This is a genomic window from Kocuria sp. LUK, from assembly GCF_021012935.1.
GTDB lineage: Bacteria > Actinomycetota > Actinomycetes > Actinomycetales > Micrococcaceae > Kocuria > Kocuria flava.
In genome coordinates this window covers 1-113,962 of the sequence record NZ_JAJMZI010000001.1, presented here as the reverse complement: position 1 = coordinate 113,962, position 113,962 = coordinate 1, and the positions used below count along the sequence as shown (strand labels likewise).

General features: G+C 75.0%; 100 protein-coding genes, 5 tRNA genes, 1 other RNA gene and 1 riboswitch (1 of these 107 cut by a window edge). Of the genes, 30 read left to right on the top strand and 76 right to left on the bottom strand.

All coding sequences use genetic code 11. The features are described 5' to 3' along the window. Positions 1–670, bottom strand: partial view of a histidine--tRNA ligase gene (gene hisS / locus LQU92_RS00530; protein ID WP_230659720.1) — the 5' end (the start) only. The gene continues 689 nt to the left of window position 1, outside the view; 670 of the gene's 1,359 nt are visible here — the first part of the coding sequence; the start codon lies at positions 668–670; the stop codon falls past the left edge of the window. Between the two features lie 257 nt (positions 671–927). Here hisS and LQU92_RS00525 point away from each other — a divergent pair, with 257 nt between their 5' ends. After that, positions 928–2,406: a DUF349 domain-containing protein gene (locus LQU92_RS00525; protein ID WP_230659717.1), complete on the top strand. Its 1,479-nt coding sequence runs from the start codon at positions 928–930 to the stop codon at positions 2,404–2,406. Between the two features lie 102 nt (positions 2,407–2,508). Then, complete coding sequence (locus tag LQU92_RS00520; RefSeq protein WP_230659714.1) at positions 2,509–3,246, top strand: hypothetical protein; 738 nt, start codon at positions 2,509–2,511, stop codon at positions 3,244–3,246. Positions 3,247–3,283: 37 nt separating this feature from the next. Here the strand turns inward: LQU92_RS00520 and LQU92_RS00515 are convergent, their stop codons facing one another. The 15 genes from LQU92_RS00515 to LQU92_RS00445 form a co-directional block, all read right to left on the bottom strand. Next, on the bottom strand, positions 3,284–5,680 hold the full coding sequence (locus tag LQU92_RS00515) for a bifunctional (p)ppGpp synthetase/guanosine-3',5'-bis(diphosphate) 3'-pyrophosphohydrolase (RefSeq protein WP_230659710.1): 2,397 nt from the start codon (positions 5,678–5,680) through the stop codon (positions 3,284–3,286). A 135-nt stretch (positions 5,681–5,815) separates the two neighbouring features. Then, the gene (gene secF / locus LQU92_RS00510; RefSeq protein ID WP_230659707.1) at positions 5,816–6,886 is read right to left on the bottom strand and encodes a protein translocase subunit SecF; all 1,071 of its coding nucleotides are present in this window, start codon (positions 6,884–6,886) and stop codon (positions 5,816–5,818) included. After that, positions 6,886–8,763, bottom strand: a complete 1,878-nt coding sequence (secD, locus tag LQU92_RS00505; RefSeq protein ID WP_101852219.1) for a protein translocase subunit SecD — start codon at positions 8,761–8,763, stop codon at positions 6,886–6,888. Before secD ends, secF begins: the two co-directional genes overlap by 1 nt. 86 nt (positions 8,764–8,849) lie before the next feature. Continuing rightward, positions 8,850–9,344, bottom strand: coding sequence for a preprotein translocase subunit YajC (gene yajC / locus LQU92_RS00500; protein WP_230659704.1), 495 nt, complete (start codon positions 9,342–9,344; stop codon positions 8,850–8,852). Positions 9,345–9,415: 71 nt separating this feature from the next. Continuing rightward, a complete protein-coding gene (gene ruvB, locus LQU92_RS00495; RefSeq protein WP_230659701.1) occupies positions 9,416–10,498 on the bottom strand; it encodes a Holliday junction branch migration DNA helicase RuvB in 1,083 nt (360 codons plus the stop codon). A 26-nt stretch (positions 10,499–10,524) separates the two neighbouring features. Then, complete coding sequence (gene ruvA, locus LQU92_RS00490; protein WP_101852216.1) at positions 10,525–11,163, bottom strand: Holliday junction branch migration protein RuvA; 639 nt, start codon at positions 11,161–11,163, stop codon at positions 10,525–10,527. A 179-nt stretch (positions 11,164–11,342) separates the two neighbouring features. Beyond that, complete coding sequence (gene ruvC / locus LQU92_RS00485; RefSeq protein ID WP_255666960.1) at positions 11,343–11,969, bottom strand: crossover junction endodeoxyribonuclease RuvC; 627 nt, start codon at positions 11,967–11,969, stop codon at positions 11,343–11,345. Then, entirely contained in the window at positions 11,966–12,727 is a 762-nt protein-coding gene (locus tag LQU92_RS00480) for a YebC/PmpR family DNA-binding transcriptional regulator (protein ID WP_058858947.1), read from the bottom strand. The genes ruvC and LQU92_RS00480 overlap by 4 nt, the downstream gene beginning before the upstream one ends. A gap of 129 nt (positions 12,728–12,856) precedes the next feature. Then, entirely contained in the window at positions 12,857–13,579 is a 723-nt protein-coding gene (locus LQU92_RS00475) for a type 1 glutamine amidotransferase (protein WP_101852215.1), read from the bottom strand. Between the two features lie 14 nt (positions 13,580–13,593). Next, positions 13,594–14,901 carry a Mur ligase family protein gene (locus LQU92_RS00470; protein WP_230659695.1) on the bottom strand — a complete coding sequence of 436 codons (1,308 nt, stop codon included), beginning with the start codon at positions 14,899–14,901 and terminating at the stop codon, positions 13,594–13,596. A gap of 179 nt (positions 14,902–15,080) precedes the next feature. Further along, entirely contained in the window at positions 15,081–15,665 is a 585-nt protein-coding gene (locus tag LQU92_RS00465; RefSeq protein WP_230659692.1) for an HIT domain-containing protein, read from the bottom strand. Continuing rightward, complete coding sequence (gene thrS / locus LQU92_RS00460; protein WP_230659689.1) at positions 15,662–17,776, bottom strand: threonine--tRNA ligase; 2,115 nt, start codon at positions 17,774–17,776, stop codon at positions 15,662–15,664. The genes LQU92_RS00465 and thrS overlap by 4 nt, the downstream gene beginning before the upstream one ends. Before the next feature lie 238 nt (positions 17,777–18,014). After that, positions 18,015–19,043 (bottom strand): DUF2382 domain-containing protein, encoded by a 1,029-nt coding sequence (locus LQU92_RS00455; RefSeq protein ID WP_230659687.1) that lies wholly within the window; start codon positions 19,041–19,043, stop codon positions 18,015–18,017. 343 nt (positions 19,044–19,386) lie between these two features. After that, entirely contained in the window at positions 19,387–22,815 is a 3,429-nt protein-coding gene (locus tag LQU92_RS00450; protein ID WP_230659685.1) for a DNA polymerase III subunit alpha, read from the bottom strand. 244 nt (positions 22,816–23,059) lie between these two features. Further along, positions 23,060–23,635, bottom strand: a complete 576-nt coding sequence (locus LQU92_RS00445; RefSeq protein ID WP_230659682.1) for an MOSC domain-containing protein — start codon at positions 23,633–23,635, stop codon at positions 23,060–23,062. A gap of 149 nt (positions 23,636–23,784) precedes the next feature. On the opposite strand from LQU92_RS00445, the gene LQU92_RS00440 reads away from it, so the two are divergent. Then, positions 23,785–24,618 carry a hypothetical protein gene (locus LQU92_RS00440; RefSeq protein WP_230659679.1) on the top strand — a complete coding sequence of 278 codons (834 nt, stop codon included), beginning with the start codon at positions 23,785–23,787 and terminating at the stop codon, positions 24,616–24,618. A 12-nt stretch (positions 24,619–24,630) separates the two neighbouring features. On the opposite strand, the gene LQU92_RS00435 is transcribed toward LQU92_RS00440, so the two are convergent. The 3 genes from LQU92_RS00435 to LQU92_RS00425 form a co-directional block, all read right to left on the bottom strand. Continuing rightward, complete coding sequence (locus LQU92_RS00435; RefSeq protein ID WP_230659676.1) at positions 24,631–25,596, bottom strand: TIGR03885 family FMN-dependent LLM class oxidoreductase; 966 nt, start codon at positions 25,594–25,596, stop codon at positions 24,631–24,633. Positions 25,597–25,621: 25 nt separating this feature from the next. Further along, complete coding sequence (locus tag LQU92_RS00430) at positions 25,622–26,455, bottom strand: fumarylacetoacetate hydrolase family protein (protein WP_101852207.1); 834 nt, start codon at positions 26,453–26,455, stop codon at positions 25,622–25,624. Between the two features lie 115 nt (positions 26,456–26,570). After that, positions 26,571–26,894: a DUF6504 family protein gene (locus tag LQU92_RS00425; protein ID WP_058858957.1), complete on the bottom strand. Its 324-nt coding sequence runs from the start codon at positions 26,892–26,894 to the stop codon at positions 26,571–26,573. A gap of 286 nt (positions 26,895–27,180) precedes the next feature. On the opposite strand from LQU92_RS00425, the gene LQU92_RS00420 reads away from it, so the two are divergent. From LQU92_RS00420 to LQU92_RS00410, 3 genes are all read left to right on the top strand, one after another. Continuing rightward, the gene (locus LQU92_RS00420) at positions 27,181–27,687 is read left to right on the top strand and encodes a GNAT family N-acetyltransferase (protein WP_101852206.1); all 507 of its coding nucleotides are present in this window, start codon (positions 27,181–27,183) and stop codon (positions 27,685–27,687) included. Positions 27,688–27,967: 280 nt separating this feature from the next. Beyond that, positions 27,968–29,047 (top strand): TerC family protein, encoded by a 1,080-nt coding sequence (locus LQU92_RS00415; protein WP_230659673.1) that lies wholly within the window; start codon positions 27,968–27,970, stop codon positions 29,045–29,047. A 257-nt stretch (positions 29,048–29,304) separates the two neighbouring features. Then, positions 29,305–29,670, top strand: a complete 366-nt coding sequence (locus tag LQU92_RS00410) for a winged helix-turn-helix domain-containing protein (RefSeq protein ID WP_143709938.1) — start codon at positions 29,305–29,307, stop codon at positions 29,668–29,670. Between the two features lie 247 nt (positions 29,671–29,917). Here the strand turns inward: LQU92_RS00410 and LQU92_RS00405 are convergent, their stop codons facing one another. The 10 genes from LQU92_RS00405 to LQU92_RS00360 form a co-directional block, all read right to left on the bottom strand. Then, entirely contained in the window at positions 29,918–30,349 is a 432-nt protein-coding gene (locus LQU92_RS00405; RefSeq protein WP_230659670.1) for a pyridoxamine 5'-phosphate oxidase family protein, read from the bottom strand. A 235-nt stretch (positions 30,350–30,584) separates the two neighbouring features. Next, positions 30,585–31,409, bottom strand: coding sequence for an SOS response-associated peptidase (locus tag LQU92_RS00400; RefSeq protein ID WP_230659667.1), 825 nt, complete (start codon positions 31,407–31,409; stop codon positions 30,585–30,587). A gap of 33 nt (positions 31,410–31,442) precedes the next feature. After that, the gene (locus LQU92_RS00395) at positions 31,443–32,165 is read right to left on the bottom strand and encodes a lipoate--protein ligase family protein (protein ID WP_230659664.1); all 723 of its coding nucleotides are present in this window, start codon (positions 32,163–32,165) and stop codon (positions 31,443–31,445) included. A gap of 13 nt (positions 32,166–32,178) precedes the next feature. Further along, a complete protein-coding gene (locus LQU92_RS00390) occupies positions 32,179–32,757 on the bottom strand; it encodes a nucleosidase (RefSeq protein ID WP_101852202.1) in 579 nt (192 codons plus the stop codon). A 51-nt stretch (positions 32,758–32,808) separates the two neighbouring features. After that, entirely contained in the window at positions 32,809–33,798 is a 990-nt protein-coding gene (locus LQU92_RS00385) for an MsnO8 family LLM class oxidoreductase (RefSeq protein ID WP_230659661.1), read from the bottom strand. A gap of 221 nt (positions 33,799–34,019) precedes the next feature. Continuing rightward, positions 34,020–34,874 carry a Rieske (2Fe-2S) protein gene (locus LQU92_RS00380; RefSeq protein WP_230659659.1) on the bottom strand — a complete coding sequence of 285 codons (855 nt, stop codon included), beginning with the start codon at positions 34,872–34,874 and terminating at the stop codon, positions 34,020–34,022. A gap of 404 nt (positions 34,875–35,278) precedes the next feature. Continuing rightward, positions 35,279–35,743, bottom strand: coding sequence for a Fe-S cluster assembly sulfur transfer protein SufU (sufU, locus tag LQU92_RS00375; RefSeq protein ID WP_230659657.1), 465 nt, complete (start codon positions 35,741–35,743; stop codon positions 35,279–35,281). Positions 35,744–35,797: 54 nt separating this feature from the next. Then, entirely contained in the window at positions 35,798–37,096 is a 1,299-nt protein-coding gene (locus LQU92_RS00370; RefSeq protein WP_230659654.1) for an aminotransferase class V-fold PLP-dependent enzyme, read from the bottom strand. Between the two features lie 179 nt (positions 37,097–37,275). After that, entirely contained in the window at positions 37,276–38,235 is a 960-nt protein-coding gene (locus LQU92_RS00365) for an NAD(P)/FAD-dependent oxidoreductase (protein WP_112255720.1), read from the bottom strand. 10 nt (positions 38,236–38,245) lie between these two features. Next, positions 38,246–38,449: a hypothetical protein gene (locus LQU92_RS00360; protein ID WP_058858967.1), complete on the bottom strand. Its 204-nt coding sequence runs from the start codon at positions 38,447–38,449 to the stop codon at positions 38,246–38,248. 344 nt (positions 38,450–38,793) lie between these two features. Between LQU92_RS00360 and LQU92_RS00355 the strand changes: the two genes are divergently transcribed. The 3 genes from LQU92_RS00355 to LQU92_RS00345 all read left to right on the top strand — a co-directional run bounded on the left by LQU92_RS00355 (position 38,794) and on the right by LQU92_RS00345 (position 41,365). After that, a complete protein-coding gene (locus LQU92_RS00355) occupies positions 38,794–39,792 on the top strand; it encodes an FAD:protein FMN transferase (protein WP_230659651.1) in 999 nt (332 codons plus the stop codon). A 598-nt stretch (positions 39,793–40,390) separates the two neighbouring features. Next, on the top strand, positions 40,391–41,029 hold the full coding sequence (locus LQU92_RS00350) for a malonic semialdehyde reductase (protein WP_058858969.1): 639 nt from the start codon (positions 40,391–40,393) through the stop codon (positions 41,027–41,029). Between the two features lie 117 nt (positions 41,030–41,146). Beyond that, positions 41,147–41,365, top strand: a complete 219-nt coding sequence (locus LQU92_RS00345) for a hypothetical protein (RefSeq protein ID WP_058858970.1) — start codon at positions 41,147–41,149, stop codon at positions 41,363–41,365. A gap of 358 nt (positions 41,366–41,723) precedes the next feature. On the opposite strand, the gene LQU92_RS00340 is transcribed toward LQU92_RS00345, so the two are convergent. Beyond that, complete coding sequence (locus tag LQU92_RS00340) at positions 41,724–43,187, bottom strand: YdiU family protein (protein WP_230659648.1); 1,464 nt, start codon at positions 43,185–43,187, stop codon at positions 41,724–41,726. 10 nt (positions 43,188–43,197) lie between these two features. Further along, entirely contained in the window at positions 43,198–43,806 is a 609-nt protein-coding gene (locus tag LQU92_RS00335; RefSeq protein WP_101852195.1) for a bifunctional 2-polyprenyl-6-hydroxyphenol methylase/3-demethylubiquinol 3-O-methyltransferase UbiG, read from the bottom strand. A gap of 189 nt (positions 43,807–43,995) precedes the next feature. Between LQU92_RS00335 and LQU92_RS00330 the strand changes: the two genes are divergently transcribed. From LQU92_RS00330 to LQU92_RS00305, 6 genes are all read left to right on the top strand, one after another. Further along, entirely contained in the window at positions 43,996–44,475 is a 480-nt protein-coding gene (locus tag LQU92_RS00330; protein WP_101852194.1) for a DUF2975 domain-containing protein, read from the top strand. Then, complete coding sequence (locus LQU92_RS00325; RefSeq protein ID WP_058858974.1) at positions 44,475–44,681, top strand: helix-turn-helix transcriptional regulator; 207 nt, start codon at positions 44,475–44,477, stop codon at positions 44,679–44,681. The genes LQU92_RS00330 and LQU92_RS00325 overlap by 1 nt, the downstream gene beginning before the upstream one ends. Positions 44,682–45,113: 432 nt before the next feature. Beyond that, a complete protein-coding gene (locus tag LQU92_RS00320) occupies positions 45,114–45,311 on the top strand; it encodes a hypothetical protein (RefSeq protein WP_101852193.1) in 198 nt (65 codons plus the stop codon). Positions 45,312–45,772: 461 nt separating this feature from the next. Further along, positions 45,773–47,593: an HNH endonuclease signature motif containing protein gene (locus tag LQU92_RS00315; protein WP_230659644.1), complete on the top strand. Its 1,821-nt coding sequence runs from the start codon at positions 45,773–45,775 to the stop codon at positions 47,591–47,593. 323 nt (positions 47,594–47,916) lie between these two features. Next, the gene (locus LQU92_RS00310) at positions 47,917–48,270 is read left to right on the top strand and encodes an MmcQ/YjbR family DNA-binding protein (protein WP_101852192.1); all 354 of its coding nucleotides are present in this window, start codon (positions 47,917–47,919) and stop codon (positions 48,268–48,270) included. A 124-nt stretch (positions 48,271–48,394) separates the two neighbouring features. Then, positions 48,395–49,015: a dihydrofolate reductase family protein gene (locus LQU92_RS00305; RefSeq protein ID WP_230659641.1), complete on the top strand. Its 621-nt coding sequence runs from the start codon at positions 48,395–48,397 to the stop codon at positions 49,013–49,015. A 222-nt stretch (positions 49,016–49,237) separates the two neighbouring features. Here the strand turns inward: LQU92_RS00305 and nrdF are convergent, their stop codons facing one another. The 21 genes from nrdF to LQU92_RS00200 all read right to left on the bottom strand — a co-directional run bounded on the left by nrdF (position 49,238) and on the right by LQU92_RS00200 (position 74,415). Continuing rightward, positions 49,238–50,236, bottom strand: coding sequence for a class 1b ribonucleoside-diphosphate reductase subunit beta (gene nrdF / locus LQU92_RS00300; protein ID WP_180814670.1), 999 nt, complete (start codon positions 50,234–50,236; stop codon positions 49,238–49,240). An 83-nt stretch (positions 50,237–50,319) separates the two neighbouring features. Next, on the bottom strand, positions 50,320–52,497 hold the full coding sequence (gene nrdE / locus LQU92_RS00295; RefSeq protein WP_230659638.1) for a class 1b ribonucleoside-diphosphate reductase subunit alpha: 2,178 nt from the start codon (positions 52,495–52,497) through the stop codon (positions 50,320–50,322). Continuing rightward, complete coding sequence (nrdI, locus tag LQU92_RS00290; protein ID WP_101852189.1) at positions 52,476–52,961, bottom strand: class Ib ribonucleoside-diphosphate reductase assembly flavoprotein NrdI; 486 nt, start codon at positions 52,959–52,961, stop codon at positions 52,476–52,478. The genes nrdE and nrdI overlap by 22 nt, the downstream gene beginning before the upstream one ends. Before the next feature lie 90 nt (positions 52,962–53,051). Next, on the bottom strand, positions 53,052–53,288 hold the full coding sequence (gene nrdH, locus LQU92_RS00285; protein ID WP_058858993.1) for a glutaredoxin-like protein NrdH: 237 nt from the start codon (positions 53,286–53,288) through the stop codon (positions 53,052–53,054). A 346-nt stretch (positions 53,289–53,634) separates the two neighbouring features. After that, the gene (locus LQU92_RS00280) at positions 53,635–55,155 is read right to left on the bottom strand and encodes an aldehyde dehydrogenase family protein (protein ID WP_230659635.1); all 1,521 of its coding nucleotides are present in this window, start codon (positions 55,153–55,155) and stop codon (positions 53,635–53,637) included. Between the two features lie 296 nt (positions 55,156–55,451). Next, entirely contained in the window at positions 55,452–56,522 is a 1,071-nt protein-coding gene (locus LQU92_RS00275; RefSeq protein WP_230659632.1) for an App1 family protein, read from the bottom strand. Between the two features lie 140 nt (positions 56,523–56,662). Next, positions 56,663–57,883, bottom strand: coding sequence for a formaldehyde dehydrogenase, glutathione-independent (gene fdhA / locus LQU92_RS00270; RefSeq protein ID WP_101852186.1), 1,221 nt, complete (start codon positions 57,881–57,883; stop codon positions 56,663–56,665). A 525-nt stretch (positions 57,884–58,408) separates the two neighbouring features. Further along, positions 58,409–58,484, bottom strand: a tRNA-Ala gene (locus tag LQU92_RS00265). A gap of 84 nt (positions 58,485–58,568) precedes the next feature. Next, positions 58,569–59,030, bottom strand: a complete 462-nt coding sequence (gene rsfS / locus LQU92_RS00260; protein WP_230659629.1) for a ribosome silencing factor — start codon at positions 59,028–59,030, stop codon at positions 58,569–58,571. Between the two features lie 95 nt (positions 59,031–59,125). Next, positions 59,126–60,157: a hypothetical protein gene (locus LQU92_RS00255; RefSeq protein ID WP_230660679.1), complete on the bottom strand. Its 1,032-nt coding sequence runs from the start codon at positions 60,155–60,157 to the stop codon at positions 59,126–59,128. A gap of 308 nt (positions 60,158–60,465) precedes the next feature. Beyond that, on the bottom strand, positions 60,466–61,107 hold the full coding sequence (gene nadD / locus LQU92_RS00250) for a nicotinate-nucleotide adenylyltransferase (RefSeq protein ID WP_230660631.1): 642 nt from the start codon (positions 61,105–61,107) through the stop codon (positions 60,466–60,468). Between the two features lie 118 nt (positions 61,108–61,225). After that, positions 61,226–61,477, bottom strand: coding sequence for a hypothetical protein (locus LQU92_RS00245; protein ID WP_230659626.1), 252 nt, complete (start codon positions 61,475–61,477; stop codon positions 61,226–61,228). 122 nt (positions 61,478–61,599) lie between these two features. Beyond that, positions 61,600–62,961 carry a glutamate-5-semialdehyde dehydrogenase gene (locus LQU92_RS00240; RefSeq protein ID WP_255666929.1) on the bottom strand — a complete coding sequence of 454 codons (1,362 nt, stop codon included), beginning with the start codon at positions 62,959–62,961 and terminating at the stop codon, positions 61,600–61,602. Next, positions 62,958–64,217 carry a glutamate 5-kinase gene (proB, locus tag LQU92_RS00235; RefSeq protein ID WP_083529428.1) on the bottom strand — a complete coding sequence of 420 codons (1,260 nt, stop codon included), beginning with the start codon at positions 64,215–64,217 and terminating at the stop codon, positions 62,958–62,960. The genes LQU92_RS00240 and proB overlap by 4 nt, the downstream gene beginning before the upstream one ends. Before the next feature lie 287 nt (positions 64,218–64,504). Next, positions 64,505–66,076: a GTPase ObgE gene (gene obgE / locus LQU92_RS00230; RefSeq protein WP_230659623.1), complete on the bottom strand. Its 1,572-nt coding sequence runs from the start codon at positions 66,074–66,076 to the stop codon at positions 64,505–64,507. Between the two features lie 144 nt (positions 66,077–66,220). Continuing rightward, entirely contained in the window at positions 66,221–66,478 is a 258-nt protein-coding gene (gene rpmA, locus LQU92_RS00225; protein ID WP_058859033.1) for a 50S ribosomal protein L27, read from the bottom strand. 61 nt (positions 66,479–66,539) lie between these two features. Beyond that, positions 66,540–66,851 (bottom strand): 50S ribosomal protein L21, encoded by a 312-nt coding sequence (gene rplU, locus LQU92_RS00220; protein ID WP_058859034.1) that lies wholly within the window; start codon positions 66,849–66,851, stop codon positions 66,540–66,542. Positions 66,852–67,075: 224 nt separating this feature from the next. Beyond that, positions 67,076–68,653: a bifunctional hydroxymethylpyrimidine kinase/phosphomethylpyrimidine kinase gene (locus LQU92_RS00215; RefSeq protein WP_230659620.1), complete on the bottom strand. Its 1,578-nt coding sequence runs from the start codon at positions 68,651–68,653 to the stop codon at positions 67,076–67,078. Then, on the bottom strand, positions 68,650–69,390 hold the full coding sequence (thiE, locus tag LQU92_RS00210) for a thiamine phosphate synthase (RefSeq protein WP_230659617.1): 741 nt from the start codon (positions 69,388–69,390) through the stop codon (positions 68,650–68,652). The genes LQU92_RS00215 and thiE overlap by 4 nt, the downstream gene beginning before the upstream one ends. Further along, complete coding sequence (thiM, locus tag LQU92_RS00205; protein ID WP_230659614.1) at positions 69,387–70,256, bottom strand: hydroxyethylthiazole kinase; 870 nt, start codon at positions 70,254–70,256, stop codon at positions 69,387–69,389. Before thiM ends, thiE begins: the two co-directional genes overlap by 4 nt. Continuing rightward, positions 70,247–70,341: riboswitch (TPP riboswitch) on the bottom strand. It overlaps the preceding gene by 10 nt. A 237-nt stretch (positions 70,342–70,578) precedes the next feature. Further along, a complete protein-coding gene (locus tag LQU92_RS00200; RefSeq protein WP_230659611.1) occupies positions 70,579–74,415 on the bottom strand; it encodes a ribonuclease E/G in 3,837 nt (1,278 codons plus the stop codon). 452 nt (positions 74,416–74,867) lie between these two features. Here LQU92_RS00200 and LQU92_RS00195 point away from each other — a divergent pair, with 452 nt between their 5' ends. Then, on the top strand, positions 74,868–75,500 hold the full coding sequence (locus LQU92_RS00195) for a vitamin K epoxide reductase family protein (RefSeq protein WP_101852175.1): 633 nt from the start codon (positions 74,868–74,870) through the stop codon (positions 75,498–75,500). 74 nt (positions 75,501–75,574) lie between these two features. On the opposite strand, the gene ndk is transcribed toward LQU92_RS00195, so the two are convergent. The 5 genes from ndk to LQU92_RS00170 all read right to left on the bottom strand — a co-directional run bounded on the left by ndk (position 75,575) and on the right by LQU92_RS00170 (position 82,326). Continuing rightward, positions 75,575–75,991 carry a nucleoside-diphosphate kinase gene (ndk, locus tag LQU92_RS00190; protein ID WP_230659608.1) on the bottom strand — a complete coding sequence of 139 codons (417 nt, stop codon included), beginning with the start codon at positions 75,989–75,991 and terminating at the stop codon, positions 75,575–75,577. A 41-nt stretch (positions 75,992–76,032) separates the two neighbouring features. Further along, the gene (locus LQU92_RS00185; RefSeq protein WP_058859039.1) at positions 76,033–76,476 is read right to left on the bottom strand and encodes a DUF4233 domain-containing protein; all 444 of its coding nucleotides are present in this window, start codon (positions 76,474–76,476) and stop codon (positions 76,033–76,035) included. Between the two features lie 52 nt (positions 76,477–76,528). Next, entirely contained in the window at positions 76,529–77,899 is a 1,371-nt protein-coding gene (locus tag LQU92_RS00180) for a folylpolyglutamate synthase/dihydrofolate synthase family protein (protein ID WP_230659605.1), read from the bottom strand. Continuing rightward, positions 77,896–81,246: an isoleucine--tRNA ligase gene (gene ileS / locus LQU92_RS00175; protein WP_374229595.1), complete on the bottom strand. Its 3,351-nt coding sequence runs from the start codon at positions 81,244–81,246 to the stop codon at positions 77,896–77,898. Before ileS ends, LQU92_RS00180 begins: the two co-directional genes overlap by 4 nt. A 306-nt stretch (positions 81,247–81,552) precedes the next feature. Further along, positions 81,553–82,326 (bottom strand): SDR family oxidoreductase, encoded by a 774-nt coding sequence (locus tag LQU92_RS00170; protein ID WP_101852173.1) that lies wholly within the window; start codon positions 82,324–82,326, stop codon positions 81,553–81,555. Between the two features lie 153 nt (positions 82,327–82,479). On the opposite strand from LQU92_RS00170, the gene valS reads away from it, so the two are divergent. Further along, positions 82,480–85,116, top strand: coding sequence for a valine--tRNA ligase (valS, locus tag LQU92_RS00165; RefSeq protein ID WP_230659599.1), 2,637 nt, complete (start codon positions 82,480–82,482; stop codon positions 85,114–85,116). A gap of 101 nt (positions 85,117–85,217) precedes the next feature. Here valS and LQU92_RS00160 read toward each other — a convergent pair whose 3' ends face one another. The 6 genes from LQU92_RS00160 to LQU92_RS00135 all read right to left on the bottom strand — a co-directional run bounded on the left by LQU92_RS00160 (position 85,218) and on the right by LQU92_RS00135 (position 90,554). Beyond that, positions 85,218–85,823: a DsbA family protein gene (locus LQU92_RS00160; protein WP_230659596.1), complete on the bottom strand. Its 606-nt coding sequence runs from the start codon at positions 85,821–85,823 to the stop codon at positions 85,218–85,220. Between the two features lie 65 nt (positions 85,824–85,888). Beyond that, positions 85,889–87,184 carry an ATP-dependent Clp protease ATP-binding subunit ClpX gene (gene clpX / locus LQU92_RS00155; RefSeq protein ID WP_101852170.1) on the bottom strand — a complete coding sequence of 432 codons (1,296 nt, stop codon included), beginning with the start codon at positions 87,182–87,184 and terminating at the stop codon, positions 85,889–85,891. Positions 87,185–87,319: 135 nt separating this feature from the next. After that, on the bottom strand, positions 87,320–87,997 hold the full coding sequence (locus LQU92_RS00150; RefSeq protein ID WP_058859046.1) for an ATP-dependent Clp protease proteolytic subunit: 678 nt from the start codon (positions 87,995–87,997) through the stop codon (positions 87,320–87,322). A gap of 55 nt (positions 87,998–88,052) precedes the next feature. Then, the gene (locus LQU92_RS00145) at positions 88,053–88,730 is read right to left on the bottom strand and encodes an ATP-dependent Clp protease proteolytic subunit (protein WP_083529431.1); all 678 of its coding nucleotides are present in this window, start codon (positions 88,728–88,730) and stop codon (positions 88,053–88,055) included. Between the two features lie 210 nt (positions 88,731–88,940). Beyond that, positions 88,941–90,377, bottom strand: coding sequence for a trigger factor (gene tig, locus LQU92_RS00140; RefSeq protein WP_230659593.1), 1,437 nt, complete (start codon positions 90,375–90,377; stop codon positions 88,941–88,943). 104 nt (positions 90,378–90,481) lie between these two features. After that, positions 90,482–90,554: transfer RNA gene (locus tag LQU92_RS00135), tRNA-Pro, on the bottom strand. Positions 90,555–90,760: 206 nt separating this feature from the next. On the opposite strand from LQU92_RS00135, the gene LQU92_RS00130 reads away from it, so the two are divergent. Continuing rightward, positions 90,761–90,831, top strand: a tRNA-Gly gene (locus LQU92_RS00130). A gap of 858 nt (positions 90,832–91,689) precedes the next feature. Then, positions 91,690–92,361 (top strand): SAM-dependent methyltransferase, encoded by a 672-nt coding sequence (locus tag LQU92_RS00125; protein WP_230659590.1) that lies wholly within the window; start codon positions 91,690–91,692, stop codon positions 92,359–92,361. 240 nt (positions 92,362–92,601) lie between these two features. On the opposite strand, the gene LQU92_RS00120 is transcribed toward LQU92_RS00125, so the two are convergent. Further along, complete coding sequence (locus LQU92_RS00120) at positions 92,602–93,492, bottom strand: Fpg/Nei family DNA glycosylase (RefSeq protein ID WP_230659587.1); 891 nt, start codon at positions 93,490–93,492, stop codon at positions 92,602–92,604. Then, positions 93,493–94,011: a ribose-5-phosphate isomerase gene (locus LQU92_RS00115; RefSeq protein ID WP_230659585.1), complete on the bottom strand. Its 519-nt coding sequence runs from the start codon at positions 94,009–94,011 to the stop codon at positions 93,493–93,495. Between the two features lie 195 nt (positions 94,012–94,206). Between LQU92_RS00115 and pepN the strand changes: the two genes are divergently transcribed. Further along, positions 94,207–96,777, top strand: coding sequence for an aminopeptidase N (gene pepN / locus LQU92_RS00110; RefSeq protein WP_230659582.1), 2,571 nt, complete (start codon positions 94,207–94,209; stop codon positions 96,775–96,777). A 128-nt stretch (positions 96,778–96,905) separates the two neighbouring features. Further along, entirely contained in the window at positions 96,906–97,325 is a 420-nt protein-coding gene (locus tag LQU92_RS00105) for a globin (protein WP_230660624.1), read from the top strand. Positions 97,326–97,364: 39 nt separating this feature from the next. On the opposite strand, the gene LQU92_RS00100 is transcribed toward LQU92_RS00105, so the two are convergent. Both LQU92_RS00100 and LQU92_RS00095 read right to left on the bottom strand, forming a co-directional pair. Continuing rightward, positions 97,365–98,033, bottom strand: a complete 669-nt coding sequence (locus LQU92_RS00100) for a hypothetical protein (RefSeq protein WP_230659580.1) — start codon at positions 98,031–98,033, stop codon at positions 97,365–97,367. A gap of 5 nt (positions 98,034–98,038) precedes the next feature. Further along, positions 98,039–98,584 carry a thioesterase family protein gene (locus tag LQU92_RS00095; RefSeq protein ID WP_230659577.1) on the bottom strand — a complete coding sequence of 182 codons (546 nt, stop codon included), beginning with the start codon at positions 98,582–98,584 and terminating at the stop codon, positions 98,039–98,041. 194 nt (positions 98,585–98,778) lie between these two features. On the opposite strand from LQU92_RS00095, the gene LQU92_RS00090 reads away from it, so the two are divergent. Then, positions 98,779–99,669 (top strand): acyl-CoA thioesterase II, encoded by an 891-nt coding sequence (locus LQU92_RS00090; RefSeq protein WP_230659574.1) that lies wholly within the window; start codon positions 98,779–98,781, stop codon positions 99,667–99,669. 268 nt (positions 99,670–99,937) lie between these two features. Here LQU92_RS00090 and ettA read toward each other — a convergent pair whose 3' ends face one another. The 5 genes from ettA to mptB all read right to left on the bottom strand — a co-directional run bounded on the left by ettA (position 99,938) and on the right by mptB (position 104,763). Next, positions 99,938–101,620, bottom strand: coding sequence for an energy-dependent translational throttle protein EttA (gene ettA / locus LQU92_RS00085; RefSeq protein ID WP_230659571.1), 1,683 nt, complete (start codon positions 101,618–101,620; stop codon positions 99,938–99,940). Between the two features lie 90 nt (positions 101,621–101,710). Then, entirely contained in the window at positions 101,711–102,223 is a 513-nt protein-coding gene (locus tag LQU92_RS00080; RefSeq protein ID WP_230659568.1) for a single-stranded DNA-binding protein, read from the bottom strand. 245 nt (positions 102,224–102,468) lie between these two features. Beyond that, positions 102,469–102,699, bottom strand: coding sequence for a hypothetical protein (locus LQU92_RS00075; RefSeq protein WP_230659565.1), 231 nt, complete (start codon positions 102,697–102,699; stop codon positions 102,469–102,471). 331 nt (positions 102,700–103,030) lie between these two features. Next, positions 103,031–103,106, bottom strand: a tRNA-Arg gene (locus LQU92_RS00070). Between the two features lie 91 nt (positions 103,107–103,197). Next, positions 103,198–104,763: a polyprenol phosphomannose-dependent alpha 1,6 mannosyltransferase MptB gene (gene mptB / locus LQU92_RS00065; RefSeq protein ID WP_058859058.1), complete on the bottom strand. Its 1,566-nt coding sequence runs from the start codon at positions 104,761–104,763 to the stop codon at positions 103,198–103,200. 323 nt (positions 104,764–105,086) lie between these two features. On the opposite strand from mptB, the gene orn reads away from it, so the two are divergent. From orn to def, 3 genes are all read left to right on the top strand, one after another. After that, positions 105,087–105,710 carry an oligoribonuclease gene (gene orn, locus LQU92_RS00060; protein ID WP_101852159.1) on the top strand — a complete coding sequence of 208 codons (624 nt, stop codon included), beginning with the start codon at positions 105,087–105,089 and terminating at the stop codon, positions 105,708–105,710. Positions 105,711–105,910: 200 nt separating this feature from the next. Next, a tRNA-His gene (locus LQU92_RS00055) sits at positions 105,911–105,983 on the top strand. A gap of 97 nt (positions 105,984–106,080) precedes the next feature. Beyond that, the gene (gene def, locus LQU92_RS00050; protein ID WP_101852158.1) at positions 106,081–106,653 is read left to right on the top strand and encodes a peptide deformylase; all 573 of its coding nucleotides are present in this window, start codon (positions 106,081–106,083) and stop codon (positions 106,651–106,653) included. An 83-nt stretch (positions 106,654–106,736) separates the two neighbouring features. Here the strand turns inward: def and LQU92_RS00045 are convergent, their stop codons facing one another. Together LQU92_RS00045 and LQU92_RS00040 are read right to left on the bottom strand one after the other, a co-directional pair. Beyond that, positions 106,737–107,510, bottom strand: coding sequence for a YaaA family protein (locus LQU92_RS00045; RefSeq protein ID WP_230659563.1), 774 nt, complete (start codon positions 107,508–107,510; stop codon positions 106,737–106,739). Positions 107,511–107,666: 156 nt separating this feature from the next. Next, positions 107,667–108,263: a LysE/ArgO family amino acid transporter gene (locus LQU92_RS00040; RefSeq protein WP_230659559.1), complete on the bottom strand. Its 597-nt coding sequence runs from the start codon at positions 108,261–108,263 to the stop codon at positions 107,667–107,669. Positions 108,264–108,334: 71 nt separating this feature from the next. On the opposite strand from LQU92_RS00040, the gene LQU92_RS00035 reads away from it, so the two are divergent. Continuing rightward, positions 108,335–109,252 carry a LysR family transcriptional regulator ArgP gene (locus tag LQU92_RS00035; protein ID WP_230659557.1) on the top strand — a complete coding sequence of 306 codons (918 nt, stop codon included), beginning with the start codon at positions 108,335–108,337 and terminating at the stop codon, positions 109,250–109,252. A gap of 13 nt (positions 109,253–109,265) precedes the next feature. Beyond that, positions 109,266–109,647: RNase P RNA component class A (gene rnpB / locus LQU92_RS00030), an RNA gene on the top strand. Between the two features lie 36 nt (positions 109,648–109,683). Here the strand turns inward: rnpB and LQU92_RS00025 are convergent. Both LQU92_RS00025 and LQU92_RS00020 read right to left on the bottom strand, forming a co-directional pair. Next, positions 109,684–110,418, bottom strand: a complete 735-nt coding sequence (locus LQU92_RS00025) for a zinc ribbon domain-containing protein (protein ID WP_230659554.1) — start codon at positions 110,416–110,418, stop codon at positions 109,684–109,686. Continuing rightward, entirely contained in the window at positions 110,415–111,308 is an 894-nt protein-coding gene (locus tag LQU92_RS00020; RefSeq protein ID WP_230659551.1) for a Nif3-like dinuclear metal center hexameric protein, read from the bottom strand. Before LQU92_RS00020 ends, LQU92_RS00025 begins: the two co-directional genes overlap by 4 nt. Positions 111,309–111,383: 75 nt before the next feature. On the opposite strand from LQU92_RS00020, the gene msrA reads away from it, so the two are divergent. The 3 genes from msrA to epsC all read left to right on the top strand — a co-directional run bounded on the left by msrA (position 111,384) and on the right by epsC (position 113,786). Beyond that, positions 111,384–111,974: a peptide-methionine (S)-S-oxide reductase MsrA gene (gene msrA, locus LQU92_RS00015; RefSeq protein ID WP_230659548.1), complete on the top strand. Its 591-nt coding sequence runs from the start codon at positions 111,384–111,386 to the stop codon at positions 111,972–111,974. A gap of 132 nt (positions 111,975–112,106) precedes the next feature. After that, positions 112,107–113,042, top strand: coding sequence for a cysteine synthase A (gene cysK, locus LQU92_RS00010; protein ID WP_101852150.1), 936 nt, complete (start codon positions 112,107–112,109; stop codon positions 113,040–113,042). Positions 113,043–113,201: 159 nt separating this feature from the next. Further along, complete coding sequence (gene epsC, locus LQU92_RS00005; RefSeq protein WP_058859066.1) at positions 113,202–113,786, top strand: serine O-acetyltransferase EpsC; 585 nt, start codon at positions 113,202–113,204, stop codon at positions 113,784–113,786. Positions 113,787–113,962 lie beyond the last annotated feature (176 nt).

Below are 113,962 nucleotides of genomic sequence, written 5' to 3'. Positions count from 1 at the left end.
GGGCGGCCCGCGCCTGCTCGGGGCTCGCGCCGAGCTCCTCCTGCAGCGCCGCCGCGACGCGCTCGGGCCCGATCTTCTCGAGCTTGTCGATGCTGCGCAGCACCCCGGCGGTGTCGTGCAGGCCGATGCCCTGGTAGAAGCCCTCGGCAAGCTTGCGGTTGTTGACCCGCAGCACGAACGGCGGGACGGGCAGGCGGGAGAGGGCGTCGATCATCACCAGCGCCAGCTCGACGTCGTAGCGGAACGGCAGCGTGCCGTCGCCGACGACGTCGACGTCGGCCTGGGTGAACTCCCGGGCCCGGCCCTCCTGCGGGCGCTCCCCGCGCCAGACCTTCTGAATCTGGTAGCGGCGGAAGGGGAAGGCCAGGTGCCCGCCGTTCTCCACCACGTAGCGGGCGAAGGGCACGGTCAGGTCGAAGTGCAGGGCCAGGCGGGCGTCGTCCTTCTCGGGGGCGCCCTCGTCCTCCTGGAGGCGGGAGACGACGTAGACCTCCTTGTCGATCTCCCCCTTGCGCAGCAGCTGGCCCACGGTCTCCACGGCGCGGGTCTCGATCGAGGAGAAGCCGTGCAGCTCGAAGGTCTCGCGCAGCACGTCGAGCACGTGCAGCTCGACCAGACGCTCCTCCGGAAGCCATTCGGGAAAGCCGGACAGGGAGGTCTTGCGGGCCATGGGCAGCTGCTCCTGGGGTGCGACGGGGTGCGGGGGCTGGGCGGACGGCGCGGCGGGCTGCGCCGGGGCGCGGGTCCGTGCTCATCCTAGAGAGGCCTGCCCGCCGCCCCCAAAGCAGGCCGGAGCGCCCCGGCGGCGGGGCGGGGGGCGCCGGGGCCTCGTCGGTACTATGGGCCACGACGACTGTCCGAAGCCGGGCGACGGTGCCGGACCCGCTCCGGGCCCCGCCGACCGGCGCGAGCGAAAGAGTTCCAGCGGTGACCGAACGTCTCGAGTCCGACGACCAGCCCACGCCCCGCCCCACCCCCGCCCCGGGACCGCGCCCCGCGCCCGGCCCCTCGGCGGTCCGGCCCGCGCCCGGCCCGAAGCCGGCCCCCGCGGCCCGTCCGGCGGCGGCAGGGCCCGCGGCGGCAGCGGGAGCGGCGCCCGGACCGGCCGCCGCTGCGTCGTCGGCCCCCGCCCCGGCGCTGGCCTCCCCCGGGACCCTGGAGCGGGCCCGCCCCTTCGGGCGGGTCACCGAGGACGGCCACGTGCACGTGCTCGTGGACGGCGAGGAGATCCTCTGCGGGCAGTACCCGGACGCGACCGAGGACGAGGCCCTGGGCTACTTCGCCCGCAAGTACGAGGACGTCGAGGCCCAGGTCGCGCTGCTCGAACAGCGCGTGGCCGCGAAGGCGCCCTCCGCGGACATGACGCGCACCGTCGACCACCTCGCCGAGCAGGTCGCCCAGCGGGCCATGGTCGGGGACCTGCGCGCGCTCGAGGCCCGGCTGGAGGCGCTGCGCCCGGCCATCCGCGAGCTGGAGGCCGCCGAGCGCGCCGCCCACGAGGCCGAGCGCGCCCAGAACGTCGCCGCGCGCGAGGCGATCGTGGCCGAGGCGGAGAGGATCGCCGCCCAGGACCCGCAGCGGATCCAGTGGAAGCAGGCCTCGGGCCGGATGGCGGAGCTGTTCGACCAGTGGAAGGCCCACCAGAAGTCGGGCGTGCGCCTGGGCAAGTCCGCCGAGGACGCCCTGTGGAAGCGGTTCCGCACCGCCCGCACGACCTTCGACAAGCACCGCCGGGCGTTCTTCTCGCAGCTGGACGCCGACAACGCCGAGGCGAAGAAGGCCAAGGAGGCCCTCATCGCCGAGGCCGAGGCGCTCTCGGGCTCCACCGACTGGGGTCCCACCGCCGCCGAGTACCGGCGGCTGATGGACCGGTGGAAGCAGGCGAAGCGGGCCTCCAAGAAGGACGACGACGCCCTGTGGGCGCGGTTCCGGGCCGCCCAGGACCGGTTCTTCGACGCGCGCAAGGCCGCCAACGCGCAGCTCGACGCGGAGTTCGAGGCCAACCTCGCGGTCAAGGAGCAGCTGCTCGCCGAGGCGAGGGCCCTCCTGCCCGTCACCGACCTCAAGGCCGCGAAGCGGACCCTCGGCGAGATCCTCGACCGGTGGGAGCAGGCGGGCAAGGTCCCCCGCGCCCACCTGCGCCGCGTCGAGGCCGAGCTGCGCGAGGTCGAGGACGCCGTGCGCCGGGTCGAGGACGAGAAGTGGCAGCGGACCAACCCGGAGACGAAGGCCCGCTCGAACTCGATGCTCAGCCAGCTCGAGGCCAAGATCGAGGACCAGGAGGCGTCCCTGGCCCGGGCGCGCGAGGCCGGGGACGCCCGGCGCGCCGCGAAGCTGGAGGATGAGCTGGCGACCAGCCGGCAGTGGCTCGAGACCCTGCGCCGCTCCGCCGCCGACCTGCGCTGAGCCCCGCCGGCAGGACCGGCCCCGAGGGCCCCGTCCCCGCGCTGTCCACAGCCCGGGGACGGGGCCTTCCCCGCGCCCGGGGCCCGGCGGCAGGCTGGGCGCATGTCCGCGCTCCCGCACCCGCCGCCCGGCCCGCACCGGGGCGTCCCGGACCGCCCCGCCCGTCCCCGTCCGGCCCTCCCGGGCGGGGACCGGTCCGGCCGGGACGCGCCCGGGCCGGACCCCACCGGCCGGGACGCGCCGGGGCCCGCACCGCTGCCCCGTCCCGGGGACCTGTTCCTGCCGGGCCGGCCCTTCGGCCGGGTCGAGCTGCGGGCGCTGGTGGCCGACGGCGTGCTCGTGCCCGTGGTGCTGGAGGCCCACGCACTGCGCGGGCGGCCGGTGACCCGGGCCGTGAAGCTCGCCGCCCTCGAGGCGCAGCTGCCCCCGCACCTGCTGCGCCGCGGGGTGCTCGGGCGTCTGTCGGCGGCCTGGTTCTACGACTGCGCCGCCCCGCCGGCCGTGCTGCCCGTGCTGCTGGACAAGCTGCGGCGGACCACGATGAGCCCCGTGCCCGAGGGCCTGGCCCTGCACCAGGTGACGCTCGGCGGCTACGACGTCCACACCGCGGGCCCGGTGCAGGTGACCACCCCGCTGCGCACCGCCGTGGACCTGGCCCTGCACGTGCCCGGGCCGGAGGGCACGGCGGCCCTGGAGCGGCTGCTGCAGGCCCCGCACCTGCACTGCCCGCCGGCGCTCGTGGCCACGGCGCTGCGCAGCTTCGGCCGGCTCCCGGGGCGGCGGGCGGCCCTGCTGCGGGTGCGCCGGGCGGCCCGGGCCGTCGGCCGCCCGCTCCCGTGAGCCGCAGCAGGGCCGCCGCACGCCGGGGAGCGGCCGGTCAGCGGCCCGCCGGCTCCGAGATCGGGCGGTGCCCCGAGGTGCGGTAGACGTCGTAGACCCCGTCGATGCGCCGCACCTGGTTGAGCACGTGGTCGAGGTAGCGGGGGTCGCCCATCTCGAAGGCGAACCGGGAGATCGCCAGCCGCGACTTCGAGGTGTGCACGGAGGCGGAGAGGATGTTGACGTGGTTCTCCGACAGCACCCGCGTGACGTCGGAGAGCAGGGACTTGCGGTCGAGGGCCTCGACCTGGATCTCGACGAGGAAGACGCTGGACTGGGTGGGGGCCCACTCGACGTCCACGACGCGCTCCCGGGAGGTCAGTGCGAGCATGTTGGCGCAGTCCCGCCGGTGCACCGAGATCCCGGCCCCGCGGGTGACGAAGCCCATGATCTCGTCGGGCGGGACGGGGGTGCAGCACCGGGCGAGCTTGACGTAGACGTCGGAGGCGCCCTTGACGACCACCCCGGAGTCCGACACGCGCGGGCGCACCGGGTGGGTGGCGACCGTGGTCTCGGCGAAGTCCTCCTCGGCGCCGTCGGCCCCGCCGAGGTTGCCCACGATCTTCTCCACGACGTCCTGGGCACTGACCTGGTCGGAGCCGATGGCCTCGTACAGGGCGCTGATGTCGGTGCGGTGGAAGTCCTGGGCGACCGCCAGCAGCGACTCGGAGGTCAGGGTCCGCTGCAGCGGCAGGTGGTGCTTGCGCAGGGCGCGGGTGAGCGCGTCCTTGCCCTTCTCGATCGCCTCCTCGCGCCGCTCCTTGGAGAACCACTGGCGGATCTTGTTGCGGGCCCGCGGGGAGCGGACGAACTTCAGCCAGTCCTGGGAGGGCCCGGCGTGCTCCGACTTGGAGGTCAGCACCTCGACCCAGTCCCCGTGCTGGAGCGCCGAGGACAGCGGCACGAGCTTGCCGTTGACGCGCGCGCCGATCGTCTTGTGCCCGACCTCGGTGTGCACGGCGTAGGCGAAGTCCACCGGGGTCGAGCCCGCGGGCAGGGCCATGACCTCGCCCTTGGGGGTGAAGACGTAGACCTCGGAGGTGTTGATCTGGTAGCGCAGGGAGTCGAGGAACTCGGAGGAGTCCTGGGTCTCCTCCTGCCACGAGACCAGGGAGCGCAGCCAGTCGAGGTCGCCCTCGCGGGCGCGGGGGGTCGCGGAGTTCGCCTGGTTGACCTGGTCCTTGTACTTCCAGTGGGCGGCCACGCCGTACTCGGCGCGCCGGTGCATCTCGTGGGTGCGGATCTGGATCTCCACGGGCCGCCCGTCGGGGCCGATCACCGTGGTGTGCAGGGACTGGTACATGTTGAACTTCGGCATGGCGATGTAGTCCTTGAACCGCCCCGGCAGGGGCCGCCACCGCGCGTGCAGGGCGCCCAGCGCCGCGTAGCACTCGCGCACCGTGTTCACCAGGACCCGCACGGCCTGCAGGTCGTGGATCTCGTCGAAGTCCTTCCCGCGCACGATCATCTTCTGGTAGATCGAGTAGTAGTGCTTGGGCCGGCCGGTGATGGTCGCCTCGATCCCGGCCTCGGAGAGGTCCTCGGCGATCCGCTCCCGGATCGCGGCCAGGGACCGCTCGCGCTGGGGCTGGCGCTCCCCCACCATGCGCACGATCTCCTCGTAGACCTTGGGGTAGAGCGCCGCGAAGGCGAGGTCCTCGAGCTCCCACTTGATGGTGTTCATGCCCAGCCGGTGGGCCAGGGGCGCGAAGATCTCCAGGGTCTCCCGCGCCTTCTTGGCCGAGGACGCCGGGGGCACGAAGCGCCAGGTGCGGGCGTTGTGCAGCCGGTCGGCCAGCTTGATCACGAGCACCCGGATGTCCTTGGCCATGGCCACGATCATCTTGCGCACGGTCTCGGCCTGGGCGGCGTCCCCGTACTTGACCTTGTCCAGCTTGGTCACGCCGTCGACGAGCGCGGCGACCTCCTCGCCGAACTCCGCCCGCAGCTGCTCGAGGGTGTAGTCGGTGTCCTCGACGGTGTCGTGCAGCAGCGCGGCCACGAGGGTCGCCCCGGTCATGCCCAGCTCGGCGAGGATCGTGGTGACCGCGACCGGGTGGGTGATGTAGGGGTCCCCGCTCTTGCGCTTCTGGCCCTCGTGGCACTTCTCGGCGACCTTGAAGGCACGCTCGAGGACCTCGAGGTCCTCCTCGGGGTGGGTCGCGCGCACGGTGTGCAGCAGCGGCTCGAGGATCGGCGAGTGGTCCATGGGCCGGCCCGCGAGGTAGGACAGGGAGGAGCGGGTGCGGTCGCTGCGGCCCGGGAACACGGAACGGCCCAGGAGGGGCCGGGAGGCGGGCAGCACGTAGTGCGTCCCGGCCGTGTCCGACCGCCGGGGCGGTGGTGGAGGCGCGGTCCCCTGGCCTGCGGGGGCGCCGTCGTCGGTGCTGGCCATCCCCGTGGCTCCTTCCCGGTGATGCACGCGGGGCGGCGGCCGTACGGCCGCCGCCCCCGTGCCGAGCTGACGTGGTGCTGACGTGTGCTGGTGCGCGGCGGGTGCTGCGGTGCCCCCGCCCACGGTGGACCCAGTCTAGACCGCCGCGCTCCCCTCGGCGGCACGCCCGGGCGCGGGGTTCTCCTCGTCGAGCCCCGCGAGGGAGGCGTTGGCGGTCTCGGGCGGGGCCGCCGCCCCGGCCTCCTGCGCGCGCACCGCGGGCTCCCGGGCGCGCAGCAGCGCGTAGAGCGGCCCGGCCACGAACAGGGTGGCCACGGTGCCGACGATGATGCCGACGAACAGGGACAGGGACAGGTCCTTGAGCGTGCCGGCGCCCAGGACGAGCCAGCCGATGAACAGGATCGAGCCCACGGGCAGGATCCCGACCACGGAGGTGTTGATCGAGCGCACCAGCGTCTGGTTGATCGCGAGGTTGACCTGGTCGGAGAAGCGGGTCGCGGCCCGGTCGGGCGGAGCCGTGCCGTCGAGCATGCCCTCGGTGTTCTCCCGGACCTTGTCGAAGACGACGACCGAGTCGTAGAGGGAGTAGCTGAGCACGGTGAGGAAGCCGATCACGGCCGAGGGGGTGACCTCGAAGCCCACGAGCGAGTACACCCCGGCGGTGATCGCGACGCTGGCGAGCATCCCGGCGATCGCCGAGACGGACATCTTCCAGGTGCGGAAGTACAGGGCCATGAGCACCGTGGCGAGGGCGACGAAGACGACGAGCCCGCGCAGGGCCTGGTTCGTCACGCCCGCGCCCCAGGTGGGGCCGACGAACGTGGAGGTGACCTCGTCGCCGGTCACGCCGTAGGCCTCGACGAGGGCGTCCTTCACGGCGAGGGTCTCGTCGTCGTCGAGCTGCTCGGTCTGCACGCGCACGGTGCCCGGGGCGATGGCGGTGACCCGGACCTCCTCGGCGTCGGAGGACTCGGCCACGGCCCGCTGGCCGGTGGCGACGTCGGCGTCCCCGACGGCGGAGACGGTGAACTCGGAGCCGCCGGTGAACTCGATGCCGAGGTTGAACCCGCCCTTGACGACGGGCACGAGCAGGGACAGCAGCACGAGCACGCCGGTGACAGCCAGCCACAGGCGGGCCCGCGCGACGAACGGGTAGGACTTCCGCCCGCTGTGCAGGGCGTTGCCGAAGTCGGCGAAGCGGGACATCAGGCGTTCTCCTCGGGGGTGCGGGGGGCGGACGACGACGGCGCGCCGACCGGGGTGCTGCCGCCGGGCCGGCGGTCCTCGGCCGGCGGGGCGCCCTCGTCCGGGTCCTGCCCGTCGGCCGGCGCGGCGGCCTGCTGGGCGGCGCGGCGGCGGCGCTCGGCGATGGTCAGCCCGTCGTGGCCGGTCCCCGGCTCGCGCAGCCGGCCGGCGCCGCGGTAGAGGGGCACGGCGTCCAGGGCCTCCGGGCTCAGCCCCGAGTGCTTCCCGCCGCGGCCGAAGTAGCCGGTGCGGGCCAGCAGGACCATGACCGGGTGGGTGAAGAGGAAGACGACGAGCAGGTCGGCGATCGCGGTCAGGCCCAGGGTGAAGGCGAAGCCGCGGACGTTGCCGACGGCCACGAAGTAGAGCACGAGCGCCGCCAGCAGGTTCACGGCCTTGGAGGCCAGCACGGTCTGGCGGGCCCGCTGCCAGCCGTGGTCGACGGCGGCGGGGATCGAGCGCCCGGAGCGGATCTCGTCGCGGATGCGCTCGAAGTAGACGATGAACGAGTCCGCGGTCTGACCGATGGCCACGATCAGCCCGGCCACCCCGGCGAGGGAGAGCCGGTAGTTGGCCGACCAGCCCAGCAGGGTGATCGCCAGCCAGGTGAGCACGCCCGCGACCACGAGGGAGCTGATCGTGACCAGGCCCAGGAGCCGGTACTGGAACAGCGAGTAGACGCACACGAGCACGAGCCCGATGATCCCGGCGAGGATGCCCATCCGCAGCTGGTCGGAGCCGAGGGTCGCGGAGATCTGCTGCTCGGACTGGATCTCGAAGCTCACCGGCAGGGCGCCGTACTTGAGCTGCTCGGCGAGGAAGCGGGCCTGCTCCTCCGTGAAGCTGCCCGTGATCTGGGCCTGGCCGTCGGCGATCACGGCGTTCATGGACGGGGCGGAGACCACCTGGCCGTCGAGCAGGATCGCGAACTGGCTGCGCGGGTCCCCGGGGGTCGACTGGCCGATGCCGTAGAGGCGCTCGGACAGCGCCCGGAACCGGTCGGTGGCCTCGGGGCCGAACTGGAGGTTCACGGCGAACTGGTTCAGGGACACGCCCTGGGCGTTGGAGGCGGTGCCGTAGGAGGCGTCGGCGATGCCGGTGCCCTGGATCTCGACCGGGCCCAGCAGGTACTTGGTGCCGGTCTCGGGCTCGCAGGCCACGACCGGCGCGTCGGCCGGCTGCTGCTCGCGCTCCTCCGGCGGCAGCGGTGCGGTGCAGTCGGTGGCCTCGAAGCGCTGGTAGAGCTCGGGGGTGATCCAGTTCGGGTCGGAGGAGTCCGCGGGCTCGCCCTCGGGCTCGGGCAGCTCGTCCTCGGGGGTGCGCTGGTCCGCGGGCACGGCCTCGGCGGGGGCGGTGGTGAGCACGGGGCGGAAGGCCATCTCGGCCGAGGCCTGGATCAGCTCGCGGGTCTCGGCCGAGGGCGTGCCGGGCATGGAGACCACGATGTTGTCCCCGGACTGGGTGGCGATCTCGGCCTCGGCCACGCCGCTGCCGTCGACGCGCTGGCGGATGATCTCCACCGCCTGGTCGAGCTGCTCGGGGCTGATCTCCTGGCCGGTGTCCTCGCCCTGCAGGGTCGGGGACAGGATCATCTGCGTGCCGCCCTCGAGGTCGAGGGCGAGCTTCGGCCCCCAGCCGGTGCGGTCCGTGCCGGCGCCCCAGGCGAGCAGCCCGCCCAGCAGGGCCAGCAGCACGAGCAGCCCCAGCAGGGCCCGGCGCGCCCCGCCGACGGCGGCACGGGGCCCGGAGAGGGTCCGGGTCCTCGTGCCGGGGGGCGGGGCCGGGCGGGCGGGGTCGGGCCCGGGGTCGCCGGAGGGTGGGGGTGGGGTCTGTGCCATGGTGTTCCTTCTCGCGCGTCGGCCGTGGGGGCGGGCCTGCTCATGGGAACGGGCCGGCCAGTGGCCGGCCCGTGGTCCCGCGGGGGTCAGTCGGTGCGCTGCCCGGGCTCGCGCGGGGTCTCGCCGTCGGGGCCCGCGGCGGAGGAGCCGGGACGGTCCTCGGCGGAGGGGGTCTCGAGCGGGCCGGCGCCGGCGGGCAGCCCGCCGGCGGTCTCCGGGGCCGTGCCCTCGGCGGGAACCTCGTCCCCGGCGGGGGCCTCCTCCTCGACGACGGTGGTGAGGGCCTGGAGGTGGACGGTCACGGCCGTGCCGGGGGCGATCTCGAGGACGGCCTTGTTCGCGTCCCGGTCGATCTCGACGACGGTGCCGTAGAGCCCGAAGCTCGTCATGACCTCGGTGCCGGGGCCCATGGTCGACTGCTTCTGCTTCATCTGCGCCATGGCCTTCTTCTGCCGGCGCATCGGCAGCCACAGCAGCAGCACGAAGGCCACGAGCATGAGGGGCAGCAGCCAGGAGCCACCGCCGCCCTGGGGCTGGGCCGCCTGGGCGGCGAGGGACTGGGCGATCAGGTGCGAGGTCACGGACGTCCGTTCGATCGGGAGCGGGTTTTCCGTCCCATGGTAGGGGATCCCCCTGGGCGGGGCCCGGGAGATCAGTCCTCGAACAGGGTGGCGTCGTCCTCGGCGGGGCCGCCGAGGGCGGCGCGCAGCGCGGGGTCCCGGTAGGCGGCGTGCTCCGGGGCGGGCAGCCCGAGGTGCTCCCACGCGGCGGCCATGGCGATCCGCCCGCGCGGGGTGCGCCCGAGCAGCCCCTCCCGCACGAGGTAGGGCTCGGCGACGGTCTCGACGGTCTCGGTCTCCTCCCCCACCGCGATCGCGAGGGTCGACAGCCCGACGGGCCCGCCGTTGAACTTCGTCACGAGCGCCGTGAGCACGGAGCGGTCCAGCCGGTCGAGGCCGCGGGCGTCGACCTCGTACATGTCCAGGGCGGTCGAGGCGGCGCGGGCGTCGATCCGCTCGACGCCGTGCACGAGCGCCCAGTCGCGCACCCGGCGCAGCAGCCGGTTGGCGATGCGGGGGGTGCCGCGGGAGCGGGAGGCGACCTCGGCGAAGCCCTCGGCGGTCATGGCGAGGTCCATCAGCCCGGCGGAGCGGCGCAGCACGAGCTCGAGCTCCTCGACGGAGTAGAACTCGAGGTGGCCGGTGAAGCCGAAGCGGTCGCGCAGCGGGCCCGGCAGCAGCCCCGCCCGGGTCGTGGCCCCCACGAGGGTGAACGGGGGCAGGTCCAGCGGGATGGAGGTCGCCCCGGCGCCCTTGCCCACGACGATGTCGACGCGGAAGTCCTCCATCGCCATGTAGAGCATCTCCTCGGCGGGCCGGGACATCCGGTGGATCTCGTCGAGGAACAGCACCTCGCCCTCGGTCAGGGAGGACAGGATCGCGGCGAGGTCACCGGCGTGCTGGATGGCCGGGCCGGAGGAGATCCGCAGGGGCGCGCCCATCTCCTCGGCGATGATCATCGCGAGGGTGGTCTTGCCCAGGCCCGGGGGCCCGGACAGCAGCACGTGGTCGGCGGAGCGCCCGCGCAGGCGGGAGGCCTCCAGCACGAGGGAGAGCTGCTGGCGCACGCGCTTCTGGCCGACGAACTCGTCGAGGTTCCCCGGGCGCAGCGCCGACTCCAGCTGCTTCTCGTCGGGCTCGTCGGTCGCGGAGACCAGCCGGTCCCGGGCGTTCACGGCGGCGCCGTCCTCCCGTGCCACGCTCACACCCCCCGGTCGGCGGTGCGGGTGCCGGCCTTGGCGGCGCCGAGCCAGCCGAGCACGGTGCGCAGGATGAGCGGGACGTCGCCGGAGGCGGCGAGCTCCTCACGGCCGTCGAGGGCGTCGGCGACCCCGCGGGCGGCGTCCTTCTCGCTCCAGCCCAGCCCCACGAGCGCCTCGAGCACCTGCGCGCGCCACGGCTCCACCGGGGCGGGGGCGGGCTCGGCGGGGCGCTCGGGGACCACGAGCTTGTCGGCGAGCTCGAGCACGATCCGCCGGGCCCCCTTGGGCCCGATGCCGGGGACCCGGGTGAAGGCCTTGGCGTCGCCCTCGGCGATGGCCCGGTGGACGTCGTCGGGGCCGAGCACCGCGAGCACGGCCAGGGCGGTGCGGGGGCCGACGCCGCTGACGCCGAGCATGGTCTCGAAGACCTCCCGCTCGGCGGGGGCCCGGAAGCCGAAGAGCAGCGGGGACTCGTCCTTGCGGGCGACCCAGGCGGTGTCCAGGCGCACCTGGCGCCCGACCCGCAGGCCCGCGAGCGTCTCGGCGGTGGCGTGGACCTGGACGCCGAAGCCGCCCACGGAGACGACGGCGGTGGTGAGGCCGACGTGCTCGACCTCTCCCGTGATGGACGCGATCACCGCGCGGCTCCTTCCCGTGGTCCCCTGCCGGCGCGCCCGGCCGGGCGCGGACGATTCGAACGGATCTACGAATGCGGGTCGACGGCCACTGTAGCAGGGCGGGCCGACGCCCCGCACCGGCCCGGCCGCGGGCTCAGCCGGCCCGACCACGGTCCCGGCCGCACCGGCCGGGGGCGGGCTCAGCCGGTCCGGCCGCGCCGGGCCCGGGCCTCCGCCTCCGCCCACGCCCGCTGGGCGGGGGTCATGGCGGAGCGGCGGGTGGCCACGGGCCGGGCGCCCTGGTGGGTCTCGGTGCCGGCGGTGGCGTCGAGGCCGGTGCCGCCCCCGCGCCAGCCGTGGCAGATGGCGATGGCCAGGGCGTCGGCGGCGTCGGCCGGGCGCGGGGCCTCGGCCAGGCGCAGGATCCGCACGACCATGCGCGCGACCGAGGCCTTGTCGGCCCGGCCGTCGCCCGTCACGGCGGCCTTGACCTCCGAGGGGGTGTGCCAGGCGACGGGCACCCCGTGGCGGGCGGCCGCGGCGATCACGGCCCCGGAGGCGTGGGCGGTGCCGATCACGGTGTGCACGCTGGCCTGGGCGAAGACCCGCTCGAGGGCCAGGGCGTCGGGGCGGTGCCGCAGGATCCACTCGTCGGTGGCCTCCCAGATCCGCAGGATGCGCCTGTCGAGGGGCTCGGCGGCCTGGGTCCCGGCGACGCCGACCTCCACGAGCGTGGCGGTGCGGTCCCCGCGCACCTGCACGAGGCCGAACCCGCACCGGGTCAGCCCGGGGTCGACCCCGAGGATGCGCTGGCCCTGCGTGCTCAGTCCTCGTCCTCGAGCCGGGCGAGGACCTCGGCCGGGATCTCGGCGTTGGAGTAGACGTTCTGCACGTCGTCGAGCTCCTCGACGGCGTCGGCCAGGCGCAGGAACTTGCGGGCGCCGTCCTCGTCGAGCTCGACCTTCATGGACGGGCGGAACTGGGGGTCGTCGTTGTTGTACTCGAGCCCGGCCTCGTCGAGGGCGGTGCGGATCGCGGGCAGGTCGGTGGCCTCGGAGACGACCTCGAACTCCTCCTCGCCCTCGATCACCTCCTCGGCGCCGGCGTCGAGGACGGCCACGAGGACGTCGTCCTCGGTGAGCCCGTCCTTCTTCGCGACCTCGACGACGCCCTTGCGCTCGAAGAGGAAGGCCACGGACCCGGAGTCGGCCATGGTGCCGCCGTTGCGGGTGACGGCCACGCGCACCTCGGAGGCCGCGCGGTTCTTGTTGTCGGTGAGGCACTCGATGTAGAGGGCGGTGCCCTGGGGGCCGCGGGCCTCGTAGAGGATCTCGTCGTAGTTGATCGTCTCGCCGGTCAGGCCGGCGCCGCGCTTGATCGCCCGGTCGATGTTGTCGTTGGGCACGGAGTTCTTCTTGGCCTTGGTCACGGCCAGCTCGAGCGCCGGGTTGCCGGCGGTGTCGGGCCCGCCCATGCGGGCGGCGACCTCGATGCCCTTGATGTACTTGGCGAAGGCCTTGGCGCGACGGGCGTCGATCACGGCCTTCTTGTGCTTGGTGGTCGCCCACTTGGAGTGTCCGGACATGCGTTCCTCCTCGGGAAGTCCTGCGGTGGGGGCGCGCCCCCGCGGCGGCTGCGCCCCGGGGACGCGCCGGGGGCGGCCCGGGAAAGTCGTGGACCATTCTACCGGGTGCGCCCGCCCCCGGCCGGTGGCTCAGCGGGGACGGGCGATCGCGGCCTCGCGGGCGCGCTCGGCAAGGGTGTCGTCGAGGGGCTCGGCGTCGAAGCTCCCGTGCCGGCGCTCGACGGCGGCGCGGATGAGGTGGTCGGCCACGGCCGGGTTCTTCGGCAGCAGGGACCCGTGCAGGTAGGAGGCGACCACGTGGTGGACGCGGGCGCCCTCGGTGCCGTCCTCGCCGTTGTTGCCGGCGCCCTTGACCACCCGTCCCAGCGGGTCCTGGCCGGGGCCGAGGCGGGTGAGCCCCGAGTGGTTCTCGTAGCCGACGACGGTGCCGAACTCCGGGGACTCCAGGACGATGTTGCCGATCAGCCGGGTGGGCCCGGCCGCGGTGGTGGCGTCGAGCAGGCCGATGCCGGGCAGCACCTCCCCGGAAGCCGTGCGGAACTCGTGGCCGAGGAGCTGGTAGAGCCCGCAGATCGCGAGCAGGGGCACGCCGTCGGCGGCCATGGCGCGCAGCTCGGGGGCGATGCGCTGCAGGTCCTCCTGGACGCGGAACTGCCCGGAGTCCTGCCCGCCGCCGCCCACGAGCAGGTCGGCGTCGGCCGGGAAGGGGTCCCCGGGGTCGTGGTCGCTCAGCCGCACGGCGTAGCCGTAGCGCTCGAGCCGGCGCTTGAGGGCGAGGGTGTTGCCCCAGTCCCCGTAGATGTTCATGTCCCTCGGGTAGAGCTGGACGAGGTGGATGCTGCGGTCGGTCATGGGGGGGGCTCCGCTCAGATCTCGGCGACCTCGGCCACGCGGGAGAGCTCCCGGCGCAGCTCGAGCATGGAGGTGTAGGTGCAGAACACGCGCATGGGGCGGTCCCCGGCCCCGGCCACGAAGCGGCGCAGGGCGTCGCCGAGGCCGGGCACGACCTCGCGCACGGGCACCTCGTCGTGGTCCAGGCGCAGGGCCATGTCCCAGGCGCGCGTGCCGGCGACGACGTCGACCCCGCCCTCGCGCAGGGAGTGGAAGTCGACGTCCCACAGCCAGGAGACGTCGCGGCCGTCGGCGTACTCGTCGTTGATGGTGATCATCGTGGCGTAGTCCCCGGGGCGGGCCGAGGCCAGGGAGAGCCGGAACCCGGCGGGGTTCTTCACGAGCAGCAGCTGCAGCGGGCGCCCGCCGACCTCGATGGTCTCGCCGCGGCCGAAGGCGGGGGTCACGCGGGAGAGCTCGGCCAGCAGCGCGGGCCGGTCGGCGTCGGGGCCGGCGACCGCGAGCGCGAGGGCGAGCGCGGCGGCGGCGTTGTAGATGTTGTAGACGCCGTAGAGGTCGACCGTGGTCTCGACGGGCCGGCCCTCGACGAGCAGCCGCACCCGGTTGGCCTCGAAGGAGCTCAGCTCCACGGCGGCGGCCGGGCGGGGGACGAGCTCGTCCTCGTGGTCGGCGCCGGCCTCGGGCCCGCCGGCGGAGCGCATGTCGTCGTCGGAGGGGAACAGGGGGCGCAGGGCGGCGGAGAGGCCGAACCAGCGGATCCCGGTGCCCTCGGGGACGTGCTCGGCGAGGGAGGCGATGCGGGGGTCCTCGCGGTTGAGCACGACCGTTCCGGTGGTGGCGGCGGCGATCCGGGCGAGCATCCGGCGGGTGGTGTCGATCTCGCCGAAGCGGTCGAGCTGGTCGCGCATAACGTTGAGCAGCAGGGCGTACCGGGGTTCGACCTGCCGGACGAAGTGCACGGCGTGGGCCTCGTCGAGCTCGAGGACGGCGATGTCGGCGTCGAGCCGGCCGGTGAGGCTCATCTCCCCCAGCAGGGCCGCGGCCACCCCGCGCACGAAGTTGGAGCCGGTGCGGTTGGTGAAGACCTTCAGGCCCTGGGCGCGCAGCAGCTGCACGGCCATCTTGGTGGTGGTGGTCTTGCCGTTGGTGCCGCTGACGACCACGACCCCGTGGGGCAGCTTCGCGAGCTCCTCGGCGACGAACCCGGGGTGCAGCTTCTCCATCACGAGTCCGGGGAAGGCGGAGCCTCCCCCGCGCAGGGTGGTCAGGTACCGGATGCCTTGGCCGAGCAGGCGCACGTGGGGTCGGGACATGCGCTCCATCCTAGGACGTGGGCGCCGCACCCGGGCGCACAGGGCCGCGGGAGGGTCCGCCCCGCGGCGGCGGACGGGGGCGGGCCCGCGCTCCTGCTGCCCCGGCCCCCGGGGCAGCTGCGGTCCGCGCGACCGGTCCGCGCCCCGGCCCGGGGACGGGACGAAGCGCGGGACGACGACGGCGCCGCTCAGATCCGGGGCCAGGCCTCGGCGATGTCCCGGCGGGTGTCGCCGAGGGTCTGCATGATCGCCTTGGTCCCGGCGAGGACGGGCATGAAGTTGGCGTCCCCGTTCCAGCGCGGCACCACGTGCTGGTGCAGGTGCTCCGAGAGGGACCCGCCGGCCGCCGGGCCCAGGTTGAGCCCGATGTTGAACGCGTGCGGGGAGGCCACCTGCCGGATCGTGCCGACGGCGGTGCGGGTGAGCTGCGTGAGCTCCTCCGCCTCGTCGTCGTCGAGGTCGGTCAGGTCCCCGACGTGGCGGTACGGGCACACGAGCAGGTGCCCGGGGTTGTACGGGAACAGGTTGAGGATCACGAAGCACCGCTCGCCGCGGTGGACGATCAGCGACTCCTCGTCGGCGCGCTCGGGGCCGCCGCAGAACGGGCAGCCCGGGGAGGCCTGCACGGAGGGGTCCTCGCCGCGCACGTAGGCGAGCCGGTGGGGGGTCCACAGCCGCTGGAAGCTGTCGGGGACCCCGGGGATCTCGAACTCGTCCTGGCGGATCCAGCCGGGCGGGGGCGCACCGCAGGACCCGTCCGCGGGTCCGGTCACTGCCCGGCTCCCGCGGCCGCCGCCGCGTCCTCGCGGGGCGCGGGGGCTGTGGGGTCCTCGTTGACGCGCCCGCGCACGTGGGCCACGATCCGCTCGACGGCCTCCCCCACGAGCACCCCGTTGTCCTGGGAGCCGTCGCGGAAGCGGAAGGAGACCGCGCCGGCCTCGGCGTCCTCGCCGCCGGCGATGAGCACGAACGGGACCTTGTCCTTGGCCGCGGTGCGGATCTTCTTCGGGAACCGGTCGGAGCCGGCGTCGAGCTCGGCGCGGATCCCGCGGGCGCGCAGGGTCGCCACGACCTCCCCGAGATAGTCGTCGAAGGCCTCGGCGACCGGGATCGCCCGCACCTGCACGGGTGCCAGCCAGGCGGGGAACGCACCCGCGTAGTGCTCCACGAGCACCCCCAGGAACCGCTCGATCGAACCGAACTTGGCGGAGTGGATCATCACCGGGCGCTGGCGGGTGCCGTCGGCCGCCTGGTACTCGAGGTCGAAGCGCTCGGGCTGGTTGAAGTCGTACTGGATCGTGGACATCTGCCAGGTGCGCCCGATCGCGTCCTTGGCCTGCACGGAGACCTTCGGCCCGTAGTAGGCGGCTCCCCCGGGGTCCGGCACGAGGTCCAGGCCGGTCTCGGTGCAGACCTCCTCCAGGACGCGGGTGGCCTCTTCCCACTGCTCGTCGGAGCCGATGAACTTCTCCGACTCCGGGTCGCGGGTGGAGAGCTCGAGGTAGAAGTCGGTCAGGCCGAAGTCCCGCAGCAGCCCGAGGATGAACTCGAGCAGGTGGCGGATCTCCGCGGGGGCGTCCTCGCGGGTGACGTAGGAGTGGGAGTCGTCCTGGGCGAAGCCGCGCACGCGGGTGAGGCCGTGGACCACCCCGGACTTCTCGTAGCGGTAGACGTGGCCGAACTCGAACAGCCGCAGCGGCAGGTCGCGGTAGGACCGGCCCCGGGAGCGGTAGATGAGGTTGTGCATGGGGCAGTTCATCGCCTTGAGCCGGTAGTCCTGGCCCGGCTTGGTGACGGTGCCGTCCTCGTCGCGCTCCTCGTCGACGTGCAGCGGCGGGAACATGGTCTCCGCGTAGTAGGGCAGGTGCCCGGAGGTGTGGAAGAGCCCGTCCTTGGAGATGTGCGGGGTGCCCACGTACTGGAAGCCCTCGTCCACGTGGCGGTCGCGGACGTAGTCCTCCATCTCCCGCTTGATGATCCCGCCCTTGGGGTGGAACACGGGCAGGCCCGAGCCGAGCTCGTCCGGGAAGGAGAACAGGTCCAGCTCGGCGCCCAGGCGGCGGTGGTCGCGCCGCTCCGCCTCGGCCAGGCGCTCCTTGTACGCGGTCAGCTCCTCCTTGGTCGGCCAGGCGGTGCCGTAGATGCGCTGGAGCTGCTGGTTCTTCTCCGACCCGCGCCAGTAGGCGGCCGCGGAGCGGGTGAGGGCGAAGCCGTTGCCGATCAGCTTGGTGTCGGGCAGGTGCGGGCCGCGGCACAGGTCCTTCCAGACCGTCTCCCCGGTTTTGCGGTCCACGTTGTCGTAGATCGTCAGCTCGCCGGCGGCCACCTCCACGGAGGCGCCCTCGGCGGAGGCGTCGACGTCCCCGCCGGAGCCGGGGCCCTGGGCGAGGCCGATGAGCTCGAGCTTGTAGGGCTCGCCGGCCATCTCGGCGCGGGCCTCGGCCTCGTCGACCGCACGGCGGCGGAAGGACTGGGTCGAGTTGACGATCTTCTGCATCCGCTTCTCGATCGCCTTGAGGTCCTCGGGGGTGAAGGGCTGCGCGACGTCGAAGTCGAAGTAGAAGCCGTCGGTGATGTACGGGCCGATCCCCAGCTTCGCCTCCTCGTGCAGCTGCTGCACGGCCTGGGCCATCACGTGCGCGGCGGAGTGGCGCAGCACCTCGAGGCCCTCGGGGTCGGAGATCAGCACCCGCTCGACGACGTCGCCGTCGGCCAGCTCGTGGGCCAGGTCCCGCAGGACGCCGCCGACGCGGGCGACGACGACGGCGCGGTCCTCCCGGTACAGGTCCGCGGCCGTGGTCCCCGCCCCGACCGTGCGCCGCTCGCCGTCGACGGTGATGGTCAGGGACGCGGGCGAGGTCGTGGGCTCCGGCGCGGTGGTCATCGGGAGGCAACTCCTTGGGTCGTGGGGTGGGCGCGCGCCCGTACGGAGGGGCGTGCGGAGGCAGCGCCGCACGGCAGGCGGCACGCACCGCCTCCGATGGTACCCGCCCGCACCGCGGCGGCCCCGGGACCGGTGGCGGGACGCCCGCGGCGGGCACGGCGGAGCCCCCGTTCCCCGGGACGGGGAACGGGGGCTCCGGGGCCGCCGGGACGGGCCCGGCGGGATCGGAGGTCTCCGATCAGATGCGGTCGCGGCGGTCGCGGTCGGTGAGATCGCGGTCGCGGTCGGTGAGGCCGCGGTCGGCGTCGTTCTCGACGTCGACCTGCTCCTTGCGCACGTCGGCCTCGACGCGCTCGGTGTCGCGCACGGACTCCTTCTCGAGCCCGACCTTCTCGACGCCCACGGTCTCCTTGGCGACGACGGGGCGCTCCTCGTGGAGGGTCACCTCGACGTCCTCCTCGCCGATGGTGCCGGCGGTCGCCTCGGTGCCGCTCAGCGGGGTCCGCTCGACGCGGACCTCCTCGCGCTCCACCGGCACGTCCACGGTCTCGTGGTCGGTCACGACGTACTTGCGCAGGCGGGCGCGGCCGGTCTCCTGGCGCTCCTTGCCGACGTGCAGCTGCTCCTCGTGGCGGACCACCGAGCCGTCGTCGACACCGGTGCGGTCGCGGTCGCGGTCGAGGTCCGCGGTGCCGGCCCTGCTGTCGCGGTCGAGGTCCGCGGTGCGGTCCCGGTCCAGCCCGGCGGTCCGGTCGCGGTCCAGCTCCTCGGTGCGCTCGGTCTCGGCGTAGCCGGCGGTGCCCGCCGTGCCCGCGGCGGTGCCGGTGGCCGGCACGGCGTTGCGGTCGGTGTCCGTGGCGTAGCGGTCGTCGCGCTCGGTCCCGGCGTGGCCCGCGGTGCCGGCGGCGGCCGTGCCCGCGGCGGTGCGGTCGCGATCGGTGCGGGCGGCGGTGCCGTCGTAGTTCATCTTGTAGTAGCGGTAGAGCTCCTCCTCCTCGGCCGGGGAGAGGTGCTGGTCCGCGTCGATGCCGGGGGCGTCCTTGACGACGTCCTTGGTGTACGGGAGGACGAGGCGGTCGCCGTCCTGCTGCGCGCCGTCGACGGGCACGAAGCTCTCCTTGGTGCCGAACAGGCCGGTGTTGACGGTGACGAAGGTGACCTCTTCGGTGTTGTCGTCCAGGAAGACCTGCTCGACCTTGCCGATCTTGTCGCCGTCCGAGCCGTAGGCGGTGGCCGACAGCAGTGCGTTCACGTCGTACGTGGCCATGAGAACTCCTTCTCCGGTTGGTCTGCGTTCCAACGGCCCCGGGTGGGGTCCGTCGCGGGCGAACCGCCGGGGGTGGCGGTGCAGCTCGTCCGCTGTTGGTAGTAACCATACTGCCGATCAGCCCACTGACCAATGGCTTCACCCAGAGTGAAATCCGGTGCGGGCGGGACCGGCCGGTCCCCGGTCAGCGCCGGCGCGGACGGCGCCGGGCGGACCCGGCGCCGCCCTGCCGGCGGCGGTCGAGGAGGCGCCCGATCACGATGGGGGCGAGGGTCAGCAGGATCTTGCGCATGCTCGTGGTGCTCCGTTCCCGGCCCCGCCGGCGGCGGGACCACTCGTTTGATCAGTGTGCTGAGCGTACCTGCAGGGTGGATCCCCGGCCACCGCCGGGGCGGACGGGCCCCGGCGCCCCGGTCGCGGCCCGCACCGCGGCGGGGGTCCCGGGATCGGCGAGGTCCCAGGCCTGCAGCGCGCTCACGCTGATCCCGCGGGGACCGGTGCGCCGCGTGCGCCCGTGCACCAGCAGCAGGCGGGTGCCGAACAGGTGTCGGCCGGAGCGCTCCTGGGCGTCGTCGAAGAAGGCGCAGTCCACGGCCCCCGTGCCGTCGTCGAGGCTGACGAAGACCACCCGGCGGCCGCTGCGGATCGGCGGGGTCATGGTGGAGACGCGCACCCCGGCCACGAGCACCTCCGAGCGGCTGCGCAGCTCGAGCAGCCGCTCCGCCGGCGTCACCCCGAGCGCGCGCAGCAGCGGCGCCCAGCTCTCCAGCAGGTGGGCCGAGACGTCCACGGAGAGCAGGTCCAGCTCGGTGCGCACCTTCTCCGCGAGCGAGGGCTCGGGCCGCTCCGCGGGCAGCGCGCGCAGCTCGAGGTCCCCCAGGTCGAGGGCCAGCTGGCCCCGGACCTCCCCCGCCCCGCCCGCCCGCGGGGGCCGGGCGGCGTCGGCCCGCGCCCGCAGGGCGTGCACGAGGTCGGTCCGGGAGGCGGCGGCTCCCGAGCGGTGCAGCAGGCCGTCGAGGGCGCCCACGGCGGCGAGGCGCTCGAGGGTCCGCCGGCCCGGCCGGGCCCGCTCCCGCAGGTCGGCCAGCGAGGCGTAGGGCCGCCCGGCGGCGATGCGGCGCAGCTCGGCCCGGGCGACGCCGTGGACCCCGGTGAGGGCCATCCGCACGCCGAGGCGGGACGGGTCGTCGTCGAGGCGCTCGACGCGGTAGTGCTCGTCCGAGCGGTCGACGTCCACGGGCAGGACCGGGATCCCCATCCGCCGCGCCTCGCTCACCAGCAGCCGCTTGGGGTACATCCCGGGGTCGTGCTCCCACAGCCCGGCCAGGAACGCCTCGGGGTGGTGGGCCTTCAGCCACGCGGACTGGTAGGTGGGCACCGCGAACGCCGCCCCGTGGGCCTTGCAGAAGCCGAACGAGCCGAACGCGGCGAGGATCCCCCACACCCGGTCCACGACGTCCGGGGGGACGCCCCGGTCCCGGGCGCGCTCGCGGAAGAGGGCCTCGACCCCGGCCTCGCGCTCGGAGCCCAGCCGCCGGCGCAGCTCGTCGGCGCGCGCCAGGCCGCACCCGGTGAACGCGTCGAGGATCCGCAGGACCTGCTCGTGGAAGACCGTCACCCCGTGGGTCTCGGCGAGGATCGGGTCGAGGGCCGGGTGCACCGGTTCGGGGCGGGACCACCCGTGGCGGTGCTCGAGGAAGGGCCGCACCATGTCCGAGTGCATCGGTCCGGGGCGGAAGAGCGAGATGTCCACGATCAGGTCCTCGAACCGCTCCGGGGCCATCTTCCCGATGAGCTCGCGCTGGCCGGGGGACTCGATCTGGAAGCAGCCCAGGGTGTGGGTGGTGCGGATCAGCGCGAACGTCGCCGGGTCGTCGCGCGGGACCGCGTCGAGGTCCAGGCGGGGCCGGCCGGGGTGGATCCGGGCGATCTCGTCCACGGCGTGGGCCAGGGCGGACTGCATCCGCACCCCGAGGACGTCGAGCTTGAGCATCCCCATGGGGTCCATGTCGTGCTTGTCGAACTGGCTCATGGGCAGGCCCATGCCGCTGGCCTGCACGGGGGTGCGGTCCAGCAGTCGGCGGTCGCCGAGGATCACCCCGCACGGGTGCACGGAGATGTGCCGGGGCAGCCGGTCGAGGCGCTCGGTGAGGTCCACGAGCAGGTCCAGCTGCCGCTCCCGGGCCACCTGCTCGGCCAGCTCCCGCAGCTCGGGGCGCTCCGCCAGGGTCGTGCGCAGCGTGGCGGCGGGCAGGTTCCACAGCTGCTTGGCCACGGAGTCCACGGCCTCCGGGTCCAGGCCCAGGGCCAGGCCGGCGTCCCGGACGGCGCCGCGGGCCCGGTAGGCGTTCTGCATGCTCATCAGGCTCACCCGCTCCGCACCGAAGCGGGCGAAGACCTCCCGGTAGACCCGGTGGCGCTGGGCGGACTCGACGTCGATGTCGACGTCCGGCAGGGTCGAGCGGTCCCCGGAGAGGAAGCGCTCGAAGAGCAGGTCGTGCTCGAGCGGGTCCACCTGGGAGACGTCGAGCAGGTAGTTCACGAGGGAGGAGACCCCGGAGCCGCGGGCGGCGTGGCGCACCCCCAGCGCCCCGATCATCGCGGAGACCTCCGCGACGGTGAGGAAGTAGGCGGCGAAGCCCAGCTCGTCGATCACCCGCAGCTCCTGCTCGAGCCGCTCGCGCACCCGGGGGCCGTCCCGCCGGTGCGGGTAGCGGCGGGCGAGCCCGGCCTCGCAGCGGGCCCGCAGCTCGGCGGCGGCGGGCCGCTCCAGGCCCAGGACGGCGGCCTCGGGCACCACGGGCCGGCCCCAGCCGCAGTCCGCGACGGGGTCCAGCCGGGAGCGGTCGGCCACCCGCCCGGTGCCGGCGAGCAGCGCCGCGGTCCCCTCCGCGCCGAGGTCGGCGGCCCGGGCGACCTCGGCGGCCAGCGCGTGCATCTGGCGTGCGGGTTTGAGCCAGCCCTGCCCGTTGGGCTGCAGCGGCGCCGTGGCCCTCCCCCGGCCCCCGCGCGCCCCGGCGGCCCCCAGCGCCTCGAGGGGGGTCAGGGCGCGTGCGGCGTCGAGGACGTCGGCGGTCGCGGCCTCCGCGGGGGTCGCGTAGCGCACCGCGTTGCTGAGCACGGGAGTGAGCCCGGCCTCGAGGGCGGCCCGCAGCATCCGGGCCGCGTGGGGGGTGCTGCCGGCGACGCCGGGGGCGGTCAGGTGCGGGACGACCTCCACGGCGAGCGCCTCGGCGGGCAGCAGGGAGCGCCAGCGGGCGAGGGCGGCCCGGGCGCTCCGGTAGCGGCGGGCCGCGAGCGCACGGCCGACGTCGGAGTCCGGTCCCAGCAGGACGGTCAGCGCGGGGGTGCCCGGGGCGAGGAGGCGCGCGTGGGCGGCCAGGCGGCGGGCGTCCACCCCCACGGGGAAGGGCCCGCCGCGCCCGGGGCCGCGCCCGTCCCGTGCGCCGGGGCCGGCGTGGGCCGCGGAGACGAGCCGGCACAGGGCGGCGTAGCCCGCGCCGCCCGTGCCGCCGGCGGCGAGGACCACGACGCGTCCGAGGACCCGGCCCCGGTCGTCGTCGAGGAGGGCGAGGTCGGCGCCGAGGACCGGGTCGAGACCGTGCTCGCGGCAGGCGCCCAGGTGCTTGACGGCGCCGTAGAGCCCGTCCCGGTCGGTGCAGGCGAGCGCGTCCGCGCCGTCGGCGGCGGCGGCCGCGGCGAGCACCCGGGGGTGGCTGACCCCGTAGTGGGCGCTGAACGCGGTGGCGACGTGGAGGTGCGGGAAGCTCACCCCCTCATTCGAAGATGTGTTCGACATTAAGTCAATCGCAAACCGCCGTCGGGGGCCCGGTGCGTTCTGCGCGGCCCGGGGAGCCGGGACGGGCCCTCGCCGCGCCGGCCCCTCCCGGCCCCCGGACCCGGGGCGGGCGCCGTCCCGGGCGGCGGGTGCGGGGGCGACGGGATCCGGGCGGACGGTGCGGGGAGTGCGTGCTCCGGCCCTGGGCGCCGGGACGAGGGCGCCGGGAGGGCCGGCGCTAGGGCAGCCGGGAGGCCCGGCGCAGCACGGCCTCCCCCGCCCGCTGCGGCTCGAGCGGCACGGGGCTGTGCAGCACCGCCGGGCCGCGGCGGAGGGCCCCGTCCGTGAGCACCCGGCAGCGGATCCCGCCGCGCCCGCGCATCGCCGCGTGGGCGCCGGGGGCCAGCACCTCGTCCATCCAGGCGCAGGGGTGGGCCGCCCGGCCGCCCCGCAGGCGCACGGGGGCGCCGCCGGCCTCCAGGGCGAACTCCTCGCCCAGCAGCGGGGGCAGGTGCGCCCCGCGCAGCACCACGTTGCGCCGGGTCAGCAGCGGGTCGAAGGGCGCGGCGGCGCCCAGCTCGGCGGCCATCGCCTCGAGGGCCTCGACGGCGAGCAGGGTCACGGCCGCGTCCATGTGGGCGGCCCTCCCGAAGAAGCGGTCGCCGACGACGCCCTTGCCCGCCACGAGCTCGACCCGGTCGGCGTCCCGGGTGGGCACGTCGGCGGCGCCGTCGCGGGCCCTGCCGAAGTAGGCGTGCCCGGGCGAGACGAGCAGGTGCAGGATCTCCACGTCGTAGCGGTGCGGCGCGCTCATGCCCCCAGCATCCCACCCCACGGGCCCCGCAGCACGGGCCCGCGCCGCCCGCGACGTCCGGGGCCCGCCCCGCGGGTGCTCCGGGGCGCCCGCTCCCGTGCGCCCCGGGCCCGGAGGGGCGCGCTGCGATCCCGGCTAGAGTTCCTCCCATGGGCGAACTGCTGTACGAGTGGATGACGCAGCAGCAGGCGGCGGCCGCGCTGGAGGAGTACCGCGCCGAGCGCGGCCCGGCGTTGCGGCGGCTGCGGTCCTGGCTCGAGGCGCAGGGGGTCGCCCCCGACGACCTGCTGGACGGCACCCCGGAGTCCACGGCCCCGCTGTGGGACCGGATCACCGCGCGGATCACGGCGCTCGGCACGGACCCGCGCACCCTCGACGCCGATCCGACCCGGTCCCGGTGGCCGAGCTGGGCCCGCCACGGGAAGCTGGTGGACCCGCACCCGCCGGAGGAGTCGCTGGTGCTCGTCGACGGGTTCTGCGCCTACCTCGCCGAGGTGCTCACGGCCGCCGTGCCGCAGGCGCGCTGGCAGGTGGGCGAGCACCGCCTCGTCGACCACCCCTCGCTCAACTACCCGGTGCTCGCCGCCGGCGGCCACCAGGTCTTCCTGCCGGGGCTGCCGCTCTACAGCGCCTACCAGTCCGCCCACGGCCGCGACCCGATGGACGGGGACGCGATGCTGGCCCACGTCCGCCGGACGGCCGCCGCGCTGCGCGGCGGCACGGTGGCGGGCGGGTCCTCCGGGGAGCCGCTGGTGACGGTCGTGGCCGAGGTCGGCTGCTTCGACGTGGGGCTGCGCGCCGATCTGCCCGAGCGGCACCCGGCGCTGGTGGAGCGGCTGGTCGACGAGCTGTGCGAGCGCGACGGCGTCGTCTCGGTGCACCGCTACGGGCCCGCCGCCCTGGTCGTCGGCGTCCCGGAGTGGGGCGAGGTGCGCCTGAGGCCGTGGCTGAGCCTGTGGCTGGAGCGCAACCCGCCCCGCTGACCGGCGTCCCGCTCAGCCGGCCAGCTGCGGGAGCACCTCCTGGCCGAAGGCGTCGAGGAACGGCGCCTGCTCCCGGCCCACGTGGTGCAGCTGGAGCTCGTCGAAGCCCAGCTCGGCGTACTCGTGCAGCCACTGCGCGTGCCGGCCCAGGTCCGCGGAGACGTTGACCGCCCCGGCCACCTGCTCGTCGCCGACGTCCTGCTGGAGGGCCTTGCGCTCGTAGTCCTGGGGGGAGGCGAGCTCGGCCATGGTCACGGGGTCGAAGACGTTGGTGCGCCACTGGTCCCGGGCGATCGCCCGGGCCTGCTCGGGCTCGGGGGCCCAGCTCAGGTGCACCTGGAGCACGGTGCGCCCGGTGCCCCCGCCCTCCCGGTAGGCGTCCAGCATCCGGCGCAGGTCCTCGAGCGGCTGGTTGACGGTGATCAGCCCGTCGGCGACCGGGGCGAACCGGCGGGCGGTGCCCGGCGTCAGGGCGGGCACCAGCAGGGGCGGGAGCACCTCGGGGGCGCTCCAGACCCGCGCCCGGTCCGCGCGGAAGGGCTTCTCGCGGGTCACCTCCTCGCCCGCGTGCAGGCGGCGGACGACGTCGAAGCTCGCCTCGAGGAAGCGCTGCCGCTCCTCCTTGGCCGGCCAGCGCGGGGAGACGGGCCGCTCGTTGAGCCGCTGCCCGGTGCCCAGTGCCACCCAGACGCGGCCGGGGAACATCCGCGCCAGCGTGGCCGTGGCCTGGGCCGTGACCACAGGGTGGTAGCGCCGGCCCGGGGCGTGCACGAACCCGAACGGCAGCGCGGTGGAGGCCAGCGCCGCCCCCAGCCAGGACAGGGCGAAGCCCGCGTGCCCCTGCCGCGGGGACCAGGGCTCGAGGTGGTCCGAGCACATGGCGGCGGCGAAGCCGGCCTGCTCGGCGTGCCGGACGTCGCGCAGCAGCTGCTCGGGCGGGATCTGCTCGTGGGAGGCGTGGAAGCCGACGGTCGCCATGGGGTCTCCTCCGGTCGCGGTCGGGTCAGCGGGGCAGCAGGTCCTCGGCGGGGGTGCACACGTTGCGCAGCTCGCCGATGCCCTCGATCTCGGTGACGACCTCCTGGCCGTCCCGCAGCCAGATCCGCCGCGGCTTCTTCGCCAGGCCCACGCCGGCGGGGGTGCCGCAGGCGACGAGGTCGCCCGGCTCCAGGGTCATGAACCGGGTGAGGTACTCCACCAGCTGCACCGCGGAGAAGATCATCCGGTCGGTGCTGGAGTCCTGGTGGCGCACCCCGTCCACCGTGCAGCGCACGGCCAGGCCGGCCTCGGGGTCGACCTCGTCCGGGGTCACGACGACGGGGCCCACCGGGGTGGTGCGGTCGAAGTTCTTGCCCTGGAACCACTCGGAGGTCCGGCCCTGCCAGTCCCGCACGGAGACGTCGTTCATGATCGTGTACCCGGCGATGGCCGCCCGGGCCCGTCCGGCGTCCGCGTGGCGGACGGTCGTGCCGATCACCGCGACGAGCTCGGCCTCCCAGTCGATCTTCTCGGACTCCTCGGGCATGGCGATGGGGTCGACGGGGCCGACGAGGGCGTTGGCGTACTTGGCGAAGATCGTGGGGTGCTCGGGGATCTCCTGGCCGACCTCCTCGGCGTGGTCGTAGAAGTTCAGCCCGGCGCACAGGATCTTCCCGGGCCGCAGCACCGGGGTGAGCAGCTCCTCCGGGGCGGGGGCGGGCCCGGGCTCCCCGGGCAGGGAGAGGTCGCCCCCGGCCAGCAGCGCCCCCACGTCCGGGACGGGCAGGTAGACGGTCTCCCCCGCCTCCTGCCGGAAGGCCTGGGTGCTGCCGCTGCGGGCCACGGTGCCGAGTCTCACGGGTGCTGCCTCTCTGCCGGACGGGGCCGCGCGGGGAGCGCGGTCGGTGCGGGCGCCGCGCGGACGGCCCGCACCCCCGATCCTATGCACGGGACCCGCCGCGCGCGGGCCCGCCTCACGCGCAGCGCCCGACCCGGATCCCGGTCGCGCTCGTGGCCGCGAGCAGCCGCCAGCGGCCGGTGTCGAGGGTGTGGACGAGCTCGAGGGTGAGCAGCTCCGTGCGCGGGCCGAGCTGGACCTGCACCCGCCACATCTGCTGGTCGACGACCCCGGCGCCCCGCTCCCGGGGCAGCCGCAGGTCCTCCGCCCACCACGCCCGCCGCTCGTACCAGCGCACGGGGTCCTGGGCCACGCGGTAGGCCCGCCCGCGCCAGCGCACCCCCACCGGCACGCCCTCGGCGTCGCAGTCCACGTCCACGCTCTCCGTCAGCACTCCCACCACGGCTCCTCTCCCTCCGGCGGCGCCCGCCGGCCGGGCACCCTGTCCCCTGGAAGCTAGAACACCTGTGCGACAGGCTAAGCCGATGAGCCCTCCGCAGGGAACATGTGTTCACTGCCCGGAGCCTGCCGCCCGGACCGCGCCGGGGCGCCCGGAATCCGTGGACAACCCCGGTGAAATGGATACGCTGAGAGGACGGAGGACGCGCCCGCCGCGCCCTCCCTGACGCCCCTGACCCCTCGTCCGCCCCCGCCGGAGCAGCCGGCGTCGACCCACGGAGGCCCCCATGACCGGAACCATCACGCTGATCGCCCGCACCGTGGCGAACACCAGGCCGAACCCGGTGCCCACCCGCCCGGCCACGCCCGAGGACGCCGAGGCCCTGGCCCAGCTCTACTACTCCTCCTACGAGCAGGGCGGGGTCTCCAGCCTCGAGGAGGCCCGCCAGGTCGTCCAGGGCGTCTTCGCCGGCGAGTACGGTCCCTTCCTGGCGGAGGCCTCCCCCGTGGTCGCCGACGAGGACGGCACGATCGTCGCCGCGGCCCTGACCCTCGAGCGCCGCGTGGGCGACGGCGAGCTCCCGGACGCCCCGTACCTCTTCGAGCTGTTCACCGCCGCGTCCCGTCGCCGGCAGGGCCTCGCGGAGCAGCTCGTGCGCTCCAGCATGGACACCCTCTGCCACAGCGGCTACGACCAGCTGTGCCTGCGCATCGCCGAGGACAACGCCGCCGCGCTCGCGCTCTACCTCACCCTGGACTTCAACCGCTGGGTCCCGGAGGACGACGACTACTGAGCCGGCCACCGGACCGGGGGCGAGGAGGAGGCCCGGGACCCGCAGCGGGTCCCGGGCCTCCTCCCGTCCGCCCTCCGGCACCCCTTGTCCCCAACAGGCACCCCTTGTCCCCAACAGGCACCCCTTGTCCCCAACAGGTGAAGCGTGCTTCACTTGTTCGTGTCAGGGAGGGGAGTATCCCACCGTCGTCCCGTCGTCATTCCGGTCCCGTGCGGCCCGGCGGGACGGGCCCCGCGGGGCCGGGAGAGACCTCCGGTCGTCACGATCGGAAGGTCCTGCCATGGACGTCCCCCTCTGGATCTGGGCCGCGGTGCCCGTCTTCATCCTCCTCATGCTGGCCGTGGACCTGTTCGCCCACCGCCGCGCCCACGTCATCGGCGTGCGCGAGGCCGCCGCGTGGTCGGCGGTGTGGGTCGCCTGCGGCGTGGCCTTCGGGGCCCTCGTCTGGTGGGGCTGGGGCGCGGAGTTCGGCCAGCAGTACTTCGCCGGCTACCTCATCGAGAAGTCCCTGGCCGTGGACAACGTCTTCGTCTGGGCGATCCTCTTCAGCTGGTTCGCCGTCCCGCGCGAGCTCCAGCACCGGGTGCTGTTCCTGGGCGTGCTCGGCGCCCTGGTGCTGCGCGGGGTCTTCATCGCCGCCGGCGCCCTCCTGATCCAGAACTTCTCCTGGATCCTCTACGTCTTCGCCGCGTTCCTGCTCTGGACCGGGTGGCGGATGGTCCGCCGGCGCGACGAGCACCTGAACCCGGACCGGTCGGCGGTGCTGCGCACCTTCCGCCGCCTCGTGCCGATGACCGAGGCCTACCACGGGCAGAAGCTGCTGGTCCGCCGGGACGGCGTGCTGCTGGCCACCCCGCTGCTGGCGGTGCTGGTGCTGATCGAGGCCACCGACGTCGTCTTCGCCGTGGACTCCATCCCCGCGATCTTCGCCGTGACCGACGAGGTGTTCCTGGTCTTCACCGCCAACGCCTTCGCGATCCTGGGCCTGCGGGCCATGTACTTCCTGCTCGCCGACCTGATCCACCGCTTCGTGTACCTGAAGACCGGCCTGGCGCTGGTGCTGATCTGGGTCGGGATCAAGATGCTGCTCAAGATCGACCTCTTCTACATCCCCACCGGCATCTCCCTGGCCGTGGTCGCCACGATCATCGCCGTCTCCGTCGTCGCCAGCCTGCGGGCCACCCGCGGCCAGGGCCGCCGCTCCCTGCCGGTTCCGGCCGAGCCGCCGTTCCGGGTCGCCACCGAGGCCGAGAACGCCGCCCTCGAGCCCCTGCGGGCCCGGCGCCGCCCCGTGCGCGCCGGGCCCGGGAGGACGGCCGACCGGGATCCCGGCGCCCGCCGGGAGGAGGAGCGGCGATGACCGCCCTGGCCCCCTCCTCCTGCCGGCCGGTGGCCGCGGTGGTCACCGGCGGCCCCGAGGCCGCCGTGGTGGTCACCCCGGCGGCGGTGCCGCCGCCGACGCTGCGCTGCGGTGCCGGGACGGTGCCCGTGGCGGGTCCCGGGAACAGACCGCCCAGGTCCACCGCCCGGCCGGCCCGAGGGGACCGGCCGGGCGGGGAGGTCCCGGCCCGGCACGCCCGGGCCGGCGCCTCCCGGCCCCGCCACGAGAGGAGATCCGTGCCCACCTCAGACGACGCCGCCGGGCCCCCGGCGGGAGCATCCCGCCGCCCCGCCGGGGCGGTCCCGCCCCGGCGCCCGGCCTGGACGCTGCTCACCACCCACGGCCACGTCCTGCTGGCCGCGGCCCGCTCTCCGGACGCCCGGGTCGGGGAGATCGCCGAGCAGGTGGGGATCAGCGTGCGCGCGACCCTGTCCGTGCTCAAGGACCTCGAGGAGGCCGGCTACCTCACCCGCCACCGGGTGGGCCGGCGCAGCCACTACACCGTGGACCGGCGGCGGCACTTCCGGCACCCGGCCACCGCCGCCCACGAGGTCGGCGAGCTGCTCGACGTCCTGGCCGGCGACCCGCCGGGCACCGGCTGACGCGGGACGGAGCCCCTGCCCGGGACAGGACACCGCGCACCGGCGGCGCGAGCGCCGGAGAGACCGTGCCGCGAGGCGCGTGCCGGGCAGAGGAGGTCCCGGAAGACGCGTGCCAGAGCGCGAGCTGGAGCAGGCGCCCCCGGAGGCACGTGCCGACAGAGCGCGCCGGCAGCGGCACCGCGGCGCGGCCCGGCCGGCCCAGGGCTCAAGGCTCAGGGCTCAGGGCTCAGGGCTCAGGGCTCAGGGCTCAGAGCACGGTCTCCTCGCGCACCGGGGGGTCGACCGCGACGTCGACGAACCGCACCCAGCCCACCGTGACCTCCACGAGCCGGGTCGCGGCGGGGTCGTGGCCGCCGGATCCGGGGTGGCGGGACTCCAGCAGCCCGGCGGCGGCCCGCGCGGGCTCGCCCGCCAGCACCACGGCCTCGCCCTCGAGCTGGTACTCCTGGCCCGTGCCCGAGACCACCACCAGGGAGACCCGCGGGTCGGCGCCCAGGTTGGCGAACTTGCGGCTGGCCGTGTTGGTGCCGAAGACCAGGCGGCCGTCGTCGTCGGCCACGAGGTTGACCCAGGCGGACTCGGGGCAGGCGCCGGGGGCGTTGGTGGCCACGACGCCGCCGCCGTGGGTGCGGACGAAGGCCACGAGGCGCTCGAGGGTCTGCCGGTGGGCGGGGGTCATGCGGATCTCCTCCGGTCGGGGAACGGGCGCGGGGAACAGGACGGGGCGGGACCGGGCAGTCCAGCGGGGCGGGCGGGCGGCCCCGCTCGGGGCGGGACGGCGGGGCCGCCCGGCGGGGTCCCGGGCGGAGGCACCGTGCGGGGCCGGGGTCCGCGGCGGGCCGGGTCCCCGGTGCCGGCCGGGAGCCCAGGTGCCGGAGCGGGACGCCGGTGGTCCCCGGCGCCCGGCTCCGGGCTCAGAACAGCTCCTGCTGCGGGACCACGAGCTCCGGGGAGTTGTTGCGCACGTTGCCCACGGCGGGGTCCACGGGGTCGAGCACCCAGCGCGCGGCGACCCGGGAGGCCTCGGCGCGGACGAGGTCCACCAGCTGCGGGGCCTCCTCCTCCCCCGGGCGCAGCCAGTCGTCCAGGTGCTCCGGCGCCAGGGGGATCGGCATGCGGTCGTGGAGCTCGTGCAGCTGCGTCAGCACGGGGTGCTCCGCGGAGGGCTCGGGGGCGTCGGTGGTGAGCACCGAGCAGGACAGCAGCCAGGACCCGGTGCCGCCGCGGCCGGGCTGCAGGGCCCCGGAGTCCGGCTCCGCACCCTCGGGCACCCGCCACCACTCGTAGATCCCGGCGAACCAGATGGTCTCCTCCGGGTCGGCGGGATGGACGTAGTAGGGCTGCTTGCGCCCGCCGCGGCCCGGGCCGGGGGCCTTCTTCCACTCGTAGTAGCCGTTGGCCGGCACGGCGCACCGCCGGGCCCGCACGGCCTTGCGGAACGAGGGCTTCTCGAGGACCGTCTCGGAGCGGGCGTTGAACATCTTCGCCCCGACCGCCGGGTCCTTGGCCCACCCCGGGACCAGGCCCCACCGGGCCACGTGCAGCTCCCGGACCCGTCCGGCGTCGTCGCCCTCCCCCGCCAGGCGCTCGAGGACGATCGGCACGTCGGTGGTGGGCGCGGTGTTCCAGTTGGCCCGCAGGGCCGTCTCGTCGCCCCCGCCGAGGCTCTCGTCGGGCACGGCGCCGGTGGCGGCCACGAGGTCCCCCACCGCCCGCGCGATCACGTAGCGTCCGCACATAGCTGCCTCCTCGCCGGCCCCGCGGGGCCCCGGTCAGTCCGGTTCCGTGAGCGGGCCGTAGCCCAGGTGGTTCGCGTACATCCCGTAGACCTTGCGGATCCCCCGCTCGACGTCGGCGACGGTCGTGCCGGGGCGCAGGTCGTCGACGGCCCCGGCGGTGGCCGGGTCCCAGTCCAGGTCCAGCGCGGCGTAGACGTCGGTGAGCACGGAGCGGATCGGCTCGGACTGCTCGACCACGACGACCGTGGAGAAGTACCAGGCGCCCGCGACCACCCGCTGGGCGGTGCCCGCGAGCTTGACCCGCCGTCCGGCGGCCGGGGTGCCGGACGGGTGGGTGCCGTGGACGCTGTGCTCGCCGGCGCAGTACTCCCCGGGGATCTCCCCGACGTCGGCCTCGACCTCGAGCTCCTCCAGCGCCGCCACGACCATGTCGCCGAAGAGCCGGTAGCGGTCCTGGATCCCGGAGGTGGGGTCCTCCGCGGGCTCGAGGTGGTCCACGACCAGGCACCCGCCGTGGTAGGCGGCCGCCCGTCCGCCGACGCGGCGGACCAGGGGCTCGAAGCCGCTCTCCCGGGCGGCGCGGGCGGCGGCGGCGAAGCCGGGGCGCAGCTCGTCGCGGCGCCCGAAGGCGACTGTGGGCACGGGCTGGTAGAGCCGCAGCACGGGTCCGGTGCGGTGGACCTCGGCGAGGAGGGTCATGGCGCTCTCGTAGTCCTGCTGGGCGCCCAGGGACTCGCGCTGGCGGAGAAGTCTCATGCTGGTGCCCATCCTAGTGCGGGCCGCCGGCCGGCAGGCCGCTGGCGGCGAACCACGCGGCCAGCTCCCGGGCGCTGGTCTCGACCTTCTCGGCCCACGCCAGCGCGGCCTCGTCCGCGGCGTCGGAGACGTGCTTGACCATCCGCAGCCGCACGCCCAGGTGCCGGCAGGCCACCGCGACCGCCCAGCCCTCCATGTCCACGAGGTCGGCGCGGGCGGCGAGCGCGTCCCGCACCGGGCCGCCCGCCACGAACGAGTCGCCGGTGGCCAGCACGGGCCCCTCCCCGCCGAGCTCGAGGACGTTGTCCACCGGGATCCCGGCGGCGCGCAGCAGCTGCTCGTCGACGTCGCGGTTGATGATCCGGGAGGGCTCGTGGACACCGCTCAGCCCGTCGCGCAGGGCTCCGGCGCTGCCGATGTTCAGCACGGTCAGCCCGTCGCGGCCGGCGGGGTCGGGGCAGCGGGTGAGGACGGCCTCGGTGGTGCGCACGGCGGCGGCGGACATCCCGACCCCGGTGAGCACGAGGTCGAGGCCCGGCGGGAGGTACCGGGTCTCGAGGGGGTGGGCGGCGAGCACGAGCAGTCGTTCCATCGCGCCCACTCTAGCCCGGCGCCGGCGCCGGCCCGGACGGGTCCGCGGGGCTCAGGCGGGGGCGCCGGCGAGCTCGGCGAGCAGCCGGTCCGAGCGCTCCTGCGCCTCGGGGTCGGCGGCCCCGCCCGTGACCATGAGCTCGTCGGCGCCGGTGTCCTCGAGCAGCCGGGCCAGGCGGCGGCCGACCTCGGCGGGGGTTCCGGTCACCGCCGTCGCCAGGTGCTCCTCGACGAGGTCGCGCTCGCGGGCGGGCAGCCGCGCGAGCTCCGCCTCGGCGACGGGGGCGAGCGGCGGGAACTCCCCGCGGGTGCGGGAGTGGGCCACGGCCCGGGCCTGGGGCAGGGCGAGCGCCCGGGCGGCGCCGGCGGTGGGGGCGACGGCGACGTCGGCGGCGAGGACGACGTGCGGGCGCTCCCACCAGCGCGAGGGCCGGAACCCCGCGCGGTAGCGCTCGAGGGCGGCGGCGGCCCCGCGCTCCCCGCGGCGGGTCGTCGCCGGGCCCCCGAGGACGACGGCGAGGCCCGCCCGCGCCGCGATCTCCACGCCCGCGCCCGTGGCCAGCACGAACACGGGGGTCCGGGCGCGGTCGCGGGGCCGGGCGGTCACGGGGGCCTCGCCGGCGAGCAGCGCCAGCAGCCGGTCGAGGTCCGCCTCGAAGCGCTCGGCGGCGCCGGGGCCGGTGCCCAGCGCCTCGCGCACGGCGCGGGTGAAGCCCAGGGAGCGGCCCAGGCCCAGGTCGATCCGCCCGGGGTGCAGGGCCTGGAGGGTCGCGGTCTGCTCGGCGACGACCAGCGGCCGGTGGTTGGGGAGCATGATCCCGCCGGAGCCGACGCGGATGCGCCCGGTGCGGGCGGCGACCGCGGCCATCAGCACGGCCGGGGCGGCGCCGGCGATGCCGGGCACGCCGTGGTGCTCGGCGACCCAGAACCGCCGGTGGCCCAGCGCCTCGGCCCGCCGGGCCCGCTCCAGGACCCGGTGCAGGGCTTCGGTCTCGGTGCCGCCGGCGAGCAGGTGCGCGCGGTCGAGGACGGACAGGGGCACGCGCGGCGCCACGGGCGGGGACGGGGTCACGGCAGCAGGGGGCACGGTGCGCACAACCGGGTCCGCGCCCGGGTTGTTCCGTCCCCGGGGCCGGAGGAGCCCGGGACCGGCGGGCGGTCCCGCGGCACGGCCGGTGCGGTGCCGCCGTCGGGCCCGGCGCGCCCCGGGGCGGCCGAGCCCGGCCGGGCGCGGTCCGCGCGGTGTTCCCCGGGGGGGCGTGCTCAGCGCGGGCGGGCCCGCACCTGGACGCGGTCCTGCTCGACGCGGGTCTCGTAGGCGGGCTGCGGGCTGGTGGCGGGCCCGTGGACCACCGACCCGTCGACGAGCCGGAAGACGCTGCCGTGCCAGGGGCAGCGCACGCAGCCGCCGGCGACCTCGCCCTCGTCCAGGGGCCCGCCCATGTGGCTGCAGACGCTGTCGAGGGCGTGGATGCGCTCCCCCTCCCGCACGAGCACGAGGCTGACCCGCCCGGCCACGACCCGGCGCGGCTCGCCCTCGGGCAGCTCGCCGGCGGCGGCGACGTCGGTCCACCGGGCGGGCCCGCGGCGCCAGGCGGTGCGGTTGACGCCGACGCCCTCGACGTAGCTGAGGTGCCCGCCGAGGTAGCCGCCGGCCGTCAGCGCGCCCAGTCCGGCCAGGCCCAGGGCCTTGCCGGCCGTGCGCCGGCCGCGGAGGCGGGCGAGCAGCGACGCGGTGTAGAGCCCCAGGGCGGCGCTGTTGGCGGCGGCGTGGACGAGCCCGACCCGGCGCGGCGCGCCGCGGGTGTCGGACCAGTCGTGCAGGCCGGTCGCCGCGGTGGGCACCGCGGCGACGACGCCGGTGGCCACGAGCACGTCGGCGGCCGGGGCGGCGGCCCGCCCGCCGACGAGGTCGAGCAGCCCGGCCATGGTCCACGCCCCGATGGGGACGTCGGTGAGCAGCGGGTGCAGGGGGTGGCCGAGCACCGCCCCGCTGAGGAGGTCGCGGACCGGGCCGGGCCGGACGGCCCGGGCCACGGCGGTGGCCAGCGGGTCGGCCGCCCGGTCCAGGGCGCTCCAGCGCTCGATGCGCCGGGCGAGGTCGTCGAACACGCTCATGGCCGCCTCCTCGGTGCCGGGGCGGTCAGTGTCCCACCGGGTCCGGCACCGGACAAGGACGGCGCCGGACGTGACGGACCACGACGGCGGGACGGGACGGTCACCGGGCGGCGCGGGGCGCACCCGGCACCGCCGGACGGGGACCGGCGCCCGGGCGCGCGGCGGCAGGTCCAGTGGAACGCTGCTTCGGCGCTGGGCTCGTGGCCGGCGCCCGGGCGCGCGGCGGCAGGTCACGACGGCAGGACGGGACGGTCACCCGGCGGCGCGGGGCACGCCCGGCGGCCCCGGACCGTGCCCGGGGACGCAGCCCGCGACACGGGGCCACGACGTCCCCGCAGGGGAGGGCCCGTCCCGGCGGACCGGGTCCGGCGCTGCCGCCCGGACGGCCGGGCGCGGCGCGGGGCTCAGGCCGCGCGGGCGAGGGCCTCCTCGGCGGCGACCCAGCCGAGCATCGCGCACTTGACCCGGGCCACGAAGCGGGAGACCCCGGCGAAGGCCGCGGCGTCGCCCAGGACCTCCTCGTCGGGCTCGGCGGTGCCGCGGGAGCGCAGCAGCACCCGGAACTGCTCGATCAGCTCGAGCAGCTCCCGGCGGGTGAGCCCGGGGGCGGCCTCGGCCAGCACCGAGGCGGCCGCCATGGAGATCGAGCACCCCTGCCCGGCCCAGGTGACCCGCTCCACGACCGGCTCCGCGCCGGGCCCGGCGGGGGTCAGCTCCACGCGCACGGTGATCTCGTCGCCGCACGTCGGGTTGTACTGGTGGGACTCCCCCGCACCGTGCCCGGGGTCCGGGTCGGCCAGCCCCTCCCCGGAGCGCCGCTTGGCGTGGTCGAGGATGACCTCCTGGTACAGCCCGTCCAGCGCGCTCATCGTCGTCTCCTCGATCGGTCCGGCCCGGGGCCCACGGTGTCGGTGCGCACCCGGTCAGCCTGCCACGCCGAAGTAGGAGCGGACCCCGGCGAGCTCGGCCAGGAACCGGTCGACGTCCTCGGCGGTGGTGTACAGGTAGGTGCTGGCCCGGGTGGTCGCGGTCAGCCCCAGGGCCCGGTGCAGCGGCTGGGCGCAGTGGTGGCCCACCCGCACGGCGACCCCGGCGGCGTCGAGGACCTGCCCGACGTCGTGGGCGTGCACCCCGGCCACGTCCACGGCGGCCAGTCCCACGCGGTCCGCGCCCGGGGGCGGGCCGATCAGCCGCACCCCCTCCAGCTCGGCGATGCCCTCGGCCAGCCGCTGGCCCAGGGCGTGCTCGTGGGCGGCGACCCGCTCCATGCCCACGGCCTGGAGGTAGCGCACCGCCTCGGCGAGCGCGACGGTCTGGGCGATCCGCTGGGTGCCGGCCTCGAACCGGGTGGGGGCCGGCAGGTACTCGGCCTCCTCCATCGTGACCCTCGTGATCATCGATCCGCCGGTGAGGAACGGCGGCATCGCGTCCAGCAGCTCGGTCCGGCCCCACAGGGCGCCGATGCCGGTGGGCCCGAGCATCTTGTGCCCGGAGAACACGGCGAGGTCCACGCCCAGGCCCGGCAGGTCCACGGGCAGGTGGGGCACGGACTGGCAGGCGTCCAGGACGGTCAGCGCCCCGGCCTCCCGGGCGAGCTCGACGAGGGCGGGGACGTCGGTGAGCGCGCCGGTGACGTTGGAGACGTGCGTGAACGCGACCACCTTCGTCCGCTCCCCGATCACCCGTGCGGCGGCCTCGTGGTCCAGCTGCCCGGTCCCGTCGACGGGGATCCACCGCAGGCTCGCCCCGGTGCGGGCGGCGAGCTCCTGCCACGGGATCAGGTTGGCGTGGTGCTCGGCCTCGGTCGTGACGATCTCGTCGCCGGGCCGGAGCCGGAAGCGCTCGGCGGCCTGCCCGCCGCGGCCGGCGGTGGCGTTCGAGAAGGCGTAGGCAATCAGGTTCAGCCCCTCGGTGGCGTTGGAGGTCCACACGAGCTCGCGCTCGCCGGCGCCCACGAAGCCGGCGACGACGCGGCGGGCCTCCTCGTAGGCGTCGGTGGCCTCGACCGCCAGGGTGTGCGCGCCGCGGTGCACGGCGGCGTTGCGGTGCAGGTAGAACTCCCGCTCGGCGTCCAGCACGGCCAGCGGCTTCTGCGCGGTTGCGCCCGAGTCGAGGTAGACCAGGGGGGCGCCCATCACCTCGGTGCCCGTGAGCAGCGGGAAGTCCTCGCGCAGGGCACGCACCTCGGTGTCGGTCAGGGGCGGGACGGTCGTCGAGGGCACGGCGGGGTCCTTTCGGGGGTGGGCACGATTCTAGGCGGGACGCCCCGGCGGGCGTCTCCCGGCGTCACATCCGCACCGGGAACCGGGGGCAGGAACGGCGCCGGGGCAGGAGCGCGCACCGTGACGGCCCGGCGGCGGCCCCTGCCCGGGCGGCTGATGCCCGGTGGCGGCCCCTGGGCTCAGCCGGGGGCGAAGCGGCGGGTGGGCGGCCCCGGCGCGGGGGCGCCGCCGAGGGCGGGCCGGCCCCGCAGGGAGGTCGCGCACGCGACCCCGGCGGCGGCGCCCTCCCCGACGGCGATCGGCACCAGCTGCAGCCCGGGTGTGACGTCCCCGGCGGCGTAGACGCCGTCCACGCTGGTGAGCTGGAAGCCGTCGACGGTGATCAGGCCCTCGTGGTCGAGCGCGCAGCCCAGCTGCCGGGCCAGGTCGCCGGCCGGGAGGTGGGCGTAGGAGAAGAACACCTTCGCGGCGGGCACGGTGCGCCCGTCGGCCAGCCGCACCCCGCGCAGGTCCCCGGGCTCGCCGGTCAGCGCCACGGCCGTCCCCTCGAGCACCTCCACGCCGTGGTCGGCCAGGGCGGCCCGCTGCCCGTCGTCGATCCCCGGCTCCGCCGGGTCGAGGACCAGGCGCACCGGCGCGGCCCAGTCGAGCAGCTCCGCCGCGTAGCCGGGCAGCTGGGCGCCGGACCCGAGGACCACGACGGCGCGGTCCTGCGCGGTCGGGCCGTCGCAGGCCGGGCAGTGGTGGACGTCCGTGCCGTAGTGCGCGGCCAGGCCGTCGAGGTCGGGCAGGCGGTCGCGCACACCGGTGGTGAGCACGACGCGCTCGGCGGCGACCTCCCGGCCGTCGACCTCGGCCCGGAACGCCCCGTCCTCGTCGCGGCGCAGGGCCGTCACGCACCCGTGGTGCAGGCGCACGTGCGGGTACTGGGCGAGCCCTGCGCGGGCGTCGGCCAGCAGCTGCCGCGGGGTGGTCGGGTCCCGTCCCAGCAGGCCGTGGGCCCGGTCGGCGGCGAGGTTGCGCTGCTCGCCGGCGTCGACCACGAGCGTGGGGCGGCGGTAGCGGCCCAGCCACGTCGCGGCGGACAGCCCCGCGGGGCCGCCGCCGACGACGAGGGCGCAGACCGTCCCGGGCAGCACGCCGGGGGCCTCAGTGCCCGTCGGCGGGCTCCTGGACCGTGGCGGCGCCCTCGTCGCCGAGGGTCTGCTCCGTCATGTCGAGGCTCACGATCCCGACGCCGACCATCGCGGCCAGCGACAGGAGGAAGCCGAGCACGATCGCGATCAGCGGTCCGGAGGACCCCCGGTCGGAACGGCCGTTGATGGTGCGGGTGGGTGCGTGCTGCTCGCTCATGCCCGTCATTGTGCCAAACGGCAGGCCCGGGTGCGCACAGGGCACGCACGGCGGGCGCGGGGCACCCCCGCCGGCCTGCGGCATCCCGGGGCGGGCGCGGGTCGCGTCCCGGCCCGGGCGGACCGGATCCCCGGCGGCCGGACGGCCCGCCGGGCGGAGCCGCGGAGCACGCGCGAGCGCCGGGGACCTCCGCTCCGACCTCCCGCCGCGGCCGCTGGAGGCCCGCGGTGCCGTCCGGGGCCCTGCGCCGCGCCGGGAAGAGGGCCGTGACGGCCCGGGACGCCCGGTCTGCCCGATCATGGTGGCGGACCTCACCCTCGAGACCCCCCGCACGAGGAGCCATCATGAACCCGCCCGTCCCACCGCGCGCCCCGCTGCACCCGCCGGCCCCCGAGGAGAACCGGGAGGCCGCCCGGCCCGCGTCCCCGGACGCGCAGGCGCAGGCGCCGGAGCCGGGGACCCCGGGCCCGGCGTCACCGTCCGCGGCGTCCGGGGAGGCCGCCGCCCGGCCGGACACCGGTCCGGGGACCGCCGGCGCCGGGGAGATCCTGGCCGCCGTGGCGCAGGCCGTGGCCCCCGACCGCATCGACTCGCAGCTCTCGCTGCTCAACCGGTGCGCCGAGCACGACGACGTCGACCTGGTGGTCGGCCCCGTCCTCGGCGCGGTCGTGGACGTGGCGCTGCGGGCGGCGCTGCTCACCAGCGGGCTCGTGGACCCCACCACCGGCGGGGCGGCCTGGCGTGGCCTGGACGGGCTGCCGGCGGCACCCGCCCCGGGTCTCGGGGAGCTGTCCTACGACCCCGCCACCCGGCGGCTGCGCATGGCCCGCGGCACGGTCCTCGACCTGGGTCCTGCCGCCCGGGCCTGGGCGGCGGAGCAGGTCGTGGCGGCGGCGGAGCACGACAGGCCGGGGACGGCCGTGCTGCACCGCGCCGGCGACGCGCTGGCGGTGGCCGGCCCGGACGACGACGCCGCCGTGCTGCTGGAGCGGGAGCTGCGCGCGGAGACCGGCCTCGGTGCCGCCGCCTGGGCGCGGCTGCTCGCCGGCGGTCGCCGGGGCGTGGCCGTGGTCGAGGGCCCGGAGCACGCGGTGGTCAACCCCGTGACGGGCGCCGCCGCGCGCAGCCCCTGGCGGCAGGTGGTCGTGGTCGCCGACCGCGCCGTGGAGGCCCAGGCCTACGCGCGGGCGGCCCACCTGCTGGGCTCCGAGGCACCGCCGTGGGTGGCGGCCTGCGGGGCCGCGGGCCGGTTCGCGCCGTCGCCGGCGGGGTCCCACGCCGCGCCGTCGTCGAGCTCTCCGGAGGCGGCGGGGCCCCCCGCACGGCCGGGCACGCGCCGGTAGCGCAGCGCCTGCACCGCCCAGGTGGCGGCGTAGAGCGTCCACGCGAGCATCACCAGCGCCATGACGGTGCTGAAGCGGTCCCCGGGACGCCACTCGTGCAGCGCGCCGAGGGTCATCAGCAGACCGAGCGCGCCCAGGACGGCGCACGCCGGCCGGTCGGCGGCATCGGGCACGGCAGTCCCCCTCGTTCGTCGTCCGGTGGTCCGCGGGGACCTGCTGTCCACGGGGAGCACGGGCTCCCTGAGGAACCGTGGTCCCCGGCAGCCGTGGCCCCCTGAGAACTCGCCGCCCCCTCGGAACTCCCGGTCCCCTGGGAGCCCGGTGCCCCTGGGAGCCCGGTGGCCCCTGGGAGCGCCCTGTTCCCCCGGCATCGTGGCACGCGGGTCCCACCCCTGTCTGACCCCACTTCGGGGGTCAGCGGCTCTGCGGGCGCGGCGCCGGGGCCGGGTGCTCCCGCGCAGCGCCGCCCCCGTGCCTGCTCCCCGCCGCCCGGGCACCCTCGCCGTGACGGACCTCACGTCCCCGGGGGAAATCCTCTGCGCCCCCCATGTTGTTGAATCGTCAACAGCATGTTCCCGTTCCGCCCCAGGAGGACCCCATGACCGTGGACACCGCCGAGACCCGCACCGGCCTGCTGGTCGAGGACCGGCTCGCCATCGACGCCGGCGCCGCCGACCGCCTCTTCCTCGAGGCCCGCACCGCGAGCGCCTTCTCCGACGAGCCCGTGACCGACGAGGACCTGCGGGCCGTCTACGAGCTCACCCGGCTCGGGCCGACCATGATGAACAACCAGCCGCTGCGCATCACCTGGGTCCGCTCCCCCGAGGCCCGCGAGGAGCTGGTCGGGCTGATGGCCGCCGGCAACCAGGAGAAGACCCGCACCGCCCCGGCCGTGGCGGTCCTCTCCTACGACACCGAGTGGCACGAGCACTTCGCCACCTTCTTCCCCCACGCCCCGGAGCGGCGGGCCATGTTCGAGTCCGACGCGCAGGCCCGTGCCGGGATCGGCCGGGACAACGCGTGGATGCAGGCCGGCTACTTCGTGCTGGCCGCGCGCGCCGTGGGCCTGGCCGCGGGCCCGATGGGCGGCTTCGACGCCGCGGGTGTCGACGCGCGCTTCAACGCCGGGACCTCCCGCCGGGCCTTCCTCGTCGTGGCCGTGGGCCGGCCCGCCGAGGATCCCCGGCACCCGCGCCTGCCGCGCCTGGGCGCCGAGGTCGCCACCGAGACCGTCTGACCGGGGCCGTCCGGCTCCGCGCGGCCCGTGCGGAGCCGTTCACCGGCCGGTCACCCTCCGGCAACGCCGCCCGGCGAGGATGGTGCGGACACCCCGCACGACCGAGGAGGAGCTGCGATGACCGAGGTGAGCACGGCCGGTGCCGGGACGACGGCGGTGGACTGGGAGGACCTGGAGCCCGGGACGGAGATCGAGGTCTCCCGCGCGGGCGAGGTGGTCCACCGCGGCGTCGTCGAGGAGGCCGCCGCGACCCTGCGCGTGGCGTGGATCCGCGACAGCGCGACCGGGGAGCGGCGGCTGATCGGCGGGGAGATCCTGACGCTGCACCGCCGGTGAGCCCGGACCCGCCGGGCGGGATCACCCCGGGGGCCAGCTCCCGCCGGGACGCTCCGGCGTCCCGCGAGCGCGTGCCGTGGGCACTTCCGGGACGAACGGCGCGGGCCGTGGCGTGCGCGCAGGACGTGCCGGTCCCGTGGGCACGGCGTGCCCACGCCCGCCGGGACGCCGCGGAGGTCCGCCGTGCGCGGGCGCACCGGGACGACGACGGGCCACCGGTGCACGCCGCCGCGCCGTGAGCACCCGCCCGCCCGCGGCGGACGTCGCACGGACGGCGCACGCCGCGAGCGGACGCCGTGCGCGCGGCACTCCGGCCGGGCGGGGGCCGTCCCGGACGCGCCGCGGAGCCCGGCTCGGCTCAGGTGCCGCAGAAGGTTTGGTAGCTCGCCCCGAAGTCGCCCGGCGCCGGCTCCGCGTACCGCTCCAGGCCCGGGCGCGTTTCGAACGGCCGGGTCACCGCCTCGAGCAGCCGCCCCAGCGGGTCGAGGTCACCGGCGACCGCGGCCGGGAGCGCCTCCTCGACGAGGTGGTTGCGCGGGACGTAGACGGGATTGACCCGGTCCATCAGCTCCGCGTCGGGGCCGAGGGAGCGCCAGCGCTCGGCCCACGCGTCGAAGCGGGCCAGGTCCAGCACGAGGTCCCGGGCGGGTCGGGCGTCGCCGCGGGCGGCCGCGCCGAGGCCGCGGAAGAAGGACGTGTGGTCGACGTGGTTGTCCCGCAGCAGCGCCGAGAGCTCCTCGAGCAGCGGCGCCACGTCGTCGTCGTCGGCCCCGGGCACCCCGAGCTTCGCGCGCATCCCGTCGGTCCACGCCGCCCCGTACCGGGCGGGGTAGGTGCCGAGGACCTCCTCGGCGAGCGCGACGGCACGGTCCTGGTCCTCGTCGAACAGCGGCAGCATCGCCTCCGCGAGGCGGGCGAGGTTCCACTGGAGCACGATGGGCTGGTTGCCGTAGGCGTAGCGGCCGCCGAGGTCGATGGAGCTGTAGACGGTGGCCGGGTCGTGGGCGTCCATGAACGCGCACGGGCCGTAGTCGATGGTCTCCCCCGAGATCGTCGTGTTGTCGGTGTTCATCACCCCGTGGATGAAGCCCACGTGCATCCACTGCGCGACGAGGGAGGCCTGGGCGGCGACGACGGCGTCGAACAGCGCCAGGTGCGGGTGCTCGGCCGCTGCCGCCCCGGGGTGGTGGCGGGCGATGGCGTGGTCGGCCAGGCGGCGCAGCAGTCCCGTGTCGCCCCGGGACCGGGCGTACTGGAAGGTGCCCACGCGCAGGTGCCCGGCCGCGACGCGGGCAAGCACCGCCCCCGGCTGGACCGTCTCGCGGCGCACGGGCCGGCCCGTGGCCACCACGGCCAGCGACCGGGTCGTGGGGATGCCCAGGGCGTGCATGGCCTCGCTCACGACGTGCTCGCGCAGCATCGGGCCGACCGCCGCGAGGCCGTCGCCGCCGCGGGCGAAGGGCGTGCGCCCCGAGCCCTTGAGGTGGAGGTCCCGCACCCGGCCGGCGGCGTCGTGCAGCTCCCCGAGCAGCAGGGCGCGGCCGTCGCCGAGGCGCGGGGACCAGGCGCCGAACTGGTGCCCGGCGTAGGCCTGGGCCACGGGGGCGGCGCCCTCCGGCAGCAGGTTGCCGACCAGCAGGCGCACGCCCTCCGGGGTGCGCAGCCAGGCGGGGTCGAGGCCCAGCTCCGCGGCCAGCGGCTCGTTGAGCACGAGCAGCCGCGGGTCGGGGACCTCCTCGGCCTGCCAGGAGAGGGCCAGCTCCGGGAGGTCCCGGGCGAAGCGGGAGTCGAAGGTCAGGGTGGACGGAACGGTGGCGTTCACACCGTCCACGCTACCGGTCGGCGCGCAGCACGGCCACGAGGAAGTCGCTGTCCGGACGGAAGGGCCGCAGGTCCCAGGTGGACAGCAGCAGGTCGGGGACGAGACCGGCGTGCTCGGCGTCCGCGAGGAACTCCGGGAAGGGGTAGCCGCGCCCGGCGCCGAAGCCGACGGCGGCCCGCCCCCCGGCCGCCAGGTGACCGCGCAGGCGGCGCAGCACCTCGGTGCGGGTGCTCGGGGCGAGGAAAGCCATGACGTTGCCGGCGCACACGATCGCGTCGAAGGGCTCCGGGTGCCCGCGGGCGGGCAGGTCCAGCTCGGCGAGGTCGCCCACGAGCCAGTGCGGGCCCGGGTGGTCCTCCTGCGCGGCGGCGATCAGGGCGGGGTCCACGTCCACCCCGACGACGTCGTGGCCGCGGCGGTGGAGGTGCCCGCCCAGCCGGCCCGGGCCGCACCCGGCGTCGAGGATCCGCGAGCCGGGCGGCACGAGGGCCTCGACGAGGCGGGCCTCCCCCACGACGTCCTCGCCGGCCGCGGTCAGCGCCCGGAACCGCTCCACGTACCACGCGGAGTGCCCCGGGTCCGCCTCCACCTGCTGCATCCACCTGCTCTTCTCGACCACCGGACCAGCCTACCGCCGGGGGCGGAGGGGCCCGCAGGCGCAGACCGGCGCACGGGGGCCGGAGCGCCGGCGACGCCCCGCGGCAACCGGCGGGCCCGGCGTGCAGTCGGCAGGCTCCCGCGGCACGGCGAACACCGCCACCGCAGAATGTCTATTGACTTCCGATAGGTATCGACCGACACTCGATGCATGATCACCGAGCGCTGGGCCGTCGCGGCCCTCAGAGTCTTCCTCGTGCTGCTGTTCGGCATCCTCCTCGTCTTCCAGTTCCTGTCGATGCCCGGACAGTTCGCCCACATGGCCCAGGAGTCCCCGGGCTCGGCGCACCTGCGGTGGCCGCTGACGGCACTGTTCGGGTTCTGGATCCTGTGCGTGCAGGTCGTCGTCGTCGCCACCTGGAGGCTGCTCACCCTGGTCCGCGAGGACCGGATCTTCAGCGACGCCGCGCTGGTGTGGGTGGACGCGATCGTGTGGGCCGTCGGGGCGGCGTGGGCCGTGCTGCTGGGCGTGTCCGCGCTCGTGGGCCTCGGCGCCGACGACCCGGGCCCCGTTCTGGTGGTCGTGCTGGCCACGACCGGGGTCACGGTCCTGGGACTGCTCATGGTGGTGATGCGCGCCCTGCTGCGGCGGGCCACCGAGCTGCGCACCGACATGGAGGCGGTGATCTGATGCCGATCGTCGTGCGCCTGGACGTCCAGCTGGCCCGGCGGAAGATGAGCGTGGGCGAGTTCGCCGAGGCCGTCGGCATCAGCCCCGCGAACGTGGCCGTGCTGAAGAACGGGCGGGCCAAGGCGGTGCGCTTCTCCACCCTGGAGGCGATGTGCCGGGTGCTGCAGTGCCAGCCCGGGGACCTCCTCGAATACGTCGAGGAGTGAGCCGTGCAGCGGTCGGCCGGTCAGATGCCCGCGCCGGGGACCGCGTCCGCGCCGCCCCTGCCGTCCGTCCCCGGAACCGGCCTCGGGGCACGGCCCGCCCGGCGCACCGGGGACGGCGGCCTGTTCCCGCCGAAAGCGTGCGCGGGCCCGGGACCTCCGGAGGTCCCCGCCGCACGGCCGGAGGCCCCGGTCCCCGGGCCCGGACAGTCCGTCCCGGGACCTGCCCCCGCTCGCTCCGACCGCCGCCGGGACGGGACCACCGGCCCGTCCCCGCCCCCCTCTCCGGGGCCACCGCCCGGTGCCCGCCCGCACACCGCGCCGGCACGTGCCGGTCCGGTCGGCACCGACGTCCGCACCCGCTCCGTCGCGCGGGGACGGAGCGGCCCTTCGTGCCGCGCCCCGACGACGCACCCGTCCCCGGAAGGCACTCCCGTGACCTGGTTCCTCGCTCTCCTGGCCCTCCTCGCCGGCATCGCCGGTCTCGCCCTCGGGGAGGCCGACGACTCGCCGGGGCTCCAGCTCATCGGCGCCGTCCTGGTGCTGACGGCGGTCGTGACCGCGGTGCGGCACGTCCGGCACCGTCGCTCCCGCGGCACCGCACCGCACAGCCGCCGGCGGCGCGGGACCTGAGCGTTCACGGACCCGCTCCTGCGCGCCCCGGCGCCGTGTCGACGCACCCGCGGACCCGTCGTGGGGGTCACCGGCCCCTCGAAGGCGCGTCAGGCACGGCGTGCGCGTGCGCAGGACGTCGTTCCCGACGATCCCTGGCTGTGCTCCTGGGCGGTCCGGGCGCCACACCCGGACACCGCGGGCACCTCCTCGCGCTCGCTCGGCACGACGTCCGAACAGTCGCCGGCGCTGCCCCCGTCACTGTCCCCCGAGAGTCCCCCGGCACCTCCTCGCGCATGCCCGGCACCCCGTTCGAGCCTCCGCGGCACCTCGTCCGGGCATCGCAGGCGCCGCGCCGCGTCCGGGTGCGACGTCCCTCCCTCCGGGCTGGTCCGCCGCCGAGCACGTGGGGGCGCCACAGCGGCGGGCGCGGCGCACACGCCACTGCTTACGGCGTCGGAGGCGCCGCGGACAATGACCTCATGACGGAATCGGTCCGGCTCCGCGCACCCGACCCGGAACTCCGGCCGGGGTTCCGGGCGGGCGCCCCCGGCCCGGCGCACGTGGAGGACTTCCCGCGCCCGGAGGACGGGGCCGGGGACCACCGGCAGGAGATCCGGACCGCCGCGGCCCAGCTCGTCGAGGCGCGGGCGTCCGAGTCGCGGGCCGTGGCGGCGCAGGTGCGCTCGATCCACCGGCTGTGGTCGGCGGCGCAGGCGGTCCGGACAGCGGCCCGGTTCGCCGCCCTGGCCGAGGCGGAGACGTCAACCGGATCGGCGCGCCCCGATCCCCTCGGTCCCCTGGCCGAGGCGGAGCACGAGCTCGTGCTGGACGTGGCCGCCGAGGTCGGCGCGGCGCTGCAGCTGCCCCCGGGAACGGCCCGCCGGCGCGTCGAGGACGCCGTCCTCCTCGCCGAGATGCTGCCCGAGGTCCTCACCGCCCTGGAGGAGGGCCGGATCGGCCCGCCCCAGGCCGCCGTGCTGGTCGAGCAGTGGCGCGAGCTCGTCGTGGAGGCGCCCACGTGGACGGCCCGCGAGCGCGTCCCGCCGCCCGTCGACGCCGTCCTCCGGCTGGTGTCGGAGCTCCTGGAGCGGGCCCCGCGGGCCACGGCGGCCCAGCTGCGCGCCGCGGCCCGCTCCCGCCGGGCCGTCCTCGTCGCCGACGCCGAGGAGCGCAGCCGGCGCGCCGCGCGGAAGAACCGGTCGGTGTGGGTCGAGCCCGCCCCCGACGGCACCGCGTACCTGCACGCGCTGCTGGACGCCCACGTCGCGCTCGCGGCGCACGACCGGCTGGAGGAGCTCGCCTCCCGCCTCGGGGAGCGCGTGCCGGCGCCCGGTCGTCCCGGACCGGGCCGCCTGGCCCGCCCGGAGCTCCCCGAGGACGCCGAGCCGCGCTCGGCGGGTGAACTGCGCGCCGACGTGCTCGCCGATCTCCTCCTGGACGGCGTCCTCCCGGAGGAGCCGGACTTCCCTCGCGGTGTCAGGGCCCGGGTGAGCGTCCTGGTGCCGGTGTCGGTGCTCGCCGACGCGGCTGCCGGGGCGTCCGCCGCCGCGGGCTCGGGGACCGGCGCGCCGGTGCTCTCGGGCTACGGACCCATCGGGGCCGGGGTCGCCCGCCGGCTGGCGGCCGGGGCCGGCGCGTGGCACCGGATCCTGACCCACCCCGGCACCGGCGTGGTCCTCGATCACGACCGCACCGTCTACGCCGTGCCCCGCGACCTGCGGCGGCTCGTGGAGCTGCGCGACGGGACGTGCCGCTTCCCCGGCTGCCGCCGCCGCGCGGAGCGCTGCGACCTCGACCACACCGTCGCCTGGCAGGACGGCGGAACGACCGCCGAGCACAACCTCGCGGTGCTCTGCCGGCACCACCACCGCCTCAAGCACCGCGACGGCCCGCTCGGGCGGTGGTCCGTGCGGAGGGTCGCCGTCCCTCCCGGGCCGCGGCCGCACCGCGGTCCGCCCGGTGCGGGCCCGGAGCCGGGCGCCACCGCTGTGCTCGAGTGGGTCTCCCCTGCCGGGCTGGTGCACCGGACCGAACCCGAGCACGCCGTGTGCCACCGGAGCTCGGGCCACCCCGCGATCCCCGAGGGCGCAGGGGACACCGGTCAGGCGGCGGAGTCCTGGGCCGCGCAGGCCACCGCAGGCTCCCCCCGTGGTCCCGGAGACGTTGCGCCTGCTGCCGCCCCGGGCGACCGCCTCCCACGCCACGCTGCGGCAGCCGCTCCGCCGCCCGCCGAGCAGAACGCCACCTGTCCGCCCACAGGTCCTCCGGGCCACTCCCCCGACGACCCGCCACCGTTCTGAGAGCCCGGACGCTGCCCGCGTGCGGATCGGCGGTGCACGTGCCGTTCGCCCGCTGCCGGTCGAGAACCGGTAGAAGCGGCGGGCCGGCAGGGCAGGCAGGGCAGGCAAGGCAGGCCGGGCAGGCCGGGCAGGACAGGCAAGGCAAGGCCGGGCAGGCAGGGCAAGGCCGGCAGGGCAGGCAAGGCAAGGCCGGGCCGGGCAGGACAGGCAAGGCCGGGCAGCCCCACGGGCACGGACGGGGAACCCTGCCCGGAGCAGTGCGTGCGGGTGCAGGCAGGATCATGGACGGAACGGACGGCGGGCGCCGCGGAAGGAGCAGCACCATGGACGGAACGACCCTCCAGGAGGCGGCCGCCCTGACGGCGGCCGCGATGCCGGGGGTGTCCCTCACGCACCCCTTCGGCCCGGAGCACGACGTGTACAAGGTCGCAGGCAGGATCTTCCTCATGACCACCGAGGCGACCGGTGAACCGCTCGCGACGATGAAGTGCGAGCCCGAGCACGCCCTGGCACTGCGTCAGGAGTTCCCGTCGATCCGGGCCGGATACCACATGAACAAGCGGCACTGGATCTCGGTCGCGGCCGGTGCGGGCATCACGCAGGAGCTGGTCGACGAACTGGTGCGCAACGCCTATGAGCTCGTCGTCGAGGCGCTGCCCCGGGACCGGCGGCCGTGACCGGCCGAACGGAACCCGAGGTCATGCGGCCGCCGGTTGTTGACCGGGGCACGCCGCGGGGTCAGGGTGATGGCCCAGGCATCCCGCACAGCACGCACCGTGCACGGCACACCGGAGGACCACCATGGGCATCGTCCAGGTCGATCTCTTCCTCACGCTCGACGGCGTCTACCAGGCACCGGGCGGGCCCGACGAGGACCGCACCGGCGGTTTCGAGCACGGCGGCTGGCAGGGGGCGTACTTCGACGACGCGTCCGGCGAGTCGATCAGCGCGGAGATCGAGCGCCTGGACGCGCTGCTGCTCGGCCGCAGGACCTATGACATCTTCGCCGGCTACTGGCCCGGCCACGGCGACGACGACCCGATCGCCGCGAGGTTCAACGCGGTCCCGAAGTTCGTCGCCTCCCGCTCGCTCACCGCGGCGTCGTGGGAGGGGACCACGGTGCTGTCGGACGTCGCAGCCGAGGTGCGGGAGCTGAAGGAGCGCTTCGCGCGGATCCACGTCATCGGCAGCGGCGACCTCGTGGTGAGCCTGCTGCGGGAGGACCTCGTCGACCGGCTCAATCTCCTGCTCTACCCGCTGGTGCTGGGGTCGGGCAAGCGCTTCCTCGGTCACGGCGCCGTCCCCGCGGCGTTCTCCCTGGCGGGGCCGCCCCGGGCGTTCCCCAAGGGCGCGGTCTCGCTCGTCTACGAGCGCGCCGGCGTGCCCGTCACGGGCATCGACGTGTCGCAGCCCGCGCCGTGAGCCGGTGCCACGGGCGCGCAACGCCGCCTGTCGGGACCGGGACCACGGCGAAGCCCCTGGAGAAGGAGCTCCAGGGGCTTCGCCGTGGTCGTGCTGCTCCGGCCGGGATCCCGGCGGACCGGTTCCGCGCCAGCCGGACTCCTGTGCGGTGCTCCGTCCCCGCCGGGGACGGAGCACCGGTCGCCGGCGCCCGGCTCCACCGGCGGGTTCAGGACGCCGGGCTCAGAAGTCCCAGTCCTCGTCCTCCGTGTTCACGGCCTTGCCGATCACGTAGGAGGAGCCCGAGCCGGAGAAGAAGTCGTGGTTCTCGTCGGCGTTCGGGGACAGCGCCGAGAGGATGGCCGGCGAGACGTCGGTCATCTCCTTCGGGAACAGCGCCTCGAAGCCCAGGTTGTTCAGGGCCTTGTTGGCGTTGTAGTGCAGGAACTTCTTGACGTCCTCGGTCCACCCGACGCCGTCGTAGAGCGACTCCGTGTAGCGGACCTCGTTCTCGTAGAGCTCCTCGAGCAGCTCGTACGTGTAGAACTTCAGCTCCTCCTGGCGCTGCGGGGTCTCCAGGGCCAGGGCGCGCTGGAACTTGTAGCCGATGTAGTACCCGTGCACGGCCTCGTCGCGGATGATGAGGCGGATCAGGTCTGCCGTGTTCGTCAGCTTCGCCCGCGAGGACCAGTACATCGGCAGGTAGAAGCCGGAGTAGAAGAGGAAGGACTCGAGCAGCGTCGAGGCCACCTTCTTCTTCAGCGGATCGTCGCCCTTGTAGTACTTGACGATGATCTCGGCCTTCTTCTGCAGGTACGGGTTCTCCCGCGACCACCGGAAGACCTCGTCGATCTCCTTCATCGAGCACAGTGTCGAGAAGATCGAGGAGTAGGACTTCGCGTGCACCGACTCCATGAAGGCGATGTTCGTGAGCACCGCCTCCTCGTGCAGGGTCGTCGCGTCCGGGATGAGCGAGACGGCCCCGACGGTCGCCTGGATGGTGTCGAGCAGCGTCAGGCCCGTGAAGACCCGCATCGTCAGCTGCTTCTCCTCCTCCGTCAGCGTCTTCCAGGACGGGACGTCGTTGGAGATCGGCACCTTCTCGGGCAGCCAGAAGTTGGCGGTGAGCCGGTCCCAGACCTCGTCGTCCTTGGGGTCCTCGATCCGGTTCCAGTTGATGGCCTGCGCCTGGTGGTGGAGCAGGTCGACCTTCTCGAAGGTCTCGCTCTTCTCCATCGTCATGTCGGTCTCTTCCTCGCTGGGGTGGGGACCCGGGTGCGCCCTGCGGGCGCACCCGGGGAGTTCGTGGTGGTGCCGGGGACCGGTCAGAGCATGCAGGACACGCAGCCCTCGACCTCGGTGCCCTCCAGCGCCAGCTGGCGGATCCGGGAGTAGTACATCGTCTTGATGCCCTTGCGCCAGGCGTAGATCTGCGCCTTGTTGATCTCGCGGGTCGTGGCGGTGTCCTTGAAGAACAGTGTCAGGGACAGGCCCTGGTCCACGTGCTGGGTGGCCGCCGCGTAGGTGTCGATGATCTTCTCGTAGCCGATCTCGTACGCGTCCTGGAAGTACTCCAGGTTCTCGTTGTCCATGAAGGGCGCCGGGTAGTACACGCGCCCGAGCTTGCCCTCCTTGCGGATCTCGATCTTCGAGGCGATCGGGTGGATCGAGGAGGTGGAGTTGTTGATGTAGGAGATCGAACCGGTCGGCGGCACGGCCTGCAGGTTCTGGTTGTACATCCCGTGCGCCATGACCGAGGCCTTCAGCCGCTCCCAGTCCTCACGGGTGGGGATGTGCACGCCGGCCTCCGCGAACAGCTGCCGGACCCGCTCCGTGGCCGGGGCCCACTCCTGCCGGGTGTACTTCTCGAAGTACTCCCCCGACGCGTACTTCGAGCGCTCGAAGCCGTCGAAGGTCTCCTTGCGCTCCTTGGCGATCTCGTTCGAGGCCCGCACGGCGTGGTAGGTGACCGTGTAGAAGTAGATGTTCGTGAAGTCCACCCCCTCCTCGGAGCCGTAGTGGATGTGCTCCTTGGCGAGGTAGCCGTGCAGGTTCATCTGCCCCAGGCCCACGGCGTGGGACATCCGGTTGCCGCGCTGGATCGAGGGCACCGAGGTGATGTCGGACATGTCCGAGACCGCGGTCAGGCCGCGGATGGCCGTCTCGATGGAGCTCCCGAAGTCCGGGGACTGCATGGTCAGGGCGATGTTGAGCGAGCCCAGGTTGCAGGAGATGTCCTTGCCCACCTCCGCGTAGCCGAGGTCCTCGTCGTAGGCGGAGGGCTGGGAGACCTGGAGGATCTCGGAGCACAGGTTGGACATGATGATCTTGCCGTCGATCGGGTTGGCCCGGTTCACGGTGTCCTCGAACATCACGTACGGGTACCCGGACTCGAACTGCACCTCGGCGATGGTCTGGAAGAACTCGCGGGCGTTGATCTTCTTCTTGGTGATCCGCGCGTCGGCGACCATCTCGTAGTACTTCTCCGTGACGTTCACGTCGGAGAAGGGGATGCCGTAGACGCGCTCGACGTCGTACGGGGAGAACAGGTACATGTCCTGGTTCTTCTTGGCCAGCTCGAACGTGATGTCCGGGATGACCACGCCCAGCGAGAGGGTCTTGATGCGGATCTTCTCGTCCGCGTTCTCGCGCTTGGTGTCCAGGAAGCTGTAGATGTCCGGGTGGTGGGCGTGCAGGTACACCGCCCCGGCCCCCTGGCGGGCGCCGAGCTGGTTGGCGTAGGAGAAGGAGTCCTCCAGCAGCTTCATGATGGGGATGACGCCCGAGGACTGGTTCTCGATCTTCTTGATCGGTGCACCCGCCTCGCGGATGTTCGTCAGCGCGAACGCCACGCCGCCGCCGCGCTTGGACAGCTGCAGCGCGGAGTTGATGGAGCGGCCGATGGACTCCATGTTGTCCTCGATGCGCAGCAGGAAGCAGGAGACGAGCTCGCCGCGCTGCTTCTTGCCCGCGTTGAGGAACGTCGGGGTCGCCGGCTGGAACCGCCCGGAGATGATCTCGTCGACCAGGCGGGTCGCGAGGGTCTCGTCGCCGTCGGCCAGGTAGAGGGAGACCATGACCACGCGGTCCTCGAAGCGCTCCAGGTAGCGCTGGCCGTCGAAGGTCTTGAGCGTGTAGGAGGTGTAGAACTTGAACGCGCCCAGGAAGGTCTCGAAGCGGAACTTCTTCGCGTAGGCCCGCTTGGACAGCTCCTTGACGAAGTCCCGGCTGTACTTGTCCAGGACCTCGGCCTCGTAGTAGTGGTGCGAGACCAGGTAGTCGAGCTTCTCCTCCAGGTCGTGGAAGAAGACGGTGTTGTTGTTCACGTGCTGCAGGAAGTACTGCCGCGCGGCCTGCCGATCGGCGTCGAACTGGATCCTCCCGTCGGCGTCGTAGAGGTTCAGCAGCGCGTTGAGCTCGTGGTAGCCGAGGCCCCGGTACTTCTCCGGGACGCGCTCGTCCTCGTGGCCGGGCTCCACGCTCAGGCCCGGAGCTGCATGCATTGTCGCCAAAACTGTTCCATTCCTCGAGTGACGTTGCGGACGTCCTCCTCGGTCCCCATGAGCTCGAAGCGGTAGAGGACCGGGACGTCGCACTTGGCGGCGATCTTCTCCGCTGCCAGGCAGAAGTGATCGCCGAAGTTGGTGTTGCCGGCCCCGATCACGCCCAGCAGGTGGCGGCGGTTGACCTCACGGTTGAGGAACCGCACGACCTGCGGCGGGACGGCGCCGGAGCCGTTGGGCCGCCCGTAGGTGGGGGCGACCAGCACGTAGGGCTCGTCCACGACGGGCGGCTCGTCCCCGGTGTGCAGGGGCAGGCGCACGGCGCGGCAGCCGAGCTTCGTGACGAAGCGGTGGGTGTTCTCGGAGACCGAGGAGAAGTAGACGACCAGCGGGCCGTCCTGCTCCGGCGGACCGGGGTCCTGCCGGGCGGTCCCGGCCGGTGCGCCGGGGGTGGTGGTGCTCATTGCTTCCGCGCTCCCAGGGGGGTCGGTGGTCGGTGGTGCTGCTGTGCACCCGGACCGGGGCGCCGCGGGGAAGCGGGCGGCGCGCCGGCCTCAGGCCGACAGCAGCATCGCCAGGGAGGTGATCTTGTCCGGGCGGTAGCCCGACCAGTGCTCCTGGGGGGTCTCCACCACGGGGACCTGCTGGTAGCCCAGGGCGAGCACGTGGGCCAGGGCGGCCTCGTCCTCGGTGACGTCGACGACCGTGTACTCGATGCCCTTCTTGGTCAGGGCGCGGTAGGTGGCATTGCACTGGACGCAGGACGGCTTGCTGTACACGGTCACGGACATCGCGGTTTCCCCTTGGGTCGGACGGGCGTTCTTCGGGCGGAGGACCCTCGGTTCCCGGGCGCTGCGGCGGGGGAAGGGGTCTCTCCGGAGGACTGGCTTTCATACTACATCTAGTGTCAGGAAGGGGAAGTTGCCCCTAGATGCAGTGTTCGGGGTTCTCCACAGGCTCCCCCGAGATGTCCCCAGGAGGCCCCTGCGTCGTCCACAGGAGGCCCTCCCCGACTCGCGCGGGAATCCGCGGGGACCGCCCCGATATGCACAGCCTGTGCGTCCGGGGAGGGCCTCCGGCGGTGGAGGAAATTAAGTTTCGGCCACGGCGTGTCGACCTCCTCCGGGCGGGGGCGGCTCAGCCGCGGCGGGCGCGGCGGCGCCCGATCGCGGCCGCCGCGAGCCGGGCCCGCAGCCCCCGGTAGGGCGGGTAGACGACCCGCAGGGTGTCGGGGGCCTGCGGCTTGTCCAGGACCGCGCGGCGGTGGGAGAACGTCTCGAAGGAGTGCCTCCCGTGGTAGGCCCCCGTGCCCGAGGCCCCGACGCCGCCGAAGGGCAGCTCGGGGTGGGACAGGTGCAGCAGCGGGGCATTGTAGGACAGCCCGCCCGAGGACGTGCGGCGGGCGAAGAGCTCCTTCACCGCGGGGTCCTCGCTGAAGACGTAGAGGGCCAGCGGCTTCTCCCCCACCGTGATCAGCCCGACGGCCGCCTCCGCGGAGTCCACCGGCACCAACGGCAGCACCGGCCCGAAGATCTCCTCGGCCATGAACGGCCCGTCCGGGGCCGAGCGCACGACCGTGGGGGCCAGGTAGCGCTCCGCGGGCTCGGCCTGCCCTCCGCACACCACGTCCTCCGCCGGGACCTGCGCCAGCAGGCGGGTCAGCCGCTCGAGGTGGCGTTCGGTGACGATGCGCCCGTAGGAGCCGCTGCGGCGCGGGTCCTCCCCGTGGAACTGCCGGACGGCCCGCACGAGCTCCGGCTCGAGCGCCGCCAGGGTCTCGGGGGTGCCCAGGACGTGGTCGGGGGCCACGCACGTCTGGCCGGCGTTGAGGTACTTCCCCCACACGATCCGGCGGGCCGCGGTGCGCAGGTCGGTCGTGGCGTCCACCCACGCCGGGGACTTCCCGCCCAGCTCGAGGGTCACGGGGGTCAGGTGCCGGGCCGCGGCGGCCGCGACCACGCGTGCGACCCGTGCGTTGCCCGTGTAGAAGACGTGGTCGAAGCGGTGCTCGAGCAGCCGGGTGGTCTCGGGCACACCGCCCTCGACCACGCTCGTGCAGTCCCCCAGGTGCTGCTCGAGCAGGCGGGCGAGCACCCGGGAGACGGACGGGGTGACCTCGGAGGGCTTGACGACGACGGTGTTGCCGGCGGCCAGCGCCCCCGCCAGCGGCCCCAGGACCAGCTGGACCGGGTAGTTCCACGGCGCGATCACCAGCACGGTGCCGAGGGCCTGGCGCTCCGTCCGGGCCCGGGCCGGGGCCAGGCTCAGCGGGACCCGGGTGCGCTCGGGGGCGGTCCAGCGCGGCAGCCCCCGGCGCAGGCCGGCGACCTCCTCGAGGGTGAAGGCCAGCTCGGTGAGCCAGGCCTCCTGGCGCGGCTTGCCGAGGTCCGCGGCGAGCGCCTCCTCGAGCTCCTCGCGGTGCTCCCGCACGAGGGTCTCGAGACGGTCCAGGCGGTCCAGGCGCGCCTCGAGCCCGAGGTCGGGCACGAACGCCGCCCGGGCGCGGGCCACGGCGGCGTCGACCGCGGCGGCCTCCGCGGGCGCGAGTTCCTGGACCGCCCCGGGCGTCCGGGCGCCGGAGGGCGCGTCCTCCCCACCGGGGGGAGCCGGGGCGGAAGGTGCGGGCGGGGCGGCGGGTGCGGAGTGCGCGGCGGTCATGCCCCCAGGGTAGAGCGCCCCTCGGACGCCGGGGCGGCAGGGCGGTCGGGGTGGTCGGGGTGGTCGGGCCGGAGCCCTGCCGTCGGCCGGTCCCGGACGGAGCGAGAGCGGCTCCGGGTCGGGCGAAGGCGGCCGGCAGTGCCCGGACGGTGCGAGAGCGGCCACGGACGCGGCCGGGGCGGCGCGGGCCCGGACCGTGCCGGCCGCGGTCGGCGCACACCGCGCCCGCCTGTGACCGGACCGCACCCCGAGCCCGGGCCGCGCGTCGAGCCGCCCTGGCTCGGAGCAACCCCGTCTCAGAGCAGCCCGTGCTCCGCGAGCTGCCGGGACAGGGAGGCGCCGTCGTTGGCCTGGATCCACAGGACGCCCTCGGGGATGCGCACCCGCCGCTCCTCCGCGACGAGCGGGTGCCCCGCCAGGACCGCCTCCGTCGGCGAGAGGTTGCGGATGACGATGGCGGCGACGTGCTCCGGGTAGCGCTGGGCGAAGCCGCTGTAGATCTCGGGGTCGTGCTGGCCGTCGTCGCCGACGAGGATCCAGCGGACCTCGGGGAAGTTCGTCACCAGGCGCTCCAGGTTGTGCACCTTGTGGGCCGCCCCGGCCCGGAACCAGCGGTCGGTCGTGGGGCCCCAGTCGGTGAGCAGCAGCGCGCCCGAGGGGTAGGCGTTGCGGGAGAGGAAGCGGCGCAGGGTCGGGGCCACGTTCCACGCCCCCGTGGACAGGTAGAGGAACGGGGCCCCGCGGTGGCGGCGCAGCAGCCGCTCCATGAGCACGGGCATCCCCGGCGTCGCGCTGCGGGCGTGCTCGTTGAGGACGAAGGAGTTCCACGCGGCCAGCAGCGGCCGGGGCAGGGCGGTGACCATGACGGTGTCGTCGATGTCGGAGACGATCCCGATCCGCTGGTCGTCGGCCACCACGAACACCCGGGCCTCGACCACCTCCGAGCCCTCGGTCTGCATCCACACGGTGTGCTCCCCGGGGGCGAGGCCGACCTGCAGGTCGACGTCGACGACCCCGCCCTTGTCCGCGACGAGGTGGAACTCGTAGTCGTCGATCCAGACGTTGACGTGGGCGAAGGCGATGGGCACCGCGGTGAAGGAGCGCCAGCCGCGGATCGACTCGGCGCTCTCGTCCGTGGACTCGATCAGCCCGCGGGACTTCAGCAGCGCCCGGCCCAGGACCCGCACGTGGTGCTCCGAGCCGTAGCCCTCGAAGGCCACCATCACCGGGATGTCCCCGCGGGCCTCGGCCCGGCGCTGCCGGAAGCGGTGGAACCGCTGCTCGAGCCGGTAGCCGACGTTGATGGCCTCCTCGGTCACCTGGTCGACGGTCTGCTTGAGCTCCGAGCTGTCGGTCGTCGTGGCCATGCCGCCAGTCTTCCACAGGGCCCGCCCGTGCCGTGCGCGGGCGCACGGCACGGCCCCGGCCGGCGCGCCCCTCCGGGGAGGAGGTCTCCCGTGGCGGGAGGTCCTCGGGACGGGGTGCGCCGGCCGGGGCCGCGGGCCGGTCAGGCGGTGGCCAGGTAGCCGTTCGGGTCCAGGACGTACTTGGTGGCGGCGCCCTGGTCGAACTCGGCGTAGCCCTGCGGGGCCTGGTCCAGGGAGATGGCCTTGGCGTTGACGGCCTTCGCGATCTGGATCCGGTCGTGCAGGATCGCCATCATCAGCTGGCGGTTGTACTTCATCACGGGGCACTGGCCCGTGGTGAAGGACAGGGACTTGGCCCAGCCGGTGCCGAGGCTGATGGACAGCGAGCCCTTCTTGGCCGCCTCGTCGACCGCCCCCGGGTCGCCGGTGACGTAGAGACCGGGGATGCCGAGGGCACCGCCGGCCGCCGTGAGGTCCATCAGGGAGTTCAGCACGGTGGCCGGGGCCTCGTGCGAGGCGTCCTTGCCGTGTCCGCGGGCCTCGAAGCCGACGGCGTCCACGCCGCAGTCGACCTCCGGCACGCCCAGGAGCTGCTCGATCTGGTCGCGCGGGTCGCCCTTCGAGACGTCCACCGTCTCGCAGCCGAAGCTGCGGGCCTGGGCGAGGCGGTCCTCGTTGAGGTCGCCCACGATCACCACGGCCGCGCCGAGCAGCTGCGCCGAGGCCGCCGCCGCCAGGCCCACGGGCCCGGCCCCGGCGACGTAGACGGTCGAGCCGACGCCGACGCCCGCCGTGTAGGCCCCGTGGAAGCCGGTGGGCAGGATGTCCGAGAGCATGGTGAGGTCCATGATCTTCTCGAGCGCCTGGTCCCGGTCCGGGAACTTCAGCAGGTTCCAGTCCGCGTAGGGCACGAGGACGTACTCGGCCTGCCCGCCGACCCATCCGCCCATGTCGACGTAGCCGTAGGCCGAGCCGGGGCGGTCGGGGTTGACGTTGAGGCAGATGCCCGTCTTGCGCTCCTTGCAGTTGCGGCAGCGCCCGCAGGAGATGTTGAAGGGCACGGAGACGATGTCCCCGACCTTGATGAACTCCACGTCGGGGCCGCACTCCACGACCTCGCCCGTGATCTCGTGGCCCAGGACGAGATCCGTGGGCGCCGTGGTGCGTCCGCGAACCATGTGCTGGTCCGAGCCGCAGATGTTGGTGCTGACCGTCTTCAGGATCACGCCGTGGGGCACCTTCCGGCCGACGTTGGCCGGGTTCACCCCCGGGCCGTCCTGGAGCTCGAACGTCGGGTAGTCCGTGTCGATGACCTCGACCTTGCCCGGTCCCTTGTAGGCGACCGCTCTGTTGCCTGCCATGCTGGCCTCTTCCGCTCGGACGGGCGCCGCCGCTGACGGCGCATCGGCGGCGGACGGTGACCAGATGTGGGACATGTCACGTTCCGCCGTGGTGCAGACGCTAACAGCGGTGCCGCCCCGGCGGAAGAGGCGGGTGCGAAGGGCCGGGAATGCGACACCGGGGCGGGGTGCACCGGCGCTGCGGCAGGACCGGGCGCGGCGGTGGCGGCGGCGAGGCGGTGGGCGCAGCGCGAGGACGGCAGCGGAGCGGCGGCATCCGTGCCGACGGCGCACCAGCGACGGGATTGCGGCGGGGACACGGGTGCACCGGTGGCGGGGCCGTGCCGGTGATGCGGGCGCGGGGGCGGAGACAGCGCGGCGGCATCCGTTCCGGCAGGGGTGGCCGCTCCCGGGTGCGGGATCGGTCCGGCGACGGGCACGAGCCCGGCACGCCGGGCCGGCGCGCAGGGGCGCCCGGCCCCCCGGCACGACGACGAGCGGCGGGCCCGTCCTTCGTTTCCGAAGGACGGGCCCGCCGCTCGTTCCTGGTGGAGCTGAGGGGACTCGAACCCCTGACCCTTTGCATGCCATGCAAATGCGCTACCAGCTGCGCCACAGCCCCAGGCCGTTGCCTTCCGGAACACTATCACAGGCTCGGGATCTCCTCCCTCGCCGCTCCCGTGCTCCCCGGGGCAACGCATTCATCTTAGGCAGGCGTTCCGGGTCCGTGCAAATCGGCCGGGCCGGTCGCCCCGCGGACCTCCGCACCCGCCCCGTCCGGGCCCGCGGCGGTTCCACCGCGGGACGCCGGCAGCCCGAGGTCGACGACGGGGCTGTCGCGCCACAGCCGCTCGAGCGCGTAGAAGGCCCGGTCCTCGTCGTGCTGGACGTGGATGACGACGTCCCCGTAGTCGAGCAGCACCCACCGTCCCTCGGAGCGGCCCTCGCGGCGCAGGGGCCGCAGGTCGAGCTGCTCGATGAGCTTCTCCTCGATCTCGTCCACGACGGCGTTGACGAGCCGCTCGTTGGAGGCCGAGGCCACGAGGAAGGCGTCGGTGATCCCGAGCGCGTCGCTGACGTCGAGGGCCACGATGTCGTGGGCCTGCTTCGCGTCCGCCGCCGAGGCGGCGACGCGCAGGATGGACAGGGACAGGTCGTTGACAGTCAAAGGGGTTCCTTTCCCGGCGGACCGGAGGTGCGGACCCGCGGCGCGGGTCGGTGGGGAGGGTGTGCGGCACGGACGGACCGCGCGGACGGGCGGTGTCAGAGCACGAAGAGCACGAGGACGACGACGAGGGCCGCGACGAGCGCCAGCAGCAGTGCCACGAGCAGGCCCGTGCCGCCGCGGCGGCGGTACTCCCGGACCTCGAGCAGCTCGAGGCCGCCCGCGGTCGAGGCGGGCACCGGTGCCGCGGGCGGCTCCGGCTCCTCCTCGGGCCCGCCGAGCGGACCCGGTCCGGGGGACGCCCCGGGACCGGCTCCCGCGGGGCCGGCGAGCGGCTGGGAGCCGGGGCCCGGACCGGGGAACTCCTCCGGGCCGGCGGGCTCCTCCGGGCCGGATGCGGGACCGTGCGTCCCGGGCGCGGCGGGACCCCCCGCCGTCGGTGCGGCGACGGGTCCTCCGTCCGTCCCGGCGTCCGCCGGGCGGGTCGGCGCGGGCCGGTCCCCCGCTGCCGGGGTTCCGGCGGCGGGGACGTCCTCGGCGGGTCCGGCCGGCAGGATCTCCACGTGCGTCAGCGCGGCGAGCTCCTCGGGGGCGAGCCGGGAGGTGAACAGCCCGGGGTCCACGCGCACGGGGTCGTGGGCCCCGGGATCGTCCGAGCCGCCCGGGGCGCCGGGGAAGACCACGGTGATCCGGTCCCGCTCCTCCCCCGGTTCCTCCGCCGTCGGGGCCGTCGGGCCGATGGGCGGGACCTCCGGCCCGTCGACGCCCTCGAGCAGCGGGCCGCGGCCCGCTCCGGCGGCCACGGTCACGTGCCCGGCCGCGTCGACGCCCTCGAGCGCAGGTCCGGTCCCGCCCGCACCGCGCTGGGCGGGACTCTCGCCGGTGCCGCGGTCGTCCGGGTCCGGGGCGGGGGTGTTCGCCGCGGCCGCCGCAGCGGCGAGGGCCGCGAAGCGCTGCTGCTTCTCCAGCATGCGGCGCTGCTCGGGGTCCGCGCCGTGCTCGTCGAGCTCGCGGGCACGCTCGGCCAGCTCGCGCTGGAGGCGTGCGAGCCGGCGCGGGCCCAGGGGCTTGGCCGGGCGCACCGGCACGGCGTCGTCGCCCAGGTCGATGACGGGGGCCGGACCGGCCACGGGGGTGGTGTCCTCCGGTGCCGGGGCGGCGGGCACGTCGCGCGCGGCGGTCGTCGTCCCGGGCGCGACGTCCGGCTCCGGCGCCGCCGGCGATCCGGCGCCGGGCGCGTCCGGGGCGGGGGCCGCAGGGACGCCGGGGTCCTCGGCGGGCACCGCCGCGGCGGTGCCGCCGGGCCCGGCCCCCGGTGATGCGGGGACCGTGCCTCCCGGCGCGGGGACGGGAATGTCCCCGGCCGTGCCGGGCTCCGGTGGGCCGGCGGCGTCCGGGCCGCGGCGGGCGTCGTCGTCGGACCCTCCCCGTGCGGGCCTCACGCCGTGCTCCCGCGGGCCGGGAGGGGTGCGCCCACCGGGCGCGCCCCGGAGCCGTCCGTGCTCGCGGAGCCGTCCTCGTCGTCGAGGTAGAGCCCGTACTTGCCGATGTACTGCACCACGCCGTCGGGCACGAGGTACCAGACGGGCTGGTGGCGGGCGACGCGGGTGCGGCAGTCGGTCGAGGAGATCGCCATCGCCGGGACCTCGAGCAGCGTCACCCCGCTCGAGCCCACCGGTGCCGCCAGCTCGTGGCCGGGGCGGGTGACCCCCACGAAGTGGGCGAGCTCCCACAGCTCCTCGGCGCCCTTCCACGTGATGATCTCCGCCATCGCGTCCGCGCCCGTGATGAAGAACAGGTCCGCCTCCGGCCGCAGCCGGCGCAGGTCCCGCAGGGTGTCGATCGTGAAGGTCGGGCCCTCGCGCTCGATGTCCACGCGGCTGACGGTGAAGCGGGGGTTCGACGCGGTCGCGATGACCGTCATGAGGTAGCGGTGCTCCGCGGGGCTGACCCGTTTGTGGGACTTCTGCCACGGGTGCCCGGTGGGGACGAAGACGACCTCGTCGAGGTCGAACTCCCCCGCGACCTCGGAGGCCGCCACCAGGTGACCGTGGTGGATGGGGTCGAAGGTCCCGCCCATCACCCCCAGCCGGGTCCGGCCGGGGGTGCGGGGCGGGATCGAGGTCCCCGTCGCGGGCAGCTCGCGGCTGGGTGCGGCGTCCTGGGAGGCGGTCGTCACGGGGCGGGCGTCTCCGGGCTCAGGCGTGGCGCTTGGCGTGGTACTCGTCGAGCATGGCCTGCTCCTCGGCGGGCAGCGCCGCGGGGTCCGCGTGCCGGCCGGCCTCGGGGCTCAGGGACCGGTTGCTGTAGGAGAGGGTCACCACGAACAGCGTCAGGAGGATCGCGAAGGTGCCGAGCCCCCAGACCTCCGGGGGGATGCCGGCCTCGGCGGCTCCGTGGCCGGCCTCCTCGGTGGCGGCCAGGACGGTGGTGGCGATCTGCTGCAGCATGGGTTTCCCTTCTGGTGCCGCCGGGACGGCAGGTGGTCGGTGGGCGGTCCGCACCCCGCGCGGTCGGCGGGCCCGGACGGTTCACATCGTACTGAATCCGCCGCGGGCCCGCCCCGACCGGGTCAGGGGCGGACGTGCCCGTCGCCCTGGACGATCCACTTGGTGGTCGTCAGCTCCTCGAGGCCCATCGGGCCGCGGGCGTGCATCTTCTGCGTGGAGATCCCGACCTCCGCGCCCAGGCCGAGCTGCTGGCCGTCGGTGAAGCGGGTCGAGGCGTTGACCATGACCGCCGCGGCGTCGATCTCGGCCACGAAGCGCTCGGCGTGGGCGAGGTCGTTGGTCACGATCGCCTCGGTGTGCCGGGTGGACCACCGGTCGATGTGGGCGAGGGCCTCGTCGAGGTCGTCGACGACCTTCACGGCGAGGTCCATGGACAGGTACTCCGTGCCCCAGTCCTCCTCCGTGGCGCGCACGTGGCGGTCGCTGCCCGGGGGAAGCAGCTGCTCGGCGCGCTCGTCGACGTGCAGGGTGACCCCGGCGCGGTCCAGGGCGGAGAGCACGGCCGCGCCGTGCTCGAAGCCGCTGTGCAGCAGCAGGGTCTCGGTCGTGTTGCAGGTGCTGGTGCGGTGCGTCTTGGCGTTGACGACGACGTCCACGGCCATCTGCTTCGGGGCGGTGGCGTCGACGAACAGGTGCACGTTGCCCTCGCCCGTCTCGATCACGGGGACCTTGGCGTTCTGGACGACGGACTGGATCAGCCCGTGCCCGCCGCGCGGGATGAGGACGTCCACCTTGCCGCGGGCGCCCATGAGGGCGTTGGCGCCCTCCCGGCCGTACTCGTCGACGCTCTGCACGAGGTCCACGGGCAGCTTCACGTCGGCGAGGGCGTCGCGGATGATGCCCACGAGCGCGCGGTTGCTCTCCTCGGCGGCCGAGCCGCCGCGCAGGAGCACCGCGTTGCCGGACTTCAGGGCGATCCCGGCGATGTCGACGGTCACGTTCGGGCGGGCCTCGTAGATGGCCCCGACCACGCCCAGGGGCACCCGCACCTGGCGCATGCGCAGCCCGTTGGGCAGGGTGCGCCCGCGCACGACCCCGCCCACGGGGTCGGGCAGCGCGGCGAGCTCGCGCAGGCTGTCGGCGAGGGCGCTCACCCGGCCGGCGTCGAGCTTGAGGCGGTCGAGCAGGGCCTCGGAGACGCCGTTGACGCGGCCGCGCTCGAGGTCCTTGGCGTTGGCGGCCAGCACGATCTCCTGCTTGCGCTCGATCCGGTCCGCCATGGCGTGCAGGGCACGGTCCTTCCAGGCCCGCGTGGCGCGGGCGAGGACCTTGGCGGAGGTCCGGGAGTCGTCGGCCATGGCCGAGACCCCGGCGACGGGATCCTCCCCGAAGGTCGCAATGACCCCGGTGTCCGAGACGATCGCCTTGCCGCTGCGCTCGTCCCGCTCGTTGGTGGCTTCGGTCTGCTGTGCGGCTGAAGTCATTTCTTCAGCTTAGTCCGTGCGCCGCGCGGGCGCAGGACCACGAGGTTGTTCACGTGGACGAGCTCGCGGCTGTAGTCCTCGCCCAGCTCCTCGGCCAGCACGGAGGTCTTCTTCCCGAGCATGGGCGGGATCTCCTCGGAGGAGTAGTTGCACAGCCCGTGGGCGATGTCCCGGCCCTTCTGGTCGCGCATCACCACGGGGTCGCCCGCCTCGAAACTGCCGGTGACGTCGGTGACGCCGGCGGCCAGCAGGGAGTTGCGGTGGCGGATGGCCTTCACGGCGCCGTCGTCGAGGGTCAGGGAGCCCTGGATGTCGGCGAGGTGGGCCAGCCACAGCAGCCGGACGTTGCGCCGCCCGCCGGTGGTGGCGAACCACGTGCCGACGTCCTCCCCGGCCAGGGCGGCGTCGATCTTCTGCGCGGAGGTCACCAGGGCGGGGATGCCGGAGGCCGCGGCGATGCGGGCGGCCTGCACCTTGGTGACCATGCCGCCGGAGCCCACCCCGGCCCGGCCCACGGAGCCGATCTGCACGCCCTCGAGGTCCTTGAGCGGGTCCTCGACCACGGGGATCCGCTCGCCGCCCTTGCGGGGGTCCTTCGTGTAGAGGGCGTCGACGTCGGAGAGCAGCAGCAGGACGTCGGCCTTGATGAGGTGCGCGATCAGCGCCGCGATGCGGTCGTTGTCGCCGAACTTGATCTCGGCGCTGGAGACCGCGTCGTTCTCGTTGACGATGGGCAGCACCCCGAAGTCGAGCAGCTGCTCGATCTGGCGGTGGGTGTTCTGGTAGTGCGTGCGGCGCATCAGGTCCTCGGCGGTGACCAGCACCTGCCCCACGGTCACGCCGTAGCGGGCGAAGGACTCGATGTAGCGGCCCATCAGCAGGCCCTGGCCCACGGCGGCCGCCGCCTGCTTGCCCGCCAGGTTCTTCGGCCGCCGGGACAGGCCCAGGGGCGCCAGTCCCGCGGTGATCGCGCCGGAGGAGACGAAGACCAGCTCGATCCCCCGCGACTTCGCCCCGCCGAGGGCGTCGACGATCGTGCGGACCGCCTGCTCGTCGATGGAGCTCTCGATCGAGGTCAGCGACGACGAGCCGACCTTCACGACGACCCGATGGGCCCGTGGGATGTCCTCCCGGCGGTGCACGGGGCTGCGGCGGTTCTTCCCCCGGTTCTCGGCGCTGAGCTGGATCGCGGACTTCTCCGCGACCTCCTCCAGCTGCTCGACGTCGATCGCGTGCTCCTGCGTGTTCTCGCTCATCCTCTGGGTCGTCCTTCGGTCTCGGGGCGCCGTTCGGTGCTCGGGCTGGTCGGTGGATCGGGTGGGTGCGGGCGGAGTGCGTGCGGTGGGCCGTGCCGCTGATCCGGAAGTGTACGGGGCGCGGGCCCGCCGCGCGGCCCGGCGCGACGGGCGCCCGGGCCTGCCGCCGCGGACGGCGGCGTCGTGGGGGTCGAACGGTGGGTCGGGAAGCGGGCCGGTGGGCGGCGGGGTCCACCCGCGGCGCCGCACCGTACGACGGGCCGTCCGGCGGGACGGCCCGGGCCGGGTCAGGCGCCGGGCTCCTCGTCCGGGGCCTGCGGGGCGGTGCCGCGGCGGGCCTGCACGGACTCCGTCCAGACCCCGGCGAGGCGCTCCTCCTCGAGCTCGGCGCGCGCGGCCGCCTTGGCGTCCTTGCGCTCCTGGTGCTCGCGGCGCTTCTGCTCGCGGGTGGGCCGGTCGAACTCGGCCAGGCGCAGGTCGGTGCCGCGGGGCCCGCCGAGCAGCTCCGCGCCGCCGACCATGGTGGGCTCCCAGTCGAAGACCACGCCGTTGTCCTCGGGGCCGATCAGCACGGCGTCGCCCGGGCGGGCGCCCTGGCGGAACAGCTCGTCCTCGACGCCGAGCTTGGCCAGCCGGTCGGCGAGGTAGCCCACGGCCTCCTCGTTGTTGAAGTCGGTCTGCTGGATCCAGCGCTCGGGCTTGTCCCCGCGCACGTGCCACAGCGGCTCGAGGTTGCGCTCCTCGCGGGTGATGGTGAAGCCGGGCCCGCGCACCCCCTTGGGCCGCAGGACCACGCGGGGGGCCTCCTGTGCGGCCGGCCGGGCGGCGCGCGCCTCGGCCACGACCTCGGCCATGGCGAAGGTCAGCGCGCGCAGACCCTCGTGGGAGGCGGTGGAGATCTCGAAGACCCGGTAGCCGCGGGACTCGAGCTCGGGGCGGACGAACTCGGCCAGCTCGCGGGCCTCGGGCACGTCCACCTTGTTCAGCGCCACGAGCCGCGGGCGTTCGGTGAGCGGGACGGCTCCCCCGCCGTCGAGGGCGTCGTCCACGGTGTAGGCGGCCAGCTCCGCCTCGATCGTGTCGAGGTCGGTGACCGGGTCGCGGCCGGGCTCGAGGGTCGCGCAGTCGAGCACGTGCACGAGGGCCGCGCAGCGCTCGACGTGGCGGAGGAACTCCAGCCCGAGGCCCCTCCCCTCCGAGGCACCGGGGATCAGCCCGGGGACGTCGGCGACCGTGTAGCGCACGTCCCCGGCCTGGACGACGCCGAGGTTGGGCACGAGGGTGGTGAAGGGGTAGTCGGCGATCTTGGGGCGGGCGGCGCTGACCGCCGCCACGAGGCTGGACTTGCCCGCGGAGGGATAGCCGACGAGGGCGACGTCCGCGATGGACTTCAGCTCGAGCACGATGTCCCGGGAGGACCCGGGGATGCCCAGGAGGGCGAAGCCGGGGGCCTTGCGCTTGACGGAGGCCAGCGCGGCGTTGCCGAGCCCGCCCTGCCCGCCGGCCGCGGCCACGAACTCGGCGCCCTCGCCGACCAGGTCGGCCAGGACGTTGCCCTCGGCGTCCTTCACGACCGTGCCGTCGGGCACCGAGAGCACGAGGTCCTCGCCGCGGTGGCCGTGGCGCAGGTCGCCCTTGCCGGGGCCGCCGTTCTGCGCGGCGCGGTGCGGGGCGTGGTGGTAGTTGAGCAGGGTGGTCGTCTGCCCGTCGACGCGCAGCACCACGTCCCCGCCGTCGCCCCCGTTGCCCCCGTCGGGGCCGCCGAGCGGCTTGAACTTCTCGCGGCGCACGGACACGCAGCCGTGCCCGCCGTTGCCGCCGGAGACGTGCAGGACGACGCGGTCGACGAAACTGGCCACGGGAACTCCTCGGTGTCGTGGGCCCGCGGGAGGGGCCGCTTAAGACTGTAGAGGGCGGGCGCTGGAAGCACCCACCCTCTACGGCATCAGGCATGGGTGGTGCGGGCGGTGCCCGCACCGGGGCCGGCGGGGCCGGCCCGGGGACTACTCGGCGGCAGCCTGGATGTTGACGACCTTCCGGCCCCGGCGGGTGCCGAACTCGACCTGGCCGGCGGCCAGGGCGAACAGGGTGTCGTCCCCGCCGCGGCCGACGTTCTGGCCGGGGTGGAAGTGGGTGCCGCGCTGGCGGACGAGGATCTCGCCGGCGTTGACGGTCTGGCCGCCGAAGCGCTTCACGCCGAGGTACTGCGCGTTGGAGTCGCGGCCGTTGCGGGTGGAGCTCGCGCCCTTCTTGTGTGCCATGGGGTGTGCCTACCTTCGTGTCAGGACTGGCGTCTGCTGTCGGATGAGGGGACCGGGACGGTCAGGCGTCGATGCCGGTCACCTTGACGGTGGTCAGTTCGGCGCGGAAGCCCTGGCGCTTCTTGTAGCCGGTCTTGTTCTTGAACTTCTGGATGGAGATCTTGGGACCGCGCAGGTCCTCGACGATCTCGGCCGTGACCTTGACGTTGGCCAGGGTCCCGGCGTCGGAGGTCACCTTGTCCCCGTCGACCAGCAGCAGGGCAGGAAGCTGGATGGTGCTGCCTGCACCGCCGGCGACGCGGTCAAGGGTAACGAGGTCTCCGACGGAGACCTTTTCCTGGCGGCCGCCAGCGCGGACAATCGCGTACACCACTTGGGAACTCACTTCTCTCGACGTCTTTGATGGAACAGTTCGGGTCGAGCGCACACCTGACAGGACCAACGACGTTGAGACGAGCCGCCGGTGACCGGGCCGTGGGACCGAACCGTGGTCAGCGCAGGGTCGCCGCAATTTCAGGAACTGCACCCGCATGTGCCGCCGGGCGGGGCGTCCGGAGTCGAACGCGCGCGCACCAGGCATGGCACCGAGGGTCAAGACTACTCGATCGCGCCAACCCGCGGCAAACGACCCGCCGCCCCGGCCCCGGCACACCCCTGTCCGCCCGGTCCGGCGGCGGTGCCGGCGAGCGTCGGTTCGAGGGGTGCCGCGAAGAAGTCCCGCTCGAGCGCGCACGCCTCCAGGAACGCCTCCCGCATCCGCTCGCGCAGCGCCGGGGAGGCCTCCCGGGCCGCCTCGTCGAGCAGCCGGCGGGCCGTGCGGGTGGCCTCCTGGAACCCCTCGTCGGCGTAGGTGGCCAGCCAGTCCGCGTACGGGTGCTCGGCGTGCCCGGCGGCCTCGGCCAGCCCCTGGAGGTGGCGGCCGACCTCCGCGTAGACCCAGTAGCACGGCAGCACCGCGGCCAGGCCCACCGGGTACGGCTCGGCGGCCGTGGCCGCCAGCAGGAACGCGGTGTACCGGCGGGTGGTCGGCCCCGCGGCGGCGGGGCGCTCCCGCCCGGCCTGGCGCAGCCGGGCCCGGTGCAGCTCGGCCTCCGTCTCGGTGCAGCTCACCGAGCCCGCGGCGAAGAACCGCCGGGAGGCCTCGTCCGGGGCGCGCGCCGCCAGCTGGGCCAGCGCCCGGCCGTAGTGCTCCAGGTACTGCAGGTCCTGGTCGAGGTAGGCCAGGAACGGCTCCGGCGCGAGCCGGCCGTCGCCGAGCCGGCGCACGAACTCCAGCTCCTCGATCTGCCGGCGCACCCCGGCGGAGTCGGCCCACAGCTCGTCGCTGAACCGCTCCGGTGCCGTGCCCCAGGAGGCGAGGGCGTCCTGGACGTGGTGGAAGTGGTGGACCGGTCCGCTGCCGCCGCCCACCTCGAGCCCGTCGGCCTCCGCCAGCGCGCCGCGCAGCCACTCGCGGGCGATCCGCAGGCTCGTCGGCCAGTCCCCGTGCCGGACCTGGAGGGTGGCCAGGGCCGAGGAGAGGGAGCAGCCGGTGCCGTGGGAGTTGGCCGTGGGCACGCGGGCGCCGTCGAGGGCCACGAGCGGCTCCGGCGAGCCGGGCCCCACGAGGGCGTCCGGGGTCCGGTCCCCGGCGAGGTGCCCGCCCTTGACGAGCACGAGCACGTCGTGGGTCCGGGCCACGCGGTGGCCCTGGGCGAGCGCGGCGGTCCACGACGGGGCCGGGTCCTCCCCCGCCAGCACGGCCAGCTCCTGCAGGTTGGGGGTGACGAGGTCGGCGAGCCCGAGCACGGCGCGCAGGGCGTCCTCGGCGTCGGGCTCGAGCAGGCGCCCGCCGCTGGTGGCGACCATGACCGGGTCGAGCACCACGACCGGCGGGCGGTGCTCGGCCAGCCACCGGGCGACGGCCTCGATCACGGGCACCGAGCCGAGCATGCCGATCTTCACGGCGTCGATCACGACGTCGTCGCTGACCGCCTCCAGCTGGGCGGTGAGGACCTCGGCGGGCGGGACGTGCACCGAGCGCACGCCGAGGGTGTTCTGCACGACGACGGCGGTCACGGCGCTCATCCCGTAGCCGCCCATCGCGGCGATCGACTTCAGGTCCGCGTGCTGGCCCGCCCCGCCGGTGGGGTCGGTGCCGGCCACGGCCAGGACGCGGGGCACGCGCGCGCTCATCGGGCCCCTTCCCCCGCGGCGGGGCCGGCCGCGGCCGGTTCCGGCGGCCCGTCCGGCCCGGCGCCCGGCGCACGGCCGGACGCGGCGAAGGCCCGCACATAGCGGGCGGCCGCGGCGGCGGGGTCCGGGGCCGCGCAGATCCCCGAGACCACCGCGAGCCCGGCGGCCCCGGCGGCCCGCAGCGGGGCGGCGTCCTCGACGCGCACCCCGCCGATGGCCAGGCACGGCAGGCCCGTGCGGGCGGCGGCGCGGGCGAAGCCCTCGACCCCGAGCGGCTCGGGGTGGTCGGGCTTGGTGCGCGTGGCGTGCACGGCGCCCACACCGAGGTAGTCCACGGTGCCCGGGGGCAGCGCCGAGGCGGCGGCCAGCTCCCCGGCCGAGGCCGCGCTCAGGCCCAGGACCGCGTCCGGGCCCACGACGCGGCGGGCGAGCTCGACGGGCAGGTCGGCCTGCCCCACGTGCACCCCCGCCACGGGGGCCCCCGCGGCCCGGGCCGCGAGGTAGACGTCGGCGCGGTCGTCGACGAGCACGGGCACCGCACGGCCCACGCGCTCGGCCACGGCCACGAGCAGGGCCGTGAGCTCGCGGGCGGTGGCGCGCTTGTCCCGGACCTGGACCATGCCGGCGCCACCGGCCACGGCGGCCGCGACGACGTCGGGAACCCGGCGCGGGGCGCTGAGGGCGGTGTCGGTCACTAGGTGCAGGACGAGGGCGGCGGGATCGAGGCGGGCGCTCACCGGCCGTCCTCCTCGCGCACGAGCCGGGCCCGGGCGGCGACCTGCTCCGGGGTGATCCCGTGCAGCCGGTCCAGCAGGTTCACGGCGAAGGACCCCGGCCCCCCGGCGGTGGCCGCGGCGTCCTCGGCGGCCAGGGTGTAGACGGTGGTGGCCGCGACGGCCGCGGCCGCCGGGTCCTCCGCCACGGCGGTGAACGCGGCCGTCAGGGCCCCGAGGGCGCAGCCGCCGCCGGTGATGCGGGTCAGCATCGCGCTCCCGTGGGGGACGCGCACGACCGCCCCACCGGCGGAGCGCACCAGGTCCACGGGCCCGGACACGGCGACCGCGCACCCGGCCCGTGCGGCCAGCTCGGCGGCGGCCCCGCGCGCCGCGTCGACGTCGTCGGTGGCGTCCGTGCCGCGGCCGCCGGCGCCGCCGGCGAGGCCGATCACCTCGGACGCGTTGCCGCGCACCACGGCAGGGCGGAAGGCGAGCAGGTCGCGGGCGAGTGCGGTGCGCACGGGCAGCGCGCCGACGGCCACCGGGTCCAGCACCCAGGGCCGGCCCGCGCGGGAGCGGGCGCCGACGGCCTCGTAGGCCGCCCCGCGCTGCTCGGCGGAGGGCGTGCCGGTGTTCACGAGCAGCCCGTCGGCGAGCTCGGCGAACACCCCGCCCTCCCCCTGGATGTCGGTCATCGCCGGGGACGCGCCCACGGCGAGCAGGACGTTGGCGGTGACGTTGGCGACCACCGTGTTGGTGATGCACTGCACGAGCGGGGCGGCCGTGCGCAGCCGCTCGAGGGCCGCGGCGGCGGCCTCGGCGAGGGCGGGGTCCGGGGGCGCGGCGCTCCCGGGCCGCGGCGGGGAGGTGGAGACGGCATCGCGCATTGCGACATCCCTTCGCTAGTACTGACTAGATCAGGTTCGACGGGTGTGATCTCAGCCGCTGCTCGCGGCACCCCGTGTCACGTGGTCCTGCCAGTCTAGCCACCCGTGCGGCACGGGGCCCGGCAGGTCCGGACCGGTGCGGCGGGTCCGGCGGTGCGGCGGGTCCGGCACGGGGCCCGGCGGTGCGGCGGTCGGGGCGGGGACGGCCCCGGCCGCCCGGCCGGGGTCCGTGCGCGGTCGCCGCGCCGGGTCCGGGACGGGGAAGGACCCCGGCCGCGCGGGCCGGGGTCCTTCCGGGTGCTGCAGGGTGGGATGCCGGGGCTCAGCCCTCGCCGGCGGGGCGGCCGCTGGTGAGGTCCTCGGCCTTGACGCCGACGCCCACGATGGTCGGGGCACCGGAGCCCTGCGGGCGCTCCTGCCCGGCGGGCCGGGCGGGCAGCTTCGCGACGTGGCGGGCGCCCTCGGCGGCCGCGGCCTCCTCGGCGGTGACCGTCGCCTCGCCCGCCCGTCCGGCCGGGGCGCTGGCCCGGCGGGAACGACGACGGGGCCGTGCGGGCTCCTCAGGGCGGGCCGGCTCCTCCTGCCGCGGCTGCTCCGGCCGGCGGGGCTGCTCCGCCTGGCGGGCCGGCTTCTCCCGCGGGGCACGCTCCTGCCGCGGGGCCGGCTCGGGGGCACGGCGCGCCGGGGTCTCGGCCTGCGCGTCCGCCGGGGCACCGAAGGCGTCGGCCAGGGAGTCCAGCGTCAGCCGGGCGCCCTCCGCAGGGCGCTCGGGCTGCTCACCGGCCGCGGCGTGGCCCTGCGGGAGCTCGATGACCTCGCCCTTGATCGTCAGGCGCGACGCGGCGCCGTCCTGCTGCTCGGGCGCGGCCCCGCGATCCTCGCCACGGTCCTCGCCGCGGGGCTCCTCACGGTCCCCGGGCTCCGGCCGCTGCGCGGACTCGCCGCCCTGGCCCCGGTTGCGGCTGCGCTTGCCGCGCCGCTTCTTGCGGGAGCGCCCGGATCCCTCCGAGCGGCCCTCGCTCTCCTCGCCCCGGGCCCCCTCCGCCGCGGGAGCCGTTCCGGCCGCCGCGTGCTCGGCGGCGGCCTCGGCCGGCACCTCGTGGTGGGTGGCGGCGGCGATGGTCGCGAACGCGGTGCGGGCCGCCTCCGCCTTCGCCTTCTCCGCGGGATCCGCCTCGGCCGGGCGGGCCTCGGCCCGCGGCTGCTGCTCGGCGCCGCCGCGGCGGCTGCGCTTGCGCTCGGTGCGGTTCGGGCGCTGCTCGCGCGACTCGGAGCCGGACCCGCCGGCGCGGCCCTCGAGCGGGTGGTCGTGGACGACGACCCCGCGGCCGGCGCAGTGCTCGCACGGCTCCGAGAAGACCTCGAGCAGGCCCGTGCCCATGCGCTTGCGGGTCATCTGCACGAGGCCCAGCGAGGTGACCTCGGCGACCTGGTGCTTGGTGCGGTCGCGCCCCAGGCACTCGACGAGACGCCGGAGCACGAGGTCGCGGTTGGTCTCGAGGACCATGTCGATGAAGTCGATGACGATGATCCCGCCGATGTCGCGCAGGCGCAGCTGCCGCACGATCTCCTCGGCGGCCTCGAGGTTGTTCTTGGTGACGGTCTCCTCGAGGTTGCCGCCGGAACCGGTGAACTTGCCCGTGTTGACGTCGACGACGGTCATCGCCTCGGTGCGGTCGATCACGAGCGAGCCGCCCGAGGGGAGGTAGACCTTGCGGTCCAGCGCCTTCTGGATCTGCTCCTCCACCCGGTAGTGCACGAACAGGTCCTCGTCCTCGTCCCAGCGCTTGAGCCGGTCCAGGAGGTCCGGTGCCACGTAGGTCACGTAGGCCTCGATGTTGTCCCAGGCCTCCTCGCCCTGGACGACCATCGTCGTGAAGTCCTCGTTGAACACGTCCCGGACGGTCTTGATGGTCAGGTCCGGCTCCGCGTAGAGCATCTCGGGGGCGAGGGTCTTGGAGGAGCCCGCCCGCTCCTGGATCTGCTCCCACTGCGCCCGCAGCCGGTTGATGTCGTGGGTGAGCTCCTCCTCCGAGGCGCCCTCGGCCGCGGTGCGCACGATCACCCCGGCGCCGTCCGGCAGCCGGTCCTTGAGGATCTTCTTCAGCCGGTTGCGCTCGACGTCGGGCAGCTTGCGGGAGATGCCGGTCATCGACCCGCCGGGCACGTAGACGAGGTAGCGCCCGGGCAGGGAGATCTGGCTCGTGAGCCGCGCGCCCTTGTGCCCGACCGGGTCCTTGGTGACCTGCACGAGCACCGAGTCCCCGGACTTCAGGGCGTTCTCGATCCGGCGCGGGCCGCCCTCGAGGCGCGACGCGTCCCAGTTGACCTCGCCGGCGTAGAGCACGGCGTTGCGGCCCCGCCCGATGTCGATGAACGCGGCCTCCATGGAGGGCAGCACGTTCTGGACCTTGCCGACATAGACGTTGCCGATCAGGGAGTCCTGCTGCGTGTGGGAGACGAAGTGCTCGGCGAGCACCCCGTCCTCGAGCACGCCGATCTGGATCCGGTTCTCCTTCTGGCGCACGAGCATCTGCCGCTCGACCGACTCGCGCCGGGCGAGGAACTCGGCCTCGGTGATCACCTGGCGCCGGCGGCCCGTCTGGCGGGACTCGCGGCGGCGCTGCTTCTTGGCCTCGAGGCGGGTGGAGCCCTTCACGGCCACGACCTGGTCGGGTCCGGCCGGTTCCGCGCCGCGCGGGGCGCGCACGCGGGTGACGGTGTTGGGCGGGTCGTCGTCGCTGCCGCCCACGAGCTCCATGTCGACGTCCCCGCGGCGGCGCCGGCGCCGGCGCCGGCTCGTGACCGGTCCGTCGGGCTGCTCCCCGCCCTCGTCCTCGGCCTCGGCGGTCTCGGCGTCCACGCCGTCGCCCTGGTCTTCGAACGAGGCCTCCTCCTCGCGGCGGCGGCGGGCCTCCCGGCGGCGGGCCGCCCGGGCCTCCGCCGCCTGCCGGATCTGGTCCAGGTCCGGGGCGTGGAACATGATCGAGGTCGCCGTGACGGCCGAGCTCAGGGCGGTCAGGGGGTCCTCGTCCTGCTCGGTCTCCGGCGCCCCGGACTCCTGCTCCGGGACCTGCCGCTGCGCGGCGGTCCCGTCGGCGTCCGCGGGCTGCGCGGCGCGCCGGTCGGTGTCCTGCCGCTGTGCGGCGGTCCCGTCGGCGTCCGCGGGCTGCGCGGCGCGCCGGTCGGTGACCTGCCGCTGCGCGGCGGTCCCGTCGGCGTCCGCGGGCTGCGCGGCGCGCCGGTCGGTGTCCTGCCGCTGTGCGGCCGTCCCGTCGGCGCCCCGGTGCGGGGCGTCCGGGGTCCCGGACGCCTGCTCGGCGGCGTCCGGTCCCGCGTCCTGCGGTCCGGTGCCGCTCCGCTCCCAGGCGGCCGGCTCGCGGTCGCCGGGGGTGCTGCGCAGTCCCTCGTCGGCGGCCTGGCCGGCGGGCTCGAGGTCCTCCGCCGCCTCCTCGGCCCCGGGCGTGCTCGGCGCCGGGTGCTCGGGCGCGGCCTCCTCCTGCGCGGCGGCCAGCGGTTCGGGCTCGCCCGGCAGGGCCGTTCCGGGGGCGACGTCGAGGACGTCGGTCTCGGTCCGCGCCGCGCCGGTCCCCTGCGGTGCCGGGGCGTCCGGCTCCTGTGCGTCCGGCTCCTGCACGGCCGGGGACGCGGCGGTCTGCGCCGCTGCGGGCTCGGCGCCGGCCGCCACGGGCTCCGCGCCGGTCGCGGCGGTCTCCGTGGCGGGCCCGGCGGCGGTCCCCGCTCCGGCGGCCTCCGCGGCCGCACCCCCGTGACCGGCGGTGCCGGTGTCCGGAGCTGCGGCGGCGCCGTTCGCCGGGTCCTGGTGCGCCGCGGGCCCGGCTGCGGGGGCCGCCTGCGCGGGGCTTCCCGCCGCGGGGTTCTCGGCCGCTCCGGTCCCGGGGGCGTCCTGCCCGACGGGCTCGCCCGCGGGGGCGTCCTGCCCGACGGGCTCGGCCACGGGGGCCTCCTGCCCGGGGCTTCCCGCCGCGGGATTCTCGGCCGCTCCGGTCCCGGGGGCGTCCTGCCCGACGCGACCGGTGGCCGGGGCCTCCTGCGCGCCGGCGGGCGGCTGCTGGCCGCGGGCCTCGTCCTGTGCGTGCTGCTGACCGGGTTCCAGGGCGTCCTGGGCCCCGGCCGGGTTCACCTGTTCGGCATCCATGTGCGAAATGTGCTCCTGCCGCGGTCCGCCGTCCGTACCCGGTGCCCGCAGCGGCTTGGTCGGCTTCGCCGGTGCGGTGCACGCGGCGGCCGGAAGTCCTGTGCGTACCCGCCGCGTCCCGCACGCCACGCGAACGGGCGGGGACGGCGACGAGCCAGTCCGCGGCTCCGAGCCGCTGCTCGCGAGGGCAGCGGTCTTGGGGCCGGCGGGGACGCGCTCAATCCGATGAGAGCCGCGGGTCCTGCGCCGGCGGTCGGAGGCCGACTGGGCCGCGTCCCGCGTACGGGCGGGTGCGACCGTGGCCATTGTCGCACAGTCGTCCTGCGCGCGGCCGGATTGTGGCGCCCGACCGGCGCCGACGCCCGGTCCCGTGCGGTGGCCGGCGGTCCCTCCCGGTGCCGGGAGCCCGCGGAGCCGGCCCACCGCGAGGACCCATCGCCTAGGATCGGGGCGTGACCTCGACGACGTCCTCCCTCGACGACTCCCCCGGCACCGCCCCCGCCCCGGCGGTGCGCCCGGACCGGCGCTGGGCGCTGGTGGCCCTGGCCGCCGCGGTGCTCGGCTTCTACGGCGCGGCCACCCTCGTCTACGAGCGGCTCCAGCTGTTCCTCGACGCCGGTCACCGCACCAGCTGCGACATCAACTCCTGGCTGTCCTGCGGGACGGTCATGCGCACCCCGCAGGCGGAGGCCTTCGGCTTCCCGAACCCCTTCATCGGCATCGTCGCCTACGCCGTCGTGGCGGTGATCGCCGCCGCGGTGCTCGCGGGCGCCCGGTTCGCCGCCTGGTACTGGTGGTGCGTGCAGATCGGCGTGACCCTCGGCTGGGCCTTCGTGCTGTGGCTGTGGTGGCAGACCACGTTCGAGATCAACGCCCTGTGCCTGTACTGCATGCTCGTGTGGGTCGTGCAGACGGTGCTGTTCGCGCACACCACCGCCCGCAACCTCGAGGCGGGCGTGCTCCCCGCCCCCGCGGCCCTGCGCCGGGCCGGCGGCGCGTGGGCCTGGTTCGCGAGCGCGGTCCTGCTCGTGCTGGTCTTCGGGACGGTCTTCGTCCGCTTCGCCGGGGTGATCCTGCCCGCCTGATCCTGCGGCTCCGACGACGGACGGCCCGCGGCTCCCGGTCGGGGAGCGGCGGGCCGTCCGTCGTCGGCGGGGGCTCAGCCGAACCAGATGCCGATCTCGCGCTCGGCCGACTCCGGGGAGTCCGAGCCGTGGACGATGTTCTGCTGCACCGTCCCGCCCCAGTCGCGGCCGAGGTCGCCGCGGATCGTGCCCGGGGCGGCGGTGGTCGGCTCGGTGGTGCCGGCCAGCGAGCGGAAGCCCTCGATCACCCGGTCGCCCTCGACGACGGCGGCGACCACGGGCCCGCTGCGCATGAACTCCACGAGGGGGGCGAAGAACGGCTTGCCGCGGTGCTCCTCGTAGTGGCGCTCGAGCAGCTCCTGCTCGGGGTGGACGAGCTTGAGCTCCGCCAGCCGGTAGCCCTTGGCCTCGATGCGCGCGAGCACCTGGCCGGTGAGGCCGCGGGTCACGCCGTCGGGCTTGACGAGGACGAGGGTGCGTTCCGTGGTCATGGAGGTCCTTCCGAGAGGGGTGCGGTCGTGTCCCGGTCAGCCTATCCGGCGGGGTGCTCGCGCTCCCACCGGGCCTGTGCGGCGTCCCGGGCGGCGTTCTCCCGGTCCAGGCGCGCCCCGGTGCGCACGGCGTACCACCAGGCGAGCAGGGACATCGCACCGATCACGAACATCGTGGGCAGCACGAAGCCCGTGGCCAGCAGCACGACCTGCAGGCCCCAGCCCACGGCGTAGCCCCACGGCCGGCGCAGCAGCGCCGGGGCGAGCAGCAGCACGAGCGCGAGGGCGCACCCGGCCACGAGCACGCCCGTGCGGGCCCCGGAGGACAGCTCCCGGCCGAGGAGCCCGTAGACGGTCAGGGCCGCGAAGAAGGCGATGAAGCCCTCCATCACGAGCACCGAGGAGGCGAAGGTCGTGCGGATCGACCGCCGCGGTCGCTTCTGCCCGGGGCGCCACTCGCGCTGGGCCTTGGTCATGCGTGCCACTGGAGCCGGTTCCTTCCGTGCGGGCCGGGCAGCGCCCGGGGATGGGTCCGCGTCACAGGCCCAGCAGGGTCCGGGCCTCGCCGACCACGGTGATCGAGCCGGTGACCAGCACGGCGCCGTCGAACTCGGGCCGGTCGGCGGCGTCCTGGACGGCCTCGGCGAGGGCGTCGTCGAGGGTCGGCACGGCGTGCACCACGTCCTCGGGGAAGCCCAGGTCCACGGCGAGCTCCGCGAGCTCCTCCGGGTCGACCGCGCGCGGCGAGGACGAGCGGGTGAACCAGAACTCGGTGGCGTGCTCCTCGTACTCGTCGAGCAGCCCGCGCAGCATCTCCTCGACGTCCTTCTCCGCGAGGATGCCGACGACGAGGTTGAGCTTGCCGAAGGTGAAGGACTCCTGGAGGGCGGCGGCGGCCGCGCGCAGCCCGTGGGGGTTGTGCGCGGCGTCGAGCAGCACCGGGGGCGCCGTGCGGGCCAGCTCCAGCCGGCCCGGGGACTCGGCGGCGCCCAGTCCGGTGCGCACCAGCTCGAGGTCGAGCTCGCGGTCCCCGCCGCCGAGGAAGGCCTCGACGGCGGCCACGGCGAGCGCCGCGTTCTCGGCCTGGTGGGCGCCGAACAGCGGCAGGAGGACCTCGGGGTAGCGCCCGGCGAGCCCCTGGATCGTCAGGACCTGCCCGCCCACGGCCGTGGCGCGGGACTCCACGCCGAACTCGATCCCGCCGAAGCGGAAGGGGACGCCGAGCTCCCGGGCCCGCTCGAGCAGCACCTGCGCGGCCTCGGGCTGCTGCGCGGCGGAGACGAGGAAGCCGCCGGGCTTGACGATCCCCGCCTTCTCGGCGGCGATCTCCTCGACCGTGTCGCCGAGCATGTCGGTGTGGTCGAGGTCCACGGGGGTCACCACGGACACAGCGGCGTCGGCCACGTTGGTCGCGTCCCAGCTGCCGCCGATCCCGACCTCGAGGACGACGACGTCCACGGGGGCGTCGGCGAAGACGGCGAAGGCGAGCACGGTGAGCGTCTCGAAGTAGGTCAGCCGCGGCTGCCCGCGCCCGGTGAGCTCGGCGTCGACGAGGGCGAGGTACGGGGCGATCTCCCCGTGCACGCGCACGAAGGTCTCGTCGTCCACGGGGGCCCCGTCCACGCTGATGCGCTCGGTGACCCGGGCCAGGTGGGGGCTCGTGTACCGGCCCACGCGCAGGTCGTGGGCCAGCAGCAGCGCCTCGATCATCCGGGCGGTCGAGGTCTTGCCGTTGGTGCCCGTCACGTGCACCACGGGCGCGGCCCGGTGGGGCTCGCCGAGGACCTCCACGGCCCGGCGCACCGCGTCCAGGCGCGGGGCCATCCGGTGCTCGGGGGCCCGGGCCAGCAGCTGGGCGTAGACCTCCTCGACGGTGCCGGCCGAGGTCTCCTCGAACGCGGCGCTCACGCCTGCACCGCCCCGGCGGACGCGCCGACGACCTCGACCGCGACGGCCGGTTCGCCGGTGCGCAGCTCGAGCTCGGCGCTGAGGGTCTCCCCCGCCACGAGCCGGCGGTTGGCCTCGACGGCCGCGACGGTCGCCGCGTCCGCGGTGAGCACGGTGCGGATCCGGTCGGAGACGGCCAGGCCGGCGTCCTTGCGCGCCTGCTGGATGGTGCGCACGACGTCGCGGGCGGTGCCCTCGGCCTCGAGCTCGGGGGTGAGCGCGGTGTCCAGGACGAGGAACCCGCCGCCGGGCAGGACGGTCACAGCGCGGGCGCCGGCGGAGCCCTCGGCGACGACGGTCTCGAGCTCGTACTCGCCCTCCTGCAGGGCGGTGCCGCCGGCGACGACGGTGCCGTCGTCGTCGACGCGCCAGTCCCCGGACTTGGCGGCGCGGATCACGGTCTGCACGCCCTTGCCCAGGCGCGGGCCGGCGGCGCGGGCGTTGACCCTCAGCTGCTGGGAGATCCCGAACTGCTCGGCGGAGGCCTCGGCGGCGTCGAGCAGCTCGACGGTCCTCAGGTTCAGCTCGTCGGCCACGATCCGCTCGAAGGTGCCGGCCAGGCGGGCGCCCTCGGGGACGACGACGGTCATGCCGGCGAGGGGCTGGCGCACGCGCAGTCCGTGGGCCTTGCGCAGGGAGGAGCCGGCGGAGCAGATCGTGCGGGTCGTCTCCATGAGGGCGACGAGCTCCGTCTCCTCGGGGAACAGGGAGTCCTCCGGCCAGTCGGTCAGGTGCACGGAGCGTCCGCCGGTGAGCCCGCGCCAGATCTCCTCGGTGACCAGCGGCAGCAGCGGGGCGGCGACCCGGCAGACGGTCTCCAGGCAGGTGTGCAGGACGTCGAAGGCGGCCGTGTCCTCCGCGAAGAACCGGTCGCGGGAGCGGCGGACGTACCAGTTGGTGAGCACGTCCATGTAGGAGCGCAGCCGCTCGGCCGCGGCCCAGATGTCGTAGGCGTCGAAGGCCTCGCGGGTCTCGCGCACGAGCCGGCCGGTCACGGCCAGCACGTAGCGGTCCATCACGTGCTCGGCCTCGTGGCGCGGGCGCGCCTCGTAGCCGGCCCCGCCGTTGGCGGCGTTCGTGTAGAGGCCGAAGAAGTGGTAGACGTTCCACAGCGGCAGCAGCATCTGGCGCACGCCGTCGCGGATGCCCTGCTCGGTGACCACGAGGTTGCCGCCGCGCAGGATCGGGCTGGACATCAGGAACCAGCGCATCGCGTCGGCCCCGTCCCGGTCGAGGACCTCGGTGACGTCGGGGTAGTTGCGCAGCGACTTCGACATCTTCTGCCCGTCCGAGCCCAGCACGATGCCGTGGCTGATGACGTTGCGGAAGGCCGGGCGGTCGAACAGGGCGGTGGCGAGGATGTGCAGCGTGTAGAACCAGCCGCGGGTCTGGCCGATGTACTCGACGATGAAGTCGCCGGGGTTGTGGGTCTCGAACCACTCCCGGTTCTCCATCGGGTAGTGCACCTGCGCGTAGGGCATCGACCCGGAGTCGAACCAGACGTCGAGGACCTCCGGGACCCGGCGCATCGTGGAGCGGCCCGTCGGGTCGTCCGGGTTGGGGCGGGTCAGCTCGTCGATCCAGGGCCGGTGCAGGTCGACCTCGCCCTGCGCGTTGCGCGGCAGCCGGCCGAAGTCGGCCTCGAGCTCGGCCAGGGAGCCGTAGACGTCCCGGCGCGGGTGCTCCGGGTCGTCGGACTCCCACACGGGGATGGGGGTGCCCCAGTAGCGGTTGCGGGAGATCGACCAGTCGCGGGCGTTCTCCAGCCACTTGCCGAACTGGCCGTCCTTGACGTTGTCGGGGATCCAGTTGATCTGCTGGTTCAGCTCGACCATCCGGTCCCGGATCCGGGTGACCTCCACGAACCAGGAGGACACGGCCCGGTAGATCAGCGGGTTGCGGCAGCGCCAGCAGTGCGGGTAGGCGTGCTCGTAGCTGGCCTCGCGCACCAGCCGGCCCTGGGCCCGCAGGTCCCGGACGACGGTGCGGGCCACGTCCTTGTCGAAGACGTTCTTCCCGGCGATCCCTGCCAGGGGCGCCCCGGCGGCCAGCCGCTCGTCGGCGAACAGGCCGTGGAACACCCCGGACTCGTCGAGGGAGAGCACCACGGGGATGTCGTAGCCGGCGCACACGGTCTGGTCGTCCTCGCCGTAGGCCGGTGCCTGGTGGACGAGGCCGGTGCCGTCGGTGGTGGTGACGTAGTCGGCGACCACGATCTGCCAGGAGGTGCCGGTGCCGAAGCGCTCGGCGTCGGCGAAGTAGTCCCACAGCCGGCGGTAGCGCAGGCCCTCGAGGTCCGCGCCGGTGAAGCGGGCGGTGACGGCCGCCGCGGCCGCGGCGGCCGGGTCCTCCTCCGCGCCCCAGCCGAGGTCCTTGGCGTAGCCGCCCAGCAGCTCCTCGGCGATCAGGAACCGGCGCCCGGCCAGCTCGCCGGCCCCGGGCACGACCGCGTAGCGGATCTCCGGGCCCACGGCGAGCGCCTGGTTGGTCGGCAGCGTCCACGGCGTGGTCGTCCAGGCCAGGGCCTCGACGCCGGCGAGCTCGGCGGCGAGCTCCGGGCGCTTCGCCCACGAGCCGTCGTCGAGGATCGGGAAGGTCACCGTGACGGTGTGGTCCTGGCGGTCCTGGTAGACGTCGTCGTCCATGCGCAGCTCGTGGTTGGACAGCGGCGTCTCGTCCTTCCAGCAGTAGGGCAGGACGCGGTAGCCGGAGTAGACCAGGCCCTTGTCGTCGAGGGACTTGAAGGCCGCGAGCACGGACTCCATGTAGTCGACGTTGAGGGTCTTGTAGTCGTTGTCGAAGTCCACCCACCGGGCCTGGCGGGTGACGTAGTCCTGCCACTCGGCGGCGTACTTCATGACCGAGGCGCGGCAGGCGTCGTTGAACGCGGCCACGCCCATCCGCTCGATCTCCTGCTTGTCGGTCATCCCGAGCTGCTTCATCGCCTCGAGCTCGGCGGGCAGCCCGTGGGTGTCCCAGCCGAAGCGGCGCTCGACGCGGCGCCCGCGCTGGGTCTGGTAGCGGGCCACCAGGTCCTTGACGTAGCCGGTGAGCAGGTGGCCGTAGTGCGGCAGGCCGTTGGCGAAGGGCGGGCCGTCGTAGAAGACGAACTCGTTGGCGCCGTCCTCCCCCGCCTCGCGCGCGTCGACGCTGGCCTGGAAGGTGCGGTCCTCGGCCCAGTAGGCCAGGACGCGCTCCTCCACGGCGGGGAAGCGCGGGGCCGCGGGCACGCCGGCGGCGGCGGGGTCGGTGCTCGCCCTGGGGTAGACGGCCTTCGGGGAGACGGGCGGGTTCGGCACGGTGTCCATCCTCGTTCTGACGTCGGTGCTGCTCGTGCGGGTCAGGGTGCAAGGACGCTGCCGGCCGGTGCCCCGGGGCGCAACGCGGTACCACCTCGCTTGCGGCTCCCGCTCCCGGAGAGTGCGGGGGCCGCCGCTCGTCGCCGGCTGTGACGGGCCGACCCGTCCGGTTCTACTGGGGACGCTGGCGTCCTGTTCTTCCGGAAGGCTCCCCGGTGATGGCCGGATCGACGCCTGAACTGCTCCCAGCTTAACCCACCGGCGGGCCGGGGCGGGCGGGGGCCCTCCCCCGCCCGCCGACTTCGGTCCGGGCGGTCAGGAGGTGCGGATCAGCTTGTGGGGGGCCGCCTGCGCGACCGGCTTGATCGTCACGGTGTCGAGGTCCACGTGGTGGGGCAGGTTCACGGCGAAGGCGCACACCCGGGCGACGTCCTCGGCGGTGAGCGGCTTCTCGACCCCGGCGTAGACCTTCGCCGCGGCCTCCTCGTCCCCGCCCAGGCGGCGGAGGGAGAACTCGGGGGTGTGCACGAGCCCGGGGGCGATCTCGACGACGCGCACGTTGTGCTCGGCCTCCTCCAGGCGCAGGGCCTCGGTCATGGCGCGCTCGGCGTACTTCGCGGCGTTGTACCCGCCCCCGCCCTCGTAGGCGCGGTGGGCGGCCAGGGAGGTGAGGTTCAGGACCGTGCCCTCCCCGTTCTCGCGCAGGGCCGGCAGGAAGGCCCGGGTCATCCGCATCGTGCCGAGCACGTTGACGTCGTACATCCACTGCCAGTCCTCGGTGCGCGCCTCGGCCACGGTGTCCGTGCCGCGGGCGCCCCCGGAGATGTTCAGCAGGGCGTCGACCCGGCCCTGCTCCTCGAGCACCTGGTCGCGCAGCGCGGCGACCTCGTCCTCGGAGCGGACGTCGCACGGTGCGGCGATCGCCCCGGTCTCCCGGGCCAGGGCCTCGAGCCGCTCGGCGCGGCGGGCGACCGCGTAGACGGTCCAGCCGTCGCGGCGCAGCGCACGCGCCGTGGCCTCGCCGATGCCCGTGGACGCGCCGGTGACGACCGCGACCCTTCCGGTGTGGGTGGTGTGCATCTCGCTCATGGGCCCCACGCTAGCGGGCGGGCCGCTGCGGGCCCAGGACCGCCCGCGCGCCGGGCGCCGTCGTCGCCGCGCTCGGGGCCGCGGGCCCGTCCGGTGCGCCGCCGTGCCGCGGTCCCGGCCGCGCGGCCGGGGGCTCGTGAGAGACTGGTCCGCATGGCTGACAACACGCAGGGCACAGACACGCCCGGGACCACGACCGTGACCGTCCCCGACAAGCCCGCCCTGGAGGGCCTCGAGGAGAAGTTCTCGGCCCGCTGGCGGGAGGAGGGCACGTTCCGCTTCGACCGCGACACCGAGCGCGCCCAGGTCTACTCGATCGACACCCCGCCCCCGACCGCGTCGGGCTCGCTGCACGTCGGGCACATGTTCTCCTACACCCAGACCGACGTCGTCGCCCGCTACCGGCGGATGACCGGCAAGAACGTCTTCTACCCCATGGGCTGGGACGACAACGGCCTGCCGACCGAGCGGCGGGTGCAGAACTACTTCGGCGTGCGCTGCGACCCCACGCTGGCCTACGACCCGGACTACCGGCCCCCGGCGAAGCCCGCGAGGAACGAGCGGGACTTCGAGCAGGTCTCCCGGCGCAACTTCATCGAGCTGTGCGAGCGCCTCGCCGTCGACGACGAGAAGGTCTTCGAGGACCTCTTCACCCGCCTGGGCCTGTCCGTGGACTGGGACCTGACCTACCGCACCATCGACGACCACTCCCGGCGGATCGCGCAGAAGGCGTTCCTGGACGACCTCGCCGCGGGCAACGCCTACCTCGCCGACGCCCCCACCCTGTGGGACGTCACCTTCCGCACCGCCGTGGCCCAGGCCGAGCTCGAGGACCGGGAGCGCCCCGGGGCCTACCACCGCGTGGCCTTCGCCCGCCCGGACGGGCAGCCGGTGCACATCGAGACCACCCGCCCCGAGCTGCTGCCCGCCTGCGTGGCCCTCGTGGCCCACCCCGACGACGAGCGCTACCAGGGCCTGTTCGGGACCACGGTGACCTCCCCGCTGTTCGGCGTCGAGGTCCCGGTCGTGGCCCACCGCCTGGCCAAGCCGGACAAGGGCTCGGGCATCGCCATGATCTGCACCTTCGGCGACCTCACCGACGTCGTCTGGTGGCGCGAGCTCGACCTGCCGACCCGCCCCGTGGTCGGGCGCGACGGCCGCATCCTCGCCGAGACCCCCGAGTGGATCCGCGGCGAGGGGCCCGCCGCCGCCTACGCCGAGCTCGCCGGCAAGACCGTGTTCTCCGCCAAGGAGCGGACCGTGGAGCTGCTGCGCGAGGCCGGCGCCCTCGAGGGCGAGCCGAAGCAGATCGTGCACCCGGTGAACTTCTACGAGAAGGGCGACAAGCCCCTCGAGGTCGTCACCTCCCGGCAGTGGTACATCCGCAACGGCGGGCGCGACGCCGCCCGCCGCGAGCGCCTGCTCGCCCGCGGCGCCGAGCTGACGTGGCACCCGGCGTTCATGAAGGCCCGCTACGACGACTGGGTCGAGGGCCTCAACGGCGACTGGCTGATCTCCCGGCAGCGCTTCTTCGGCGTGCCGATCCCGGTCTGGTACCCGCTGGACGCCCAGGGCGAGCCCGTCTACGACGAGCCGATCCTGCCCCCGGCCGACCGGCTGCCCGTGGACCCGGCCGCCGAGCCGGCCCCGGGCCGCGACGAGTCCGAGCGCGGCCGCCCCGGCGGCTTCACCGGCGACCCGGACGTGCTCGACACCTGGGCCACGTCCTCCCTCAGCCCCCAGATCGTCACCGGCTGGGCCACCGACCCGGATCTGCACGCCAAGACCTACCCCATGGACCTGCGCCCGCAGGCCCACGAGATCATCCGCACCTGGCTGTTCTCCTCCGTGGTGCGCGCCGACTCCCTCACGGACTCGCTGCCGTGGAGCGACGCGACGATCTCGGGCTGGGTCCTGGACCCGGACCGGAAGAAGATGTCCAAGTCCAAGGGCAACGTGGTCGTGCCCACCGACACCCTGGAGAAGTTCGGCTCCGACGCCGTGCGCTACTGGGCGGCCTCCGCCCGGCTCGGGGCGGACACCGCCTTCGACGAGGGGCAGATCAAGATCGGGCGCCGGCTGGCGATCAAGCTGCTCAACGCCTCGAAGTTCGTCCTCGCCCAGGGCGTCACGGAGGCCTCCGTGCTCGGTGCCGGGGCCGACGCCGGCACGGTCGCCGACCCCCTCGACCGGTCGCTGCTCGCGCGGCTGGCCACGGTCGTGGAGCGGGCCACCGAGGCGTTCGAGAACTACGAGTACGCCCGCGCCCTGCAGCTGACGGAGTCGTTCTTCTGGACCTTCACCGACGACTACGTCGAGCTGGTCAAGGACCGGGCCTACGGCGCCCGCGGGGAGACCGCCCAGGCCTCCGTGCACGCGGCCCTGGCGACGACGCTGGACGCGCTGCTGCGGCTGTTCGCCCCCGTGCTGCCCTTCGCCACGGACGAGGTGTGGTCCTGGTGGCGCGCCGGCTCCGTGCACCGGGCCCCGTGGCCGGAGGCCGCCGCGCTCGCCCCCCTCGCCGACGGGGCGGACCCCGAGCTGCTGACCACCGTGGGCGAGGCCCTCTCGGGGCTGCGCAAGGCCAAGTCCGAGGCGAAGGTCAAGCAGCGCACCGCCGTGCGCACCGCGGTGATCACCGGCTCCGCCGAGGAGGTCGCCCGGCTCGAGGCGGGCCTGGGCGACCTGCGCGCCGCCGGCAACGCCGCCGAGCTGCGGCTGGAGGCCGGCGACGCCGGGGTGGGCGTGCGCGACGTCGAGCTCGCCCCCGCGGAGGAGCCCGTCCGCTGACGGGCGCGCCGTCCCGGGACGCCCCGGGCACGACCGGGGCCCGGCCGCTCGCAGGAGCGGCCGGGCCCTCGTCGTACCGGCGGACGGGCGCCCGGGGCGCCTCAGTCGAAGATCGGGTCGGCCGTGCGGGAGCGCTTGAGCTCGAAGAACCCGGGGTAGCTCGCCAGGGCCACGGCGCCGTCGAACACGCGCCCGGCCTCCTCGCCCTTCGGCGCCGGGGAGAGCACGGGCCCGAAGAAGGCGGTCCCGTTGACGGCGATCACCGGGGTCCCGACGTCGTCGCCCACGCGGTCCTGGGCCTCGCGCTGGGCGGCGCGCACGAGATCGTCCCAGCGCTCGTCCTCGGCGGCCTCCGCGAGCTCGGCGGGCAGCCCCACCTCGGCCAGGGACTCGGTGATCACCACCGCGAAGTCCTTCTGCCCGCCCGGGTGGATGCGCGTGCCCATGGCGTCGTAGAGCGCCTTGACGCACGCCGGGCCGTGCTCCTCGCGGGCGGCGACCAGCACGCGCACCGGGCCCCACGCCGAGCGCAGGAAGCGCTTGTAGCCCTCCGGCAGCTCGTCGCGGCCCTCGTTGAGCGCGGCCAGGGACATGACCCGCCACTCCACCTCGACGTCGCGGACCGTCTCCACCTCGAGCATCCAGCGCGAGGTCATCCACGCCCAGGGGCACGCGGGGTCGAACCAGAACTCCACCTTCTCAGCCATCCGGCATCCTCTCGTCGATCGGTCCCCGCCGGGGCGGCGGGGCCTCCGAGGAGTACAGCCGGGGCTCAGGCGGTTTTGTTCCGCTGCTGCTCCTCGCGGATCATCTCGTGGGTGATGATCTCCGGCTCGGCCTCCTTGGCGACCGCCTCGGCGGTGACGAGCACGGCGGCGATGTCGTCGCGGCTGGGCAGCTCGAACATCACCGGCTGCAGGACGTCCTCGAGGATGGCGCGCAGCCCCCGGGCGCCGGTCCCGCGCCGGATCGCCAGCTCGGCGACGGCGGTGAGGGCCTCCGGGTCGAAGGTCAGCTCGACCCCGTCGAGCTGGAACATCTTCTTGTACTGCTTCACCAGGGCGTTGCGCGGGGTGGTGAGGATGCGGGTGAGGTCGTCGACCGTGAGCTCCCGCAGCGTGGTGACCACGGGCAGACGGCCGATGAACTCCGGGATGAGACCGAACTTCAGCAGGTCCTCGGGCATGACGTCGGCCATCACGTCGTCGCGGGGGGCGGCCTCCTTGAGGGCGGCGCCGAAGCCGATCGAGGTCCGCCCCGCCCGGGAGTCCACGATGTCCTCGAGCCCGGCGAACGCGCCGGCCACGATGAACAGCACGTTCGTGGTGTCGATCTGGATGAACTCCTGCTGGGGGTGCTTGCGCCCGCCCTGCGGCGGCACGGACGCGACCGTGCCCTCGAGGATCTTCAGCAGCGCCTGCTGCACGCCCTCGCCGGAGACGTCCCGGGTGATGGAGGGGTTCTCGGACTTGCGGGAGATCTTGTCGATCTCGTCGATGTAGATGATGCCCGTCTCGGCGCGCTTGACGTCGTAGTCGGCGGCCTGGATGAGCTTGAGCAGGATGTTCTCGACGTCCTCGCCCACGTAGCCGGCCTCGGTCAGGGAGGTGGCGTCGGCCACGGCGAAGGGGACGTCGAGGCGGCGGGCCAGCGACTGCGCGAGGTACGTCTTGCCGGAGCCGGTGGGGCCCACGAGGAGGATGTTGGACTTGGAGATCTCCACGTCCTCGTCCCCGGCGGCGGTGGCCAGGGACAGCGGCTTGCCGCCCTCGCCGGCGCGCACGCGCTTGTAGTGGTTGTACACCGCCACCGACAGGGCCCGCTTGGCGCGGTCCTGGCCGATCACGTACTGCTGGAGGTGCTGGTAGATCTCGTGGGGGGTGGGCAGCTCCTGCTGCTCGAGGTCCTTGACCTCGCTCAGCTCCTCCTCGATGATCTCGTTGCACAGCTCGATGCACTCGTCGCAGATGTAGACCCGCGGGCCCGCGATGAGCTTGCGCACCTGCTTCTGGCTCTTGCCGCAGAAGGAGCACTTGAGCAGGTCCGCGGTCTCGCCGATGCGCGCCATGAATGAAGTCCTCTGGTCAGGGTACGGAGGTCCTCGACCCAGGATAGGCGAGGACCGGGGAGGCGCCCAACACCGCGACGCCCCGGGGCGCGGCGACCGCTCGGGTCGCCGCGCCCCGGGGCCGGGACCGTCCGGTCAGCGGGTGACGGTCGCGGGCTTGTTCGCCTTGCGCGACTCGAGGACGTGGTCCACGATGCCGTACTCCTTGGCGGCCGCGGCGGTGAGGATCTTGTCGCGCTCGATGTCGCGGTTGACCTCCTCGGCGGTCTTGCCGGAGTGCAGCGCCAGGGTCTCCTCGAGCCACTCGCGCATGCGCATGATCTCGTTGGCCTGGATCTCGATGTCCGAGGCCTGCCCGCCGCCCTGGCCGGACATCGCCGGCTGGTGGATGAGCACGCGGGCGTTGGGCAGCGCCAGGCGCTTGCCCGGGGTGCCGCCGGCCAGCAGCACGGCCGCCGCGGAGGCGGCCTGGCCCAGGCACACCGTCTGGATCTCGGGACGGATGTACTGCATGGTGTCGTAGATCGCGGTCATCGCCGTGAACGACCCGCCCGGGGAGTTGATGTACATCGTGATGTCCCGGTCGGCGTCCTGCGCCTCGAGCACCAGCAGCTGGGCCATGACGTCGTCGGCCGAGGCGTCGTCGACCTGGACGCCCAGGAAGATGATGCGGTCCTCGAACAGCTTGGTGTAGGGGTTCTGCCGGCGGTAGCCGTACGGGGTGCGCTCCTCGAAGTCGGGCAGCACGTAGCGGCTGGTCGGCAGGGCGGCGGCGGAGCCGGCCGTGGACGTCGGTCCGTGGGTGGTGATCATCGTCCTCTTCCTCGAAGGTCTCTGGTGTGCTGCCGGGCGTGCGGGAGGCCCGGCGCTACTGCTGGTCGTCCTGGCGGTCCTGGTCCTTCATCGTGCCGCCGCCGCCGGCCATGGCCCCGGCCGAGCTGGCGATGTGGTCGAAGAAGCCGTACTCGAGGCCGCGCTGGGCGTCGAACCAGTTGTCCCGGTCGTTGTCGCGCAGGATGGTCTCCAGGCTCTGGCCCGTCTGCTCGGCGGTCAGCTCGGCCAGGCGGTGCTTCATCGACAGGATCAGCTCCGCCTGGACCTTGATGTCGGAGGCGGTCCCGCCCATGCCGCCGGAGGGCTGGTGCATGAGGATCCGGGCGTTGGGCGTCGCGTAGCGCTTGCCCTTGGTGCCGGAGGACAGCAGGAACTGGCCCATGGACGCGGCCAGGCCGGTGGCGACCGTGACCACGTCGTTGGGGATCAGCTGCATGGTGTCGTAGATGGCCATGCCCGCGGTGACGGAGCCGCCCGGGGAGTTGATGTAGAGGAAGATGTCCGCCTGCGGGTCCTCCGCCGAGAGCAGGAGCATCTGCGAGCAGATGAGGTTGGCGTTGTCGTCGCGCACCTCCGAGCCCAGCCAGATGATCCGCTCCTTCAGGAGCCGGTTGTAGACGAAGTCGTCCTGGGCGCCCACCACGGTGGTGCCCTGCATGCGCGGCGCGGAGGAGCGGGGGGAGCCGGAGAACGGCTCGTGAGCGGAGGTCATGGGACGGTACCTCTTTCCTGCGTGGGGTCCGGTGGAATCTCTGAGACAGCACACTAGTGCCCGCCCCGTCCCGGCCCCCGCCCGCGGCGGGGTTGTTCGCTGATGGCGCATGGTCCCCGGCCCCACGGGACGGACGAGGGCGCCGCCGTCCCCTGCTCGGGAACGACGGCGCCCTCGTCGCGTGCCGCCCGGCGCGGGCGGCTCAGCGGGTCACTTCGCGGAGTCGGCGCTGTCCGCGGACTCGGCGGAGTCGGCCGACTCGGGCGAGTCGGCGGACTCCGGGGACCCGGCGGAGCCGTCCTCGGTGCCCGGGGTCGGGGCGGCGGTGGTCTCCTCGGGGGCCGGCTCACCGGCCTTCTCGCCCTGGGGGCTGACGAAGGAGGACAGGTCCACGGCGTTGCCCTCGCTGTCGGTGACGGTCGCGTACTCCAGCACCTTGGCCAGGGCCTTGCGGCGGCGCACCTCGCCGACCATCATCCCGGCCTGGCCGGAGGAGTCCAGCAGCTGCGCGAACTGGTTGGGGTCCATGCCGTACTGCTGGGACATGCTGATGATGTAGTCGATCAGCTCGGACTGCTCGACGCCGATCTCCTCGGCCTCCGCCACCGCGTCCAGCACGATCTCGTTGCGGAACGCGGACTCGGCGTTGCGGCGGACCTCGTCGCGGTGCTCCGCGGTGTCGTGGTCGGCCTCGGCCTGCGGGTTGTCGAAGTGCTGGGAGATCTGCTCCTCGATCACGGACTCCGGCACGGGGACCTCGACCATCTCGATCAGCTTCTCGAGGACCTTGTCGCGGGCCTCGACGCCCTGGTCGACCACGGAGGACTCGGCGGCCTGCTTCTTCAGGTCGGCCTTGAGCTCCTCGATGGTGTCGAACTCGGAGGCGAGCTGGGCGAACTCGTCGTCGGCCTCGGGCAGCTCGCGCTCCTTGACGGCGGTGACCTCGACCTTGACGGTCGCCTTCTCGCCGCTGTGCTCGCCGCCGGCGAGCGTCGTCTCGAAGGTCGCGTCCTCACCGGCGGACAGGCCGGTGATGGCCTCGTCCATGCCGTCGAGCATGGTGCCGGCGCCCACCTGGTAGGACAGGTCGTTGGCGGCGTCGACCTCCTCGCCGTCGATGAGGGCCTGCAGGTTCAGGGTCACGAAGTCGCCCTCGGCGGCCGGGCGGTCCACGGTCTTGAGGGTGCCGAAGCGGGCGCGCAGCTCGTCCAGGGCCTTCTGCTCGTCCTCGGCGGAGGCCTCGCGGGCCTCGACCTCCACGGCCAGGCCCTTGTAGTCGGGCAGCTCGATCTCGGGGCGCACGGTGACGTCGATCTCGACCTTGGCGTCGGCCTCGCGGGCGCTCTCCTCCGGCTTGGCCAGGACCTCGACCTTCGGCTGGGTCAGCGGGGTGATCTCGTTCTCGGCGAGCGCCTGCTGGAAGAAGGTGTTGAGGCCCTCGTTGAGCGCGTTCTCGACGACGAAGTCGTAGCCGACGCGCTGGTCGATCAGGCGCGCGGGCACCTTGCCGCGGCGGAAGCCCGGGACCTGGATCTGCTCGGCGAGCGACTTGTAGGTCTGGTCGATGAACGGCTTGAGTTCCGCGAACGGGACGTCGACCACGATCTTGACCTGGGTCGGGTTGAGTTTCTCGACGGCGCTCTTCACTCGCTGTGCTCCTGGTGGTAGTCGGTTGGATGTGCTCTGGACCGCGCGGCGGTCCGGACAGTCAGAAAGCAGCTGCCCAGCTGGGCCGGGCAACCGCTCCAACGTCGGGGCGACAGGACTCGAACCTGCGATCTCCTGCTCCCAAAGCAGGCGCGCTAGCCACTACGCTACGCCCCGGTTCCTGCAGCCTGCGCTGCGACCGCGTGGCCCGGCGCTCGGCACGGACCACGGGGAGTCTACCGGTAGCCCGGACCGGGCCGCGACCTGACCCGCCCGCCGTCGCCCGTTCCCGCCGGGCCGCGAGCGCGCACGCGAGGTCCGCCGGGACGGACGGGAATTTGACACCGTGCCCGCCGCGCCGGTTAATGAAGAGGCACCAGCACGGGGATGTAGCTCAATGGTAGAGCCTCAGTCTTCCAAACTGATTACGCGGGTTCGATTCCCGTCATCCCCTCCCCCGCCCGGTCCGCCGGGCCCCGAGCGCCCCGGTCCCGCTGGACCGGGGCGCTCGTCCCGTTGCGGCCCCGTCGGCCCCGCTCCCGCACCGGCCTCCGCCCCGGTCCCGCAGGACCGGGGCGCTCACCCCGTTGCGGCCCCGTCGTCCCCGCTCCCCGGTCGGCCCCGACCCCGGTTGTTCACACCCGACGCCCCGGTCCCGGTCCCGGCCCCCGGGTGCACGGCGGTCCTGTCTCCCGGCGATCCGCTGCGCCCGGGCCGCGCCCCCTCTCTCCCCCCCCTGTCCCGCCACCACTGATGCCGAGTCCCCTCCGGTCCGGCATTTCCCCCGTCGCCCGACGGGGGAAATGCCGGACCGGAGGGGACTCGGCGGCTGGAAGGGGAAATCGACGTGAGGATCTGCGCCGGGCAGGGGGACTCGACGGCAGCCCGGGAACAGCTCTGGGGACTCGGCCGTCGACAGGAGGATTCGGCGCCTGCACCCGCGATGGTCGTGGGGACCCGGCGGTCGACGTGGGAACCCGGCGGCGACCCCTGCGGCAGGCACGGGGACTCGGCTGCCCGGATGGGGGCTCGGCGGCAGCCCCCTGCAGCGGGCTTGGGGGCTCGGCTGTTCACGTGGGGACTCGGCGACCGCACGCGCGATGGTCGTGGGGACTCGGCGACCGCACGCGCGATGGTCGTGGGAACTCGGCGGTCAGGTGCCGCCGACGGGCGCAGGGCCCGGCGGAACGCGGTGCCGCGGCGGAGCTGCCGCGGCGGAGCTGCCGCGGCGGGGCACGGCGGCCCGGGGCGGCGGCCCCGGAACAGCGCGGTGCCCGGGACACCGGGGACCGCCCGGGCGTATCCTGCCGCCATGTCCAGCTGCTGCGGGCCCGCCGGCTACGAGCGCGTCTTCGGCCCCCGGTTCGCCCACCACCTGGCGCGCCGCTACCGCCGCCGCGGCCTCGACCGCACGGCCCGCAGGGTCGCCGGGCTGCTCACCGCGCAGGGGATCACCGGCGCCACCGTCCTCGAGATCGGCGGCGGCGTCGGCGACCTGCAGCTCGAGCTGCTGCGCCGTGGTGCGGAGCGCACCACGAACCTCGAGCTGGTGGACTCCTACGAGGCCGACGCCGCCGCTCTGGCCGCCGCGGCAGGACTCGGCGACCGGGTCGTGCGCCGCCGCACGGACCTCGCCGTGGACCCGGGGGCCGTCGGCGTCCACGACGTCGTGGTGCTGAACCGGGTGGTGTGCTGCTACCCCGACCACGAGCGGCTCCTGACCGCGGCGGCCGGCCGGACCGGGCGCTTGCTGGTCTTCAGCCACCCGCCCGGCGGGGCGCTGGGGCGGGCGGCGGCCGGGGCGCTCAACCTGGTCTACCGCGCGGCGGGCTCGCCGTTCCGCAACTACGCCCACTCCCCCGCGGCGATGCTCGCCGTGCTCGACCGGTGCGGTCTGGCACCCGTGGCCGCGCTCCGCGCCCCGGTCTGGCGCGTGGTGCTCCTGGTCCGCACCGGAGCCGGGCAGGAACACGCCGGCGCCTGAGTCCCTCAGCGGGCAGGAACACGCCGGCCACCCCGCCGGCAGGAGCACGCCGGGGCGTGCGCCCCGCCCCGGTCCGGACGGCGCCGTCGGATCAGCGGCGCAGCGGCACGGGCGGGTGAGGGCGGACGGCCTGCGGCGCCGCGGCACGGGCGGGTGAGGGCGGACGGGCTGCGGCGCCACGGCACGGGTGGGTTCGGGGTGGACCGCCGACGGGACGCACCGCCGGGAGGGCGGGGGCGCTCAGCGCTGGCAGGAGGGGCACCAGTAGAGCGTGCGCGCCTCGAGCGGGGCCGCCGCCACCGGTGTCCCGCAGCGCCGGCACGGCAGCCCGGTGCGCCCGTAGACGTAGTGGGCGTGGTCGGGCCAGGCCCGCTTCTCGGAGATCCCCGGACGGTCGGCGGGGTCGGTGGTCACGATCCGGCCCAGCCGCACGCCGGTGCGCATCAGCGCGACGTTCTCCGCCCACAGCCCCTCCGCCGTCGCGCGGTCGAGCGAGCGGCCCGGGGCGGCCGGGTCCGTGCCGCGGCGGAAGAGCGACTCGGCGCGGAAGATGTTGCCGATCCCGGCGACCACCGCCTGGTCCATCAGCAGCGCCCCGACCGGCCGGCGGCTGCGGGCGAGCGCCGCCAGGAACGGCTCCGGGTCCGCCGCCGGGTCCAGCGGGTCGGGGCCCAGCCGGGCCCGGGCCGCGTCGGCCTCGGCACGGGTCTCGAGCACGCACAGGGAGGGCCCGCGCAGGTCGGCCCACCCCTCCTCGCCGACCAGCCGCACCCGCACCGCGCCGACCGGCGGGGGCACCGAGAGCGGGCCGTCGGCGGCAGCGGCGTCGTCGTCGTCCTCCCGCTCCCCGATCCGGCGCGGGGCCCCGATGGAGGAGGCCCCGCGGAAGCGCTCCGTGCCGCCGAAGCTCCACGCCCCGTACAGGCCCAGGTGCGAGCGCAGCACCCGGTCCCCGGCGAAGTCGAGGAACAGCTGCTTGCCGTGGGCCCGGGCGCCCTCGAGCACGGCACCGTCCAGGGCCGCCGCCCCGTCCGCGAAGCGGCCCTGGGGGGAGCTGACGGCCAGGGCCTGGCCGGCGAAGCAGTCGGCGAACTGGCGGGCGAGGCGATGGACCGAGTGGCCCTCGGGCACTCAGGCGCCCCGGGCGGGGAACGTGCGCGGGGCGAGGTCCTCGAGCCGGCCCGCGACCGTGCCGGTCGTCTCGTACTCGGCGATCTGCCCGATCCGGCGCACGTGGCGCTCGTCGCCCGAGAAGGGCTCGTCGAGGAACGCGGTGACGATGGCCAGCGCCTCCTCCTGCGAGTGCTGGCGCCCGCCGACGGCCACGACCTGGGCGTCGTTGTGCTGGCGGGCCAGGCGGGCGGTGTCCAGGTTCCAGGCCAGGGCGGCGCGGATGCCCGCCACCTTGTTCGCGGCGATCTGCTCGCCGTTGCCCGACCCGCCCAGCACGATGCCGAGGGAGTCCAGGCCCTGCTCACGGTCGGCCCGCACCGCGAGCGCGGCGGCGATGCAGAACGCCGGGTAGTCGTCGAGGGCGTCGTACTCGGCCGGGCCGTGGTCGACGAGCTCGTGGCCGGCGGCGGTGAGCTGCTCGACGAGGTAGCGGGAGAGGTCGAGGCCGGCGTGGTCGGTGGCGATGTGGACGCGCATGGGCGGGTGCTCCTGGGCTCGCGGGGACGGGGGGCCCGCTGCGGCGCGGGCCCCTCTCAGGGTAGTCGGCGCGGGGACCGCCCGGCGGGCCCGCGGGCTCCCTGGCCGGGACGGGGGCGGCTGTCATAATGGGGGAATTCCCGCGGCCGGGAGGCCGCGGTCGTCCCCCTGACCCCGACGAGAGGACGGCACGCCGTGCCCGGAACCAACCTGACCCGCGAGGAGGCCGCCGAGCGCGCCTCGACCGTGGCGGTGGACGCCTACGAGGTGGTCCTCGACCTCACGCGCGGGGAGCGGATCTTCCGGTCGACGACGACGGTGCGGTTCCGGGCGACCCCCGGCGCCTCGACCTTCGTGGACGCGATCACCGACGCGGTGCACTCCGTGGTGCTCAACGGCCGGGCGCTGGACCCGGGCGAGGTCGCCGACGGCGCCCGGATCCGGCTCGGGGAGCTCGCGGAGCACAACGAGCTGACGGTGGACGCGGACTTCCGGTACATGACCACCGGCGAGGGTCTGCACCGGTTCGTGGACCCCGTGGACCAGGAGGTCTACCTCTACTCCCAGTTCGAGGTCGCCGACACGCGCCGGGTCTTCGCCGTGTTCGAGCAGCCCGACCTCAAGGCCCGCTTCGCCTTCACGGTCACCGCCCCGGCCCACTGGACGGTGGTCTCCACGCAGCCCACCCCCGAGCCTGAGGCAGCCGGGGAGGGCACGGCCACGTGGCGCTTCGCCCCCACTCCCGTGGTGCCCTGCTACGTCACCTCGCTGATCGCCGGGCCCTACGCCTCCGTGCACGACGAGCTCACCAGCGCCGACGGCCGGCGCATCCCGCTGGGGCTCTACGCGCGGCGGTCCCTGATGGACCACGTCGAGGCCGAGGAGATGTTCGCGATCACCAGGGCGGGATTCGCGTTCTTCGAGGCGCAGTTCGGCCGGGCCTACCCGTTCGAGAAGTACGACCAGCTGTTCGTGCCGCAGTTCAACGCCGGGGCGATGGAGAACGCCGGGGCCGTGACCTTCGTGGAGCTCTACGTCTTCCGGTCCAGGCCCACGCAGGCGCGCGTGGAGCGGCGGGCCGTGACGGTCCTGCACGAGCTGGCGCACATGTGGTTCGGGGACTTCGTGACGATGCGCTGGTGGAACGACCTGTGGCTCAACGAGTCCTTCGCGGAGTACATGTCCACGCTCGCCGCCGCCGAGGCGACCCGGTTCACCGCGGCCTGGACGACCTTCGCCGCCGGGGAGAAGTCCTGGGGCTACGAGCAGGACCAGCTGCCCACGACCCACCCGGTGGTCGCCCCGATCCGCGACCTCGAGGACGTGCTCGTCAACTTCGACGGCATCACCTACGCCAAGGGCGCCTCGGTGCTCAAGCAGCTCGTCGCCTGGGTCGGCCAGGAGCAGTTCATGGCCGGGATCGCCGAGTACTTCCGCGCCCACGCCTGGGGCAGCACGGAGCTGTCCGACCTGCTGGTCCAGCTGGAGCGGGCCAGCGGGCGCGACCTCGACGACTGGTCGGCGAAGTGGCTGGGCACCGCCGGGGTCAACACGCTCGTGCCGGTCGTGGCCGAGGACGACGACTGCGTCATCCGCTCCTTCCGGATCGAGCAGACCGCCCCGGAGGAGCACCCCGTGCTGCGCCCGCACCGGCTGGCGATCGGCTTCTACGACCACCTCGACGGCCGGCTGGTGCGCACCCACCGCCTCGAGCTCGACGTCGACGGGCCCGTCACCGAGGTGCCCGAGCTCGTCGGGCGAGAGCGCCCCGACCTCGTGCTGCTCAACGACGACGACCTCGCCTACGCCAGGATCCGCCTGGACGAGCCCTCGCTCGACACCGCCCTGACCCACCTGGGCACCTTCGAGGACTCGCTGCCGCGCGCCCTCGTGTGGGGCTCGGTGTGGGACGGCGTGGACGACGGCGAGACCGCCGCCCGCCGCTACGTGGAGCTGGTGCTCGGCAACATCGCCCGGGAGACCGAGTCCACGACCCTGCAGGTCCAGCTGCGCCGGCTCGAGACGGTGCTGGAGGGCTACGTGGCCGCTCCCGCCCGCGAGGCCGTCCAGCGGGAGGCCGCCGAGCGGCTGCGGGAGCTGACCGAGTCGGCGGAGGCCGGCTCCGACCACCAGCTGCAGTTCCTGCGCGCCTTCGCCCGGCAGGCCCGCACCCCCGGCCAGCTCGACGTGCTCGAGGAGCTGCTGGCGGGCCGGCGGGAGCTGCCCGGCCTGCCCCTGGACACCGACCTGCGCTGGGCCGTGCTGACGGGCCTGTGCGCCGGCGGCCGCCGGGACGAGGCCGACGTGGACGCGATGCTGGCCGAGGACAACACCGAGAACGGGGCGATCGCCGCCGCCCGCGCCCGCGCGGCCGTGCCCACCGCGGAGGCCAAGGCCCGCGCCTGGCAGCGGATCATGGTCGACGGCGACCTGCCCAACTCGCTGCAGGAGGCGGCCATCGACGGCTTCCGCACCGCGGCCGACCCGGCGCTGCTCGAGCCCTACGTGGGCCCCTACTTCGCGGCCGTCCCGCAGATCTGGCGCACCCGCACCCACGAGCTCGCCCAGCAGATCGCCGGCGGGATGTTCCCGAACCTGCCCGAGCCCTCCGTGCTCGAGGCCGCGGACGCGTTCCTCGCCGAGCTGCCCGAGGACCTGCACGGGCTGCGCCGGATCGTGCTCGAGCAGCGCGACGCGGTGCGCCGCGCCGTGCGCGCCCAGCAGGTCGACGCCCGGGCCGGGGCCGCCGCGCAGGTGCAGGCGTGAGCGCCGCGCAGGACCGGGGCCCGGCGGAGCGCCCCGCGGACGGGCCGGCGACGAGCCCCGAGGCGGCCGCTCCGGCCGGGGCCCGCTCCTTCGCGGTGGGCGTGCCGCTCTCGCAGGTGCGCCGCCCGGTGCCGCAGGTCGGCGACGGCCGGGAGCAGTCCGAGGCGGGTGCGGCGTCGTCGTTCTACGACCAGGTCGGCGGGCACGAGACGTTCGCGAAGCTCGTCCACGAGTTCTACGCGCGGGTCGCGGCCGACGAGCGCTTCCGGGCCCTGTACCCGGAGGAGGACCTGGGCCCCGCCGAGGAGCGGCTGCGGATGTTCCTCGAGCAGTACTGGGGCGGGCCGACCACCTACTCCGAGCAGCGGGGCCACCCCCGGCTGCGGATGCGGCACATGCCTTTCCCCGTGGACACGTGGGCCCGGGACACGTGGCTGGCGCACATGCGCGCGGCCCTGGACACCCTCGAGCTGTCCCCGCTGCACGACGGGATCCTGTGGGACTACCTCGACCGGGCGGCCCACGCGATGATCAACCGGCCCGGCTGAGCGGGCCGCACCCCGGGCGCGGCGCCGTGCGCGGCCGGCTCAGCGGCGGGCGAGCACGTGCCCGCCGGGGGCGCTCAGGCGCACCCAGCGCCCGTGCTCGGCGACCGCGACCGGCGCGCCCGGGGGCACGAAGCCCAGCGACCAGGCGGCGAAGGCCGCGCCCTCGGGCACGGGCCCGCCCGTGAGGGCCGCCTCCAGCGGCGCGGCCCAGGAGGCGGGGCGACCCCAGACGCGGGCGCGCACGGCGTCGACGACGGCGCCCCCGGCGTCCTGCGGGACGGCACGGGCGACCTCGGCGACGCCCTCCCGGGCGGCGGCGCGCACGGCGTCGCCGGCCAGCCGGCCGACGGGGGTCCAGCCCCCGAGCGGCGGGGCGATCCCGGCCCAGGAGACGCTCACGTCCACGGGCGGCAGCCCGACCTCGGTCGTGCCCGCCTCCTGGCGGGGGAGCCGGTCGAGGACCCCGCCCAGCGGCACCGTCACGTCGAGCTCGAGCTCCTCGGCCAGGGCCACGGCCCGCAGGCCGAGCACCGTGGGGGTGCGGTCCAGCAGCCCGTGGGGCTCGAGCACGCACACGGTCGCGCCCAGCGCCCGGCCCCGGGCCTGGAAGCGGACGGCCCCCTGGGGGTCCACGCCGCGGGCGCGGGTGAGGAAGGTGCGCAGGTCGGCGACGTCGTGCGGGTCGGTCAGCGGCAGCGAGCGCCCCACGGGCCTCACTCCCCCGCCGGGGCGGGCCGGCGGGCGAAGCGGGTGGGCTCGTCGGCCCACCGCGCGAGGGCCGCGCGCTGGGCGGCGTCCAGGCGCGAGGGCCGCCCCGAGGACCGCTCGATCTGCACGACGACGGTCTGGGCCACGGCGTAGACCCGGGAGCCGTCCTCCTCCTGCACGGCGTAGTCGAGCACGAAGCTCGACCCGCCGACCGCGGAGACCCACACCCGCACGAACACCGGCTCGGCCCGCCACAGCAGCTGCTCGGTGTACTCGGCCTCCTGGCGGCCGATCACGGTCAGCCGCTCCCCCACCAGGTCGCGGAAGGACAGCTGTCCCGTCCCGTCGGCTGCCGGCTCCTCCGGTGCGGGCCCGTCCTGCGCGGTGCCGGGTCCGGCGGCCGCGGCAGGACCGGCGTCGGCCGGCAGGGGCAGGCGCATGAGCCGCACGCGGGCGTCCTCGAGGTACTGGAGCATGGTGACGTTGTTGACGTGGCCGTAGCTGTCGATGTCGCCGAAGCGCATCTGGACGGGGATCAGCAGGGAGGGCATGGTCCCATCCCATCACATCCGGCCCGCCCGCCCCGTGCCGCACGGCCGCCCGTCGCGGGTGCCGCGGGTCCGGCCGCCCCGTGCCGCACGGCCGCCCGTCCCGCACGCCGCGGGCCGTGCCGGGCCGTGCCGGGACCGCCGCGGCGCGGGGCGTCCGACCGGGCGGGCGGGGGCGCTGGACTAGGGTTGGCGCCATGACCTACAGCGCGATCGACGACCCGACGCAGGCCCTGGTGGAGATGCTCGACCTGGCGGACGGGGGCGGTGCCCGCACCCTGGAGGACATCTTCGTGGGCCACACGGCGATGAGCCCCCGCTCCCGCGTCTACGGGGGGCAGGTGCTGGCCCAGGCGACCACCGCCGCGATGCGCACGGTCGACGAGGAGCGCGTCGTGCACTCCCTGCACGCCTACTTCCTGCGCCCCGGGGACGTGTCCGAGCCGATCACCTTCGGCGTGGAGCGCATCCGCGACGGCCGCTCCTTCTCGGCCCGGCGCGTGCACGCCTACCAGCGCGGCCGGGCGATCCTCTCGGCGATCGCCTCCTTCCAGGTCCCCGCGGCGGGACTGGAGCACCAGGACGAGGCCCCGCGCGGGATGCCCGACCCCGAGTCGCTGCCCAGTGCCCGGGAGCTGCTGGGCCACATCGACGCCCCCGAGGCCCGCGCCGTGGCCTACGAGCGGCCCTTCGACATCCGCTACATCACCGAGCCGATCTACTTCCGCCCCGACCGGAGCGGGGAGCCCTACAACGCGGTGTGGATCAAGACGCTCAAGCCGCTGCCCGACGACCCGGACGTGCACCGGGCGGCCCTCGCCTACGCCAGCGACTACACCCTGCTGGAGCCGGTGCTGCGCCTGCACGGGAAGACGTGGGTGGAGCCGGGGATGAACATCGCCTCCCTCGACCACGCCATGTGGTGGCACCGCCAGGCCCGGGCCGACGAGTGGGTGCTCTACGTCCAGTCCTCCCCGAACGCCTCCTCGGCCCGCGGCCTCGGCGTGGGGCGGATGTTCACCCGCGACGGCGTGCTCATCGCCACGACCGCCCAGGAGGGCATGCTGCGGTTCCCCGAGTTCTCCTGAGGCAGGACCCGGTCCCGCCGTCCGGCGGGACCGCACGGGCCGCCGCCCCGCCCGCCGGGACCTGGGCCCGCCCGGACCCGCGTGCGACGGCGTCCGCGCACGACGGGTTCCCGGCGCGTCCTGATGCGTGCACGACGGAATCCGCGCACGACGGAGGGGCCGGTCCGCGCGCGTGCGCGGACCGGCCCCTCCGCTGCCGCCGTGGCCGCGGACCCGCTGCGGTCGCCGCCCCCCGGTGGCGCCGGGGCGGGCGGCGCCGGGCGGCGGATCAGTCGCGGGTCAGGCGGCGGTGGGTGACCCGGTGCGGGCGGGCGGCGTCGGCCCCGAGGCGCTCGACCTTGTTCGCCTCGTAGGACTCGAAGTTGCCCTCGAACCAGTACCAGCGGTCCGGCTCCTCCTCTGTGCCCTCCCACGCGAGGATGTGGGTGGCGACCCGGTCGAGGAACCACCGGTCGTGGGAGACGACCACGGCGCAGCCCGGGAACTCCAGCAGGGCGTTCTCCAGGGAGGCCAGGGTCTCGACGTCGAGGTCGTTGGTGGGCTCGTCGAGCAGCAGCAGGTTCCCGCCCTGCTTGAGGGTCAGCGCGAGGTTGAGCCGGTTGCGCTCCCCGCCGGAGAGCACCCCGGCCTTCTTCTGCTGGTCCGGGCCCTTGAACCCGAACGCGGAGACGTAGGCGCGGGAGGGCATCTCCACGTTGCCGACGTTGATGTAGTCCAGCCCGTCGGAGACGACCTCCCACAGGGACTTGTTCGGGTCGAGGTTCTCGCGGTTCTGGTCGACGTAGGAGATCTTGACCGAGTCGCCGATCTTCAGCTCGCCGCCGTCGAGGGGCTCCAGCCCCACGATCGTCTTGAACAGGGTCGACTTGCCGACGCCGTTGGGGCCGATCACGCCCACGATCCCGTTGCGCGGCAGCGAGAACGACAGGCCCTTGATCAGGGAGCGGTCCCCGAAGCCCTTCTGCAGGTCCTTCGCCTCGATCACGAGGTTGCCCAGGCGCGGCCCCGGCGGGATCTGGATCTCCTCGAAGTCGAGCTTGCGGGTCTTCTCCGCCTCGGCGGCCATCTCCTCGTAGCGGGCCAGACGGGCCTTGGACTTCGCCTGGCGGCCCTTGGCGTTGGAGCGCACCCACTCGAGCTCGTCGGCCAGGCGCTTGGCCTGCTTCGCGTCCTTCTTGCCCTGCACCTCCATGCGGGCGCGCTTGGTCTCGAGGTAGGCCGAGTAGTTGCCCTCGTAGCCGTAGAGGCGGCCGCGGTCGACCTCGCAGATCCACTCCGCCACGTGGTCCAGGAAGTACCGGTCGTGGGTGACGGCCATGACGGCGCCGTGGTAGTCCTTCAGGTGCTGCTCGAGCCACAGCACGGACTCGGCGTCCAGGTGGTTGGTGGGCTCGTCCAGCAGCAGCAGGTCCGGCTTCTGCAGCAGCAGCTTGCACAGCGCCACGCGGCGGCGCTCACCGCCGGAGAGCACGGAGACCTCGGCGTCCGGCGGCGGGCAGCGCAGCGCGTCCATCGCCTGCTCGAGCTGGGAGTCGAGGTCCCACGCGTTGGCGGTGTCGATCTCCTCCTGCAGCCGGCCCATCTCCTCCATGAGGGCGTCGAAGTCGGCGTCGGGCTGGGCCATCTCCTCGGAGATCTCGTTGAAGCGGTCGAGCTTGGCCTTGATCTCGCCCACGCCCTCCTCGACGTTGCCGAGGACGGTCTTCTCCTCGTTCAGCGGCGGCTCCTGGAGCAGGATGCCGACGGTGTAGCCGGGGCTCAGGCGGGCCTCTCCGTTGGAGGGCTGGTCGAGGCCGGCCATGATCTTCAGGATCGTGGACTTGCCGGCCCCGTTGGGGCCCACGACGCCGATCTTGGCGCCCGGGTAGAACGACATGGTGACGTCGTCCAGGATGACTTTGTCGCCCACGGTCTTGCGGGCCTTGGACATGGTGTAGATGAATTCCGCCATGCCCTCCAGGCTACCCTCCCGGCGCCCGGGCACGGGCGGGCCGCCGGGGTCCGGGCGCCCCGGCGGCCCGCCCGGTGCCGGCGTCCCGGCTCAGGCGGGGGCCCGGTCCTCGCCGGCCCCGGCGGGCTGCGCCTCCCGGAGGAGCTCGCCGGTCGCCGGGTCCACGCCCTCCGGGGTCGTCTCCTCCGCCCCGTCCGCCGCGGCGGCGGGGTCGCCGGGGCGCTCGCGCTCCCCGGCCGCAGCGGCGGTGACGGTGCGCTGGAAGCACGCGGTGCCCAGGGCCAGGTCGTGGCCGATCGAGACGGCGTCGACGTCGACCGCGGTGTGCCGGCCGTTCTCGCCGTCCCAGAAGCGGACCCTGAGCCGGCCGACGACCACGACCGGCTGGCCCTTCTTCAGGCTCGCGAGCGCGTTGAGGCCGAGGCCGCGGAAGGCCTGGACGGTCAGCCAGTTGGTGTGCCCGTCGCGCCAGGTGGAGCTCTGGGCGTCGAACCACCGCGGCGTCGAGGCCAGGCGGAAGGTCACGACCACGGTGCCGTCCGGCAGGCTGCGGGACTCGGGGTCGGTGGCCACGTAGCCGCGGACGGTGATCTGCTCGGTCATGGGGTGCTCCTTCGGGCGGCGGCCGGACGGCCGGGTCGGGCCCCGGGTGCTCGGGGTCCGCCCAGCCTGACCGCCCGCCCGCCGCCGCGGGCGGGACCGGACCCGCCTGTGGACGACGACGGCGCCCGGCCCGGCGACCGGGCTCCTGGGGAGCGAGGTCGCCGGGCCGGGCGGGCCGTGGCGGGACCGTGGTGGCCGCAGCGGCCGGCGGCCCCGTCGTCGTCCCGTGGTGCGGGGCGGGGCCCTCAGGCCACGAGGGCCGGGCCGATGTCGATCCCGCCGCCGTCGACGTCGAGCCGGATGCAGTCGCAGCCCAGGGCCCGGCGGGTGAGCTCCTCGACCCGCGCGGGGTCGCAGTCCTCCCCGAGCCGGCTCGCGATGAAGTCGCGGGTGTCGGCTTCGGCCTCCTCGGACGTGTCGTAGTGGAAGTGGCGCGGTCCCCCGCCGACCCATCTGCGCGTGACGATGACGCTCATCCCGATCCCCCAGTGCTCTCGTGCCGGTGCTCGTGCGGCGCGCCCCGCCCGTCCCCCGGCGCGGGCGCCGCCCGGGGGCCGTTCCGCCCGGAACTGAGGTGGCGGACCCCCGATGCTGATTAATGTATGCAAATCACCGGGGTTGTGCTGTCCCCTCTTCCGCGCCGGCGCGTGCCGCCGGGGCGGTCCCGACCGGGACGGGCCCGGTGGTGCCCGGTCCCGGCCGGGTGCACCCGGGACGGGACCGGAGGAACCCCGGGACGCCCCCGGGACGGAGCGGCGCCCCGGACCGGGGTCCGGGGCGCCGCGGTCGGGGACGGCGTGCGTCCGCTGGTGCCCCAGGAGGGAATCGAACCCCCGACCAAGAGATTAGAAGGCTCCTGCTCTGTCCGCTGAGCTACTGGGGCGGGGCGCCGGGACGGGCCCGGACGCCGCCGGGAAGTCTATCAACACGGCCAGGTTGGCACGGGTGCGGCACGGGTCCCCGACGACCGCCCGTCAGATGACCGCCTGGGCGGGCGGCGGGGAGTAGCGGCCGCGGAAGAGCCTGCGGGTGGCCGGGTCGATGAACCACAGGTACACCCCGTAGGACAGGGCGACGACGGAGGCGATGAGCCGGCCCGAGCTCAGGTCGAGGTCCAGGTAGGGGAAGACGTCGATCTGGTCGGAGACGGCGTAGACCATGAAGAAGGCGGTGAGGAAGAACAGGATGTCGACCTGCCAGTCGCTGCGGATGCCGGTGACGGCGAACAGGGGGATCAGCCACACCACGTACCAGGCCTGGATCATCGGCGACAGCAGCACGATCGTCGCGAAGGCCCAGGCGAGCCGGCGCACGAGCTTCTCGTCGCGGCCGCGGAACATCAGCCAGAGGATCACGGGGACCGCGAGCGCCTGGAAGAACGTGTGCACGGTGTCTCGCCACTGCCCGGAGTCGGCGCCGATCGTCGCGGCGAAGGACGCGGCGAGGCTGCCGAGGAAGCCGACGGGGGCGTACCAGATCCACACCGAGCCGGGAGTGGACATCGCCGCGACCCAGCCGAAGCCGAAGCCGTTGACGAGGCCCATCAGCCCGAGCAGCGCCACGGACAGGGCGAGGGTGAGCGCCCAGATCACGAAGCGCCGCGGCCAGGACGCCCCGCGCCCGGCCCAGAGCAGGCCGATGAAGGGCAGGAGGACGAGGGTGATGGGCTTGATCGCCACGGAGAGGGTCACGAGGACCGTCCCGGCGACCCCGCCCTTCCAGGTGCGGTGCGCCGCGGCGACGTAGGTGCCGGCGAGGGCCAGGGCGATCATGATCGCGTCGTTGTGCACGGCCACCACGAAGTTCGTGAGGAACAGGGGGTTGGCCACGCTCAGCCACAGCGCGCGGGCGGGGTTGATCCCGTGCAGGCGGGCCAGCCGCGGGATCAGCCACATGCACGCGAGCACGGCGAGCACGCACAGGGCCCGGAACAGCAGCACGGCGGCGTCGGGATCCGCCCCCGTGACGGCCACGACGAACTGCTCGATCCACAGGAACAGCGGCCCGTACGGGGGCGGGGACTCCGACCACATCTGGTCGGCGCCGAGCTGGAAGAAGTTGTCGATGGTGGACACGCCGTGCTCGTAGGGGTTGAGCCCGCTCTCCATCACGCGGCCCTGGCCGATGTAGGAGTAGACGTCGCGGCTGAACAGCGGCACGGCCACGAGCATGGGCGCCGTCCAGGCCGCGATGGCGGCGAGCACCCACCGGCCCGACCCGGGCCCCCACCGGTTGAGCTTCTGCCCGAGCCGCAGCCACTCGCGCACCAGCAGCATCCCGCCCACGGCCACGAGCAGGATGGAGGCGATCACCCCCGTGGTGGTGTAGCGCATGGCGATGATCAGCGGCTCCTGGCGCAGCGGCGACACGGAGGCCAGCCAGCCGACGCCGAGGGAGCCGGCGAGGAGCATCAGGGAGCCGACGGCGCCCATCACGACGGTGCGCAGCGGCGAGCCGGAGACGTACTGGGAGCCGCCGGGCAGGGCGAGCGGGGTCCGCTCGCCCGCTGCGGCCGGGCCGGTCCTCGAGGTGGTGCGCACTGCTCTCCCAGTCGTGCCCGTCCGGTGCCGAGGGGTGCCGCGGCCGGGCGGAGCGCGGACCCGAGGTCCTCCCGATCCTATCCCCGCCCCCCGGGCGGCACCTGCCGACGGGCCGGGACGGCACCCGCCGGAGGCCGCCCGCGACGCGCTCGGCGCCCGCCGCGGGCGTCCCGCCCGCGGGACGGGGGCGGCCCGCCCGGCCGGCCGGAACCGCCTGCCCGGGCGCCCCGCCCGACGCCCCGGGGCGGCACGCACGATAGATTGGCGGGGTGGCTACGACGAACGGACGCGCGAACACCAGCGGACGCCCCAACGGGCGGATCGTGTGGATCGACTGCGAGATGACGGGACTGTCCCTGGAGCACGACGCCCTCATCGAGGTCGCCGCCCTGGTGACCGACGACGAGCTCAACGTGCTGGGCGAGGGGGTCGACGTCGTCATCCGCCCCGACGAGGCGGCGCTCGCGCAGATGGGCGAGTTCGTGCGCGGCATGCACACCGCCTCCGGGCTGCTCGAGGAGCTGCCCCGCGGCGTGAGCATGGCCGAGGCCCAGGAGCAGGTCCTGGCCTATCTGCGGCAGTGGGTGCCGGAGCCCGGGAAGGCCCCGCTGGGCGGGAACTCCGTGGGCACGGACCGGACGTTCCTGGTCCGCGACATGCCGGAGGTGGTGGCGCACCTGCACTACCGGGTGATCGACGTCTCCACCATCAAGGAGCTCGCCCGCCGCTGGTACCCGCGCGCCTACTTCCAGGCCCCCGCCAAGACCGGCAACCACCGCGCCCTGGGCGACATCCGCGACTCGATCGACGAGCTGCGCTACTACCGCCGGGCCGTCTTCGCCGCCGACCCGGGGCCGGACTCCGAGACCGCCCGGGCGATCTCCGCCGAGATCACCGCCTCGCGCACGGGCGCCGAGCCTGCAGCGGCGGAGACGCCCGAGGCCTGACGCCCCGCCGTCCCGGCGCCCGGCCGGGGCCCGGGCCGCGTCCCCGCGCCGGCCCCCGGCCGGGAGCGGATCCCGGGCCCCGGTCCCGGTCGGGGGGAGCGCCGGCCGGCGCCGGGTCCCGGCCGGTGCGGAGCACCGCCGGCGATGGGGTACACTCGTAGGCGTTGCCCAGCGGAACGCGCTTCCGCGGGGTGTCCATGGTGGGCGTAGCTCAGTCGGCAGAGCGCCTGGTTGTGGTCCAGGAGGTCGCGGGTTCAACCCCCGTCGCTCACCCTTCGCGCGAAAGGCCGCCCCGGGGTCCCCGGGGCGGCCTTTCGTCGTCACCCGCCCCCGTCCCCCGCGCCGCCGGCGCGGTGAGAGGAAGACCGCAGTGGCCGTCCGTCCCGTGGTGATCACCGGAACCCCCGTCCTGCACCGTCCCGCCGCCCGGGTCACCGCGTTCGACGACGAGCTGCGCGCCCTGGTCGAGGACATGTACGAGACGATGGACGCCGCCCACGGCGTGGGCCTGGCGGCCCCGCAGATCGGCGTGGGCCTGCGGATCTTCACCTACGCCTTCCGCAACGACGACGGCGTCCCCCCGCGCGGCGTCCTGGTCAACCCGGTCCTGACCCTGGGGAAGGTCTCGCAGGAGACCCCCGACCCGGACGAGGAGACCGAGGGCTGCCTGTCCGTGCCCGGGCACAGCTGGCCGCTCAAGCGCGCCGACTGGGTGCGGGTGGCCGGCTTCGACGCCGGGGGCCGCCCCGTGGACTTCGAGGCCAACGGGTGGTTCGCCCGCGTCATGCAGCACGAGTACGACCACCTCGACGGCAAGCTCTACGTCGACCGGCTCAACGACAAGTGGGGCCGCAGGGCGCGCAGGGCGGTCAAGGCCGAGGGCTGGGGCCGCGGCGAGAGCAGCTGGCTGCCGGGCGTCGACGAGGACCCCTTCGGCCACTGACCCGCACGCCCCCGGGCCGGGTCCGCACCTCTCGGGCCGGGTCCGCGCGTGTCCGCGGAGCCGGCCCGCGCCCGGAACGGGGCTCAGTCCTCGGTGCGCACCACCACGAGCTCCCCGGCCGAGCGGGCCGTCGGCCCGGTGAGCTCGGCGTCCCAGCGCTCGCGCGCGACCGCGAGCAGCTCCTGCGGGGTGCCTGCCGGACGCCCCTCGGCGGCGCGCTCGACGAGGTGGCGGGCGAGCAGCCCGCGGGTGTGCTTGGCCATGTGCGAGACCACCGTCCGCTTCCCGTCCCGCTCCCGGACGACCTTCACCGCCACCGTCCGCTCACGGGGACCGCGCCAGGCCGCGGCGTAGGCCGCCGACCGGCAGTCGACCACGACCCCGTCCCCGGCGGCCGGGCCGAGGACGGCGGGCAGGTGGCGCTTCCAGTGGGCGGCGAGCCGGCCCAGTCCGGGCAGCTGCGTGCCCATGGACAGCCGGTAGGCGGGGATCCGGTCCGCCGGCCGCACCGCGCCCCACAGCGCCGAGACGACGACGAGCGAGGCCTCCGCCGCCTCCCGCTGCGCGACGGTGAGCCCCGCGGGGTCGAGGGCGTCGTAGAGCACGCCCGTGTAGACCTCCAGGGCCGGCGCGGCCGGTTCCTGCGCCAGCCGGGTGTTGCGCTCCACCTCGGGGCGCAGCCGCTCACCCACCCCCAGGACCTCGAGAGCGTCGGCCCGGGCGCTCGCCCGCTCCAGGTGCGCGAGGACCTCGCGGCGGGCGGCACCCAGCTCGGGGAAGGACAGGGTGTCCGGGCCGGCGGGGGCGCCGACGGCGGGGGCGGTCTTGGTCTCGGAGGGCGGCAGCAGGATCAGCACCGCAGCAGTCTAGTGCGCCGGCCCGGGCCCCGCCGTGCCCGCCCGCAACAGCCCGGCGGACGGCACGCCCGGTCGGGCCGTCCCGGATCCGCCGGAGCGCCGTCCCCGGGCCGGGGACCCGCAGCACCGCACGCCCGCGAGGGCAGGACGCCGGGCTCAGCCCCGGACCAGGCCCACGGCCAGGACGAGCATGACCACCCCGACGCCCAGGTCGACCGCCCGCCACGTCCGGGGGCTGTCCAGCACGCCCGACAGCGCACGGGCACCCCAGCCCAGGGCGGAGAACCACACGAGGCTGCCCGTCACGGCGCCGGCGGCGAAGACCCAGCGCCCGCCCGCGCCCTCCTGGTTGGCGAGACCCCCGAGCAGCACCACGGTGTCCAGGTAGACGTGGGGGTTCAGCCAGGTCAGCGCGAGCGTCGTGGCCACGACCGTCCCGCGCGAGCGCGGCGCCTGTGCGGTCAGCGCCGCCGGCCGCAGCGCCGAGGCGAAGGAGCGCGCCGCCCAGCAGGCCAGGTAGGCCGCCCCGCCCCAGCGCAGCACCTCCAGGGCCGTCGGGAACCGGACCACGAGCGCGCCGACCCCGGCCGTGCCGCCGAGGATGAGCACGGCGTCGCTCGCCGCGCACAGCGCCACCACCACGCCCACGTGCTCGCGCCGGACGCCCTGGCGCAGCACGAACGCGTTCTGCGCCCCGATCGCGACGATCAGCGCCAGCCCGGTCACGAGGCCCGCGCCCCAGATGCTCCACATGCCCTCGAACGCTAGTGTCGCGATGCGGTGCAGACAAGCGAAGGATTCTGAGCCCACATTAGACTTCCTTCATGCACCTCGAGCACCTGCGCGCCCTGACCGCCGTCGTCGACGAGGAGTCCTTCGAGGCGGCCGCCGACCTGCTCCGGATCTCGCCCTCGGCCGTGAGCCAGCGGATCAAGGCCCTCGAGGCCTCCGTGGGCCAGGTCGTGGTGCGCCGCGGCAGCCCCTGCACCCCCACGGACGCCGGCGCCGTGCTGCTGCGCACGGCCCGTCAGGTGCAGCTGCTCGAGGCCGAGGCGCGGCACGCCCTCGGCCTGGGCGCGGCCGACCGGACGGTCACGCCGGTGGCCGTCAACGCCGACTCCCTCGCCACCTGGTTCGCGCCCGTCCTGGGCGAGGCGGCCGGCTGGACGGACACGGTCCTGGACCTGCGGGTGGAGGACCAGGACCACAGCAGCCGGCTCCTGCGCGGCGGGGAGGTCCTCGCGGCCGTGACCTCGGACCCCGCGCCGGTGGGCGGGTGCCGGGTCGAGCCGCTGGGGGCGATGCGCTACCTGCCGGTCGCAGCACCCGGGCTGCTCCGCCGCTGGGGCGCCGGACCGGCGGCCGCGACGGGCGGCGCGGGCCTCGACTGGGGCCGCGTCCCCGTGCTGCGCTTCAACGGCAAGGACGACCTGCAGCTGCGCGCCCTGCGGGCCCTGGGGCTCGACCGCTCCCCGCCGGCGCACACCGTCCCCTCCTCGGAGGCGTTCCTCGCCGCCGTGCGGGCGGGCCTGGGGTGGGGCATGGTCCCCGAGCTCCAGCTGGGCGCGGAGCTCGCCGACGGCTCCCTGGTCCTGCTCGCGGAGCACGCCCCCGAGGACGTCGTGCTGCACTGGCAGACCTGGACGCTGGCGTCCGGGCGGCTGGACCGGCTCGCCGCGGCCGTGCGGGACGCGGCCCGGCGGCGGCTGCGCCCGGCGCCCGCGGTCCCGTCCGGCGGGTAGACTGGACGGCGGACAGGCCGGCCGGGTGACCGCGGGCCGCGGCCCCCGGGCCGCGGCGCGAGGAAAGTCCGGGCTCCGCAGAGCAGGATGGTGGGCAACGCCCACTCGGGGGAACCCGCAGGACAGTGCCACAGAGAACAGACCGCCCGCACCGCCGGTGCGGGTGAGGGTGAAAAGGTGGTGTAAGAGACCACCAGCGCGCCGGGTGACCGGCGCGGCTCGGTAAACCCCATCCGGAGCAAGGTCGGACAGGGTGCGTTCGAGGGCTGCTCGCCCGAGCACCCGGGTGGACCGCTCGAGCCCGCCGGCAACGACGGGCCTAGATGGATGGTCACCGCCACGGTCAGGGCAACCGGCCGTGCGCACAGAACCCGGCTTACAGGCCGGCCTGTCCCCCGCCCCTCCTTCGTGCCCGTGCGCGCCGGCCCGCCTCAGGAGCGGACCAGGATCACCCCGCACTCCGGGCACACGAGCACCTCGTCCGCCGCCGCCGACCGGAACACGGCGGCGTCGGTGGGGCTCAGCGCGCTGCCGCACGACCCGCAGGCCGTGCCGCGCAGCTCCGCGGCCGCGGGCCGCTCGGCCGACCGGCCGGTGCGGATGCGCTCGTAGCGCCCCACGAGCTCGTCGTGCCCCACGGCGGCCGCGACCTCGGGGCGGCGCGCCGTCAGCTGCGCGCGCTCGGCCACCAGGGCCGCCCCCTCCTCGTCGCGGGCGGCCACCCGCCGCCGCGCCTCGGCGTCGGCCTCCTTCAGCCGCGGCGTCACGGCCGCCCGGTGGGCCAGCGCGTCGTCCATCTCCTGCATGAGCGCGAGCTGGGCGTCCTCCGCCTCGGCGAGCTGCCGGGTGCGCGTGTCGAGCTCGTGCTGCAGCCCCATGAGGTCCTTCGCGGAGCCGCCCTGCTCGAGCCGGGCCCGGTCCTTGTCGATCGAGGCCTGCACCCGCGCCACCTTCTCCTCGGCCGCGGTGAGCCGCTGCGCGATCGCCTGCTCGGCGGCGTCCAGCTCCTTCGCGGCCGCGATCGCCGCGGCCCGCCGCTGCAGGGCGCGCGCGGTCTCCGGGTCCTCCCGCAGCTCCGTGATGCGGGCGGCGATCCGCCGCAGCCGGGCGTCGAGACGCTCGAGCTCCAGGAGGGCTCGCTGCTGCTCGGGGGTGGCGCGGGTCATGCGGTTCCTCCTGAGGTCGGGCCGGGGGTCTCGAGACGGAAGTCCCAGGGATCGGTGCGCCGCTCGGAGACGACCACCTCGACGTCGTGGCCGCGGCCGGCGAGGGCCTCGCGCAGGGCCGCGGCGGCGATCGGCAGCCACAGCCACTCGCTGGCGAAGTGCGAGAGGTCCACGAGGTGCGGGGTGCCGGAGCCGCCGGGACCCGTGGCGGCCTCGCGGGCCTCGGAGGCGGGGTGGTGGCGCAGGTCGGCGGTGACGTAGACGTCCGCGCCCGCGGCCCGGACCTCGTCGAAGAGCGAGTCCCCGGCGCCGCCGCAGACGGCCACGCGCCGCACGGGCGCGTCCGGGTCGCCGGCCACCCGCACGCCGTGGGCGGAGGCGGGCACGGCCCGCGCCAGCCGCTCGGCCAGCTCCCGCAGCGGGACCGGCTCCGGCAGCTCCCCCACGCGGCCGAGGCCGGCGGCCGGGTCCGCGGGGTGCGGGACCAGCGGGGCCGCCGTCGTCAGCCCCGCTGCCCGGGCGACGGCGTCGGAGACGCCCCCGGGGGCGGAGTCGGCGTTGGTGTGGCAGGTCAGCAGCGCACAGCGGTTCTCGACGAGCTCGTGGACCACGGCACCCTTGAAGCGGTCGGCGGCCACGGAGGTCACCCCCCGCAGCAGCAGGGGGTGGTGGGTCAGCAGCAGGTCGTGGCCCCCGGACACGGCCTCCGCCACGACCTCGGCCACGGGGTCGACGGCCAGCAGCACGCGGCGCACGGGCTGCTCCGGGCGCCCGGTGACCAGCCCCGAGGCGTCCCACGGCTCCTGCAGGTGCAGCGGCCACAGCTGCTCGACGACCTCCAGGACCTCGGCGAGGGCGGGCGCGGGGGCGGGAGTGCGGGACGGGCTCATGGGCCCAGTCTAGGGACAGCCCCGCCGGCCGCGACGGGGCGGGAATGCTCCCGGCGCGCCGCTGTTGTACCGGGCATGGCCTTCTCCCCGACCGACGACGACGCCGCCGCCCCGACCCCCGTCCGGGAGGGGTCCTCCTCCCTCACCTACGTGCTCGCCGGCGGGTGCTTCTGGTGCCTCGACGCGGTGTACCGGGTCACCCGCGGCGTGACCGAGGTGGTCTCCGGCTACACCGGCGGCGCGCAGCCGGACCCCGGATACTACGCCGTGTGCAGCGGCACCACCGGCCACGCCGAGGCCGTCGCGGTGACCTTCGACCCCGCCGTGGTGCCCTCGGAGGTGATCCTCGACCTCTTCTTCACCGGCCACGACCCCACGACCCTCAACCGTCAGGGCTACGACGTCGGCACCCAGTACCGCTCCGCGATGTTCTTCGCCGACGACGAGCAGCGCGACGTCTTCCGGGCCGCGATCGAGCGCGCCCAGGAGCACTGGAGCGATCCCGTGGTCACGACCCTGGAGCCCCTCGGGCCGTTCTGGCCGGCCGAGCCGGAGCACCAGGACTTCTACGCGCGCCAGCCCTGGAACGGCTACTGCCAGGTGATCATCAACCCGAAGCTGGCCAAGGTCCGGCAACGTTACTCCGCGTGGCTTACCGCGCAGTAGCGGTTGCGGCCCCTGGCTAGGCTGAGCTAGGACCGCGCCGCCGGGCCCGCCCGCGGCGCCACGAGCACCACCCGTACGAGACCGTCCCCGAGCCCGTCGCACGAGACCGCGGGCAGAAACCGAGGTACCCCCATGGCGAAGATCTACTCCGACGTCACCGAGATCGTGGGCCGCACCCCCCTGGTCCGCCTCAACCGCCTCGACGAGGGCCTGCCGGGCAACGTCGCCGTCAAGCTCGAGTTCTACAACCCGGCCAACTCGGTCAAGGACCGCATCGGCGTGTCCATCATCGAGGCCGCCGAGAAGGCCGGTGCGCTCAAGCCCGGCGGCACGATCGTCGAGGGCACCTCCGGCAACACCGGCATCGCCCTGGCCATGGTCGGCGCGGCCCGCGGCTACAAGGTCATCCTCACGATGCCCGAGACCATGTCCACCGAGCGCCGCGTGATGCTGCGCGCCTACGGCGCCCAGATCGTGCTCACCCCCGGCTCCGAGGGCATGCGCGGGGCCGTGGAGAAGGCCCAGGAGATCGTCGACACCACCGAGAACGCCGTGCTGGCCAGCCAGTTCGCCAACGAGGCCAACCCCGCGGTGCACTACGCCACGACCGGGCCCGAGATCTGGGAGGACACCGACGGCGCCGTCGACGTCTTCGTCTCCGGCGTGGGCACCGGCGGCACCATCACCGGCGCGGGCCGCTACCTGCGCGAGCAGAAGCCGGACGTGCGCCTCGTCGTCGTCGAGCCCGCCGACTCCCCGCTGCTGACCGAGGGCAAGGCCGGGCCCCACAAGATCCAGGGGCTGGGCGCCAACTTCGTGCCCGCGATCCTCGACCGGGAGATCTACGACGACGTCTACGACGTCACCGTGGAGGACTCCGTGCGCACCGCCCGCGAGCTCGGCACCAAGGAGGGCATCCTCGGCGGGATCTCCTCCGGGGCCATCGTCTGGGCCGCCCTCCAGGAGGCCGCGAAGGAGGAGAACCGCGACAAGCTGATCGTCGCGATCGTCTGCGACTTCGGGGAGCGCTACATCTCCACCCTGCTCTACGAGGACATCCGCGGCTGAGCCCGCGAGCCCACGGCCCGCCCGCCCGGGAATAGCGATGCCGCTGCGCGGTGTTGCCCCCGGATGTGGGCGGGCCGTCGGCACGCCCCGGCCCCTCCCCCGGGGCCGCACGCCCGCCCGGCGGGCCGACCACCGACCCCGGAAGAACAGAGGACAGCCGTGAGTTTCTGGAGCAGACTCTCCGAGGACCTGAAGACGGCCCGCACGCACGACCCGGCCGCCCGGTCCGACGTGGAGATCGCGCTCAACTACTCCGGGCTGCACGCCATCTGGGTCCACCGCCTCACCCACCGGCTGTGGCAGCGCCCCGACCGCCGGCTGCTGGCGCGCACGCTGTCCCAGCTCGCCCGCTTCCTCACGGGCGTGGAGATCCACCCCGGCGCCTCGATCGGGCGGCGCTTCTTCATCGACCACGGCATGGGCGTGGTGATCGGCGAGACCGCCGAGATCGGCGACGACGTCATGCTCTACCACGGGGTCACCCTGGGCGGGCGGTCGCTGGCCAAGGTCAAGCGGCACCCGACCGTGGGCGACCGGGTCGTCATCGGCGCCGGCGCGAAGGTGCTGGGCCCCATCGAGATCGGTGCGGACTCCGCGATCGGCGCCAACGCCGTGGTGGTCAAGGACGTGCCCGAGGACTCCATCGTCACCGGGATCCCCGGCAAGGTGCGTCCCCGCACGCCCGAGAAGAAGCAGCCCCTCGTGGACCCGTCGACCTACATCGACCCGGCCATGTGGATCTGAGCCGCTGTCCCCTCCGGAGCGCGCCGAGGGGCGGCGTTGGGTGGTTCTCCCGCGGGGGGAGCCACCGGACGCCGCCCCTCGGCGCAACAGGCGCTGCGTGCGCTGCGGGGTGGGCTCAGGCGATGACCTCGGAGCGGTCCCCGGACCACAGGGTGTGGTAGGCCCCGGCACTGGCG

Coding starts and splice junctions, on each gene's coding strand:
- LQU92_RS00520 (WP_230659714.1), top strand. CDS start 2,509: ATGTCCGCGCTCCCGCACCCGCCGCCCGGCCCGCACCGGGGCGTCCCG.
- LQU92_RS00515 (WP_230659710.1), bottom strand. CDS start 5,680: ATGGCCAGCACCGACGACGGCGCCCCCGCAGGCCAGGGGACCGCGCCT.
- secF (WP_230659707.1), bottom strand. CDS start 6,886: ATGTCCCGCTTCGCCGACTTCGGCAACGCCCTGCACAGCGGGCGGAAG.
- secD (WP_101852219.1), bottom strand. CDS start 8,763: ATGGCACAGACCCCACCCCCACCCTCCGGCGACCCCGGGCCCGACCCC.
- LQU92_RS00480 (WP_058858947.1), bottom strand. CDS start 12,727: ATGTCCGGACACTCCAAGTGGGCGACCACCAAGCACAAGAAGGCCGTG.
- LQU92_RS00475 (WP_101852215.1), bottom strand. CDS start 13,579: ATGACCGACCGCAGCATCCACCTCGTCCAGCTCTACCCGAGGGACATG.
- LQU92_RS00470 (WP_230659695.1), bottom strand. CDS start 14,901: ATGGAGCGCATGTCCCGACCCCACGTGCGCCTGCTCGGCCAAGGCATC.
- thrS (WP_230659689.1), bottom strand. CDS start 17,776: ATGACCACCGCGCCGGAGCCCACGACCTCGCCCGCGTCCCTGACCATC.
- LQU92_RS00455 (WP_230659687.1), bottom strand. CDS start 19,043: ATGGCCACGTACGACGTGAACGCACTGCTGTCGGCCACCGCCTACGGC.
- LQU92_RS00445 (WP_230659682.1), bottom strand. CDS start 23,635: ATGAGCGCGCCGCACCGCTACGACGTGGAGATCCTGCACCTGCTCGTC.
- LQU92_RS00440 (WP_230659679.1), top strand. CDS start 23,785: ATGGGCGAACTGCTGTACGAGTGGATGACGCAGCAGCAGGCGGCGGCC.
- LQU92_RS00435 (WP_230659676.1), bottom strand. CDS start 25,596: ATGGCGACCGTCGGCTTCCACGCCTCCCACGAGCAGATCCCGCCCGAG.
- LQU92_RS00420 (WP_101852206.1), top strand. CDS start 27,181: ATGACCGGAACCATCACGCTGATCGCCCGCACCGTGGCGAACACCAGG.
- LQU92_RS00415 (WP_230659673.1), top strand. CDS start 27,968: ATGGACGTCCCCCTCTGGATCTGGGCCGCGGTGCCCGTCTTCATCCTC.
- LQU92_RS00405 (WP_230659670.1), bottom strand. CDS start 30,349: ATGACCCCCGCCCACCGGCAGACCCTCGAGCGCCTCGTGGCCTTCGTC.
- LQU92_RS00400 (WP_230659667.1), bottom strand. CDS start 31,409: ATGTGCGGACGCTACGTGATCGCGCGGGCGGTGGGGGACCTCGTGGCC.
- LQU92_RS00395 (WP_230659664.1), bottom strand. CDS start 32,165: ATGAGACTTCTCCGCCAGCGCGAGTCCCTGGGCGCCCAGCAGGACTAC.
- LQU92_RS00390 (WP_101852202.1), bottom strand. CDS start 32,757: ATGGAACGACTGCTCGTGCTCGCCGCCCACCCCCTCGAGACCCGGTAC.
- LQU92_RS00380 (WP_230659659.1), bottom strand. CDS start 34,874: ATGAGCGTGTTCGACGACCTCGCCCGGCGCATCGAGCGCTGGAGCGCC.
- sufU (WP_230659657.1), bottom strand. CDS start 35,743: ATGAGCGCGCTGGACGGGCTGTACCAGGAGGTCATCCTCGACCACGCC.
- LQU92_RS00360 (WP_058858967.1), bottom strand. CDS start 38,449: ATGAGCGAGCAGCACGCACCCACCCGCACCATCAACGGCCGTTCCGAC.
- LQU92_RS00355 (WP_230659651.1), top strand. CDS start 38,794: ATGAACCCGCCCGTCCCACCGCGCGCCCCGCTGCACCCGCCGGCCCCC.
- LQU92_RS00350 (WP_058858969.1), top strand. CDS start 40,391: ATGACCGTGGACACCGCCGAGACCCGCACCGGCCTGCTGGTCGAGGAC.
- LQU92_RS00345 (WP_058858970.1), top strand. CDS start 41,147: ATGACCGAGGTGAGCACGGCCGGTGCCGGGACGACGGCGGTGGACTGG.
- LQU92_RS00330 (WP_101852194.1), top strand. CDS start 43,996: ATGATCACCGAGCGCTGGGCCGTCGCGGCCCTCAGAGTCTTCCTCGTG.
- LQU92_RS00325 (WP_058858974.1), top strand. CDS start 44,475: ATGCCGATCGTCGTGCGCCTGGACGTCCAGCTGGCCCGGCGGAAGATG.
- LQU92_RS00315 (WP_230659644.1), top strand. CDS start 45,773: ATGACGGAATCGGTCCGGCTCCGCGCACCCGACCCGGAACTCCGGCCG.
- LQU92_RS00310 (WP_101852192.1), top strand. CDS start 47,917: ATGGACGGAACGACCCTCCAGGAGGCGGCCGCCCTGACGGCGGCCGCG.
- LQU92_RS00305 (WP_230659641.1), top strand. CDS start 48,395: ATGGGCATCGTCCAGGTCGATCTCTTCCTCACGCTCGACGGCGTCTAC.
- nrdF (WP_180814670.1), bottom strand. CDS start 50,236: ATGACGATGGAGAAGAGCGAGACCTTCGAGAAGGTCGACCTGCTCCAC.
- nrdE (WP_230659638.1), bottom strand. CDS start 52,497: ATGCATGCAGCTCCGGGCCTGAGCGTGGAGCCCGGCCACGAGGACGAG.
- nrdI (WP_101852189.1), bottom strand. CDS start 52,961: ATGAGCACCACCACCCCCGGCGCACCGGCCGGGACCGCCCGGCAGGAC.
- nrdH (WP_058858993.1), bottom strand. CDS start 53,288: ATGTCCGTGACCGTGTACAGCAAGCCGTCCTGCGTCCAGTGCAATGCC.
- LQU92_RS00280 (WP_230659635.1), bottom strand. CDS start 55,155: ATGACCGCCGCGCACTCCGCACCCGCCGCCCCGCCCGCACCTTCCGCC.
- LQU92_RS00275 (WP_230659632.1), bottom strand. CDS start 56,522: ATGGCCACGACGACCGACAGCTCGGAGCTCAAGCAGACCGTCGACCAG.
- fdhA (WP_101852186.1), bottom strand. CDS start 57,883: ATGGCAGGCAACAGAGCGGTCGCCTACAAGGGACCGGGCAAGGTCGAG.
- nadD (WP_230660631.1), bottom strand. CDS start 61,107: ATGGGCGGGACCTTCGACCCCATCCACCACGGTCACCTGGTGGCGGCC.
- LQU92_RS00245 (WP_230659626.1), bottom strand. CDS start 61,477: ATGCTGCAGCAGATCGCCACCACCGTCCTGGCCGCCACCGAGGAGGCC.
- LQU92_RS00240 (WP_255666929.1), bottom strand. CDS start 62,961: ATGACTTCAGCCGCACAGCAGACCGAAGCCACCAACGAGCGGGACGAG.
- proB (WP_083529428.1), bottom strand. CDS start 64,217: ATGAGCGAGAACACGCAGGAGCACGCGATCGACGTCGAGCAGCTGGAG.
- rpmA (WP_058859033.1), bottom strand. CDS start 66,478: ATGGCACACAAGAAGGGCGCGAGCTCCACCCGCAACGGCCGCGACTCC.
- LQU92_RS00215 (WP_230659620.1), bottom strand. CDS start 68,653: ATGAGCGCGCGCGTGCCCCGCGTCCTGGCCGTGGCCGGCACCGACCCC.
- thiM (WP_230659614.1), bottom strand. CDS start 70,256: ATGCGCGATGCCGTCTCCACCTCCCCGCCGCGGCCCGGGAGCGCCGCG.
- LQU92_RS00200 (WP_230659611.1), bottom strand. CDS start 74,415: ATGGATGCCGAACAGGTGAACCCGGCCGGGGCCCAGGACGCCCTGGAA.
- ndk (WP_230659608.1), bottom strand. CDS start 75,991: ATGACCACGGAACGCACCCTCGTCCTCGTCAAGCCCGACGGCGTGACC.
- ileS (WP_374229595.1), bottom strand. CDS start 81,246: ATGGACACCGTGCCGAACCCGCCCGTCTCCCCGAAGGCCGTCTACCCC.
- LQU92_RS00170 (WP_101852173.1), bottom strand. CDS start 82,326: ATGAGCGAGATGCACACCACCCACACCGGAAGGGTCGCGGTCGTCACC.
- valS (WP_230659599.1), top strand. CDS start 82,480: ATGGCTGACAACACGCAGGGCACAGACACGCCCGGGACCACGACCGTG.
- LQU92_RS00160 (WP_230659596.1), bottom strand. CDS start 85,823: ATGGCTGAGAAGGTGGAGTTCTGGTTCGACCCCGCGTGCCCCTGGGCG.
- clpX (WP_101852170.1), bottom strand. CDS start 87,184: ATGGCGCGCATCGGCGAGACCGCGGACCTGCTCAAGTGCTCCTTCTGC.
- LQU92_RS00150 (WP_058859046.1), bottom strand. CDS start 87,997: ATGATCACCACCCACGGACCGACGTCCACGGCCGGCTCCGCCGCCGCC.
- LQU92_RS00145 (WP_083529431.1), bottom strand. CDS start 88,730: ATGACCTCCGCTCACGAGCCGTTCTCCGGCTCCCCCCGCTCCTCCGCG.
- LQU92_RS00125 (WP_230659590.1), top strand. CDS start 91,690: ATGTCCAGCTGCTGCGGGCCCGCCGGCTACGAGCGCGTCTTCGGCCCC.
- LQU92_RS00115 (WP_230659585.1), bottom strand. CDS start 94,011: ATGCGCGTCCACATCGCCACCGACCACGCCGGCCTCGACCTCTCCCGC.
- LQU92_RS00095 (WP_230659577.1), bottom strand. CDS start 98,584: ATGCCCTCCCTGCTGATCCCCGTCCAGATGCGCTTCGGCGACATCGAC.
- LQU92_RS00090 (WP_230659574.1), top strand. CDS start 98,779: ATGACCTACAGCGCGATCGACGACCCGACGCAGGCCCTGGTGGAGATG.
- ettA (WP_230659571.1), bottom strand. CDS start 101,620: ATGGCGGAATTCATCTACACCATGTCCAAGGCCCGCAAGACCGTGGGC.
- LQU92_RS00080 (WP_230659568.1), bottom strand. CDS start 102,223: ATGACCGAGCAGATCACCGTCCGCGGCTACGTGGCCACCGACCCCGAG.
- LQU92_RS00075 (WP_230659565.1), bottom strand. CDS start 102,699: ATGAGCGTCATCGTCACGCGCAGATGGGTCGGCGGGGGACCGCGCCAC.
- LQU92_RS00040 (WP_230659559.1), bottom strand. CDS start 108,263: ATGTGGAGCATCTGGGGCGCGGGCCTCGTGACCGGGCTGGCGCTGATC.
- LQU92_RS00035 (WP_230659557.1), top strand. CDS start 108,335: ATGCACCTCGAGCACCTGCGCGCCCTGACCGCCGTCGTCGACGAGGAG.
- LQU92_RS00025 (WP_230659554.1), bottom strand. CDS start 110,418: ATGACCCGCGCCACCCCCGAGCAGCAGCGAGCCCTCCTGGAGCTCGAG.
- LQU92_RS00020 (WP_230659551.1), bottom strand. CDS start 111,308: ATGAGCCCGTCCCGCACTCCCGCCCCCGCGCCCGCCCTCGCCGAGGTC.
- msrA (WP_230659548.1), top strand. CDS start 111,384: ATGGCCTTCTCCCCGACCGACGACGACGCCGCCGCCCCGACCCCCGTC.
- cysK (WP_101852150.1), top strand. CDS start 112,107: ATGGCGAAGATCTACTCCGACGTCACCGAGATCGTGGGCCGCACCCCC.